Source organism: Bacteroides difficilis, from assembly GCF_048319815.1.
GTDB lineage: Bacteria > Bacteroidota > Bacteroidia > Bacteroidales > Bacteroidaceae > Bacteroides > Bacteroides zhangwenhongii.
The window spans coordinates 2,883,570-2,998,912 of record NZ_CP182814.1 but is presented as its reverse complement, the minus strand read 5'-3'; the positions used below and the strand labels follow the sequence as shown (position 1 = coordinate 2,998,912).

The window sequence follows — 115,343 nt, the reverse complement described above, 5'->3', positions numbered from 1 at the left end:
TCTTTTTCTTCAGAGCTACACCCTGAAGAAAAAGACAATAAAAACATTAGAAAAAAAGATATGTATACAATCTTATAAATCATATAATATAGATGTCGTAAAAATAGACCTAACATTATTACAAAAGCCTGTAAATGAATACAGGTTATTTAACTTTTTCGAAAGTTATATCATCAACATAGAATGATACATTTTCTGTTCCTTTTGGAGCTACTACCTGAAGAGCTGCTTTAACATGATCAATATGAGTACCATTCTTTGAACGGAAAGGACGCGAAGTTACTTTCACCCACTTGCCGGCAGGAACTTTAGCAGTCTGAATCATAGCTGAGAAATATGGAGATTCAAAATCGGCAGACTCTTTTGATTTTGGAGCAAGTTTCTTTCCATCTTTATATTTTGTAGCAGGAAATATCATGCTGAAGTTCTTTATCTTACCAGATTCAACGAAAACCCAGCAACTGACAGTGTATTCACCGTCTTTCAACTCTACCATACCATCAGGATTGAAAGAAGCGCATGCCATTTTCTGTTTTTCAAGGGCAGCCTCTGTCTTGAAATAAAGACTATGCTTTCCATTAGGAGTATGATTCTTTGAATCAGTTATAGAAAACACGTCATTGTTCTGAATCCACCAGTTACATGAACTTTTATTAGACGAATTTGCAGGAATTTTACCAATTTCAAACGCATAATTAGCCTTGTTGAATGTCTGTGCACTAACTGTTGTAAGAGAGGCAATAGCCAAGCCTAGAAATAATACTTTTGTTTTCATGATAATTAAATTTTAGTTTATGAATTATTGTTTTTCTCTTAAATATCGTTCTTTTAGACTTTAAATCAAATGTAGGTTGTCTGATGTCTTTACAAGTTTAGGGATTATATTCTATATATACAAATAATTTTAAAATATAATCACACTTAAGGGTGATATTTAACTATAATAAACACAATGTAAATTCTATGCTTTTTGCGATACTTATTTAGGACTATGGGAAAGAAACTTTCGGATTATATGACATGGGACGGACTTTGGATAAAGAAAAAAATCGCAAGCTTAATATTTTTTCGATATGTAAGCTTGCGATACCCTAAACAAAAAAATTAATTAATAAACTGTATCCAGTGGTTTAATCTGATATGTAAACTCGTAATCTTTATATGTTAGCCTGTATTGAGGCAAACAGGTGCTACCCCAACTATTTTCGCCACCTAATCCTTGCTGGGCGTAATCTATGCATACTTCGATAAAATCGGCAGGTTCTACTTGACCTGAATGCCTTTGATCTTTGAGGTCACCATCGTCAAGAGATTCAATTGTATAGTTCAATGCTACCATAGAGAAAGGTTTTGAAGCCACAAAATTCAAACCTATACCACCTTTATTTGTTTGGTTCCACCATCTGATGTCGGTCTTACAACCATTTTCTTGCGGACGAATGTATGGGTAGAATTGTTCTTGTGTGGTCATTTTATATATACCGACAAACGAATTGTGGTTTCTGTCTATATAGTTTTCTACAGGTCCTCGTCCATAGAAATGGCTATAATACATTTCCTTAGGCATTCTCATACGCATTCCGTAACGGAACATATTTGGAACCTTCTTGCCTTTTTCCGTCAAGAGTTTCTGGGTAACCTGAATATCCCCCTCATTATTGATGACATACGACAGTTTCAATATAGAGAACACTTCCGGCATTTGATATTCAGCATCGACATATACCATTGAATTTTCAACCCGGGAATTTATTCCCTTAAGTTTCATTACAGGATTTTTCCAGACCTTATACTTGAGGTTAAGACGTGCTCCATAGTCATTGTCCGTTCCAGCACGCCAAAAATTCGGAATAAGGCTTGTTCCTTTCTCAAGCATTGAGATTCCGTTTACATCGTAACGACACAAGAAACCATCAACTTTACTGAATTCAATATTAAAGTTTTCACCCTCGACAATTACTCTGTTAACATCCGGTTCCTTTATTCTAGGAGCTAAGATTTCAGGATGTCCACTAGCTTTATTAGCCAACTGTTCAAACACAAATCCAGAAGTATTAACCGGAATCTGACTCTTGGCTATTACATAACCGGCATTAAGTAACTGTTCTGCCTTCTTTAAGGTGTAATATACATTAAGGAAAACCTCATCATCGGCAGTAAATTCTGATGACGAGAAAGGTATCTGATATTCTTTTGCAGATTGTGCCGGTACATCAAGATTTGATATAACGCCTTCTTCAACTACATTACCATTTACAACCAGATTCCATTTCATGTTGTAAGCATCAATATTCCTGAAGAAATATTCGTTGTAGACATTAACCTTGCCATTTTTAATATCAGACTGCGTAGTCCAAATTGGCTGATGGAAATATTTCACTTCATAGCTTTGCGGATTAGGCACTCTATCCGGGCTTACCAGACCATTGGCACAGAAGTTATTATCGGATGCATCATAAGGGTTGAAATCACCACCATAAGCATAATACATATTACCTTTGTCATCATACTGACGTATACCCTGATCCACAAAATCCCATATAAAACCTCCCTGGAATTGCGGATATTTACGAATCATATTCCAATAATGTTCGAAACCTCCCATAGAATTACCCATAGAATGTCCATATTCACACTGAATCAGCGGTTTTTTAGGATTAGCCTTAAGATATTTTTCGCAAGGGCTATATCCGGCATACATTGGGCAGAAAATATCTGTATAGTCAACACTAGGATTCTTCTTGAGGGATTCTTCTAATGTCATGCCTTTATTAAGGTCTCTGATAACCTGAGACATAGCCGGTTCAAACTGACATGCCCTAGAAGGATCTTCATTCTTAATCCAATTATAGCAAGCCTCAAAGTTAGGTCCCATACCTGCTTCATTACCCAAAGACCAGAATATTATGGAAGGATTGTTGAAGTTACGTTGAACATGGCGTTGGTTTCTTTCGAGATGCGCTTTAGCATATTGTTTGTTTTTTGCAAGCGAACGATCTTCGAAGAGCATCATCCCATGTGATTCAATATTAGCTTCTGCACACACATAAATTCCATATTTATCGCACAAATCATACCAATATGTATCATTAGGATAATGGCTCGTACGTACGGCATTTATATTTAATTCTTTCATGAGACGTATGTCCTGAAGCATTCTTTCCTTACTGATTACATATCCATAATCCGGGTCAATATCGTGACGATCGGCACCTTTGAATAATACAGGCTGTCCGTTCACGAGAATTTGTCCTTTTTCGTTATCCAGTTCCACCTTGCGGAAACCAACATTTACGGGAATTACCTCACCATTTGAAATGGCAAGAAGTTTATAAAGGTTAGGAGTCTCTGCAGTCCATTTCAGAGGAGACTTCACATTGAAGCTTACTGTCTGGTGACCACTCCCTGAAACCGTCTTGGTTTCGACAGGCTGTCCGTCCGGAGAGAATAGTTCGAGAGATACAGTCTGACGTCCGTTTAGCTCTAAAGAAACGTCAAGTGTAGCATCAGTATATGTTTTGTCCAAATCTGGCATTATACGGAGATCGTCAATACGTTTATTATTTCTGGCGTAAAGATAACAATCGCGCGACACGCCACTCAGCCTATAGTAATCCTGGTCCTCAAGATAAGTTCCATCGCACCATCTGAATACCTGGAAAGCAATAAGGTTTTCCTTTCCAAATTTCACATAAGGGGTGAGATCAAACTCTGCCTCAAGTTTACTATCTTCACTATATCCTACGAATTTTCCATTTACATAAAGATAGATATTTGATGTCACCGCACCAAAATGTGCTATGACTGTTTTTCCTTTCCAATTGGCAGGAACGACAAAACTTCTTCTATAAGAGCCTACATGATTATTCTCAACAGGAAATTTAGGCGGAGTATGATAATATTTGTTGGTCCATGCCTGGGTTAGGTCGTTTATTTCGCAGTCTTCAATCTGGCTTCTCCATGGATAGCCAAGATTGACATACTGCGGGTCGCCATATCCGTTCATTTCCCAATTTCCGGGCACTGGCATTTTGCCCCATCCGAGGTCGTTGAAATCTGTTTTATAAAAATCAAGAGGGCGCATATCCGAATCTTTTACCCAATTGAATTTCCATATTCCATTCAAAGACATGATATTTTCCGAGAGCCATTTATCACCTTTCATGGCAAGTTCTTCAGACTCATAAGCAAAATAATATGTATGCATCGGCATGCGGTTCACCTGGTTTACTTCAGGGTCTAACCACTCTGTCCTATTCTGCGCCACACCATTTACTGATGCAAGCATCATAGCTAAACATAATGTTTTTATGGTTTTCATAAATCTACAATGTTAAGTTTAAGTTACTTATCAGTTCTTTATTTCTGAATTTCTATCAGTATTGTTTTCTCAGGAGTCAAAGTGAATTGTTGTCCCAGCGACGTTCCGTTTATAAGATTTACGACGTTCTTTATGTTTCCTTTCTTTGACTTCAAAGTCACTGTGGCATCAGTACATCCTAAATTTATAATCGACATGACATATTTGTTATTGCCTGTCGGAACGACTCTCCACATACAACCTTTTGTGTTTATTCCATTTTTCTCTACAATGAACACATCCGGCGTAAGTTTCTTCTGTTCGAGAATTCTAAATGCTTCGTTCGTTATTTTGCCAATGCCATCCATCGGGATTAACTTGCCTTTAGATGCGTTCAAGGAGATATTCCGAGGTTGTCCATATTCATTTTTCTTCAAACTGACAGAATCTATAATAACCGTGCCGCCATTGTCAAGATATTTTTGTATGGAATTAAACTCTGCATCTGTCACAAATTCTGTTTTCGACACTACTATCAATTCCCAAAGATTATTTTTCTGACTGTTGATTATATCTTCCGTAGCAAATCCCAATGGAACACCGTTGAAATACATTTTGCGATAAAGATCGAAAAGGTTTTGCATATGGAACCACTTGTTGATGACAGAAGTTTTAGAATAGAACAGGCGTATAGGCTGTTTAAGGCTTTGCATTGCTGCGATTTCACTACTGAAAGCATTAAGATCCATCATTGTTTTTGCAACTTCGTTTGCCACCCTTGGCTGCTGAACCACACTTGCCGCATATGCATTGTTCATCGCATTGTCAGGCCCTCTATAATTCATCAGATCTTTTCGTATAGCTCCGTCTTTTTCTCTTGCCCAAAACCATGTATAATTAACATTCATACCATGGAGGGTTGCAAGCCAATATGCAGAACGAACAAAGTCAGGTGTCATATAAAGGTTACGATACTGTGACGAGGAAAGGTAATGTGACTCCGAGTTTACATTTGGCTTGTTTGGAGAAACCGACCTGCAAAAATCATAAGTCATAGTCACTTCTTTCCAATCGAAAGAATAAACCCCTTCCCAATATTCTTTTTCCTTTCTGTGGTTCCACTGTTTCTTTACTATTTTAGCGTCATTACCGATTATATCTGAAAGTTTTGTCAGAGCCTCCATGTCAATACCATGATCTATCTTATCGTCCGAGAAAAGATGTGGCATGATTTTTAAATGTGTTTTTGCATCAGAATCGTATTTCTTTATTCCTGAATCAAGGAACTTGAACCATTCTGTCACTCTATCCATATTAAACGACATCCAATCATAGCCGGCCGGTTTTCCCTTAAGATTTACGGCAAACGGAACTTGAAACTCCACCTCATCAAAAGAAGAGAATGATGTATTCCATAATTTATTGAGATGAGCTATATTGCCATGCTTGTTTTTCAACCAAACACGGAACTTTTCCATTGTATATTTCGAGATTACACCAGTAGCCCACGTTTTCTGCATAGAAAACCAATGCGGTTCATTTGACAGTATATACCCCATATCCGTATAGGCCTTGCCTTTCATTAAAGGTATCGTAGATTTAAATGTCGTTTCCCAAAATCTACGTATGTTAGGATTGTCAATATCGTATTTTGTAAAGTATCTTGAGCCTATACCTAAATCAGGGTCAATGTCCAAGGCCCATTTTGGAGCTACTCCATGCCATAAAAGTACATAACCGGAATATTTGGATGGATATTTGGCTATCTTTTCAACACCCATATACGAAAGATCTCCGTTCTCATTTTTTATGGATGGTAACGCCAATGAAACTCTATCGACTTTTCCACAATATTCATTAACCATGAAGTCGGGCTTCGTAAAATAATCATTTATATATACAGGTCGATTGCCACTCACAAATTGGTTTCCTTTTACTTTAATGGATTCCCAATCTATAGAAGGAACCGGACGACGTACATATTTGCCTGATATAACACCTTGTAATTCTTCGATAGCGGTATCAAGCATTTTGTTTACTTCATCTCTTTCGAATTCGGCAAGCTCTGCAGCCATCTTTTCTGCATCTTTTTTATAAGCCGGCCATGCTCTGAACTGATAAACATTAGGCTCAATGTTTTTCTCATCCCAAGCTGCATAGCCAAGAAATGTCTTGGACATCCATACTGCAAGTTCTTCACGCTGTACATCAAGCCCTTTGCTTTTAGCCTCAATTATCAATGAATTTAATTTAGAAATTTTCTTTTCTGCATTTTCTACAGACTCCGATGCCATTATTAACGCAGGAATCAATAAAAAAATAAAGAGAAACTGTTTTTTTTTTTCATGATTAATTAAATATTTAAGTTACTATGTAAGTGTATCCAATATTATGACCTTACCTTATTGCACACTCTCACAAGAATATTCAAATATAGACTACAAACACACAAAAGTTACCTGAAAACTCTCTTTCTACCTCAAAATACTTAATATTAGAATTCTGTAAAAAATAAACTTTCTATAAAGCATGAATGCATTATTAATTCTATCCTGAAATTTTATCCAATTATAATTTTATGACTCAATCAATTTGTATATCGTTTGTCCCTATATTATTTCAATTCACTTTTTACCTAAAGAATATATCATGTGTTGTCTGATGACAATGCAAAAGTATAAATAATTACATTACATACAAAGTATTAATAGATGAAAAATAAATTATTAACATTTATTATTGGAATAGTTAAATAATAAAATAATAACAGAGAATGCTCATCTCCTGACGGGAATTCACATTCTCTGTTATACAGTGATCATTTAAACATTATTTATCTCAAGTATCACTAACCGACCATCTATAAAGATATCATGTCATACTCAAATCTTCTGTTTTTACCGCAACTTACAAATACTTAGAAGCAGAAAACGATTAGAAACTGTTTTTATTTATTATGCCTTAGTTTAAACTTCCAAAAGAATAAATAAAACCGCAAACTTGAATGTTAACATAATTATTTCTTAAGGCAAATATCATAAAAATCAATTAAATTCTTTTACCGGTATAACCAATGGTTTAGACTTTAAACTACCAGACTCATTTGTAGCTGTTATAGTTATGTCAGAAGGAGTCTTGGTGGACTGTATCATCAAAAGACAACGTCCAAATTCCGTTTTTACCATTTTTTTCTTAAATGAATCCATTTTCTCTGTCTTTCCACAGTCTGTTCCAAGGAATCGATAATCACCTGAAATAGTGAACTTTATCTCGTCGTCTACATTCTTGACCTCTCTACCTTTCTTGTCTACAAGCTGAGCCACAACATGGAGCACATCTGTATTATTGGCCGTCATCATCTTTCGGTCTGGAACGAGTTTAATAGAATACGCCTCATCAACGGTTTCAAGAGTTTCTTTTACTTTCTTTCCTTTATAAGTACCTACTGCCGTGAGTTTACCTTTTGAATAATCTGTTGCCCATTTGAAGATTCTGTCTTCCTGATCTTTCAAACTTTGTTTTCCCAATGACTTTCCATTTTGGAAAAGTTCAATTTCATCGCAATTAGAGTAAATCTCCACTATGATTTTCTCGCCTTCGCTGTAATTCCAGTGCGGATTAACATTTTGCCATACTCTTGGAGCCAATTTCCAGTAATCTTTTTTCTTCTCAACAACATTGCCATCTGCATCTTTCTTAAAAATTGAAAGTTTAGCTGTTTGAGTATATATCGCAATAACCGGTTCATCAGTCCAAAACGACTTAAACTGATAATACGATCCACGCGGAAATCCTGCCAAGTCCAAAGGTCCTTCAGGCGTAGCTTTCTGAGGCCATTGCTGTGCACGGCGTTCACCCAAATAATCGACACCTGTCCATAAGAAAACTCCTGCTATATAATCTCTTTCGATACAAGCTTTCCATTCGTACCATCTAGGGACATTCTCGGTACCCATCATAATTTTATTTGGATATTTTTCTCGCAAATAGTCATATTGCGCTGGTTTGTAACTGAAACCTGCAATATCCAATACATCGGTATATCCTGTTTCAAAACTTGAAGTAGGAAGAATAAGATTGGCTATTACATAACGTGTGGTATCCATCTCGCGTGACCATTTGGCTAATTTTGCAGCCGTTTTTCCTATACTGAAAGTCTGACGTGGATAATTACGCCAAAACTCACGTACAACTTCCGGAGAATTTGGTGGTACGGGAGTACGCCATAAAGTCCAGTCCATCTTATCGTTCCTATCCGTATTGCCAAACAATCCTGTTGCAGATCTATTACCTGGATATGTCCATTCAATCTCGTTTCCAATACTCCACTGGAATATGCAAGGATGATTGCGCGAAGAACGCATTACGTTCTTTAAATCAATCTCTGCCCATTGCTGGAAATGTTCAGAATGTCCTCTGGTAATATAATCTACTTCTTTATCGTGCATATTATATCTTTTATCTTTTGGCAAATCCCATTCATCGTAAAACTCATTTTGAACAAGAAAGCCCATTTCGTCGCACAAATCGAGGAATTCATCCGAAGCAGGATTGTGAGCTGTCCTGATAGCATTACAACCTCCAGCTTTAAGTATGGCAAGACGACGTTTCCATACATCTTTCGGAACGGCAGTTCCTACGATACCAGCATCATGATGCAAACATACACCTTTTACTTTCATATTCTTTCCATTAAGGAAAAAACCTTTGTCCTTATCAAAATGTATAGTCCTTACTCCAAATCTGGTCTCGCGATTTCCTATCGTTTCATTGCCACTAACTATATATGTTTTAGCGATATAGAGATATGGAGAATCTATATCCCAAAGTTTGGGATCGAATAGTTCTACGTCCTGATTGAGGGTAACCTTTTCGCCTGAAGCAAGATTAAAAGCTGTGCTCACTGTGGCTACTTTTTTATTATCCGCATCATAAATGTCAGTATATACTCTACCCGATTTAGCTTCAGAATAATCATTTTCCACATCTACACGAATATTAACAGAAGCTGATTCTTTATTAATTACGGGAGTCGTAATGAATGTTCCCCAAACAGGAATATGCAATTTATCCGTAATCAACATTTTCACATTACGGTAAATACCAGAACCGGTATACCATCTGGAATCGGCATATCTACTATGGTCTACCCTTACCGACAATCTGTTAATTCCATTTTCCGGTTCAATAAAATCCGTCAAATCATACCAAATGGGGGCATATCCATAAGGATGGTTTCCCAAACGCATACCGTTTATCCAAAAATCCGCATTGTTATACACGCCATCGAAGATGATATAACATTTCTGGTTTTCACTGATTTCAGTTTTGAAAATCTTAGAATACCATCCTATACCACCGGGAGTAAATGCCGTACATCCTTCGAGATTCTTGTCAAATGGTTTTTCTATTGTCCAGTCATGAGGGAGATCCAACTGCCTCCAACCTTCAGGATTGTATGTAGTCAATGAATAATCATGAGAATCCGACAAAGTAAATAACCAATTATCATTGAAACTCACATATTTTTCTTGGGATGCATATGCTCCCATCCCAAACGAAAACAAAAGGAAAAGGCCTGAAAATAAATGTCTTTTCATGGTAATTATCTTTTTATAATATAATCAAGATTTTGCAAGTGGGGCACTTAATAGTTGATTGACAAGCCAACAAGGTTTCCCATACAGATACTATTTTTACATATTGCAAAAATAGCTTTCCCATCTGTATATTTTGATGAAATGAAACCTTGTCAACTTGTCTTCTTGTCAACTTGCAAAGTATAAGTTAGACTTGCAAAGTTTAAATAATAGAATTTTATTTCAATGGACGCATACACACTTTCTCAATCGTATGTATCATAGGCAGCAATGCATTGGGCTGTACTTTAGACTTATATTTAGCAGGATTATAATTTACCTTATCAGTAGATTTATAAAGATATGGTAAACCGATTGACAAAGCTGGTTCTTTGTATAATTTCATCTGTCTGATAAGTTCTTTTTGCATTCTGTCAGCTATCTCCTTGTATTTAGGATTATTATAGAAATTTTTCATCTCATCCGGGTCGACCTCAAGATCGAACAACCAAGGAGTTTCCCTGCAAGAAAGGACTAATTTATACCGTCCGTCCGTAGCCATCGTCCAATCGTTAAACGGAGAGGCTGTAGTATAAACTATTCTGTCTTGTTTGACATTCTTTTCCTTGTTTGTAAATGCCTGGGCATCATTGATACCCTCTTGCAAACCAGGAATCTGTTTCACTCCCATCAATCCAAGAATGGTTGGAGCAAAATCTACACATGTATATACAGTATTGACAATCTTGCCAGGAATTATCTTTTCAGGATAGCGTATAACAAACGGAATTCTGGCAGACGATTCATAAGGAAGTCCTTTGTTTACTCGGCTATGCTCATAAAGCATATCCCCATGATCGGCAGTAAAAACAACTATAGTATTGTCAGTCAGATTATTTTTATCAAGAAAATCCAAAATACGGCCAACGTTATCGTCTACACATTCCACCATGGCAAAATAGTTTGCCAACGCTTTCTTGTCAAACTTATCCTTGTTTACATTGTATTGTCCACCCCTGGCCCAACGCGGACGTTGGTCAGTATCATTTGTGACCATCGTTTCCGGAGCTTCATAATCAAGATTGATATATTTCTGAAGATATTCCTCGCTCGCTATATCTGGAGAATGAGGATCCGGAATGGATAACATCATATAGAAAGGTTTATTCTTGTCGCGTTCAAGCAATTCAAGACACCTGTCGGTGAGATACTCCGTAACATGGATAAATCCAGGTTTAACCGGGCCCGACCAATACGAACGGATTTTATTGGGTTGTTTTACAATTTCAAAATATTTCCAGTGACCATCATTGAACATATAAGTACGATCCATATATCCGAAGTTGTATCCTGGTTCAAAATATGGACGACCAATATTGGGAACACCGCCCAAATGCCATTTTCCAACGTATGAAGTCTGATAGCCGTCACGTTTCAACATTTCAGCATATGTAATCAAATTTGGATTCATAGGCATATCGTTAATCGGACATCCTGTAGATACAGGATAAAGTCCTGTCTGGAAAGATGCTCTTGAAGGAGTAGAAACAGGAGATGAAGCATAATACCTGGTACAGATGGCTCCTTCTTTTGCCAGCCTGTCTATATTAGGTGTCTGAACAACATTCTTACCCCATGGAGAATCGTTTATATCGCCAACCAATCTCCTGTAACATCCCAATGTATTGATGGTATGTTCATCGGTTTGTATGACAATAAGATTTGGTTTTTCTGATGCATATGCACACGAAACAACCAATGAAAGGAATGGAAATATTTTGTCTTTCATGATACTATTTGTTTACACTATCAACAATATTCTTACAAGCATTGAAATAAATTCCGCAATCTACAGAATAGGCTATATACAACACACCCTGATTACGCCAAAATTTTGCATTCTCAGCCGACTCTACAAATGTACCTACTTTAACCCCCTTGGCAGCAGCTTTCTTTACAGCTTCCTTCATTTTTTCTACTACTATAGGGTTTGTGACATCGCCCGGAACTCCGCAAGACTGGGACAAATCGTAAGGGCCGAGGAATATTACATCAAGGCCTTTCACATCAAGGATTTCATCCAGATTATTGATTCCTTCCAGTCCTTCAATATGTACCAATACCATGGTACGTTCATTAGACAACTTGAAATGTTTACTTTTTTCTACATGAGTATATTCGGCAGCACGTGTATAACGGCACACCCCTCTTGTCCCTTCCGGAAAATATTTAGATGCACTAACTACGGCTTGAGCCGACTCTTTGCTGTTTACTTGTGGAACTTCCACGCCATGCGCTCCCAAATCGAGCGCACGAAGGATATTCTCATCACTTGTATCGGTGGTACGAATTATCGGACTCATTCCATGAAGCTCTGCAGCACGGATAAGATTCTGGGCAGACTCAAAACTGATTGGTCCATGCTCCATATCTATAATACAAAAATCAAAACCTGCCAAAGCCGCCTGTTCAATAAGAGCAGGATCATTCATTTTCAAGAATGGGCCCAATACTGCGTGGCCATCATTCATTTTTTGTTTTATATAATTTACAGTCATAGTGTCTTTATATTAATCTATTCATGAAAAATAATCTAATTTTACAGGTATCCCTTCTTCCTCGATAAAAGCAACAGTCATCCCAGGAACAGGAATAAAAGGACCATAAATAAGTTTAGCATCCTTAAGTTCTTCGTCCATGGACTCTACTTCGTATGCGATATGCGGCATTGTCTGAACAAGTTCGGGAAACGGACACCCCTTTTCAAAACGTAAAAATTCAATCTTATTTGGACTCGCTGCCACATCAGTACAGAAAAGATGAAGCTCATCATTGTGAGTTTCACCATCTACCGGATTTGTTACCGGTATGCCAAAATGGTGTAACTTTCTCATAAATTATAATTAAAGTGCTATTGAAATACGTTTAATGTACAGATAATCTTCAAGTGCAAGATGCGAGCAATCATGTCCCAATCCACTGTCTTTCATACCTCCATGTGGTAAATTTATACCATACTTGACACCATTGACCTGAACTTCACCACATTCTATAAATTTAGAATATTTCTGTACCCTTTCAAGACTGTTTGTAAACACATACGAAGCGAGACCTGCATCTGGAACATTCACCATAGGGTCAAGATCTTCTTCCGTATTGAACTTGATGATGGTAGCAACAGGACCAAACATCTCTTCGTTGAAACAACGCATATCAGGAGTTACATTTTCAAGAATCGTAGGATTCAGATAGCTTGTTCTTTCAGGCATACCTTCCGGTATTCCTCCAAGAGACTTTTTGGCTCCCTTGCTTACAGCATCGTCTATCAATTCCATTATGCGTTCACGAGCCTTAACATTGATGACAGGTCCCATATTTATACCTTTATCTTTACCAAAGCCGACCTTGATAGCTTTAGTTTTTTCCGTGAAACGCGACATAAATTCGTCATAAATAGATGACTGCACAAAAATACGATTAGGCGTAACACAAACCTGGCCACTGTTGTTGAATTTTAGTCCAACCATTGTATTTACTGCTTTATCCATGTCACAATCATCGAAAATCAATGCAGGAGCATTTCCGCCGAGTTCGAGGCCTAATTTTTTGATAGATGTTGCAGACTGCGCTACAAGTTTCTTTCCTGTGGCACTCGAACCAATCATGGTAAGAACTCTTGGGATAAGGCTCTCTGACATAGGAATGCTTGTATCCTTACTTGAACCTGTAAGAACGTTAATGACACCTGCCGGGAAATTTATTTCAGCACAAATCTCCCCAAACAAGTAGGCTGAAACAGGAGAATCAATAGACGGACGGATTATTATGGAACATCCTGCCGCTATTGCCGGTGCCACTTTATATGCCACATTCAAAATCGGGAAGTTCCATGCCAACATGGCACAAACCACACCTCTTGGTTCGTGAACAAGGATATTGGTATGCGACCCCTGCAAATCGGGCAATACCTGCGAACGCATTCTTAACATCTCGTTGGGATAATATTCAAGTGCATCAACTATCATGTCAATATCTTCGTCTGCCGATTCCCATGTCTTTCCCATTTCATACATCACAGCATAATGAAGTTCGTCTTTATGTGCGATAACGGCATTACGCAATTTGGCAATCCACTCGTTTCTTTCGGACAAAGACAATTTTGACCAATATTCAAAACCTTTCTGTGCTTCCTGCAAAGCCAATTCGGTATCTTCCTTTGACGCTACACAAAGTTTTGCAATACATTCGCCTGTTGCAGGGCTAATAATCTCCTTCTGCGTTCCGGCAACGCTCTCACACAAGCGTCCGCCTATATACATTTTTTTTACACCAAAATCCATAATCAATAATTTATACGTTTTCTATAATCATTTTCATATTCGGGAACAACATTAGTCTCCCAGTTTCTTAAATCTTTTTTCATTTTTTCGAAACGTTCGGGATAAACATTCTGCAAATCTGTAGTCTCACTTATATCGTCACGAAGATTATATAACTGATATTTACCTGAATGATATTTTATCAGTTTCCAATCACCGTTGATAATAGCAGCATACTGGTCTGTATTATATGCACGGAAAAAATAAAGATTACGTTCTTTCATCTTTTTTCCTTTCAAAAGAGGCATAATGCTTTCGCCGTCAAGCTCCTTGTTCTTATATTTCTTTCCTGTGGCTATTTCCATGAATGTAGGGAAGAAATCCAAAGCCTGCACTGGGGTTTGGCAAACACTACCTTTTTTAGTAACTCCCGGATAATAAATGGCAAGAGGCACCCTGATTCCTCCTTCTGCCATTGTATCATCTATCAATTTACATCCGCGAAGAGGATAATTCGAATATAGTCCTCCTTGATCAGAGAAATATATAACTATAGTATTATCTTCTATTCCACGGTCCTTAATCGCCTTCCTTATCCTGCCTACAGACTCATCAACTGCCTCAATCTGCGCTGCATAGTTTGCTTGAATGTCTGTCATTCCTTTCGCTTTATATTTATCGAACAGATCTTTTCTTCCGATATTAGGACTGTGAACATTATAATAATGCATTGAAAGCATGAACGGTTGGTCGCGGTCGTAATTTTCTATCATGCTGACAGCCTTATCTGTTAGAAAATCTGTAATATAGTCTCCATTTTTGGCTATTTTTTTCGTTGTGTCAGCACCACGCATACGGAAAAATGGAGCATAATAATTTGAAACATTTCCAAAATCGGACAATCCATAAACTTCGTCATACCCACGCTTGTCAGGCCATACTTCAGGTCCTCCCAAATGCCATTTTCCCACAAACATATTATAATATCCGCATTCTTTCATAAGTTGAGGAAAAATTGTTTCTTCCATAGGAAGCCAGTTACGCGAAGGCATATACTCGTTTAATTCCGGAGAGTTTTCAGGCCAATAAGAATATGGTTCGGTGGTACCTGCCACTTTATTGTCAATATGTCTCACCAATTGGAATCTTACCGGCTGTTTACCAGTCATAAGCGACGCTCTACTTGGACTGGATGCCGGCTGTGTGACATATGCACGTTCGAAATTCATTCCATCAGCAAATAAGCGATCTACATTCGGAGTGTTGTAATGAGGATTACGTAAACCAAGGTCTGCCCATCCCAGGTCATCAACAAACATCATTACAATATTCATTCTTTTACTTTCTGCCGATGATTTTACCGATTTGGATGCAGCCATTACATTATTGGAAACTCCTAAAAAAGCCGCTATCCCTAACGTAGTATTGCTAATTATATTTTTCATATAAATAATCTTTAAAATTACTCATCTTCCCTGCCGATTCCTGTATAATCGCGGAAAAGCTTAATAGCATGATCGTCTTCCGTCTTAACTAAATGCTTGTAAAGACGAACCCGCAAATCCTTAATAACATTTTTCAATTCTGGTTTATTTATAAGATTAACCATTTCATGCGGGTCGTTTTTCAAATCATAAAGCTCATCATCGCCACACGGATTGAAACAGTATTTATATTCCGGGGTACGAATAGCCCTTTCGCCAAACCAATGACCGTTATAATATTCGTAGAAAAAGAAAGATTCATCCGGAACATTCTTCCATGCCTCGTCACCATCGTATACCAAAGGTAACAAAGAACGGCTATCTTGATTCGACTGGCGTGGCTGAAGTCCCATATATTCTACCAACGTTTGATTTATATCAATAAGAGACACTTGGTGTTTTACCACTTCTGGTTTCGCCCCAGGCACCTTCATAAGCAATGGGATTCTCATTAATCCATCATAGGCATACGGACCTTTATCATACAATCCATGTTCGGCCAGCATACTGCCTTGATCGGATGCAAAAACTATCATTGTATTATCCCATAAGCCTTTATCTTTTATGGTCTGGAATAGTTCTCCCAAAGCTTGATCCAACATCGTTACCATTCCCATGGAATAAGCTATGGTCTTTTTCCAATCATTTTCTGTCATATGTCCTAAATCCATCCATGGCCACATTACGGAATACTGATATTCAAGGCCTTTCTTCATATCTTTCCTGTATGAAGGAGGAAGCTGTACATCCCTGTAATCATACATTTTATTCCATGGCGACGGCACCCTGTATGGCGGATGTGGATAATGGAAACTTACAGTAAGAAAGAACGGGCGCTCATCATTTACGGCTTCGTTCAAAAATTTAATACCTAAATCAACTTGTTTCTTAGGTTCACTCTTTTCGTATGTAGTCTTTAATGTGCAGTAATAATCCGGTTTTTCAGGACTATCTGCTTTATCCTTGAAGACCTTTTTGTCATAATACCTTTCTATAGCCTCGAAACTTGGCCGTTTTGGCTTGACCCTTAAACATTCATTTGCACTTCCTACATACTGGTCGACACCACGGACATCAGGAGTAACATAGCCCACATGCCATTTACCGAAATAACCCACATTATAATTCTTATCCTTTGCCCATTCATAGATAGTACTCTGCTCAATGGGCAAAGTCATATCCTTACAATGCCAAAGGTGAAGATTATCATTCAAACCGGTACGATGAGCCAAGCGTCCTGTAAACAAAGCAGCTCTTGAAGGCGACGACAGGCCTGTCACGGTACAAGCATTAGAAAAGTCTGTACCCGAATTACGCAATTCGTCCAGATTGGGAGTTTTAGCCTTGCCACCTGCATAATTTAACATATCAAAACGCATATCATCGGTAAGAATTAAAATTACGTTTTTCTTTTCCGGATGCTTAGGATCTAAAACTTTTTTTTCTGCCGCATATGTTGTTATTGCAGGTATAGACATCAAAGAAATGGCAGAAAGAATATATGAATTTTTCATTTGTATCATCTTGTTAAATATTATTTCCAACCAGGTCAAAAGGATATTCCTTTCGACCTGGACTATATATTACCATTTAGCAGGTATAAATACACTCATTTCATGTTCGCCACGGTTACTCCATGTATAATAAGGAATCAATTTCAATTTGAATGGCTTATATCCAGTTTGCAAAGGAGCATACAACTTGTTTTCATCAAATCTCTTTGTACGTACGTAAGCATCTGTGGTAAGAGTCTTTACTCCGCCAAGAAGGTCTTTTTCATATTTAACGTCAAATTTAGCATCTACAGGCAGAAGAATATCTTCAATCTTGACTTTATTAGGCAAATCTATTCCTTCCACGCAATATGTCAAAGGTCCATAAGAGACAGCAAGCTGATTGCGTACTTCTTCTACTTTTGGATTACCCTCGTTCAATATAGGTTTCATTGGCAATACAAGTTCTACCTTGTCACCAGACTTCCATTTACGATTAACCACAGCAAATACTCCAGTATTGATAGGCATATCTATACCATTTACCTTAAGAGTTGCTCCTATAGCCCATGCCGGAATACGCAATTTCAATGAGAATTCAGCATTCTTGTCACCCTTGTAATTCATTTCTATTTTATCATCCCAAGGATAATTTGTAACTTGTTCAAACCTGACATTTTTGCCATTGATTTTTGTGTCTATTTCGTTACTTCCATAAAGAGTCACAAAAAGAGAATTTTCATCTTTCGCATAAGCATAATCTTTTGTTTCAGCCAAGAAACGCACCAAGCTTGTAGGACAACAAACGCAAGTGCATTCTTCAGTCCATCTCTGATGAAAATCCAACGACAATAGCGGATGCTGCTTACCATACCAACGCAACACGTTCGTATAGAAATAACTCTTTCCGTCAAGCCCCATGGACGACAAGTTGTTATAGAACGCTTTCTCCATAACATCCAAGTACATAGGATTTCCAGTCAACATAAACAAACGCCAACTATAATATGCCCCATAAAAAGTCGCACATGTTTCATTATATGCCGTAGAATTTTGCAACTGATATGGAAAACCAAATGCTTCATGCACACATTCAGTAGCATTTCGCGGAGTTTCCGAACCACCTCTATGCACATTACCCAAGCCTCCCGTAAAAGAAGCCTTTCTATTGTACATATCATTCCAGATTGTTTCAAGGGCAACAAGTAGTTCCTTGTCATTTATTTCAGCTACATAGTCGGCGGCACCTATATACAATACCGGACCTAAAACGGCATGTCCTACAGCACGATGCTCTTTTCTAAGCTTTGTATCGTTCTGGTTTTGTGTTTTACCATTTTTATTTCCTCTACCGGTTATGAATCGGTTTGCACAATCCAAATATCGTTTTTCGCCTGTGCTACGATATAATTCCATAAGTCCCATAATTTGGGTTGGGTTGAAATCAACGTCAGCAAGTTCAGGAGTTATTTTTGCAAAATATTTATCCAGGAAATCACCAACTTTGATAGCTGCATCCAGCAAAGTGCGATCTTTTGTAACACGATAGTGCACACAGGCCAATGTCAGGAAATGACCCATATTATATGTTTCATGAAATCCTGGTCCCTTAAATCTCTGAGTATTCTTAAATGGCTTATTCCATGCACGTTCTGAACCTGTAACACCGAAACCTATCTGAGTATGTGTAGTAAAATATCCATCCTCGGCCACACTACGTGCCAGACGGGAAGCCTTTTCCTGAATAACTTTCAATAGTTCAGGGTCTTTTGTCACTGCATAAACAGCGATTTGCGCTTCAAGCCATTTAAAGTAGTCGCCATCCTGCCAATATGTACCTTTAAATCCTTTAGAGCCATCTGCTCCATCAGCCAAAATCTTGAAGTTATATTCGGAAAATTCCATGAAATATTTGTATTGGGCAGGAATAAGATTCGGCATTACCATATCAAAACGGTCTTTCCAAAAACCTTTTGTCCATTTTACTTCTCCCATATCGGCTCCACGAGCTTTAACATATGCATTCTCTGTTGCTGCCACATATGCATTCTGCTGTGCAGAGACTGTAGAACCCAAAGTATGGGCCAACATTGCTAATAATAATAATCTTTTTTTCATGATAACTATATAAAGGTTAAATTAATCATTCAACTTAAAGTAATTCAATTTATCTTCATCCACTTCTATTCCCAATCCATAGCCTGTCGGCACATCTATATATCCATTCACTGCCACATGAGGTTTAGTAATCAATTCCTCACGGATTCTGTTAGGACTGCGATCAAATTCCAAAAGCGGCTCTTTGTCGAACATACGACCCGGTGCATATTTAAGATTTGACGAAATGTGGAGATTTGCAGCTATAATGATACCTGTACCCCAATTATGTGGTGTCATCTCTACGTGATGCGTATCGGCAATAACAGATATGCGTTTTGCCTCAGTAATACCACCCGTAGTTCCTGTTTCAGGTTGTATATAATCTACACACATATTATCCAACAATGTTTTAAATCCATCAGCCCTGAATTCACATTCACCGGCAGCCAACGGAATAGTAGTTCTTCGGTGTAACTCTTTGAATCCCATATAATCATCAGGAGAGACAGGTTCTTCAAACCACATTATATCATACGGTTCAAGAGCTTTCGACAGGCGAAGCGCTTCACGGAAATTATATGCATGATTGGCATCAATTGCCAGTTTAACATCATCTCCTATTGCCTTTTTAACAGCCAACACATTCTGGATATCTTTTTCTATTCCAAGTCCGACTTTCATTTTGACGGCTGAATAACCTTGCTCTTTGTACATCAAAGCTTCTTCAGCCAATGCTTCACACATTCGGTCTTTCATACTTTCCGTGAAATACAAACCTGTTGCATAAACCTGGACCTTCTCTCTATATCTTCCACCTAACAAAGTAGAAACAGGCTGCTTTAAAATTTTTCCTTTCAAATCCCAAATTGCAACGTCAATAGCACTTATGGCAGAAAGCAAAATTCCTTTCCTTGCATAATCTATAGAACGTCTGAACATATCAGACCAAATTATATCGCTATCCAATGGAGATTTTCCAACCACCAAAGGTTTTAAAAATTCTATTCCACTCTTGATTATATTTGCCGGGCCGTATCCCTCGCCCCATCCTACTAAACCACTTTCGGTTGTAACCTTTACAATACAAATCAAACGTGAAGAATAACTAAACTGCGAGAAATAAAAAGCCTCATCCAATTGGTCGGACAACAAAAAGACTTCTATATCTTTTATTTTCATAACTTTGGAATTTATTAATTTATAAAACTATCTTTAAAAGTCAATATCATACAAGCTGCAATCAATATGACAGAAGCAACTATCATCAATAGAAACGAGTGTTTGGTGTTTTTCCATTCACCTGTCAGATACCCCCATATATTACCAAATATTAATGATAACGACAACATTACCGGCCATGTTATAACATTTCCAAGTTCACCTATAGAAACCGAGACAATTCCACTTAAACCTAAAGGCAAGAACCACAAAAAGCCTGTAATTACAGCCCATACTGAAGCCGTGATACTTCCTTGTTGTTTAAAACTAAAATCACCCCAAGTCTTATTCTTACATAACAGAAAGATGGCATAACCCGCATTCATCAATAATCCTCCAAAAACAACCACAGCCCTTGCCGGTATAGAAGAAGCCGAATACGTAGCACCCAAAGATTTCGCATTGTCAATAATCGGTATCGCAGCTTCGAAACCTACATTAAGAAGAGAAGAAAGAATACCTGACGATACAACAATTACGAGTCCCTTTACCAAAGATGATTTCTGACTGTTATTCACCTTTGAGGAACCTACATTCTGTTCTTTTTCACGAAGAATTCCGGAATATGCCGAAAGAGCCACGCCAACCAACATTATAGCCACTCCTAATATCACATAAATAAACGACGGCTGATGAGTAGCCCCTTCTATGCCAAACAAAGGAATTATGGCTCCAAGACCTCCGGCCAATCCCATTACTACCCCATTGGTTATAGATATTCCAACATAAGAGACACTCATTCCAAATAAAATTCCACCAATACCCCACAAAAAGCCTAAAAGCAGTGATGTCATAATTACTTTCGAATCTGTCATTAATATTGACTCCATGAAGGAATCAAAACCTGCGTATCCCCATACAAAAGGAACGACAAGCATAGCAAACAATGAATAAATCAACCAGAACGACTCCCATGACAATGGAGACTGTTTCTTCATACCTAAGCCAAAAGACCCTTGAGCAAAACCTGCCAACAAGAGCAATACCAAACCTAATTCACTCATAAATATTATATTTTAAAATTAAACATTAATTCTTTATATGTTGTCTGATGTCGTATGCAAATATATTCCTATTTTATTATTTGCGCAAGTTTTCGTAATAAACAATCAAAATATTAACATTTACAACATTTTACAAACAACTTTTAAGTACATGACAAAAATTTGATTATTATTCATCTAAAACCTATAGTGGCGTGGCGACAGCCCTCATCCTTTGGAGAGAACTCACTCCTCACTCGCTCGAATTCCCGCAGGTCTCTGCCACTGACAGAAGGACGCTTCTTGGAAATGACTTCTTCGAGCAGAGCCTGGCTGATAGGCTGGTACTCGTCTGTGCAGCCCTTGATAGTGGCATTGAACATCTTTCTTGCCGCCGACCTCACTATGTAACTGATGTCGCTGCAGTTATAACCTTCGCTCAGCTCTGCCAGTCTGTTGATGTCTATCCCCTCATCCGAGGGAAGTTTGGAGAGTGCCAACGTGAACAGACTCTTGCGGGCTTCCTTGTCGGGCATGTCTATATACACCATCTCGTCGATACGTCCTGTCCGTAGCACAGCCTTGTCGATGCGTTCAGGATGGTTGGTCGCGGCAAGGACATATACACCACGTTCGGAGGCATTGTTGAGCATACAGAGAAACTCGTTGACCTCACTGTCATAGTGTTGGTTTGCCTCGTCACCGGAGCGTTTGGGCACCATGGCATCAAACTCGTCGAAGAACAGCAGTGTGGGTGCTTTCTTCTCCGCATCCTTGAATACTTCGCCTATCTTCTGTTGTGTTCCATGTACCCATGTACAGGCGAGGTCATCAGGCACGATCTTCATGAAGTTGATGCCTATCTCCTCGGCCATCTTCTCGGCAAAGAACGTCTTGCCGCAACCTGCAGGACCATAAAAGAGCATGGAGGGAGGCTTGATGCCATATACCTCGGCACACTTGCGGTTCTTCAGTACGTTGATAAATCCCTCGGTCACAAACTCCTTCAGCTCGTTCATGCCGGCAATGTCTCCAAATCCATGACCATTGGCTTTCTTCTCTGCTACAGGCTTGTGCTCAGCCTCCTTTGCAGGGGCTGTCTGCTGTTCTGTCACCGGCTGTCCTCCGCAGATGCGGCGCAACCAATCTTTCTCGGCTTCTGACGTATGCATCTTTCTATCCTCCACTGTTTTGTTTTACTTCTATGATAAGAGAGTGGCATTTGTAACCATTCTCTATCATCTATCCCTACTTTCTGCTGAAAAAAAATATCCCTTTGGTCTATTGTGCCTGTTTGCCACATTAGCCAAAGGGATATTATCATTGCATTCATGCAATCTTCAATCTTTAGGCTTTGGTGGCTGTAGTTTCCACTGCTCTACCAATCGTTTACAACCGTTTTCAATGTGTTTAGCCACACGATGATATACAGCTGCAGTCTGGTAATGAGGGTCTTCCACATTGCCGTCTTCATCAAATGCCATCTTGTTGAACAGAACGATTTTGTTCCAATAGCTATAGTCCAATACTCGTGTTATGGCATCACGGTGACGCTCGTCAAACACAATGACCGCATCAGCTGCCATCAGTTTCTCACGTGTCATAACCGTGGTCGTACCACTTAAATCATATCCCAATTCCTTCGCCACATCCACCATGGCAGCATCACGAGGATACTCTCCACAGTCCAATGTACCAAGTGAGAATACTTCGATGCCATTCATTCCTGCGTCTGCCAAGAGTTTCTTCGTCACACATTCTGCGAATGGTGACCGACAGGCATTGCCTGTGCATACAAAGCAAATCTTGTAGTTCATGTTCATTCAAAAATACGGTTTACATCAAACAAATGCTTTTTACGTCTCAGAAACTCTGCCTCATAGTCTGCGGGCAACCCTAGCATGGCAAGCTCGTCGGGAGTGATTGCCTTGATAATGCTGTTGAGCCTTGCGGCAATGTCATCACAGCGGAACTCCTTTTTCTCCACATAGCGATGCCCTCTCATCTCCGGCACCTCTTCAAACGGAACGGAAGGGTGCATCACATAGTAAAGCGCAATGGCAATGTCCGTGCGGTGTCTGCCCATAGCACAGGCAATATAGAAGCCACCCTTGTCCATCAACTCGAACAGCAGCGGAAGCGAGCTAATAATCTGATGCACGTCCGTGTTCCTGCTGTCGATGGGCAGACTGTGGTATTCCAGGCCAGCCTCTACCACATTGCGGTCGTAGCGGTCGGTATGGTCAGCCGTGCGGAGGTCAATGATGACCTTTACACCGGCATCACGCACCTTTGCCAACAACCAGTTGCTGCCACGTCCCGACATAGTCCTGCCTCTCACTCCTTTGTCATAGACAGGGGCAAGGTCAACAATGGGGTATCGCATCAATGCCTCATACAGAGCATTGGGCTTGTTGACAACTGAAAGGTTGTTCGCCTCAGATTTGTTCTCATGGACGACCTTGTTTTGGGCATTCTTTCCCACATGCCACCCATCGCACCACGCGCATTTATAGACGGAGAAATGCACACCATGCTTCTCGCTCATTGCCTTGGCAGCCCTCAAAGCAACAGCTTTCGTAGGGTAAGACATCTTTTGCTTGCCGCTTCCTCGTGCCGTATGGCTATATCGGCTGAAAATGCCGAAGGCGTTGTGCGTCACGAAGATGTTTCTCCAAGCACCTTTGCGAGTCAACTGGTCATATATGGCAAAAAATAGATTCTTGATCTTCATCTCATTAATCCTCATAAATAGTAGAAATTCTTGTAATTGAATGTGGTCAAGGGTGAGTGGACATCATCCATTGCCAGCATACGTTTAGGTATCTCGCTCAGGGGGATTCTTTCATCAATCAATGCTCTCAGCCTACGGGCCAACTTCACATTCTCACGATTAAGTTCCTCTTGCGTCGTCTTTACCTGATATAAAAGAGCCTCATTTAACTCTGAAACTATCATCCCCGTAAACAAACCATGCAAGCCTTCTGCACGGGCAAACTGGTCGGCATTGCACCACACAGCCACAATGTTGCCTCCATGCTTGCGCAGATGATAAGCGTGGGAATGGCTCACGATTATCTTGTCGAACTCGTCCTTGCTGTCATCCGCACGAAAGAACAGTCCTTTGTCTGAGCCATGCCCCAGCAACATGATGCGCTCCTGTGTAGAGACATGATGCAACAAACGCCCCATCTCCTTGGTTGTGCGGTAGTCGGCAACGACTTGTGCTTCCAGCCCATCATATAGGGCTGAAAGCATCGCCGTGGTTTTGTCTTTTGGATGTATCACTAACATATGTTCTACTTATTATTTCTCCTATAAAAGGTATTATAGCTTCCAGTGTTTGGATTCCATATATTTCTTACATTTGTCGCAGAATACGTTTGTTTTGCGGAAAGGATTACCACCTTTGGCATCCTGCATCATACATTTTATATCAGGACAATGCCGCAAGCCTTGGGCATGACCTAATTCGTGGAGCATTACGCTAAACAACTGCCCGTTGCCATGAGGACGATAGGACGAGAATACCGCCACACCTGTCCCTATACCGCTGGCAAGTCCCATAATTCCGCTATGGGCACGACCTCTGAAATTATCAAGTCCGATATCCGCCTGCGTAAGTCCAACGACAATAGTTGAATCAGACTTATAATGACATAGCACCTTGTTCAGTACATCAGCCCTATATCGTTTGTGGTCATTCCTTTTAGTGGTAAGGGCAGAGTCGGGCAAGTGAATATTACCGGCCATTCTGCATTTGGGATAATGAACTCTTAAAGAATCCATCATGGCACGCTGTAAATCTACATTGACTGCGCCCAACGTATATACACAAACAACAGGCACAACAGATTTCTGCTCTGTTGTTGATGTAGATACAGGGGTACTCTTCTTGCAGCTTCCCAATATCAGGGATAGCGCACACAGCAATATGATGTCAAATATTCTGTTGTTCATTTTGCGACACATCTATAAATCAGCGGTACAAGAACGTCCTCTATTACCCTGTCATCCATACGGTGCTCGCCACTGAAGTGGATTACTTGATTATAGTATTGCAGGAACAAAGATTCTCCATTCACCTGCTGGTCGTTGTCGGCAAACATCCCCCATACCTGCTTGCGGTCGGCCTCGGTAATCCCTTCAAACTGATGCTCTTCCATCTCCGCATGGTTGTGGATGATTTCTGGGGTAATCTCAAAATGAGTAGTACCATCCTTTCTCGGCTTGAAGTATTCATGTGTGCCAACCGTGAGCATCTTGCTCTTCTTCGACATCTCGAAAGCGGGATTCACACAGATGCGGTTATATCCACGCATCTGCTGTGCATACATGCCTCCCATGCTGGTGCCTACGACGACATCCGGCACTTCGTTCATACACAGCCCTCGCAAGAAGGGCAGAGCCTCGGCAGGGTCAACGGGTATGTCGGGAGCAACGACATCAAAGTCTGACAACAGCTCTCGTAGAGTCTTTACCGTTCCGCTGGCAGCCGACGAGCCGAAACCATGAAGATACATGAGTTTCTTCCTTCGGATAGACTTCTCCTCCAGTTCCTTTGTCTTATCCCGAAGGTCATAGCTGTCGCGCATGTTCATCAAGATGTCGCAGAATTCAGCAGGAGTAAGTATCGTTTTATAGGAACTCGGCTCACCGCTTGTATGAACGAGTTTGATGCCACGAGTCTGCATCAGTGCGGCACGAAACCGTTCACTCTGTTCAAACATCGCCTGATAGGCACGGCGTATGATTCGCTGATACTCTTCGCTTTGGCGGTCTATTGCCTGCCCCTTCCACCACACAATCTGGTCAGTCTGCCACGATGTGACGCTCATTTTCCGAGCATTGCCGCCCTTCATGCTGCATATCTGCCGCTGCTTGTCGAGTTCCTTCCTCTTCAGAGATTGCAAGAAACCCTCCATACTGCTGCACACCATTCCGTCGAGGCGGAAACCGTTGCTGCACAAATTGCTGAGCACATTGGATGGGTACAAACCATTGGAACGTATATCCAGCGTGTTAGTTTCTGGATTGTACATATCCTTCAGTTCGTGTCCATTCCGTGTGGTAGCCATATAATTTTCTTCCATTTTTCAATTCGATTTTTCAGTCACATTACTTCTTGGAGTAGTAAAAGATGCTGTAGTAACCTGTTTTCTATCACAATAGACCGACGTTTTCTATAAGTTAGAAACAGTCGGATGCTTGCGTTCATATCACATGCCTATATCGATTATTGCATCAGCATTTTCTTGCGACTGATCATAGTTATCCAAATCCTCATCGGTCATCAAATCTATTTCGCTTGGGATGTTTCTGACATCAAACCAAGTGATTTGGTTTTGACCGCAGAGGATGTATATTTCTCCGTCATCATATTGCCTTGCGCCATATACTGGTCCTCTAACGACACACTCAGTTACCAACTGGTTGTCTCTGACTGCTGAAATCCGTGCAGAGTCGTCTGCTAATTGCAGCCAATAGTAAGCCGTGTTGTTTATCGTGGCTATACTGTCACCCCATTCAGAAGTATTCTCTTCCTGCTGGTGGCCGCCCCCACAACCTATAAGGGTGATGAAAGCAATGAAAAGCATTATCAGGTTCTTCATCTTGCTTCGGTTTAACTCATTGCTTCAATAGTGTTTCTATGCTCTTTGCCAACTCATTCAACTCCTCATGTTGTGGTGTACTTTGTCTTGCGGTCTTCAGGTCAATATTGTATAATACCGTGCTGTCACGCTTCACGTCATAGGAGTAATGGAGTACATGAAAAGTGTCACCATAGCGCACAACAGAGTCGGTTGCAAACTCCCCGGAACGAAGAGTCACCGAGTCTTCCGATATATACGGTTGGTCTGAGTAATCATAGTATGAGTTAATTCCGTTTCTCGTCATCTTGACGTGAGAAAGAGGAATCTCCGCCTTGAACTTATTGGTAACACGTATTTCCAACCTGTCTCTGTGACCATAAGCATTCCTGTCACAATATTTATCAAGTATTTGACAGATACTGTCCTGTAGATTCGGGTCGCTGATATTTGATGTCATCATTTTGTTTTGATATACATTATACAAAGTATAGCATCCGTTATTTCTTAGTTCATAGATTCCCAATGGGCGATTGCGTGAATTATGAACAATGTTGTCATATATAGGTTCGACAAGTATGCCGTATCTGTCCCGCAAGCCGACCTTGTCCGTATTAGTGTCCTTGATATAGAAAATGCCTCTCAATGGTTCCAACGTATATAACCCTCGGCGACCATATTCTATACAGGCGTATTGATTATAACCAATTGCCAAGGTTGGGAGGAGTATTCCCAAATATACGGTAGCCAATATGCTTATTCCTGCCAATCCTAGCTTACCAAAAGTGCGCCAACATACGTAAGCAACCATTGCTATACTGGCAACGAGCATCCACACGCGCCACATCCCGGCATAGCGTTGGGCATAGAAGAATAGTACCATAGCAGCTACCATCATCCAAAGTTTGCCGACAACAGGATTCTTCTCTGTTGTATCTTTACAGGAAGTCATATATCTGGCAATCAGATATAGACTGAGAGGCGGCAGGACGACACAAGCGAAACGACACATTCTCATGTCCATGGCAAGCCCTGCATATAACGCACAGATGGCAATCAACATCAGTTGGCAATAGGCCTTTGTCCCTTTGTCCTTCCAGAGAATCGCTCCCAAAGCATCCTTCCAAGTCAAGGTAGATGACTTCATTGTTTTCCTGATAAGTCCAACAATATATACAGCTATCGGTCCCAAGAATAGCCATGCCAACAATATGCATTTTATAATGTTATGGGTCAAGTGGTCATTGTTTATACCCATAACGACAAACGGCAAATCAGCGAAATCACCCGTTGTCCTCATAACCGGTCCCTCAACAGACAGCAAGGCAAACAGAGCCGAGAAAACTGTCAATGGAATCCAACTTCGTTTCTCCCCACGATAAAGGGTGAAGGAGAGAATGATTCTCATCACGACTGTGACTACCATAAGAAAATGAGTTGGTAATGACCACCAACTACAGTTTGCCAATGCAACAAACAGCCATAAAGAACAGACGGCCAAATCAAGCCAAAATACTTTTTGCTTCATTATATTCGTATTTACTTTTTGTTTAACCACTCAATCAATTCATTCGCTTTGTCTGACACCATTGCAGGCGATGCCGGCAGCTTATGCTTTCTCTGCACGACCATGCTGACAGCATACTTCGGCTTGTTGGCAGGGAAGCAGCCTACAAACGTGAATGTCTGCTCCGTTCCGTCATCAGCCACATTATATACTCCTCCAAGTTCCAAGTCCTTCGGTGCACGCTTATGTTGTATGCCTTCTTCCTTGAACATTCCGATGGCAATTGCACGGATATTGCCGCGTCTTTCCGCAGAGACGTTCACGGAATCCAAATGGAAGATATTGTTGAACACCGTAGCCAGTTCCAACGCATTGGTGTTCTTTGTCTGGTCAGTAGCGTACTTCCAATAATCCATGCCGTCAGGCAAGGTCATCATGGCGTGATACATTCCAATTCTCGACTTGTTGAGCAGAACCTGTCTGTATGTCAACATTCCGTAACCACCTCTGCGCCAATTATGGTCTCTTATCCGCACGCTGTCGTTCAACACAAAAATACCTTGTCCTGTATCGACGCTGTCCTCCAAAGATGTTTTTGACTGGGCGAGGCAGTCGGCAGCCACGAAAGGCATATATGTTTCCGAACTGCAAAACCTTTTAAGAAGAGGAGCATACACAATGTCACCCTCTACATTCTCCAATGCTCCCCATGTCAAGACATCACCTGTCCTTACGTCAATGACCGACACCTGTCCTTGGATTCCATCAATAGCCGCCATGCATTCACTCAGCACGTCATAACTCCTCGCCGAAATCAATGAGTCTATGGCAGGAAAGTCTTCCACTTTCCCCACGAGTCTTGGATTGTCGGCAAACGCTTCCATTTTCGTGTTGTCATTCATATTGATGCCGATTTTTCCGCATTGCAGCCCTTTCTCATAGTAGAAATAGCAGAAGCACATACCGTCTTCTGGTTGGAAATAGTGGGAATACTCGATGTATTCCATATCCACAGCCGTGACACTGTCGTTCTTCTCACGGTCATAGATACCATACTTCCCATTCATGGAGACGATGACGTAACGTGACTGGATCAAACTGTCCATCCTCGCCTTGTCTTCTTCCGAGTCATAATCCGATTTAAACTCTTCGGCAAGTGCCACGGAATCCACTTCAACGGAATCTACCCAGACCGAATCCGCCCCCTTCTGTGCAAAGACATCAGCTCCAATCACCGAGAGGAGCAATGCCAAAACCATTGTCATTCGTTTACTCTGTCTCATAATCATTATCTTTCTTTAATCTTCAGCTTCTTCACTTTCTTTATCCTCCTTATCGTCACGACCGGATAAGTAGGTGTGCTTCTCTATCACAGCTTCATTGCCAAACATATTCTGTCCGAAGCGGTTGATGTTCACCCTGCCCCCAATTGCTGCCGCACAGTTCATGGCAAAAACATCATTAGGATTTTTCTCAATCCTCTTCAGACAGGTCTGATAGCATTTCTTGCGCATATCGTTATAGATGCTGTTGGGAATGGATGAATCACGGGATATTCCGCCATAGCAATATTGATACAGACATCGCCATATAATCCAAATGTTGTTAAGACAAGGGTTGTATTTGCCGCTGTCCATTAGCTTCTCCGCCACAGCCACAATCCACTCGTCTTCAAGATCTGCTTCCGGACTGTCTGCCCAATTTAGGAACAGGGAGCATTGCTCGTCAAAAGTGGAACAGTCATTCAAGCTAGTCAGCATCATTTCCACTCTTTTGTCTGCCTCAACCTGCTTGTATAGTTCAAGAGTTGGCTTTGTCGCATCAGTCAGTTCCTTGGTCATGGCATTCAAGGAATCGACAAACTTCCCCTCATCAGTGAAATACTGATAGGACTTGGCTTCAATCTTGTTGCCAAAGGCAATCAACAGATCCATGGAATGTTCGTCTTCGCCCCATTCTTCTGGAGAACGCTTCATCATAATGACGATGCTGTCCTTGTAAATCTTGGCAGCCTTACGGAGTTCTTTGTCCCTGATGCAATCTTCGCTAATAGCCTTGATGCCGGCAACAACGTCTTTTTCTTCAGCAAGTTCAAAACCATCACATCCTCTCAGCCACAACTCGTGATTGCTCCACACGTTGAAAGCCAACAGGCAAGAGTTGTAGAACACCTCTGCATTGGAAAGAAACGGTTGTTTGCTTGCGGCATATTCCGGCAATTGCAGGGCGAATGCCGTATCACTCACAATCTCGTATTCGAGAACATTGTCTGCCGCATCCTGTCCATAGAAGGCAGCAAAGAGGTCAAAGTCCGTGCTGTCTTCCTTCGCACTTGCGTATTTGTCATAAATATCGATTATGTCTTTAAGACTGACGGCATCGTCATTCTCAAAGCATCCACGATACTGCGTTCCCATTTCTTTCTTGCAGCCAGTCATTGTCATCAACAATGTCATGGCAATAATACCAAACCATTTCATACTATCTGTCCTATCTTATTCTTTTACCTCAATCAAGACTGCCGTATAGTTGTCATCGCCCTGCTTTTCGCACATGAAATCATAAACATCAAGAATGTCGGCAAGCGGCTTTTCATCCATCATCCTTGCCAACAGAATGTCTGGAGCCATGCTTTTGTACAAGCCATCGGAGCAAAGCAACATTCTGTCGCCTGCCTTCAATTTGAACTGTACTATGTCCGGGACATCTGCCTCATGATGATAGGAGAAAAAGCAACGGTCAATGACCTCCCAGCCATAATCCAAACGCACATGGTCCTTCGTCTGGTAGAGCAGCCCTTCATTAGGACGCTGCAAATAGCATCTGCTGTCACCCACATGGGTAATGGTCACGGTGTCGCCCTCAATGCTTGCCATCACCATCGTCGTTCCCATTTGGCAATGGTTTAACGAGTTGGCTTTCTTGTCAAGTGCCCTCATGGCATGGGCGCAGGCCTTTTCCACCTTTGTCTTACTGTCAGGCTCGTCCGTATGTTTTTTCCAGTAATCCACAATGGCATCTGAAACGGTCTCGCTTGCCACTTCTCCCATGGCGTGACCTCCCATGCCATCGCAGACCACTGCCAACCAACGGTTACCGTCCTCACCATTTACGATACGGAAAGCGTCTTCATTGTTCTGACGCTTTCCCGTTTCACTGATTGTAGCGTAATGTATCTTCATATTATTCAATTATACAAATTGTCGTCATCGCTCATCTCCCATTTCTGTCAACAGCACATCATGACATATATCGCCCTGCCAATAAGCCATTGGATGAAGTTCGCAATTCAGCTTATTGTAGTTACCATGTCTTTCCACCTGATTCAGTATGCGTAGTTTCTCGTCTATCTCCTCTAGGCTTTTAGCGAAAACCAGATTGGTAAAATAACGATTCTCATACATATAGTCCTCGCTGTCAAAGCAAGGATAGAGTTGTGAGTCTTCGCCCACATACACACCATCCTTTGGCATTCGCTTCCTTGCGTGTTCTATCATTTCTTTCACACCATTGAAAGATGCTCCCAAGACCTCAATGGTCTCATTGTTCTTAAACCGCTTCATAATCGTTCGTTTTAATATGATGAATAATTCTTATGACGAGAGGCAGGAACATCAAGCCCCCACCTCTTTATGTCATAGCCTTATAATACCCTTCTATTTATGACAACTCTTTTTGTGTCCACAATGCTTGCAGTATGCTTGTTGCCATACATCTCCATTGGTGATGGGAGAGAATCCCGAACAACTACAACCTACCGTTCCTGTACAATGTTTCCCTCGAAATGTAACATTAGAACGATTGTAAGCGCTGTCGCTTTGAGGGCAGACCCACGTCTGAGACTGTCCATTGGCATAGACAACTGAAATTTTATCTCCTCTCTTCCAATACCATCTCCATGGGGTTGTAGGCCCAAGATAGAAGCCTCCGTTAGGTGTCATTGTCTTAGTTTCAGAGTTATTCCTGTCCGTAGAGGCTGCGACAATCTGTATATTGAATGTTGCACCTGTTTGATTATTCGCAACAAAATAGATATGTCCATCGTTACCTTGCTGGAAGCCCCCAACCATCTGTGCGCTTGCTATTAAGCACATAAACATCATTGATAGCATAATTCCAAAATGTTTCATTTCTATATACGCTTGATTTGTGACGCGCCCAACTTCTAAAATTAGGTGATAATATTTACTCAATACTTGTCAATATGAGAACGCTTGGAATGACCACACTTACATGTCGTAGGGTCGGCACCGCTCTTCGCTCTAAAATACGGGCATTTGTTGGGACCGCAATAATGACAGTGTCCGTCATCATTCCCTGCTACATGCACAGTGACATCCGATGTAACAGGCGCAACTTCAGCATTGGTAGTTTTCGCATTTATGTAAAGTGCATTGGCACCTACTAAAGCGATGAGAGCAAATGCAACTGCAAAAATCTTCTTCATTGTCTTATACCCTAATACGTCATCGGGCGCAACTTCTAAGTTTGTTATTATTGTTCCTTTGTCTGTTTATGAAGGGTAGTTAGGCATAGTAACCCCTTGGAGCATTATTTTATCAGGATTTTCTTGCTTTGACTGCCTATCTTGATAATATACAACCCTCTGGACAGGTTCTCGATGCGGTTGGTCTTTCCAGAATAGACTTTGGTTCCATTGTCTTTGTACACCGTAATGTATGACGCTTCATCCAGCCAAACGGTTCCGTCCTCTATATGAATAACAGGCGATTCGGCTATTGTCTCAGAAAGACCTGTGACATCTTCTATCTTGGCCGTCATGCTGTAATACAATGCCTCCAACTGTCCATTTTTCCATTTCTCCTCATCTTCCACCCATGAAAAGGCTGCTACATAGAAGTCCCCTACAGTTATCGTTCCGTCTTCATTCATTTTCAGTGTCCATGTGTCTGCCCAATCATCCGTTGTCTCATCAAACACATATATTGCATATAACGGACTGTCATTATCGGTATATTTCAGGATATTGTAGTATGATACATCAATCTTTGCAGTACCATCTCCATTGTCATACAACTTGAATCCTCCGTCATTGTATTCCGTAAGGTCATCACCAAACATGGAAGTGATATAATACGATCCATTCTTCTCAGTAATAGTCATTTCGAATCCATCTTTATACTCCCTCGTGGGATTGTTCTCCACATGACTGGATGCGACCCTATAATTCCCTGACCATACTGTTGTTTCTCCTATGACTTCCTCATTCACGGTTATAGCACAGACAGCGGCAAGATTGTTGGAAGTTGTAGCAATGATGTTGGCTGTGCCGGCACTCTTTGCGGTGACAAGACCAGTGTTGTCCACGGTTGCGACGGTTGTATTGTCGCTCATCCATGTCACGGTTTTATCGACAGCATCAGATGGACTTACCGTGGCTGTCAATTGTAATGTTTCTCCTTCGGTGAGTGAAGCCTTGGATGCGCTGAGCGTTATAGATGTCGGCTTTACATTCTCTTTTACCGATATGTTGCACGTTGCTTGTTTCCCGCTTCCGTCTTTTGCCTTACATGTAATAGTGGCAGTGCCAGCAGATTTTGCAGTGACAAGTCCAGTGGATGACACCGTGGCTACAGACGTGTCATCGGATGTCCAACTAACACTTTTGTTGGTCGCCGAACTTGGGCTAACAGCTGCATTAAGTTGTGTGGTTTCTCCAACATACAGAGAAGCAGAAGTCTTATTCAGTGTTATACTTGTAACATATACCGTTGCAGACTCTACGGAAACCTTGCAAGTAGCATATTTCCCACTGCCATCCGCAGCACGGCATGTAATAGTAGCAGTTCCCGCAGACTTTGCCGACACAAGTCCGTTGTTCACCATAGCCACAGATGTATTGTTGCTTGACCAGTTTACATTCTTGTTCGTTGCATTTGTAGGATAGACAGAGGCTGACAGTTGGTAGGTATTTCCTTCTTTCATACTGATGGACGATTGGCTCAGTGTTACACTTGTCACACTGACACTTGTCGATTTTACGGTGATCGTATAGTAAAAGTCCATAGTGCGATAGAAGCCATCAATGAAATAGCTACATTTAAAATATACTTTGCACGAAGATGTTGCCTTGATTCCCTTGACAGTGGCATTATAGCGAGTGGAACTGGTCACGGTGGCATACGAATTGTTCTCGGAATACCACTGATAGGTAACACCCGTTGACTGCATAAGTGTACGTTTGTAAGTGTCAGCCAACGCTATGGTTACGGTACTTCCTTCATAGACTGATGCTTCTCCGGCTTTTGCCGAAGCATTCGCCTTTTGAACTGTTGCAAATGCGAACAGAACCATTAGAATCATGGTCTGCAGATGTGTAGTAAATGTTTTCATTGTTGTTGTATTTGATGGTTTGTTTTATCTGTGGTGTTATTATTTTGCTCTCTTCAGCGCATACTCTGCCTTTCTCATATAGTCCTGAGCACGTTCTCGGGCATTCTTTGCTTTTCGTGCGTAATCTTCTGCCTTGTCCGTGGCATTCTTTGCCCGTTGCTGATATGTCTTCACACTATCGTAGTTCTTCCGCTTCGAGTAGTATTCAGCCTCTCTGAGATAACCTTGTGCTTGTCGGTTATAGTAATCGACTTCTTGCTCATAGCCCAATGCCTGCTTCGTGTAGTATTCCGCCTCACGCTGATATGATTGGGCTTGCTTGATATAGTAGTCATTTTGCGCCATAAGGGGCAGAAAGCCGAGCGTTATGATTATAATTGAGATTAACTTTTTCATGTCCTTTTCAGTTTGTTGAGTAAATAGGTCGAGGCGAAATCCAAGGCATTGATGATATGAGGGACAATCGTATCTGCCGATTCATCTGATGTCGTTTTGTGGTCATAATCCAATGAAACACTGCCACAGTCCAGTTTGACTGCTTTGATAAATTTCACGTTCCTGTTTGTCTCATTGATAGCATCCGACAATAATTCAGTGTTGTACTCGTTTGCCTTTACTAAATGAGGGACACAGAAACGTATCATATCCTCATTTCTCCCAGTCATATAAAAGAAATGCCTGTCGTGGTAGATAAAATGCCAACCCATTGACGGCAACATTTCCACATGCCCACATTTCTTCCTAATTTCATTCACTATTTCTTCTTGTCTCATATTCAATTATATTTGTTATACTCTTTATGGTATATGAGCGTGATTAGTAACCATATCTATCAATAAAAAAAACTGCACCAAATCAAACTTGTTGAATGGTGCAGTTTCTAACTCGTGTGTTGTATGTCTCAATCCAGCATCACAAATGCCGCCCAATAGTATGGGTCGGGATATTTCTCCCGAATGATGGACTTTGCGTTTTCAAATGCCTTACGTTTGTTCCACTTGCATTGTTTGGATGCCAGTTGCTCATAGAATGCAGTCATAAACTCTGTAGCCACCTTGTCGCTGACACTCCATAGAGCCATGACCATAGTGCCAACACCGGCTTTCTTGAAGGCACGCTGCAAGCCGTAAAGACCTTCGGAAGTAGCCTTGCCTTGTCCCGACTGACAAGCTGAGAGCACAACCATCTCCGTGCCACTTAGGTCGAGGCGAGCGATGTTGTTGGCTGTAAGAATACCGCCTAACACTCCATCAGGCAATTCCTTGCCTCTCCATGCCGCATTGCCTCCTGATAGTACAATGCCAGAGAGCATCATGGCATCAGAATAACCTTTCAGATAATCTACATGAGCGGCACGTTCAGGAGTATAATAAAATCCGTGAGTGGCTATCTGCAACAACTGAGGAGCATTTCCGTGCATACTGAGGAACGACTCCTCAGTTCCCTCCATTCCCATTCGGGGTGTTACCTGCCACTTGCTGGCTTTCAGCAGAGACTCAATCTGCATAATCTCCTGCTTGGAGCCAGGAAGTTCACAGAAGACAGAATCCCCACGAACCATGTCGCCACGCATCACCAACAAATCTGTCAAGTCATATTTCTTCGCCTCCTCAATCATTGCTGTCGGTTGAATGTCATATTGCAGTCCACCATATAACACCGCAGAATGCGGTGCAAATGCCAAGACTGGCGACTGTGCCTTTACCAGTTCCCTTGCGGAAGACAACCTTACGAAGTTGTAATGGTTTCCCAATAACGAACCGTCAGCCAGAGGCAATGACTCTAATGACACTTGGAACAGCAGTTGTGATGGAACATAATAAACAGTCGAACCTTCAGCTATGTATGCTCTTAATGGCTCCCATAACAGTTTCAGTACCTCTGGGGCATAGTCCTGATTATAATACATATCAGGTCGGGTGATGCCCAACGAATCAATCTGTCTTTCGGCGAACAGGTATTTCACCAATGGGTATTCATCGCTCTTGTTGATGATATAGGCTGCATATTTGCGCCCCATGGTCTCTGAAACGTAATCAGTAAAGTCCAAAAGGACTTCATTGGGCTTCAGAGCACTCTTAACTGTCGCATAGTCTATATCCATGAAACGTGTGATATTGTCGAAACTGCGGCATCTTTCGGTCAGACGTGCCGCCAATTGATCAGCCCGTTGTGACATACTTAATATGCTATCGGCATAATGTGCTTGTTCCTTCTCCCACTCCTTTATTTGGTTCTTCATCAAGGTAAGCAGCATATAGTCCTTCATATCATCATCAGTACCTTCTTTCTTTACCACGTCAAACAACGAGCGTTCAGACTCCAGCAGAAAAGACTTCGACATGACAAGCGCATCGTAGCAGCTTGCGGTAAACTCATCCTGGTATCTGTTGGCTTCAATGGCGTATGGTGTCATCATCGTAAACAGTGAAGACACTGGCGACCACAAACTCTCACGTTCCTCGACACTCATCATCGGAATACGCTCCTTCATCAACTCTTTCAACCTGAAAGCGGCATCCGTATAGTGTGTGCAACCAGCATCAAGATGTTTGGAGAATCCCTCTGCATTGGCGAGCATCATTAGCGCATTGATATACTCCATGCTCTTTTCGCCATAAAGTTGCTTTGTGTAATCCGCATAGAGTTGATAATGCTTTTCAGACTCATCATACATGTCAAGGCGATGTTCCGTTCCTCCCATGGATGCAAGGAGCATTATCCTATTCTCTTCCGTTTGGGGATATTTCGATGCAAGTATTTCATCTGCTTTCTTATAGTCTGCGAGAGCTGCGGAGTATTCTTTGAAGCCATTATGGCAGCGTGCCCGAACCATATACATTTGACATAGTTCCCTTGGCTCTTTCATCCTGCTTTCACTCTTAAAGAGAGAGTCTATACATGCAAAGCAATTCTCCTTGTCTCCTTTCAGTCTGTAGATGTCTGCCACCAGGCTATACGGAAGATAATACGCATCTTCCTCTGGATTCATCTGCTTCTGGTATTCTTCCAACACTTTGCGACCGTATGCGATGGCATCGTCATATTGCCCCGTGGCAATGTATAGATTTCTCAGCTTGTTATATGCCAGATGTTTACTTGCCGCAGGGTCTTTGTTGTCCCCTTCAGCCAGTTCCTTGCCCTTTATATACCACTTCTCGGCTAAATTATACTGACCTTTGGATTTCGCCTCGTCACCTTTTTGATGGTAGTATGCAAATTTCATTTTCACATCTCCTGCCTTTTCCACTAACGAATCCATGGAAGCCGAAGCGGAGCGTATCAGTTTCATGTCACCAGTGGAATTGCCCAGCGACCACAACTCCCTCAACACATCCATCTGCTTGTTCACCTTGCCATTTTGATGTGCCAAGACAAATGCCTGATAGTAAACTCGCTTTGCTTCGTCAAACTTGCAAAGGTGTGCTTTTACCGATGCTATGCCGGAGAGTACATCTACTTCTTCAGACACCCTACCCAAATCCCTGAATCCATTCAAGGCTTCTTCATACGAAGAAAGCGCCTCGTCATAACTCTGTGTCATCGCATATTGCGCTCCCTCAAAATACCATGATAGAGGAATCTTTGTCTCCGCGTATTCTTTTACCTGACCGTCAGAATAGGGAAGTATTTCTGATATGAGTTCCCTTCCACGCTTATAATCGGCACGTCCTTTTTCATCACGCTGGATAAATTCGCAAGCATACATATAGCCATTCATAGCATAGAGATGGCCGACGTCTTTTCTTTCTGTATCATTCAACTTACCTTGAAGCAAACTCTTTCCTAAAAGATACCCTTCTTTATACCTGCCAAGCAATTCATAACACTGACATGCCATTGTCTGACTACAAACGTACACTTGCCGCTCGCCTTCGTTGCGTTGCTGCTTGGTATTCTCTCCAACAATAAGAAACAACTCAAGTGCTTCTGCCTTCTTGGCGGCTTTGTTCAGTTCAAATGCCTGATACATTTTAGCAGTCACTTCTTCCTCTGACAGGGTCTGGGCTTCTATCTGCATTGTCATGCAGAAAAACATCAATGCGAATACTATGATTCTATTCATCTGGATTTACTTTCTTCTCGATATTATACTTTATGGTATCGTTGTCCGTACTGTCTGCCGGGGCAGGGCTGAACACTTCATCCCCTCCACGCATCTGCTCCATAGGTGCCCCGTTATAGTTAGGAGATGACTCATAATCAAACATTGGCTTGATGGCAAAGAAACCTACAACAAGCACAGCTGCCACACCAGAAATCCACAGCCATATCTTCTTCTTTGACCGCACTGGCTCTGTTGCTGCAACCTCTGGAGCAGGACAATAACATGCTGCTTGTTTAGTACCTGTAGCACGATAAGCAGCAGTTTTTCGTTCTTGTTCATACTGTCGTTGGAACTGTTTTAGTGCCTTTAGTTTCTCCTCACGACTTCGGATGCAGTCTTTCACGTCCTGTGTAAACTCCAGTTGTTCCTTCTTCTCTTTATCTTGTTCTATCTCACGCAAGAACTCCGTCTTTTCGGCATCATCCATGCGGTTAAGCAGGTAGTTGTCTATTCTGTCTTGAAACTTTTCGTCCATATCTGTAATTCTTTATGAGTTCAACTTTCTCTTATAGATTTCCCTCGCCGATTTTCGCAAAGAGTTCATGCACTTGTTCTTCTTCGTCTTTAAGGCATTGTATGACTCTATTGTCGGCATTTCCTTCAGGATAGTCTCCAGTTTCTTCTCCTCGTAATAGAATTTGGTGAGTATCTGACTGCACCTTGGTGACATGTGTGATATGACATCCGCTATAATGTCAAGCATCAAGTTCTCGCCCGAATCATAGAGCATATCTATATAATCGTTGGGGTCGAAGCCTTCAGCCCTTAGCAACCGTCCTAATTCTGTTTCGGGGTCAGCATATACAGGATGCTCGCGTCCGTATTCTAAATACTTGTTTCGGGCTATGCTCATAAAGTAGGTGAGGATGCTGCCGTTCAGGGGCTTGTTGTCTTTTCCCATCACGATTCCATCCTCCACATAAATTTTTCTTCTTTCTATGTTCTCCCAGAACGCAATAAAGGTGTTCTGTAGAATCTCTGCCGCCGCATTATCGTCAGCGAAGAACACACCCCTATAGTTGTCCCAAAAGTAATCGGAGCAGTATGCGTACAGCTCGTACTGAGTGCGCCGACCTTTGTCTGCTATACCCGCTACAAGTCGTGCTTCGTTCTCTTGTATGGGGGCTCTGAATTGTATTGTTTTTGCCATTACTGTATGATGTCTGTTATTCTAAATCTATCGGTCTCGCCAGTCATTACTGGATATTGAGGTCTGCTGCCCGTATTGGAATTGACAAACATTCTTATTCTTCGAAAGAAATCATCGTTGTCATTTCCTGTGCTTTCCTTTACCTTATTATATATTGCATAGGTAAGTTTACCCACAGCCGGACTTTTCATTTCAATGTTCACTTGGTCGCTTTTGCAAGCACTGATGGTAATCCACCTTTCCTTATTCACCTGGGCATTTGGATTTACATCCGTCTTGCCTTTATCAGTAGAAGCTCCCCAGATAAAGGTTTTGATAGCTTCGAATATGTCTTCCACGCCACGCACCACTTCATCCTCATCACCACGTGTTGCATCACCGCTATGACAAGCATCTATCACCACCAGCATCTTGCCCGAATCTCCAATTTTGTCTCTGATGGCATTCAGATAATAGTTCACTTCGTCATCCGTGAGGTGTTTCTCACCTTTGTCTTTCTCGCATGGCTTTCTGTAGGCATCGTATGGAATCCAGCACTCATCCAGTCCGTCCTTCTCGTCATTATGCACATCTTTCATCTGTTGACCATGCCCTGAGAAATGTACATACACCATATCCCCACGCTTTGACTGCGATGCTAAAGACTTGAAGGCACTCACAATAGCTGCCTTCATCGCCTGCTGATTCACGAGTTTCTTGACATTACCCGCCTTGAACTTCGCATTTACCAGCATCTCCTCCACATAGGGCACATCCTTATCACCATTTATCTTTCCCCATGTCTTATCCTCATGTTTGCCAATGCCAATGACAATAGCTCGCCGTGTCTGAGCATGTGATGTGGACGACACAACGAGCAGAAGCAAAATGAACAGTATTCGAATAGCCATTAAGTATTACATTTCTTTATAAACTTGATGTAAAAACTCAAAGAAGTAATCCCTGTTCAGATGGTTTATCTAAAGGAAGACGAAAAAAAAGATTCTTCTCCTTTGAGTTCTAACTTCATTAATGGTTTTTCTGTTACAGGAACCAATTTGCCTGTTTTCTTATTGAGTTTACACAAAGACCATTCCAAATGTTCGGGGCTGAAGTAAATCTCATCATATTGTACATTCGGGAATCTTATTTTACATTCTGGTTTCACCTCAATCAATTTTCCATTTACGTCAAACGTATAAAGGTAATGCATGAAAGATAATTCATAATCATTGTTTGAACAAAGATAATATTTTCGATGATTTCTATCTTCCAATTGATATAGTTTAGTTATTAGTGAACAGTCCTCCCCAATGGCTCTGACTTCATACCCTTTGGTGCGTTTTACAAATAAATATGACCACCAAGGATTGTGATTGTATTCATGGCCAAAATTACGCACACCAACTATATGATCTGGACTTTGCATGTTAACTAAGCAGGTGATGTCTGGACTGTAATAAGCAACTAACATCATAAACCACTCCGCATAAGTAAGATCTACACCTGGCCTATGGTTGTCAATATATGCTGCACCATGTCCTAAGTATGATAAAGATTTATAAACCAAGGTGTCAGGATAGAATTTGCATAACCCTTTTCGGTATTTATCTATTTGTAATATACACCTATCAACTGTTGATTTATCTTCTTCACAAAAGACTATTTTTTCATGCTTTAATTCAATCTCTTCAAAAAAAGAAACAAGATTTTTGACACTATCAAAATTAAAATAGGTCATTCTTGTATGAAGAACTTCACCCGTAATCTCCACATCATCTATGTTCCTATTTGTTAGTGCAGATATTTTATCATCATTTAATTCAGTAGAGATAGAGTCTTGTTCAACCAAAGCATCTCCGCCAGTCTTATTGCTTTTACATGCACAAAGTATAAGAATTATCGCAAACATAATGTTCTTTTTCATGCCGTTTTGTTCTTTTCATTTTTGAAATTGTTGGTGTTATTCTCTAATCCTTAAAACCATTCAAGCGTTTGTATTTGGGATTAGCCATCATACACAATGAATGTCTCAAAATCTCAGATAAATATTCAATAACACAAGTTCCATTCTTCCATACAGAAGTCACCAATCGCCCCAAAGAGGTATATACATTATACCGCAGCAAAAAAATACTACAGTCCAAAATTCTGACATTTCCATTTGTCATAAGTCTCAGTCTCCACTGCGTTCAAAGTTGATTAGGATGTTTTCGCAATATGAACAAACAATTACATCCAGCTTTATAATTCTATATCAGAAAGCGTGGTTCCATTACAGAATCTGTCAAGATCCACATATCCCTTGACACCATGGATTTCGTCTTTCTCTGTGTATTGCCAAATATTGTGTCTTCCAAAGCTGTTAAGAGTCGGTGGATTCTTCCCATATCTAGCAATAAAGAGGAAATATTTATCAAATTCAGGAGACAATTTTTCCTTGTAAAAACCATATTGACTGTACAGTAGAGGATATTTGCCATACTCTGATTTAACAAGTTGCATGAATTCATTCAACTTACGTTGGAGTTCGTCTCTAGAAATAGAGCTATTTCCTGCTTCTTCAACATCAACCATTGGAATCAAATCCTGCGTGTGTTTGTCTATATGCTTCTTAAAATTGCGGAACTGGTCTTTCGCAGGTTTTCTGCCGATGAAATAATGATAGCTACCTATCTTGAGGCCTTCTTTTCTTGCATCATCCACATAATCATGATACTTATTATCTACTTGCCTCGCACCTTCAGTTGCCTTTATATATACAAATTGTATTTTGGGGTCAGAAGCGACTTTTTCCCAATCTATTTTTCCTTGATACTTAGAGACATCTATACCATTATAGTCGTCTGAAAAAATTGTTGTACGTTCTTTCTGTGGATAAGCAATTTTTATATTATTATAAAGATGCCATATAGCACAAAATATGGTGACACACAATGTACATATAGACAATGGTCGAATACGGTGTAGGAATTTTATATATCTCCTTTTAATGCAATAAAATAACCCTTTATTTTCTTTTTTTCTTGACTTTCTCCGATATTTTTTTGCCATATAAATCAAAAAAGAAGCGACCAGAAATATATAATGTTGTCATACTGAGCATTCAACAATCTCCAGAATGACGTAAACACATTGTAATGAGGGAAGAATGCCACAAGTATAATACAGCAGTTAATTAGTCGAGCAACGTATATAAACAGATATGAAAACAACAAAGGGTGATGATTTATATCGGTTTGATATTTACCAGTTTGATGAATAAAGCAATTTACATGAAAAGACAGGCTTACACCTATTATTATATCAAATATCCACATTCCGTGAAAGTTCATTAGACATCGTACAGATAATAACAGGAAAGTGTATATCGGTAAGCAATATGGAGCCAATGCCATTGGTGGAATCATGTTATTTGATTGTCCGCTCGTATATACTACACCAGAACCTTCTTCTGCATGAAAAGAATGCACCTTACGAAGGAATAGCATTGCCACAACAATATGTGTCAGTTCATGCGTGAAAGTCTCAAGCCATAAGGCATTCTTATTTAGAAATCGTCTCATGAAAGAATACCCAACGAATCCTATAGCAACCCATTGGAACAAGGATAGTTGCTGCCATATCTTAACATGCTTAGGAAAGAATAATATCTGTACTAACTTCCATGCATAAGGTATCGTTAAAACAAGAAGTATTATTAGTATTAATATAAGTAAGTGATCTAAAATATTTTTATATTCAGCACAAAATATTAATATTGTATCATGTTATTGCAACATGTAAATCATGAAACATATTAAAGTGCTCGAATTAAGTGAGGCTGATCGCCTCAAATTAGAGAAAGGCTATCATAATGAGCCTACTCATAACTATCGTATCAGATGCAAATCCATATTGTTGAAGTCGTCAGGAAAATCAGCTTCAGAAATAGCTGAAATATTCGATGTGACAATACCAACAGTATACGCATGGATAAAACGTTATAAAGAAAATGGTATCAAAGGCTTGGAAACACGTCCCGGTCAAGGTCGTAAACCAATAATGGATTGTTCTGATGAGGAATTAGTCCGTAAGGCTATAGAGGAAGACCGTCAGAGTGTATCAAAAGCACGTGAAGCCTGGGAAAAAGCTTCCGGCAAAAAAGCCAGCGACATTACCTTCAAACGTTTTTTAGGAGCATTGGTGCAAGATATAAGCGAATAAGGAAACGCCCAAGGGGTACCCCCTCACCGCAACTCTACTCATACAAGAAAGAGAAGTTGCAAGAACTTGAAAGCCTTGATTCCAAAGGTAAAATAGAACTTTATTATGCTGATGAAAGTCATGTATGTACCGATGGTTATGTACCTTACGGATGGCAGTTCAAAGATGAGTATGTCTATATTCCATCCGAGAAAGCCGCAAGACTTAATATCTTTGGTATGATTACCCGAAGAAATCAGTATAAAGGCTTTACGACACAGGAATCCATCAATGCAGACAGGATTGTGGATTACCTTGACAGGTTCTCTTTTAAGGTTGAGAAGAAAACGGTAGTTGTTCTTGACAATGCTTCTGTCCATAGAAATCGGAAGATAAAGGAAATGAGAAAAATATGGGAGGACAGAGGATTATTCCTTTTCTATCTTCCACCATACTCTCCGGAACTTAATCCAGCCGAAACTCTGTGGCGCATATTGAAAGGCAAATGGATAAGACCTGCTGATTACAATACTAAGGACTCGCTCTTCTATTGTACGAACAGAGCTCTCGCATCTGTAGGTACGAACTTATTTGTGAATTATTCATACGTATAAAATTAATTTTGAACAGTTACTTACCTATATGATATTTATAAGATTTCATTTACAAAAACTGTTTGACAATGAGACAAATTATCAGAGAGTAAAAACCTGCGAGAGCATCATCTAACATTACGCCCCAACCGCCTTTCACATTCTGATCAACCCATCGACATCCTAATGGCTTGAAGATGTCAATGATTCTAAAAGCAACAAATCCCAATATCGCCAATAACCATGTGTTTTCTCCACAAGGAGCAACAAGAGCAGGAATCCAGATACCTATAAATTCATCAATAACTACAGTTCTTGGATCTTCCCCCCAATATTTTTCCATAATATTAGAAGTCCAAGCCCCAACAACAGTTACAGCGATTGTTGTTATCAGTGTAACCCAAAATAAAACATCTACAGGTAAAAACTTGTACCCTGCCCACCATAAAGCAAGTGCAACTAATGCTCCTGCTGTTCCTGGGGCAATCGGGACAAAGCCTGCACCAAATCCTGTTGATAATATAACGTGAAACCATGGTGCATCACCTAATGGATGATTAATGTTATTACTCATTTTCTATTCTATAACCATATTGAAAAAAGAGGCAGAGTTTATAGCTCTGCCTCCTTAACCAGATGAACTATTTCTTAAACAATTGCCAGATTTCTCTTATCCAAAGAACAAGAGATGAGAAACCAATGATAATTAGCAGATCTAACCAACCATTAGGATGCTCTGCATTATGCAGCATTGGCTCAACATTGAAGAACTTAAACATCACTTCAGTAATGAGTAACTGACCGAAGACAATTACACATACGATAGTCCAGAAGCCCTTGCTCCAGAACTTTTTGCTGAACAAATTCAAAAGGACGCTTTCACCTGTTTCAAAAGCACGTGCATTAAACAGATAGAAGAAGTGAGTCCATACAAAGATTGAGAATAGCAACGTTTGTTCGTAATGAGAAACTTCGCCATTGCCTGAGAAATGAATATTCAAAAAGTCAGTCATGCTATTGATGTCAGCGTGCTGGAATATAAGCAAGAAGGCAAACAACAATACAAAGAAGAATATGCCAACACTAAGAATCTCGCCAAGCATAGGCTTGTTGATGATAAATGCACCAAGCTTCCACTGCTCCTTAAAATATGCCCAGTTTCCAATTTTATTTACATGTTCACTTCCGCGCTTACGAGGTTTGTCTTTCATTACATCCTTTGAAGGAGGCAATGATGCCAATGCCATCGCACCGAATGTGTCCATAATGAGGTTGATCCAGAGCATCTGAGTTACGGTCAAAGGAGAATCCTTTCCGACCAATGCACCCACAAAAACAATACAGCAAGCTGTTACGTTCACTGTGAGCTGGAAAAGCAAGAAACGCTGGATATTCTTGTATAGAGAACGCCCCCACATTACAGCCTTGCCAATGCTAGAGAATGAGTTATCGATGATTGTAATATCAGATGCTTCTTTTGCAACAGCAGTTCCTGCACCCATCGACAGACCAACATTTGCCTGATGCAGTGCTGGAGCATCATTTGTACCATCACCGGTAACTGCGACTACTTGATTGCGTGCTTGTAGTGCTTCAACAAGACGTTTTTTGTCCATTGGACGTGCACGAGCAATAATCTTCAAATCAAGTACACACTCTTGCAACTTCTCATCAGAAAGTTCTGCAAGTTCTGTACCTGTTATTATGTTACGATCGGTGTCGGCATCGGCCCATAAGCCAATTTCACGACCAATTTGCTTTGCAGTTCCAGGAGTATCACCAGTTACTATCTTGACCATTATACCAGCATTCATACATTCTTTAACTGCATCAGGAACATCTTCTCTGACAGGATCTTCAATAGCAACTACACCTACGAAGTGCTTGTCTATGGCAAAACCAAGTGTACGATAAGCACTATCTTGATATTTCTGAAGTGATTCCTTCAGAGTGACCTCGTCAATATCGGAAGAATCACACATGCCAAAGACTATCTCAGGAGCACCCTTAGTATATGTAACTTCCCTATTAGTTACTGCTGAAAAAACTGTGGTTGACATGTATTTTCTTTCAGTAGAGAATGGAATTTCATTCTTTGTGTTAGATGCTTCTTTAAGACGACGATAATCATATTTGTTGGTATGCAACCACAAGAGTAATGCGCCTTCCGTAGGATTACCAATAGGTCTTGGTTGGCTTTCTGAGAAATCGAGTGATGCAGTAGAGTTTACAGCAATTCCTTCTGCCAATTCTGGAGTTAATTTCCCAAAAGTACACTCCTTAACCTGCATTTTGTTCTGTGTAAGAGTGCCTGTTTTATCAGTGCAGATAACTGTTGTTGCACCCATAGTCTCACAAGCGTGCATTTTACGAACAAGGTTATTAGTCTTGAGCATAGAATACGGAGATCGTCCTGTTGTCCGTCCCACGGTCTGAGGCTCTAGCAATTGCCTATTTTGGTTGAACAGACAACGTCAGAGCCCACGCCGATATGAGTAATCGCTCCATTGCATAAAGTAGGCGACAACTCAGCAAAACGCTCAAGCCAGCTTGGCGGTTCCGCTTTCGGTTTGCGCTACTTTTGGGAGACCTATATAAACAATTTTATTGCACCCGAAAAGGTACAATTCGTGCTTACAAGGTCTCCGCAGGAGTGATATAATCACACCCGGGACATCTACCGTTGCTACGTTCAAGACCAAACATTTCTGTGACTTGCTAGATTACAGACCGTCTCAAACACAGCGTCAAGTAAACGCCTTCATTATGTCTGGACTATCTTTCCCACCCAATGCCCGCTTTGTATTGCTTTGTCATCATGTGACTCCGCCATACTCAGCACGGCGTAGGCTGCCTCGCTAATGCCATGTAAGAACACGTCTAACTGCGACAGATAGAGCGAAAGGCTAATAGTCCAAGTGCAAAGGTACGCATAATTTTTGAATTAGATGATAACAACCGAAAAGAAATTTTTGTACAAATCTTAAAATTAACACGAATTAACTATAAAAATTACCGTATTCCGAATTTTTGTATAAGAAAAGGTGCTTAATAACATCAAATTTGAGCCACTTAATCCGTCAAAAAGCCATATTGTCAAAAAAAACACTTATTATGCCATCATAAAGTATGTGCACATAAATGGCAAAGTATGTGCACATCTAAGCCCAAGTATCTGCACATACAGGCATGTGCCACTCTGATCAATATATAAAGTGAGGACAAAATAAAGAACTATGGAGAGAAGAGCAAATTATACTCTACCAATCGTCTTCTTCGGATAGAAGGTATGGCTTTCCCTTTCCACTTGCAAAACTTCAAATAGAGAGGCAGAATTTGCCTTTCACCTTTCTCCAAACGGATGAGCAAGGTTGACTTTGGATATCTCGTATTGCCCAACAACTTTGCAGGACCTATTTGGTATGAAAGAGCTGCGAGAAGATAGGCATCCTTACCATATCGCGAATATAGACGATAGTGCTGTATAAGGTCACTTCTTAACAGGGAATCCGCCTGTCGGCGAGTCAGTGAATTGCGGAAATGTTCTCCTTGTTGAATCTTGTGACCATATCCGACATGCCCAGGCGTTTTGCTTTGCGTATGCCATCCCTCAAAATATTTTGTCGAGGTGACAAGACGTTCAAAAAGTACCCTATCTGGTTGCTGACTGTGACAGGGTACAGGGCAAGTGGATAATATGCTCAACAGAATTATTGTGATAGGTCGTATCATGCTGTTGTTCTTATGTTCATTCTCTTGGTTTTGTTGAATACTACATTGACTTGAATAATTGTATCTCCTTGATCATGGCTTTCACGTCCTCACCAACCTGAACGAAGTTCTTGTAGAGGATGCGCTCTCGCTCTTCTTTCGACTTGAACTTATAGAACTTAGGGAGAGGGACATACTCCGATTCCTCCTTCTTTATTTCCGTCATATCGAAGTCGGTCTTGCAGTAGAACTTGGATGTCTTGAACTCCTCGCTCTCCTGGATGTTCATGCTTCCGTTCATCCCGGTCTTGGTGACTACGAAGTCACGGGCGGTCTGTCCACATATCCAACCTGTGGGCATATCGGAGATTTTGCTTGCAGGCACCAGGCTGTCCATATTCTCATTGAGGTTGATGGAGGTCTTGTCACGGTCGATGGTCACGCCCTTTTTGAGTTGCACTACTTTACCGAAGATGTCACTCGACAGCCATTCGAGGGTTTCCTTGGCTCTTGCCGAACCGCTCACCACATTGCCCACGGTGGTGATGATTTTCTGCATACCCACCTTGCCATAATCGGCTTCCAACTGCGGAAGTTCCTGAAAGCCAAGTGCCACGCTCACCTTGTTGCTTCGGGCTGTGCCTATCAGTCGGTCTATCTTGTGGAAATACAAGGTCGGCAACTCATCGACGATGATGCTGACAGGAACGTTCTTGCCCTGTCCTGTATTCACCCTCGTTACAAGGCGGTTGAGAATCAAGGCATTCAGTGCACCGATGATGCTCTCCATCTCGGGGTCGTTGGCAATGAGCAGATAACTTGGATTCTTCGGGTCACTGACCTTCAGGTCGAAGTCATCGCCGTCCTTGTGGAATATCCAGTAAGATTCCTTGGTGGCGAGACGGGAGGTATAGACACGTAGCGTGCCAATCATACCTTCCAACTGCTCCATGGCTTTGTTGGCAAAGGCAGTCTGGAACGGGCCAAGCAAGGGGGCTACCTCGTTGTCGGTCTGAAGTACCTCGAAGATGGTCTGATAACTCTCATTGAGGAACGATAGGATATGTGGCATGTCGCTGTACTTGCCCAACCAATAAGCGGGCTGCACCTCCGCGCCCGAATGGTCGAACACCCGTCCTGTGGGTATCAGCCTTTTCGTCTTTGGGTCTTCACGCCGCTCGGCAATCAGCATCTTCCCGTCCTTGTCGTAGGGCTCTTTGCCATAGTTGCAGAAGAAATAGATGCAGGCGGCAAGGAAGTTGACGGCAGAGGTCTGGAAGAACTGGTCGCTGCCACCGCCGCCTTCCTTCTTTCCCTTTTGCAGGGATTCAAGCAGAGTCTCGGCGGTCTCGCTCGCTGCGGCAAGGTTGTTGATGTACTTCAACTGAATAGGGTTCACACGGCGAGAATACTCCACATCCACAAAGTTTATGATGTTGAACTTCATGCCATTGGGCATCTTACTGTCCTTGGCATTCTTGTTCTTCAAGTAATGATAGTAGAGTTTGGTGGCGAGGGTGGGAAACTTATAGTCGTACACCACCATGGCAAAGCCCTTCTCGCTATGCTGCCTGATGAAAGGCTCAATAATCGAAAAAGTCTTACCAGAACCAGGAGTACCCACAACCCATGTGCCTCGGAACGGATTGACGATGTTCACCCATCCCTTGCGGAACTTACCCTTGTAGTAATAGCGCATCGGTATGTTCACGCTGTACTTGTTCTCCTGCAATTCCCTGCATTGCTCGAAGCTCTCGTTCTCGAAGTTGAAGCGGTCTTTCAGCAAGCCCTCCTTCAGGAACTTGGAGATATTGTCGAGGGCAATATGCACCAACACAACACCGACGATGGAAGTGAGCATATAGAGCCAAGTGTTCAAACGGAGAGTATAGAAACGGAGCATTATCGAATGACCGAACAGCCATACGGACAGCACAATCAGCAGTACTCCCGACAGCAGCGGATAAAGCACCTGCCTACGAGCGTCAAACTCCAGATGTTTCTTGTTGCGCGTTCCTACACAGGTGATACATATCAGCAGGAACGTAGCCACCTTGCTATACACGAGGTTGCCGTCATGGTATATCATCCACCGCTTGATGCGCCCGTGGATGTCCGTCACCACGCCGCCCAAGAAGTCCAACTGTTCCGGCTCCAGTGCGTAGGCGAAGAACTCCATCAGGATGGAGACGTAAATCACCGCCCTGAATATCTTGTAAAAACCCTGTAACTCTTTGCTTTCTTCCATTTACTTTACAATGATTTTGGGTGATAATGAGAAAAGGAAGAAGGATGCCACGGTGGACACCCTTCTGTCCTCTTTTGAGTTTTATTCGTAGCCGTTGATGGTCTTCTCAGACTCTACTGTCCACGGAGAGATAGTTGCAGATATGACCTCCAAGGTGTTACGCACAGGCTTCAATGAATAGCTGTAGGAATGACCTGCTTTCCAAGTGTCGTTTGTGAGGAATACAAAGTTCTCCCCATTACTCAGTTGCAATGTCATGTCTGGCATAACCTGTGCAGGAACATAAAGCGTATATTCCATGTGGTCACTTTGTGGGTCGCCGAAATAATAGGTTGTCACCGACTCGTCACTACATTCCACTTTTCCGGTCTTGATGTTGAAAGTGCCGCTGTCAAAATAACCGATGAACGTGAGTAGGCTTCCTGCAAAATCGTTGGTAGTGAAACCGTATTCGGGCGAGGTATAGACCTTGATGATGACACGCACCATCTGATGGGTGAAGTTCAATGTGAGACTCGGATTGGCGTATGATGCCGTTCCACTGGCAAACAGGAAATCATTGACCTTCTGCTCACTCTGTACAGCTGCCTCCGGCACTTGGAACTCTATGAGATCGTTGGTAGGATTTGCCGTATAGGGATAGTAGGCATTGAAGGTGTGGGTGTCTGTGTCCGTGAAAAACACCTTGTTGGCTGACACAAACTGATTGGTGCCGCCGCTTCGGGTGAACTTCATGTTGTTGATCATCCCTGTGGAAGAAATACCAATCATATCATTGAGTTCCCACTGATTGTCAACGGCTCGTGTGGAAACGGTAGGTTGCAGCATCTCCAGATTGGTAAACACCTGAAGCTGCTTGGTTGATGTGCTGTCGGTCACGACCACAGAACCGCCGCCACCAGGCAGGTAAATCTCATTGACGATGTCTTGGTCACAGGACGTGAGGAGCACGGCTCCAAGTCCCAACATTAGAAACAAATTCTTTTTCATGCTTTTTCTTTTTTAATTGTTGTACTTTGATGATGATACGGGTGATTCTCGATGTCTGTATATGGACTAATCCATAATCGTGATGATGGGTCTCGCCTTATGCGGCTGCCACTTGGGAGTCTCCTGTATGGCACCGCTGCCAAGGGAGTAGAGCCATGCCTTGGCGGTCGCCTGTCCTTCTACCTCCGTTGAAGTCCAATACCAACAGTCATCATCCTCATCGGGGATGGGTGTTCCGCCGCATTTCAAGATGTAGGGGTTGATGATGTCCTTGGCATGATAGAGCAGACGCATCTGCGCCACGCTCGGTATATAGGCACTCTGACCGTAACGCCACATGTCGAAGACACGTTCTGCCAAGGGCGACTTCACATCGGCCGTGCCATAGAGGGCAAAGGTGTTGGCATTACCATCGTAGGCGGTGAGGTCACAGGATGTGTCCTGCTCTACACCGATGCTGTCGGCAAAGGCTTCGGGAACGATGTCCCACAGATAGACGGCATATCCGTTACCCTCCATTTCTTCCCTCTGGTTGATGTTGAACACCACGGCAATGGCTTGCTTGCCCGATTGCTCATAGGTTTCGTAGGGCATCACCTTGCCGTCAGTGGTCAAGATATGGGTAACCTTCATGGCAGTATCGGGAAAGTCCTGATGCTCGTCACAGGCAGTCAGCAACACCGTTGCCGCAACTGCAAGTATTGATAATAGCTTCTTCATACGCATAGTCATTTTACAGGAAGTTTCACACCCAGGACAATACCCGTTCTAAACAGGTCTTCGCCCTTAATCATCACGTCGGTCTTCACCTGCCAAAACAGTTTCCAACCATGGCGCAAGGTGTAGTTATGTTCATAGCCGAGGTGGATGCCGCCCAAGAACCTGTCGGTATCGCTACCAGCAGATGCTCCGATGCGCATGTTGCCATGGTGGTTGCGTCCTCTCACCACACAGGGTTTATAGGCAAAGCCGAAACCATAACTGCGGTAGTTGTTCCAGAAGCTCTCAGGACACACATGACCGCACGAGGCGCATTCGTCCCACTTGATGTAGCCATTGGCAAAATACTCCCACGCATTGTGGTACTTCGTCTCATGCTCGTAAGACAGCGTCACGTCCAGTCCTCGCTCATACAGGCAGCCGAACCCCAAGGATATGCGGTCGCTATTCTGCTGCGCTATTGCCGGAGTCATGCTTGCCATAAAATAGATGGCTATCAGCAATAATGTATGCGCAAGCCTATTGGCTTTCCCTTTGGCCGCCGAACGTTGTTTCTTCATTCTACATTCTTCACTCTTCATTTTCATCATTCTTCCTCCAACAGTATATGGTTAAACGAATCGGCTGACAGCACATCCTCATAGTCGATGCTGAGCGAGATGGTACGTCCGCTTATCTGCTTCTCCGACAGTTCTATGGTCAGCACCTTGTCGTTGGGGAAGGTCATCTTCTTCACCACAATCACGTTGCGATAACCGTACTTGAAGGTCCTCGCATCGTCCAACACAAGGGCTGGGGTCAACTCCACTATCTGCGCATTGGTAGCCTTGCTCTGCTTTTTGTCCGACAGTTTGATGCGCATCTCGTCAATGTCGAAGCGGATGTTGGTCTTGTTCTCCACGGAGAAGTCGATGAAGAAATATTCGCCCACGCTGTAGATATTGTTCAGACGCATCACCATGCGGTGCATCTTCGTCGCCACATTGCGATACTTGGCAGCCGATGACCATATCTGACGCGCATACTTGGTCATGTCGGCAGTGGAGAGGCTCACAGCCGGGTTATTGTAGGCATTGCGCTCCGAGCATTCTATCTCCTTGTCGGTTACAGCCTCCTGCATCCTCGTGGTGTAGAGCAGTGCATACTGCGTGCGGTAGCGTTCCGTCACAATGGTCACTATCGCCAGCACCTCGCCGTCGGCATACACGTTGTCCTTGGGCTTCAGGCGGATGATGTTGTTGATGGGTTGGTCGCCCACCACCTTGTCGGTGGATATATCGACAAAGCGGATGGGTTCGGAGGCGGTGATGACGGTGGTCACTTGGTCGTTGACAGTCAGCTGCTCCATCTCCATGTAGGTAGTCTGCGCCTTGGCTGAAAGCACGCTCAGCGACAACAATGCACAGACGTTAATCTTCTGAATGATATTCATAATTGTTGATATTATTGATGTTTATACTTGATGAGCCACCGTTCCCGATGATTTTGTCATCGGGCAGTGTCTATTTCCTCTTCTCTTTCCCATTGACCAGATACACAAACGTCCCATACTTCAGCTTCACCTTGTTCTTCTTGATAGCCTTGCTGATGGCGTTGCTCGTCTTCTGGTAGGCATTGGTCACGGCTTGCATTCCCCATTGCGAGAAACTGTTGTTCGCTCCACTCTGGTCGATGTTCATGTTGCTCTGCATCGCACCGCTCGCCACATCCTTGGTTGTTTCACGGAACTGGCTACCGGGGACATACAAGCCCTCCAGTCCGTCCGTATCATAGAGCGAAAGCGACACCTTTATCAGCTCGTCATCCACCAAGATAGAGTTGATGCTGCCCTTCACTCGCTGAGAACCGAAACCGCTCATGGTGGCATAGAGATACGACCCTTTCTTCACCATGGTCTCACCAATCTCTATGTCGTCCAACAATCTCAGCCGCACTCTCGATCCGTCCGTAGCTTTCACATCCTCGTCAATGATGGCCTTGATGAGCTTCGGCTCATGCTCGTTCTGCGTCAGGGTGTTGAAATAGTCGGAAGTCACCTTCACCTTCTTCACCACCTCCTGTGCCTTATCCTCCTCATCCAACGCCTTGCTGTCCTCGGCAATCTGACCTTTCACCTCAATCGGCTCCTTGGGAGGTTCAGCCTGTGTGGTGTCCTGTACCATGGGGGCAACAGCAGCCTGTCCTCTCAGCCTCGCTTCGGCGAGTGCCTTGTTGAGTGCTTCGAGTGCTTCCGCTTCTCGCGCCTTGGCATCGGCCACTTCGGCTGCATCGTCCTTCTCTTCTGCCTGACGGACGAGTTCCGCAAGGTCTTCTTCTGTGTACTTGGATTCATACGTTTCTTTCTCTTCTTCGTTGTCACGCTCAATGTTATCCACAGCCGAATAGTCGGCTATGCGACCATACGACTTCGCCATGTTCTCATACTTGCCGCCGATGCCGTCGCCCTTCCTGATCTTTGCACTTGGCAGGTTGGGGTTCAGAAACTCGGTGGTCTGCAGGTTCTTGTCCTGCTTCTTCGCCACCTCCGTATCGAACATGTCAAAGACAAAATAGCCTGTGGCAAGCAATGGGATGTACACGATGGCTGGCAGCATGTACTTCGGCTGACGGAAGTTTATCTTATCTGTTATTTTCATCGCTGTCTGATTTTGATTCGTTTGACTTCTTGTGGATTCCATCACCAACTTGATGTTTCACGGGAGGAAGTGTGCAATGGGCGGCATCCATCACCTGCCGTATGCGCCCTTCCTGCCGCTCAATGGCACTTGTCGCCTCCGTTCGATGACCGTAGTACTGCACCATCCTGTAGATATTGATGCCGAAACAGGTGGCAACAAAGCCAAAGACGACGACGAGAAACAGCGTCTTGTGTGCATTGGCGAAGCCTTGCACCTTAGCCGCCGCACGGTCTATCCTCGTAGTCTTGGCAAACTTGCGCCCTGCCGCCACCTCCTTCTCATATCGCTCCTTGTACTTGGGGTCGTTCTTGTCGGGCATCTCTTCGCCCACAAGCATCCGTCTGATTCCTTTCACACTCATACCGCTGCGATATTAGAAGTTTGACTTCGACTTCTGCTCAATGTCCTTGTTGAGCAAGGTTCTCCAGTTCGTGATGAGCAGTCCGTGGGGATTGTTCTCCGTCCTTGGCACACGCTTCACCTGTCCCGCCGTCACCAGTTCACGCATCAGGATGTTGCTCCTTCGCTCAATCCTCTGCCTTCCGTAGTAGGTGAACTCCATCTTCTCCTTGTTGAACTTGATGCTGTCACAATAGATGCTGAACACGGCACTCGTACCCATGATGTTGTTATAAAAGCCCTTCTCCTTCAGCGTATTGTACTGCGCTAAACCAGTTTCATCGACCAGATACATCGCCTTCTCCATCGAATAACGGATATACTTGTCATCGGGAGCAAGCGTGAAGAAGTAATGGTGGAACATCTCGATATGGCTCTTTGCCTCCACATCCAGCGTCTCTTCCATCGTGGTGCGGTTCACCAGTATAGGCACGTTGCCGTCCAGCACATACACCTTCTGCTGTGCATCCGTCACCATGCAGCGTGCCGTCCAGATACTCGACACCGAGATGATGATGCAGCCAATCAGAAAGGCGGTGCAGATAATGCCCACCAGCTTGATTTTGTTTTCTAAGTTCTTGATTACCATAATTTATACTTTTTATTGTTTCAATAGGAGGTGCGGTGTCTCACCGCACACTCACTTGTTATCTCATCACTGTCGCCATGGCTCCCGTAGCCGTCATTTTGGCTTGTTGTGCCACGCCCTCACCGAAGTTTCTCGTTGAGAAGGCAGTGTCGCCCTCTGGTATCATCCATGCCGCAAGGTCGGGCACGAGGTTCAGACATTTCAACGCCACGATGCTCGCCGCCATCAGATAGCCTGCCGAGAAGAACGAGTTTTGCAGATAGGCTGCCATCGTCTGCTCACTGGCTGTTATCACCGTCAGGTTCTCTACCTGTATGCAGAGCACTATGTCAAAGAGCAACAGGACGTAGAAGCCGACGAAGTAGAGCATGGCTCCGTAGAAATGTACTGTCAGATAGCGTATCAGCCATTTCGCCCACGCTCCTTCCCACTTGGGCAGCAATGAAAATGCCCATTGTATCGGACCGAATATTGTGAGCATACCGAGCAATATCTGCTGACAGTATATCGTTGCCCACCAACCGATACGGAACACGATTAGGGCTATCAGCATCACTATCTTGTCGATGCCCACCACAGCCCCTGCCGTCAGTGAGGTGAACCACAGTTTGCTGGCATCCTTCTCCATGTTGGTCACTTCGTCCACGCCCGTCTGCTCCATCGTCGCCTCTATCAGGTTGGGGTCTGACGTGCCCTTATGCGCCACGTCTGCCTGTGCCTGGAGGTCGGTGTACATCGAGTCCCTGACATATACCAACTGCTGTACCTCCTCAAACTTGTCGGAGATTTGCGTCGCCTCTGCCTCATAGAGGTCGTGGGTGTAACTGCCGATGCAGTTCGGGATATAGGATAGGAAGTCTAATACGCACCAGCTACTGCCGCTATTGGTCATGCCTGTGTCAGCAGGTGGGTACCACCAACAGAGGATGATGCTCACCACCAGTGGCTTGAACAGTTTCATCACGTCCAATGGTTCGTTCTTCACCATCATCTTGTAAGCCATACTTGCCGCCACGATGATGGAGAATAGTGCCGCCAATGCCATACACATTTGGAGAATCCACCAGAATGGCCCCTGTGAGCCTGTGAAGGTGGCATCGGTCAGGAACTCGTTGGTCTGGAATATCACATCGTCAATCTCCTCTTCGAGGATGTTGATGCCGAAATCGCTGAGTATGTTGTCTGCCATCAGTGCTGGGTTCTATGGTTGATAATCTCTTTGATAAACTCTACGCCTTCCGGTGTCCACGACAGATAGAAGTGGTAGAAGCAGCGCATCCTGCCTGTGACATAAACCGCAATGCCCTTGTCCTGAAGGTCTTCACGCAGTTTCCACATCCCATATTCCTTGGTGATGATTCCTTCCTCTTTGAGCGTCTTCACAATCTTGCCGTAGTAACTTCCGACATGTTTGTGAAGCTTTGACATTGAAACTACCTGTAAATCAGATGGCATATAATGCTCATCAACGATGGGTGTCCTGCCGATGACGCTGATTCGCTTCGGCATCCTCGACATCTCCAACTGCCACTTGCCGTTTTTTCTCTTGGCGGCATAGAGGCGCAACTGTATTTTTGATATTGATTCCATAGCTACTTCTTTTTGTTTTATGTTCTTTCGATAACAGGAATGACTCCCACGCTCTTCAGTTTCTCATAGAGGAAGCGGCGGCCTTTCTGTGTCCACTTGGTGTTCATGCGCACATCTTCCGAGCCGTCCTTGTGTTTAATGAGGTAGGTCTCGCTGGTCACATAACCGCAGTCCTTGTAGTCGGCATAGAGAATCCACTGCTTGCCGCGCTGGTACTGGATATTCATGTCCTTAAGCCGTCGGTTGAAGCGGATGGACGACTCGCCATAGTCCTGTGCTATCTGTGTGACCAAGACGCTGCTCTTCGTGGCAAGGATGATGTCAAGGTAACTCACCTTGTCCTTCATCTCCGTCACTTCCTGCTGCAGGTCATCCACCTTGGAACCCAACTCAACGATGCGTGTCCTTTGGTGTTCACACTCCTGTTCGGCAAGCAGACGCTTCTGTCGCTCTTCCTTCAGATTGACAGCTAACTGTATCAGGAAGTCTGGCTCTGTCAATGCCTTCTCGATGGTCTGTTGTGTCATGTAGGCACCATGCTTGCGGATAGTGGGGAGCACCTCCGATGTCACCCAATGCTTGAACTCACGTGCCTTGGGCATCTTGGATGACAGTATGAGCGCGTAGAGTCCTGACTCGTTGATAAAGACGGTGTTAGCCTTGTAGTTGGAACCTGATACCTGAATTAGGTATGAGGTTTTGTCCTCTTCATCTACGTGATTCACAATGGCATTGGAGGGATTCTTGTACCCAAGAACTTCAGCAACGTCCTTTCCCATGAAGCCAACTTGACCGTCGGGCATTTCCAGTGTTCGTATCTGTCCAAACTCTGGGTTTTTGAAAATTTGAATGTTGTTATCCATCTCTGTTCTGATTTATCTGTTTACACTTTCTTCACCATCGCCGCCGCTGGAATCATCGCCGTCAGTGCCTGTCGTGCTCCTCACACCCTTCATGTTCTCCTGCCAACGGCTCTTGGCATCGCTGATGATGCTGCCTTTCTGCACCACACGGTCGTTGGTGGCTGCCAAGAGGACGGTGGTCTGTCTTTGGGTGTTGAGCTGAACGATATATTTGAGCAATGTCTCGTTCTGTGCCGTCAGGTCGGCATAAATGCTCAGATACTGTCGTTTCCTCTGCGCATTGGGCATATAGGCATCCTTAGTGGACTTCACCGCACACTGGTACATATTGTACAGTTCCTCCCAACGGCGTTTGTCGTTGATGGTGCCGCCTGTGGGGATGATGTGGTCGATGTTCGCCTTCATCTTGTCCAACTGACCGTTGATTTTGCTGCTCTCGGCAAGCCAGGCAAGGTCTATCTCACGGTCGGCGACGTTCAGGGCTTCCACCTCCGCACGCTTGGTCAGGGCAGAGTCTATCTTTTCCGCATCATCCACTTGGTTGTAGAGGTTGATGCCGGCAAGGGTGCGGAAGCCCAACTTGTTCTTCTCTGCCGCCGTCTTCTTGTAGCTGTTGTGCAACAGCCAATAATAGAACTCAGGGGTGAGAGAACCGCCACCCGTCTCCATCACCGTTATCTGGTTCTGCTTCGATGAGTCGTGGTTGTAGGTTACGCTTTGGGCTGTGGCTGTGATGGTGGCTACAGCCGCCATGATGAGTATCATTGTCTTCTTCATATTCATTCTTCTTTTGTTTGCAATCCGTCAATAGTCAAGTTTTCCTGCCACTTTCCATCGGCTGAAGGCATCTTCGAGTATCTCTTCCTTCGTCCGGGTGCGATACACTTTCTCTTTCCAGTAGCCCATGCGCAGCTGTACATACCGCCATGTCTGGAAGTATGCTTGGTTCAGATGTTTCTCTATCAGGTCCAACGAGTTGTTGATATTGTCCAACACCATCAGCAGGTCAGAGGTGGAACAGGCTGCCGCTCCCGTGGCATACAACACGAGGTCGTTGACACTATGATAGAGCTGACTTCCCTCGTTGTATATGTTGTCGATGGCTTTCTTGTTGATGCTGATGAGCATCGTGTCTGCCAGTTCGATGTGCTTCCGCTTGATGACCTTATCATTAAAGTCCTCCAAGAGGTTCTTGTAGTCACTGATGCGGTCGCTCACCGTCTGATAGGTGCTCTTCACATTCAGCACCGTGCGCAATGACTGGTACATCACATCGATGATGTCAAAGGCACGGGTGTATTTGTCCAAATCCACGTTCAGTTCCTTGTACTTGCCCACCTCCTCGCTACTGTATTCATGCAGCAGTTGGTTGCTGTATTCCAAGGTACTTCGTGCCAACAAGAGGCTTCGCTGCATCTTGTGGTCGTTGATGTATGCTTCTACCGACACCGCATCAAAGCCCCATTGCGCCAAGGCTGTCTTGGGGAAGAGAGTTATCAGTAGGAGAGCTATGATGATGGTATGTCTCATTCTTTGTTCCTCCCTCAATTTTCATTTTCATTCTCGTTCTCGTTTTCGTCACCATCCCCTCTGTTCGGGTCTGCATTCTCTCTCCATCGCTCGTAGCACTCTTCAATGAGTGTCCTTCTGCGACCTTGGTCAGCATCTATCGAGGGAAGAATGTCCTTCAGCACGTCGATAATGCTACGCTTGTAGTGCATCATTTTTTCTAATGATACCAAGTCGGCGTATATATTGGTGATACGGCTATCTACTTCACGGGCTATCTCCAGGCGGTCGCTCGACCAGAGCAGGTGTATCACATCGTCATTGTCAGCAGTCTGTGTCGCCTCGCTCTTGGCATACTCCGTAGTGATGCTGCACGTCGGGAACTCCTGGGCTATCTCTGAGATACGGCTGTTCACCTGCCGCGTCTTTTCCTCATCAGAGGCATTCGGGTCAAGGGTCAGCACATCCACTACCTGTGTGTCGGTGTATTCCGAGGTCAGTTCCCACGAAATTTGCAGTATCGCACGGTGTATCTTGATGCCAAGGAAGTACTTGGGCTTCCTCGCTATGGAGAGTGTTGCCTTGAAGGTGATGATGCCGTTGATGTTAGGCATGGTGGCTGTGCGCACGTAGGTATAGCCGTTCCACGAACCGGCTCCTTGCCACGTGAGGTTGTAGGCTGACTTCACATCCTGCATGATAGCAGGAATGCGGTAGTAGTCATCGGTGGCTGTGGCATTGTCGTTAGCCGCCTCGCTCTTGGCATCCTGTATGTCTGCCAACTGCTGCTGCCATGTCGCCAACTCCCTTTTCAGGTTGTCTATCTTCGTCTTGTTGGCATTGTATTGCTGTCGCAAGGCAGGGGCTTCCTCTACGGAAGCATTGGCTATTTGCGTGAGCAGGTTCTTGTTCTCTGTCTCCAACTGGCTTATCTGCGCCTCCAACAGGGCTATCTTGTTGCTTGCCTCACGTTCCTTCTCGTCCAGTTCCGAGAGGTCAAGATTGTTCTCCGTGACGGTTGTCCTCATGGCGCACTCCTTGCTGTGGGCATTGAGCGAACCGCCGCACTCACGGCACTTGTACCGCGTGCTGCCTTGTCCGAGGGTGACACCGTCCGAACAGGTGACACTGATGGTCACGCTCTCCACGCCCTTCAGCTTGGCGGCATCGGTGGCTTGGTAGTAGCGGCGTGCATCACTGCCGATGTAATAGACATAGCCCTCTTCGTTGTCGTTGTACTCCGAGAGACGTGCCTGCAACTGGCGTTTGAAGGTATTCAAGTCCATACTGTAGGAGTCGAAGACATCCTCATACACCTCTTCTACGTTGTTCCAACTCTTGGAGACGTGTATCTCGTAGGCATAGGCTTTCTTGGTCTGCTTGCCGCCACGGCTGATGATGTACGCGGACATCCAGTAGTTCATCGTATAGGTGAAGCCGTCGTTCTGTGCATTGAGCTGCTGCACACGGCTGCGACTCCATCCGGCATGGTTTTCCGAGTTTGTCAATATCTGCTCTCGCTGCGTGCTGTTAGGGTAGAAGTTGGGGTCGGAAGTATTGATGCGATACCAATGGTCACCGTTCAGAATGCTGTTGTCATCGGTCGGAGGATAGTAGTCACAGAGGCTCACGCTGCCTTGGTCTCGTCGGGCGATGTACCAACGCTGCGTGTAGTAGTTGCCCTGCGTCTCGCTCAGATAGTCTGTCATCCACGAGGTGATGTTGTAGTTGGAGAGGTCAAAGAGGGCTGCCACGTTGTCCTCGCCACCCACCAGACTGAGGAGGGTGCTGCCGATGCCGTTCTCTGCCTGTTCATAGAGGTCATGGTAGTTGTCATAGATGTCCAGTATCTTGCTCACCTTGCCATTGAACAACTCATTGAAGGCACTCTTCTGCAAGAGTGCGTCCGATGCCCCGTTGATGCCTGCCGTAGCCAACGATGCTCCCATGTTGTAAAGGGTTTCGATGTCTGCGGTGAGGTTCTCCACGGTGAAGTTGCCAGGCACACTGGCGATGTCGTCCAACAGCTGCTGCCAATCCACATTGCCTATCTCCGAGAGCTTGAGGATGGCGGCTATCTCCTGGTTGATTTCCAAAAACTGGATGTCGGCAAAGGTCAGGCTGCTGTTGGTCACCACGCTTTCAAACTGCATACACAGCGACTTGGTGTCGGCACATATCTTCATCAGGTAACTGCCCCAATAGAGGGCGGTCTGCGGACTCTTCAGCATCATGCCTGCCACCGTCCAGATCTTGGGCATAATCTTGTTTGCCACCATATTGTGGATGCGGCGGTAATAGTAGTTCTCCGTACTGCTGCTCCAGATGCCGAGGTCGGTGAATGCCTTGCGCTCCAAGAACTTGGCGGCGAAGATACCGGCAGTGGCAACCTCTGCGGCATTGTAGTGCTTCAAGATTTCGCCCGCCTGCTCGTTATAATAGCTCTCAGCCATAGCTCCAGCACCGAATGCGGCAGCCATGGCGGCAACGGTCTGCTTGTCATAGTTCACGCTGTAATACTGCGCATGAACCTTTCCCACGACAAGCGTCAGACACATATATATTATAATAAGGTGTATACGTCTCATTGCTTCACTACTTTACGTTTCTACTACTTTCAGTTTCTACTATTCCACTACTTTACTACTTGTAGTATTTACTATTGGTAGTATTCACTACTGATAGTATCTACTACCCAGCCACCGTTGACTTCGTCTTCGTCCGACGTGACTCGGGATAGCCCAAACGAGTTTGGGACTCTCCTCTCGCTACTCCGTCCGTTCCCGATGATTTTGTCATCGGGCTGTTGTCCCTCAGATTGAGCACCTTTCCCGCCTCATTCACCTTCTGCGCAAATGCCAACGACTTCCCGATGCCACTGGCATCCCAGTCCCAGCAATACCGCTCAATAGCCTCCTGATGGCTGCACTTCAGTTCTCGCTTATACAATTTCAATGCCTCCTTCTCAGCTCGCTCGGTGGTGTAGGTCATATAGCACTCGTGCGGTTCCTCCACACCATAGACTCCGCTCGTCGAGCCACGTCGGATAAACACCTCACGGAAGAAACTGCGTCCTTCCTTGTTCTCTAATCGGTTGACCGTGAAAATCTTCTTGCAATCCACATCGGTCAAGCCCAGTATCGCCTTGATCTCGTCGAAACGCTCACGGAACTTGCTCTGATCGAGCAGCATCACCACGTCGGAATTGTTGATGATGGCTTCCTTCACGATGGGACTGCCGATGATGTCCTGTATCTCCTGTGTCACCACGCCCACGCTCGCCCAGAACTTTCGGGCGGTCTTGTAGAGGTACTTGATGTACTCGGCCATCAACGGCGAGGCGATGGCTTTCCATGCCTCCTCGATGACTAAGCACTTGCGGTTCTTCTTCAGGCGCATCTTCTGCAAGAACACGTCCATGATGATGAGCGTCACGATGGGGAAGAGCTGCTTGTTCTCCTTGATGGCATCCACCTCGAAGACGATGAAGGTCTCGTCGAACAGGGTGCTATCGACGTTCTCGTTGAGAATCTTGTCGTACTTGCCGCCACGGTAGAAGTTCTGGAGCATGTAGGCGAAGTTGTCGCAGTCGATGGTGGTGATGTTGTTCTCGATGCATATCTGGTCGAGACGCTCACAGGCAAACTCATAGAACGAGTCGAAGGACAGCGTCTTCACTGCCAATGCCATGCGCCGCTCCTCCAGTCCGTGGATGAGTTTCTCCACCTTGTCGTGTATCTGAGTCAGCTCCGTGCCGCGCCGCTTCTCCATGGTGGAGAGGTTTTTTCTCAGTGTCTCCTTCTGTGAGGAAGGATAGGGCTGAACGCCGTTGAAGTAGAAGTCGTAATATTCCGTCACCAACTGCTCCACCACACGGAACTCCAGTTCGGGTATCTGCACCTCCGAGCCTTTCCATATCAGCAGAATCAGGTTCTTCAGGAAGTCGATCTTCTCGATGTTCAGCTCCCGCTTGCTGATGTTGAAGGGGTTCATGGTGATGGGCTTGTCCTCCGTATAGGCGATGTACTTGCCGCCCACATACTCGCAGAGTCCCTCATACGAGTTACCCGTATCGACCATGACGATGTCGGTGTTCTGCTCCCACAACTGGCGCACCACGCTGTTCATGTGGAACGATTTGCCGCTGCCCGAAGGACCCAAACAAAAAAAGTTCGAGTTGTCGGTCAGCTTCTCCTTTCCCTCCTTTCCTGTGATGTCGATGGCTACGGGCACGCCCTGGCGGTCGGTATAGTATATCTTCAGCGGGGTGTCCTCATTGTGCACGATGCGCTCCTTGTACATCAGGCAGGTGGCGGCATCGCCGAGGGTGAGGAAACGGTCGTAGTCGGCATTCATGCCATAGCAGTTGCCGGGGAAGGAGTTGACGAACAGCTCCAACTGGTTGTAGGCGCGCTTGCTGATATGGATGCCCATGCGCGAAAAGGAGTTTTCGAGATGGTTGGTGCATTTCTGTATGTCGGTGTCGCCGCTCACTGCCACCACGAGGTTGTAGTGGGTATAGACGAGCTGCTTGCTTTCCCTCGCTATCACCTCCTGCACTCGCTTGATGTCCTCCACAGCCATCAGGTTGCTGGGATTGGGCATGGAGGCATGGCGATTTTTCTTCTTGTCGAGCAAGGCAAGCTCGCGCTTCTGGTTGGGCACGAACACCATCTGGTTGAACACCACGCAGTCGGCACCGGGCACGCTATCGACGATGCTCACGAGGTCAACGGGCATACTGGTGTTGTTCACCTCGATATTGGCGTAGGGACGGATAACCGACGGCAGGTTGGCACAATCCACATCCACAAGGCTATACACCTTGCAGCGGCGGTCGCCCATGCCGATGGTCTCGTCATCGACCTTGAAGTTGGTCATCGACACCACCTTGTCACGGAAGTTCATGGAGAAGAAGCGGTCAACATACTCGCTGGCTTCCGTCTTGCCGAGGAAGCGGGACTTTACACCAGCATCCCTCAGTTGGTCGTGCACCTTGCGTATCTTCACCAAGAAGTCGCGCCATTTTTTGTTGTCGAACGACATCAGGCGGCTCTTCTTGTTCTCCTGTGTGATGGTCAGGTAGCAGACGCTGTCGGTAAATGGTCTGCCGTTGAAATAGCGGAAGTAGCTCTCGCTCAGAAACTCATGATTAGTCGCATTCTCTTCCTTGAACGCCTTCCTCACAAACACGTCCTGCTTGTGCATGGCATAGCCTTCACCCAAGGTCTGGGCAAGGGCGGCGAAGAGGTGGGTGAACTCATAGTAGGCCTCGATATTGGCGGAATATTTCTGTACGGGGTTCTCCATTTTCAGCACGGCGGAGTATTCGCCCGTCTTGGTATAGAGCACACCGATGCCATCTACTTCCTCGATGGAGAAGTAGATGTCCTGGAAGATGCGCTTGCGCTTGCCTCCCGTGCCGAATGCCTTGACACTGATGGCCATGCCCACGCAGATGGCTGAGAATATGAGTATGATGTATAGGGTCATTGTTCTTTTCTTTTTTAATCACAAAAAGGCGGGCGCACCCTCATACGTGATGCCCCCACCTTCATTCACTTACAATCATTGATAGCATTCCACTTGGACATAATGGATTCTCTTTTTTTTGTTTTACACTTTCTTTGAATAGGCATAGATGAATATTCCGTTGTCACTCTTTTTGCTATGCAAGCCTTTGCGCTGCTTCATGACGATGAGAACGCCACCGACAGCCACGGCGAGGACAAGCAGCACGAGTCCTGCCACGAAACCGAAGATGCAGTAGCCGAGGATGAAGCCCGCAACGGCTCCTCCTGCGGTGGCTGCCGCCCAGTAGATGTAGCGTCCCTGCAACCCGAAAAACTCTAATGGACGTTGCAGTCCCTTGAAAATGGGATAGTCAGGAAATCGCTCCTGCTTTGCCTCTGCCATAACTGTCAGTGTTTTAACGTTCTACATACTCACAATCTCACGCTGCGTTTAACCTCCAATGCCGAAGAACAGAGGCAGTGCCTGGGCTGCTGCAATGAGGAAAATACATGCGCCGACGACCATCATGATCTTCTTTTTCACGTCCTGTTCCTCGTTGTGTGGGCTAAGCACCCAGCGCCATACCCACCTTGCGGTGGGCGGTTTCCGAGTACTCGCCCCCAAACCGTACTTACATGTCTCCATGTATACGGCTTTCCATTAGTAATATTACTCTTTACCATAGTTCTGAATCATTGAGTTGCAATCCTCGCAGACAACAAGTGTCTTGCGATGTCTTTTGAGCATCAGTTTCTCCCACTCATTACAGCCTTTCAGCTTGGTGAGATTTCTCACATGGTGCATGACTACTTTTCCTTCCTTGCCACATAGTTCGCATCTGCCATCCTTCAACCTTTCTACAAGGCTTGGATATGGCACATACATGGTCTGTGGCAGTTTGTCATAGTCAACATCGAACTGCGCATTTCTCTTTTTGAAACCTTCATTATAGAAGACTCTGTACTTCTGTTTACCCTTAGCGTCATTGTACGGAATGACAAAATCCTTGTCCTTCTGATACTTTTGGCGAACCTTCCTTGCGGAAGTGTTCAGCTTCCAGCCAAGTGTCTTGAACATACTCATCTTCATGATGAAGGCAAAAGATGCACATTCTTTGGACACGTTTGTAGCAAGTGAATAGTAGTTGTAAAGTCCTCTGATTTCCGCATTGTATTGTGCAAGAATATCCTCGGGCTTCATTGGAGTCATATATCTGCGAGGCTTAGACCACCAAATGTCTTTGCCGTCAATGTTTCTGACCTCCAAAGCGTTGTATTCAGTGAGCTTCTTTTGTATCACAGCCGAGTTAAGGGTTAACACCACTGCGCCGTTGAAGTCTCTTTTGAGTACTCCGTCCTTGTTCCTTTTCACTGCGTCTGACTTTCTGATGAAGATTTCATATCCAAGGAATTTTGCCTTGTCTTGTGCATGTGTTATCAAAGTTTTCTCGTCAGACAATTCAAGTTTGAGTTGTTCTCTCATGAATTGGGTGATGTCCGCTTTGATGGTCTCGCATTCAGACTTGCTTCCGATAACCGATATGAGGAAATCGTCCGCATACCTTACATACTGCAATCTTCTGAAGTCTGCATCCATTGCATCCTTGTGAGGAATGGACAGCATCTGTTTGCTCAGTTGGGCAATTTCATACAGATAGCTTTTCCGCATCTGCTCATCAGACGTTTTCTGCAACTTCTGTTTCAGTCTGTTCTTCTTATTGTTCAAACGCCAGTAGTCGGGATTGATGCTGCGTCTGTCACCTTTGCGGAATTTGGCTGCGTACTCCTTGATGTACTTGTCGAACTTGTCAAGATAGATGTTAGCCAATATAGGGCTTACAATTCCACCTTGCGGAGTTCCTGAATACGTCTTGTTGTACTTCCAATCCTCCACATACCCTGCATTGAGGAATTTACGGATAAGCCTGAGGAAGCGTTCGTCTGATATGCGCTCACGAAGTATGCTTATCAGTACATTGTGGTCGATGTTGTCAAAGAAGCCTTTGATGTCTCCCTCGATAAACCACTTTGCTCCCGCAAAAGACTTCTGTATCATACCCAATGCCGTGTGGCAGCTTCGGTGCGGTCTGAAACCATGTGAAGTGCCTTCAAAATGACCTTCATAAATGGCTTCAAGCAGCAGTCTAACTACCTCCTGCACCAATTTGTCCTCGAATGAGGGAATACCGAGCGGACGTTTCTTGCCGTTCTTCTTCGGTATGTACACTCTGCGTGCAGGGTGGGGTTGGTAACTTTCGTCCTTTAAGGACACAATCAATCTTTCAATCCTTTCAAGACTCATCTCGTCGATGGTCTTGCCGTCAGTGCCGGGTGTCATGTTGCCTTGTTTCGCATAAATGCGTTGGTAGGCAACAGCGAACATCTCTTCACTGAACAGATACCGATACAGCCGTTCGTACTTATAATCCGAACTTTGACTGTGGTCACTTAGAGCTTTCAATACTCTTTCTGATTTTTCCATACGTCTTACACGTTTTCAAAATTTGTATTAAAACATTACTAACTGTTCCCCTTCGCCATGTACAAGGCGTTACCTTGCTCGGACTACTATGGGAACTCCGTTACCATATTGGATATTCAGAGCCAAAACTCATAGCCACTTGCATGGCTTTCCAACTTAGGTAATCTCCGTTTAGCTGCATGATAACTATTAGCACGACAGATTGTCGGATACGACTTCCGCCCTTTTCTCCGCTTATTGCGGTTGCGTTGTGGCAGGTTCTTTGCTATAACACCAATGACGTTGTCTAAGTGCCACAATGCGACGTTTGTAAAAGCCTTCCGTCGCAGCTACATCTTTTGCCGCTGGGCTATCGTTCAATCAGTATGGACTTTATCCTCATATCTGTCTTTCTCCCTCGCAATTCAGTCGCAGTCTGGCTATTGACTGACTTATTGCTTTCCCAAAGTGCTATTTTCACCTTTAGGTTTCCCCTCGGGCTTATTTGGGTGGAAGTAGGTCACTTGAACCCTGACCTAACCTCTTGCAAAAGAGGTATTTATCATGCAACCACTACGGACGCACTCATGGCGATGTAAACTGAGATCGCACCGACTATGGCAACGACACCGGCTATGGCGTAGCAGAGCTTCACCACGATAGGCACATACTTGGCAATTTCCTCCGTCACTGTGGTAAGCGCGGTCGTGCCTGCTGAGTAGTCGCCGGCTGCGTTCTGTGCCATTGCTGCGGTGGTGCCGACAAGCAGCATCAGGGCGAGCGTTTTCATGCGCTGTGAAGAGAAGAGTCCCTTCACCTTCTTGTTAATCCTTTCAAACATTCTTTTTACCTTTTAATTTGTTACACTTTGAGTTATCTTATCTCGTATCACCTGTATCTCAAATCTGATAGCCGAAGAAGGCGGGGAAGACGATGGTCGCTCCTATGAGGAACAGGCAGGCTCCCACCAGCATCATGATGTTCTTCTTCACTCCCTCTTCGCCCGTATTCATCTTTATATATATCTGCAAGGCACTGATAATGACCACGATGCCCGCCACTGCATAGCACATATAGACGATATAGAGCATCATCGTCACGGCATAGTCGTGGGCACTCGCAAGTGCGTCCGCTCCCCAGCTGTAGTCCACGTTGCCACACTTAGCACTGGCCAGAACTGGGGTTAAAGCGGCATATAATGATAGAAATGCACTTCTTGTTTTTGACATCATATCTCATTATTGAGTGATTCCACCTTGACCATTTCACGACCATTGTGACGGAGGCCACGGGCGATGATGGTGTTTATCAATTCTTCCGAAAACATGGGGTCGGAATAGGTGGTATTCACTTCCTCCATCTTCTTCTCGATTGCGCTTTGTATTTTTTCAAGCACATGAGGCTTGCTCTCTTCCGCAGTGGCGGCTGCCTCCTCTGTAGGCTCTGCAAGCTGCTTCTCCTCGTAGGCTGTCTCATACTGGTTATCGCCTACGCTGAAGCCGCCGTCGCTCTCGCTGACCGCTATCGACTCTTCTTCATCGGTCATGTCACTGACATCAAACGACTCGCCCTGTGACTTCTCGTCCTTGGGCTTTCCGTACAGATCCTGCACGATGATGACCGTATAGTAGATGACATAGATTACGGTCACGACAATGGCGAATATTACAAATGACTTCATATTTTCAAGTTTGATTTTACTATGATTTGGCTTATTGCCAGTGCAAAGGAACTACCTTTTCTTCAATCTTAAACCGAAATGCCTTTCCGCAGAGCCAAATCTTAACTCTAATTTTGATTACACTCATAATCATACTCAAAAATCAAACTCGAAAGGCACAAAAAAAGCCCTTCCGATATGGAAGAGCCTGTAAAGAGGGTGGATGAGAAAATGTGGATGGCTATATGGTCAGATGCTTGTCGTGGGAGAAGTCTTGATGCTCGTTGGAGAATACATAGCCCAACTGGTTGGACAGGCATTGGGTGTTGCCTATCCTGGCATTGATGTTGGTGTGCGAGTGTCCGTATATCCAATAGTCAATGCCGCTATCGGTGATATAGTCCTCCAGTTCTACAGTGAAAGCCCCGTTTGCCTTGCTGCCCTGAAACTTGGGGTGGAGCATACGGAACGACGGCACATGATGGGTGACAACAATCTTATGGACTGCTTGCGAATGTGCCACAGCGTCCTTGATGAACGTGAGGCAACGCTTATGCTCGGCATTGAATTGGGCATGGGTCATCAGTTCACCTTTATATAATATACGGCGGAAGTCACTTATCACTTGCTCGGTGAAGTAAGCGTCTTCCAAAGGAATCCTCGACCAAAGGGTGGAGAGGATGATGTCGGTGTCGCCAATCCTCACAACACCATTGTAGTGGCTGAATACATTGGGACGTATCTCCAAGAGATAGCCGTCGGGCAATGTCGCCACATCATAGTATTTGTAGAACTCATGGTTGCCCATGCAGCAATGCACCTCCTTGTAATTCTCCGATGCCCAGTCCCAAAAGGGATGCTTGGAGTAGTTATCATCACCGAGATAGCCGATGTCACCGGCAAGCAGCAGTATGTCGCCCGTCACCTCCAAGGGGTGGGCTTTCAGATACCGCCAGTTGTCGGCAAACTCTAGGTGCAGGTCGGATGCGTATTGTATCTTCATATTGTTCATGCTTCCATAAACAATTCATCCAGTTGGTCCAACAGTCCAGTCACAAATGCCTCGTCTTGACCGAGCGAATTTGACAATGGTTCTGCGAGAATTGACCAGTCGGCTCTGATGGAGGCGACAAACTCCCTTATACATGCCACTATGGAAGCAGGTGCCTCAATGTTGTCCTCGGCCATTATGACCACATTCTTCAGAATGTCAGAACGATGCTTCTTGATGTCCTTGGTGTTCACATGCTTGCCGTCCCTCTTGTCTGCCATGAGATTGAGGTAGGCTCTTGCCTTCAGCGCTATCAAGGCAGCGGAATTGGCATGGCGTATGCCATCAGTCAGTTGGCTGTGTGCGATAGTGAAGTGATAGTAGTCATCGTCCATGATGATGGCACTGAGACTCGACACATCTTCATCGGTCGGGATAGGTTCTATGACAAATCCCTTTGGCTCTCCAAGCACATCGGGGTGGCGTGACAGCAGTTCTATCATCTCGGGATAACCATCTTTGCCATCAAGGAAGCGGTACATTTCATATCTTGGTGGTTCACCAGCCTCCTGTTTCCTCTTTTCAGGTCGATAGCCTGCCTCACGTACAAACTGCCAGAAGCGGTTGGCGAATGCCTCGGTCATGTTCTCTACGATGACTATCATATCGATGTCGTGTGTGGCGCGGGGGCGCACCACGGTATTGGTCATGGTGATGTCACAGGCTGCACCGCCTATCACTACATAGTTGTCTGAGTATTCCGCAAAAGCCTCGCGGAACTTATCTAATCCGTCCATTTCTGTTCACTGATTATTCGTTCTACTTCTTTTTCCACTCTCGGATCATTGTCCTCCCTCAATGAAAGGACAAGGGAAAGGCGGTCAACCCACTGGTTCTTGTCGCCAATCTTGCTGACGACAGGGTATTTCCATACCTCTATGATATAGTTGCCGTCATAGATGTTGGGATTTTCCATGACATCAGCCGACTTGACGGCACGGTACTCCTTACTTGTCATCATCATCATCTGTTCCCTGTCGGGGTTGAGCATGGTGTAATGCGCCAAGGCATTGATGCCACATACGGGATATTCCGCATCCAAGCGTATGTCATCGCAATAGATAAGGTTCTCTACGGGTGACAGCAAGACGTTCTGTGCCTTGTCCCACAGTTCCTTGCCCTTCAGCTCGAAGTGTACCACCTTACTGCGCTGTCCGTTCTGAATCTTTTGACACAGCCCTACGTCTTCAAGGCAGGTGACACCCAACGTGACGCTTTCATAGGAATAGGGAAGCAAGGGCGCAATGTCTCTTGGCGACATTCCTTCGAGACTGCCGACCTGTAGGTGGTAGAGCAGCATGTATTGTGCCACAGGAGTCAGTACCTCAGCTATCTTCCTGTTGCTTGTCTTCTCCAATGCAATGATGCCAGGCAAGTGGGCATACTCCTCGGACATGACAAAGAAGACTCCCTTGTCCGCCAGCCTGTGCCGCTCGTAGGTGGGTCCGGGCGCAAGGATGAATACTGCGGGCAGTCCCAAGGCTTCAGTCAATCGCTTGCCCGTGATGGCGCAAGCCCGTGGAGAGGGATTGACTTCTTTCTTAGGTTTAACGAACAGCAGGGACATGCCTTGGTATGTGCCGTCATAGAAACTGTATGAGAGTTTCTCTCCGACAGTGATACCTTTCAAGCTTTCCTTGGCACGAGGTTCCACCTCAATGCGTCTGCCCAATATCCTTATTTCTTTTTTCAATTCCATTCTGCTACATTTTAATGATACATTAAAACGATGCAAAAATAAGGATAATAATTGAGAATCAGGCATATTTTGGCGAAAAAGTGCAGATTTGATATGTAATTTCAATGCATTTGAGCCGTTTCTGCACCAAATGATAATGTTTTCGTCTTGATAATGTCATTCCGATGCCGTTCGTTTCTTTCTCATTAGATAGCCAATTCTCATCAATCAAACTCAAAGGGCATAAAAAAGCCCTTCCGATAGGGAAGAGCTTATTCTATTGGTTTGGCTGATGCCAATATTCCGATTAACCGATTCTTCTGCTTTCGTCAGAGCGGAACTTGTACATTCCTGTCTCGTATGATATTCTGCCTAACACAATCCACTTGTTCAGGCCTTTCTCATTAGCCCATTGGGTATATTTGCGCTGTATCATCGCAGGATTTAACCTTACCTTCGGGGCATTTTTCCATTCTTCGTTTGGTATGAGGGCATTGGCAGCAAAGGCATTGGCTTCTTTTTCCTCTGCACTCTCGTTGTCATAATCTGGGATGCTGAGTTTACAATCGCTTCGGCGGCCATCGAGATAATGCAGATAGATGTGCCCGACCTCGTGCATCAGTGCGAAAGCGAAATTGTCTATGCGGTCGTATCTCCTTGTCAATATTATATAAGGTATGCCGTCTTCTATGTAAGAATAACCATCCACAGAGGCTTTATCCACCTTTTCTTCGATGCAGAAGGCTATTCCCTCGGCAGCCAATATCTCTTTTACAGTATTCTCCGTGGAGCGATTGTCATGCAAGGCTCTTACCAATGCTGCAACCACCTCATTTCTTCTTTCCTGGTTGAATGGTTGTGAAACCTTTTGTCTCTTGGCTTTTGATTCTGCCAAAAGCTTCCATGTCATCAGCATACGAGGGTCTTGACCTGTCTTTGCCGATTTTCTGAACATGCCGGATGTCTCCAGTTTCAGCTCGGCAGGCTGGGGCAGACAAAGGGTTTCGGAAATATACTGCATCTGTTGAACCGCTGTAGTCAGTTCTTTGCCGATTCGCTTGAACAAGGTTTTGACATCAAAGATTTCATTATAAAGACTGAGGGCGTTTTGCGCTTCAAACTCTTCAACGCCTCTCTGCTCTATCACCTTCATGTCATATTCATATTGGGTCTGCATGTTTACCAACGATACTGCAGAGATGCCGAGAACCTCTTCTATCTTGTCTGCAATGGGCTTTGTTATGGGTCTCTTGCCTTTTATCAGCTCATTCAGATGTGACTTTTGCATACCAATCATGACTGCAAAGTCCTTTTGGGAGATTTCTCTGTCTTCCAATTCATACCTCAGAATGGTACCCGGATGGGTTGCCGTCCAAGGGGTCTTGCTTTCATTTCTTGTTGCCATAGTGGTCATCATTTAATTCTATTAACGTTATTTCCAATCCTGTCTCTGTTTCCCGGAACAGCAGCCGCTCAACTCTATTGTTGAATATCCTGACAGAGCTTAAGGATATATGTCTCAGTTGCTCGTAGTGAAGGAAACTGTAATCCCTCAATTTGGAGACATGCTCCACTGATTTCATCAGGTTGTATATATCAGTCAGCTTCTTCACAAATTTCTTGTCGCGAGCGATTCTTTTATATTTTCCTGCATTCATTCCATATAGTATGAGTTCACGCAGGTCATCGTCTTGTATTTCAACTTTAATCATGCATTCAGCATTTATTTTTGGTGCAAAGATAATAAATAATTCCCATTAAAAGGGAACTTTATCGATATTTCTCTTCAAAATCGCACATATTTGTGATAAATTAACATGAAAAGCGGTTTTAAGAGCTTTTTTGAGTCGGAATCCAAACAATTTATTCATTGACAGGTTATCTTTTCCTCATAAGATAGTCGTTGACATCCTTGTAGTCGGCATACCTGAAGGACTCGTCCGTCACCCTGTACTCGAATACATTGCTGATACTCTCAACCGTCTTGCGTCCTGCCTGGTCGTTGTCGAGGAAGCAATGGATGTGGGTGTAACGGTCAAGGTACTGCAATGCTCGTTTGATGTTGGCGACTGAGTTCAGTATCATATAGTCGCAAGGGCTTTCAACGACAAACCATCTATCTTGCTGTTTGACGAGGGTCATATACGCAAGGAAATCCATGAAGCCCTCAAAAACCAGACAACCGCTTTGCCACTCATTGAATGTATGGGCAAGCAGGGTGATATCCTTATGCCCGATGCAGCCCTTGAAATAGGGATTGCGCACCTCATGTCCTTCGCTTAGGTTGCCAAAGGCAATGCCATAGTAATGCTTCTGCTCAACCTTGTAGTGTATCTCCCTGCAATACATCCTGCCGATGGTGATGTCTATCCGTCGGCTACTGAAATAGGACAGCAGAGAATGGTTGCTCAGAGGAAGCAGCTTCACATCGTTCATTTTGGTTGTCGTGTATTCCTTGGCTGCGATGGCGGTCTCTATCGCCTTATCCACAGTGGTGATATTCTTGGACGCAAGGTAGGCAAGGGCATCGGAAACGGAGTGTTTGTTATACATGCGCTTTACCAACTCCACAAGGTCGCCACCCTCCTTAATGGCGTAGTCGTACCACAGGTTCTCCTTCTTGCTGACCTTGAACGATGCGGTCTTCTCGTCCCTGAAGGGTGACAGATACCAGTAGGCATTGCCCTTCTTCTTTTTCAGCGTTACATTCTCCTTGTCCAAGAAGTCTATAATGCTCAGTTTCTTCGATTGTTCAATATTCATTGCATTTCATTTGTTCGGTTTCACTTTGTCCATGGAACAGTTTACTTTACCCTTTCTCCTATATAGGCACCCCCGTAAACTAAACCATTTGCTAAACTACTTTTCCGCTTCCCAATTCAGCCTCCGATTTCGGTTTACTTTGGCCTTATTTCTTATATATAGGCACGGACGTAAACTAAACTGGTTTCTGAACTGTTTTTATTCCTCTTCATGGAACAGGTCAATCTCCGCAAGAGTATATCCGAAATAGTAGTGATTATCCCGCTTCACTATGAGCTTTTGCTCGTTCATCAGATATTTCAGCATTTTGATGATAACGCTTCTGCCACGCTTGAAGCCGATGTCTGCATAGGCTTGCGTCAATTCCTCCACCATGCGATCGAATCCTTTGATAGGTTTCTCCTTGAATGCAGCCGTCAGTGCCTCGTTATGCTGTTCGGATGTCAAGTCTTGGTAAGTAAACCTTGACGGTTGCTTGTCACCTTCTTCCTTCTCCGGCGTGTGCTCGACAATCTCTGGCAACCCTTCTTCATTGACGGTAAAGGCAAACGGCTTGAATTCCTTCTCACGGATGTGCATAGCCTTCACCTCGCTGATATCGGGATTGGTGGTGCTCTTGGTGATGACAAGCACCGTCTCTGCCTTGTTGTTCATCTCCGTACCGATATGCCCGCGCACGTTATTGTCGCCCTTGTTCTGATGCAATACGCAATGGATGTGCAGGTCATACTTTGATGACCATTCCATCATCTTGTTGATGACCTCGACCGATTCTCCCGCATTGTTGATGTCGAGAAGCAGGTCCCTGATTCCGTCGATGATGACCAGTCCATAGCTTTGGTCTTGGGCAAGCGCATAGTTTATGACCTCTATCCTGACGGAGGGTGTGTACTCCCTCAGACAGATAAAGTCCAGATTCTCGTTGTCGATGCTTGTAGGCAGACCGGCGAGCTTCAGGATGCGCTCCAGCACGTTATGACAATGATAGCGGCTCTGCTCGGTATCTACATACAGTATCTTGCGCTTTCCCTCTGGCAGACTGGCTCGATAGTTAAGAACCTTACCGTTGGAGAGTGATGCAGCCACCAAGGCAGACACGTTGAAGGTCTTTTTCGCCTTTGCCTTACCCGTAGAAGCACTGAAGTTGCCCAATGTGGCTATGCTGGAATTATCAACCCATATAATCTGAGGAGGTGTTTTATAAGTATCTGTTGCCTTTATCAACGATTCGCTCAATATGCGATTGAGACGCTGTACTCCTTCCTCTTTTGAGTTAGGCTGTACATGTTTGTTATTTTCTTCCATTTTCATTCTTTCGGATTATTAATTTCTGTTTTCGTTACCATTCCAATAATCTCTTGTTTGTTTTGGAGCAGCCACTTGTCGATTTCTTCTCTATTAAAATACAGCATTTTTCCCCTTGGCTTATAGTGTGGAACTTCTTTTGCGGCTGTAAGTTTGTATAGCAGGCTTTCAGAAACACCAATATACTTACATGCTTCGTCAAACCCCAAGACGGTTTTGGTCTGCTTGACCATCTTCTCCAATTCCTCGATTCGCTCTATTAGTTTGTCAATAGGTCCCAAAGCCTCCAAACTGTCTTCTATTGCGACAATTCGCTCATAGAGTCTAAAATGTCTTTCATTCATGTGTCACGTACCTTAATTAAATTGTTTACAGACAGTAGCACGGTTATATTAGCCGTCTATTCTTTCTTTGTGTAGATAGTACATATTCCTCTGCTTCTCTTTGAATCTCGTTCTTCGATTTGCCCTTGGTTCCTTGAAGCCATTCATCTATCTCAGATTTGAGGAACATGATGCGTTTGCCTCTCTTGTGAAACGGTATTTCCCGATTGCTTGTCCAGCAATATATGGTATGCTCTACCGGATGTGTTGGGAGATAAGCACATAATTCAGCAACCGTAAACCATGTTTCTTCTTTTTCTGATTGAACAAGTTCATATATACCATCAATCTTGTCTTCTAATGATGACAGCTTTTTCAGTACCCCCGTTATAGCGTTGGGAATATCTTCAAATCTTATACTATTTTCTTCCATGCTAATTATTTTTTATGATTTTTGATGCAAAGTTATGGGGAGACTGTCACTAAATAGAAAAAGTAACGTGATAGTAAGGCAGTATCAACCAAACTATCACGTTTTTACTTGCATTTAGCAGAATTATTGTGATTTATTCCTCTCTTAATATCTGTTCGATGGATTTGCAGATGGCATATTGACTTGCTGTCATGGAAACGTTTCTTCTTATCCTTGAAAGAGAAGAGGAAAGACAACTCGAAGTTATGAATTTCTCTGTTCCGTCCTTTTTGATACTGGTTAAGAAGCGACCTTCTCCCATGACATATTGCCAATTATTGTTTATCAAATGGTATTGAGCCATAGCGTCAAACAGTATGGCTACATTACGTACATTTTTTACACGGATAGATGCGTCCAAGTCGCACTTGAATAGGCGACACAACTCGCTACGCACATCACTGTTGTCGGCAAAATCAAATATGTCGTGACTTTGGACAAGTTCTACCAACAAATCCATCTGTCTGTCTGACAATTGGCATCCAAAAGTGAGGATGGACGATTTCTTTCGGGTAAGGATTGGCAGACCAGTACCCACATGTTGAAGAAACAACTCAATAAGTTCCTGCTTGGAATAATCTTCTTTTTTCTTGATTATTGACACACACTTAGAGTCTCTAAACAAAGTACCAATAATGCCAATTGCCATCTGTCGCGAGTTCTTACAACGTGCACAATCACAGTCAATATATTGGTGACTGCGCTCAAATAGTTCTATGAAGTACTCTGTCTTCATATGATTCTTTTCAGCTTGAAGATACCAACTTCTTGCGATCTCAAACAACTCATACAGTTCTCTGTAGAAGTCTTCTGTACACTCCACATGTTTGTGGACACGCTTGCTCTCTTCAAAAAGAGAGAAGCCAAAAAAGGCTGTCTTTTTTCATTTTTATCTGTTTATTGTTATAAATGTTTGGTTTCCACGAAAGGTTAAAGTGCCAAAACAATAGCATCATTACATAGAATGATGAAAATGAAAGGCACTAAAAACCACCTGTACAATAAAGGACTTATTGATACAAGTGGTCTTCTATACTAAGTGCTTACAAATGATAATCACTATTCATCTATGTCCAACTTAAAAGCTTCTGTAGCTTCATCTTTCTTCTTGTCAATTACTTTTGCGTAGATTTGCGTAGTTTTTACATTGGTATGCCCTAACATTTTGCTTACTGTATATATGTCTGTACCGTTAGCCAATTGTAATGTTGCATAGGTGTGGCGGAAGCAATGAAAGGTGATGTGCTTGGTAATCCCTGATGCTTTTACCCACCGTTCCAAAGGCTTTGATATCCATGAAGGGTCAGGCAGTCCGGCAAACACCAACAGTTCTCCGTCTTTCTTGCGCTCACCGCAAAGCTTGTATGCCTGTGGCGATATAGGCATGTATTCAACGCCCTTAGTCTTCTGCTGAGTGAAATTGAGACGGTACCCACCATTGTATTCTTCCACCTCTGACCATTTAAGCTTTTGAATATCGCTATGTCGCATTCCTGTCAGTGCAGAGAACAAGGCTGCCCGTTTTAGTATATCATCACACGGAGTCTTTGCCAATATATTAAGTTCTTCGAGTGACAGATACTCTCTTCGAGCACTCTGAAACATGATATTCTTAGCCTTGGCAGCAATATCACAATTCAGATAGCCATCCACGAAAGCTTGTTTGAGTGCCGCCTTGAAGATAGAGAAGTACGTCGATGCCGTATTCCTTGAAATAGTTCCTTTCTTAGAACCACCCTGCGGTGCCTTTATCAAGAAGGAACGGAATGCCTCAATATACTTCATGTCAATCTGCGAGAACTGTATGTAGTCACACTTGGCAAACATTGACAACAGTGTGTGCAATCTGCGCCAGTTGACAACTATCGATTCTGACGCAGTTTCCTCTCTTTCTTTGATTAGCTTCTCAATATACTCCAGAACATTGCATTTTGAGCGTTCGCTTTGTTCTGCCATTTCCATTTGCTGCTCAGTAAAGAGAGCCATATTGTCGTATTCTTTTTGACGCAGGACTCGAACGCCATCCGCATAAAGGCAAGTTTCCATATCTTGCTTGGATTTACACTGAATAACGCCATTGTCATCTCGCTTGGGCTTGTACTTTATTCTACCAGCAACGGCTCGCTCACTACGTCTTTTATCCCATATCGGAGTAGTAATAGACCTCCTGAGATATTCACGCACTCGTTTGGGTTTGTCACTTCCCGTCTCATAAACAGGATAAGCTTCAAGATAGATGAACCACTCATCTCTCCACTCACTTTTCTTTAATTTGACGGAGACTTTAGTATAATCTAATCTTTTCATAATGGTTTTATATCTTTATAAAGTTTGTCTATTGATTCCTTGTGAGCATACACATAATTACCGATTTGCCGGGTCGGTATTGAGTATTTTCGTATATGAGCATACACGGTGCTGTCATCCAGATGAAATTTCTTGGAAATCTCACCTATTGTATAGCAATCCTCTGGTTCCATGCGGTACATGGTAACTGGTTTCCTTGGGTTGGTGTCAAGCGGAGATTGCCGAAGTGGGTATAACTTCATCAATTCCGTTTTGCTGACCTTGATTTTGGCTCCTTTACGCTTAATAGATGAGATTCGGTTCAGTTTTATTAGCCGATAAATGGAATCTCGGCTAATACCAAACAAAGCATACGCTTCTGTTATTGTGATATAATCCCTATAATTGGGAATACTCTTGGCTATGCTGTCTAATTCCAACTGACGCTTTTCTTCATCATGCTTGCGTTTCCAAGCTACTTTGGAACATTTTGGCGAGCAATACCAAGACTCCAAAGTCCGTGCGAAGAATTCTTCTCCGCATACAGGACACTTCCGCACTATCTTATACTTTGATCCAGGCATACTAATATCTCTATGTTATTGTTACTAATTATCTTGCGCCCCATAGTTTCGCACATTATCTACTATAGTTTCGAGATACAAATGAGGTACAGATGTTTATAATAATAACGCAAAGATAGCAATATTATTGTGTACGGCCAAAAACAAGAAAAGCGTGTAACTCATTGAGCTACACGCTTTCCTTATGATAATGTATTCTTATTTCTATAGGAGCTTACTTCACTGTTTCTGAATTGGTATCCTTCTCTAAATCACGTTTACGGCTCAAAGCCTCCAGAAAATAATAATCCGCATAATTCAACGGAACATCTATTTCCGCTTCATGCGGAACACTTCCTACGGAATGCATCAAAATAAAATGACCGTTCTCTCCTACTTTTGCCCGATAAGCAGATGTAGTTAACGCGGCAAGTATCTTATCGGCAGTCTTCTTATATTTAGGATTAGGCAGATAAGTGCTTAATTCATAAAGAGCCGAAGCCGTTATGGCGGCCGCCGAAACATCCCGGGGTTCATTAGGAATATTCAATGCATCATAATCCCAAAACGGAATCAAGTCCGACGGCATATTCTTATTAGTAAAAATGAAATCATAAATGTTGGAAGCCTGTTCCCAATATTCCGGTTTTCTCGTATAACGATAACAAACGGTGTATCCATAAATAGCCCATGCCTGTCCACGTGCCCATGCCGATTCATCCGCATAACCTTGTGCGGTCTGTTTGCCACGTACCATACCGGTTTCCGGATCATAATCTACCACATGATAACTACTATAGTCTGCACGAAAGTGATTTTTTAATGTCCGGTCGGCATGGCTGACCGCTATATTATAATAGGTAGAATCACCGGACAAACGTGTAGCCTCAAAAAGCAACTCCAGATTCATCATATTATCTATAATCACCGGACATTTCCATCCCCTTTCCGCTTGCCAGCCTTTGTCCGCATCCCACGACTGGATAACGCCTGCGTTCGGACGAAAACGAGTAGAAAGCGATTGCGCCGACTGCATGATTACGGAACGATAATCCTTATCTGCAAAACGCATTCCGTTAAGGTAGCTGCATCCTGCCATAAATCCTACATCATGGTGCCAGGTAAGATATTGTACAGAGTCTAAGGCCTCAGTATACTTCTCCGCCAGTTTCTCCCATTTATCATCTCCTGTCAATTGATACATATACCACAAACTACCTGGGAAAAATCCACTTGTCCAATCATCATAAGGGACATAAACCACCTCACCATTTTTATCCAATGTTCTCGGATTTAAGATATGGCCGTTCTTTTCTATCTGATCTGTCATTAACGAGTATTGCGATACCGCATTCGTTATGTTATCAGCGACTATATCACCAACAGTCGTGTTCTTCGAAGTGCATCCTGTCATCATCAGGACAATCATTCCCATAAAAGTTAAAAAGGAGCCTTTCATATACGGTTCGTTTTCTATTTATTTTTTAATGATGATGCAAATATAAAGGCGATTGTCCAATAGTTACCGAGCCATACATACAAGATATATACATTGTACGTACAACAACACAAGAAACCGGCAATGTACTTACAGCTCATATATTATGTACTCATACTACAGTTATATTTCAATAGAAAAACGTATATTTGCGTTACGAATTTTAGTATCCTGATATCTATGATAATCAAAAGACACCTCCTTTTTATCTGTTTTCTTATTGTCTGCATCATAAAAGGACAAGCTCAAGATATTACCTTCGGTCATCTGACCACCAATGAAGGACTTTCCAATAATGCGGTCATGACGATGTACCAAGACGAACGGGGATTTATATGGATCGGAACTAGAAATGGAGCCAATCTCTATAACGGAAATGAATTTAAAGTATATAAATTCCGAAAGAACAGTTCCAATAGTTTAATTTACAATAATATCAATCATATTACCGGAAATAAAAAGGGAGAAGTTTACTTCATGACGCCCAAAGGAATATCCGCTCTCAATATCAGAAAAGACACATTTACAACATTAATACAAAAAGAAATACGGGCTATGTTCTATCATGAACAATTATATGCAGCCCACAGTAACAGTATCTATATATACGATGGCAAACAATTCAGCCTTTATTATGAATTGCCTCAGAAAAGCAAAATTACAGCACTGCACGTCAACGACAATCAAATCTTGATCGGCACGGAAAATCAGGGTTTGTTCAGTTTGGACCGCCACCACCAATTATCTCATCCCATTTCCAAGGGGAATATCTCAACCATTTTTCAAGACTCGTCCGGAAAATACTGGATCGGAAGCTGGGAAGAAGGTCTTTTCATGATGAATGGAGAAACAATCAGCAATTTCCGGCACGAAGAGCAAAACCCGTCCAGCATCAGTTCCAATTTTATCCGCTGTTGCAGTGAAGACAAACAGGGTAATTTATGGATAGGAACCTTTAATGGCCTTAACATGTTCCACCCTTCCAGCCAGACATTCACACGTTACCAGAAACGTGAGAACGGCTTGAGCCATTCGTCCGTCTGGAGCATTCTCTGTGACCATCAAGGAAGTATATGGGTAGGGACTTATTTTGGCGGAGTAAATTACTTCAATCCGGAAAGTCAGATCTATCATCAATATCAAGCAGCAAAAACAGAGAGTGAAGGATTGAGCTCTCCTATCGTGGGGCGTATCACGGAAGACAGTCAGCACAACCTATGGATAGGGACCGAAGGCGGAGGATTAAATAAGTACGACCCGAAAAGCAGAAAATTCGAATGGTTCAGACACAGCAAGCTACCCGGCAGTCTCTCACACAACAATGTGAAAGCACTTTATTATGATCCGCTACGTGAAGTTATCTGGATAGGAACTCATCTGGGCGGACTAAATAAGATGGATCTGAAAACAAAGAAATTCACTCAATATTTCCATAATGAAAACGATCCGGAGTCACTTCCTTCCAATATCATCAGAGATATTATTCCCTATAAGGAGCAGTTAATAATCGCCAGCCATGCGGGAGTTTGCATTTTCAATCCGGAAACCGGCAAAGTAAAACGATTATTCCAGACATTACCTTATAAAATAACGTATGCCGCTGGAATATTTATCGACCATCGCGGAACATTATGGATTTGCGGAGGTGGCAATGGTGTATATTCTTATCAATTTGACAACCAGAAGATAACAAACTACAAACATAATCATGCACTGGAACATGGCCTTAGCAGCAATAGTATCAACCGGATTTACGAAGACAGCCAGCACAGACTATGGCTATGCAGCAATGAAAGCGGTATAGACCTTTACCGATATGACACGGACGACTTTATAAACTTTGATAGAGAAAAGAATGAACTGGCAAGCGACTGCGTGAATGATGTATGTGAATTATCACCCGGCAAACTTCTTTTTACTACGGATGTCGGTTTTTCCATCTTAGATTATCAGACACAGAGATTCAAAAATTACGATCATGAAAACGGCGTTCCGCTATCTGCCATCAATGAACGTTCATTATATAAATCACAACAAGGAGAAATCTTTATAGGAGGAATCGACGGCATGATTTCTTTCAAGGAAAAAGATATCAATTATATTCCTAAAGGCTATACCATTGCTCCATTCCGTCTTATTGTCAACGGACAAGATGTAAATGTAGATGATGATAGCGGCATTTTAAAGGAAGACTTGAGTATAACCCGAAAACTTGTACTCAAATCCAGCCAATCCATGTTCAGCATCGAATATGCAATTTCAAATTATATCCCCGCCGCTAAAAATGAGATGGAATATTTTTTGGAAGGTTTTTCTGAGACATGGACTACCACCCGGGGGCAAAATACCATTACTTATACCAATCTGAGTCCCGGGAAGTACACTCTATTGGTACGTATCAAAAACAACCAGTCACAAATACCGGAAAGTCGGCTGGACATTGTAATACTTCCTCCATTCTACCTGACCATTTGGGCATATCTGTTCTATTTTATTATTATTGCCGGTGTACTCTATTACCTGATCCGTACCTACAACAACCGCATCAAGCTACAAGAATCCTTAAAATACGAAAAGAAACGCACCGAGGATATAGAGCGGCTTAATCAGGCAAAGCTACGCTTTTTCACTAATATCTCACATGAATTCCGTACTCCATTGACATTGATTATCGGCCAGATGGAAATGTTACTGCAAGTCCGTTCATTTGCACCGACAGTCTACAATAAAATACTGGGTGCTTATAAAAACAGCCTGCAATTGCGGGAATTAATCACCGAACTTCTTGACTTCCGTAAACAAGAACAAGGGTATATGACAATTAAAGTGAGTGAACACAATATTGTAGATTTCCTTTATGAAAACTACCTCCTTTTTCAAGAATACGCCTTGCAACGCCAGATTTCTTTCAACTTCCGAAAAACAAATGATTCCATCAATGTATGGTATGATGCCAAACAGCTACAAAAGGTTATGAACAATTTGATATCAAACGCATTCAAACACACCAAAGAAGGAGGTGAAATCAGCGTTTCAGTACGTAAAGGTAACCGGGAGGTTATTATCGAAGTAACAGATAACGGTACCGGTATTGCTGCGGAAGATATCAATAAGGTATTCAATCGTTTTTATCAAACCGATCAAATAGAGTCATTATCGTACACAGGCACGGGGATAGGCTTATCCTTGACTAAGGGTATTGTTGAATTACATCATGGTACTATCGACGTATACAGTGAACCGGGAGAAGAAACGACTTTCAGCGTTCATCTCAAAACCGGAAATGAACACTTTACACCTGAACAGTTCAGCAAACGGCAAGAAGAATCGCAACTGGCTTTAGAAAATAATATTCCTCTTCAGGAACTCCAAGAACAGTTGTTGAACGAGCAGGAGGTCATGAGCAACGAAAACATTGAGAAAAGCAAAGAGGCCCGCATACTCATTGTAGAAGACAACGATTCTCTACGGGAAATGCTCGTTAAGATATTCGAGTCGTTTTATGTTGTCAGCACAGCCGCCAACGGACGTGAAGGATGGGAAAAAATACAATCTGAACAGCCCGCTATTGTGTTAAGCGATGTTGTAATGCCGGAAATGTCGGGAACGGAACTTTGTAAACTAATCAAAGAAAACATAGAAACCTGCCATATCCCTGTGGTATTGCTCACCGCACGAACAGCAATAGAACACAACCTAGAGGGTTTACGTCTGGGAGCCGATGACTATATCACCAAGCCGTTTAATATCAATATCCTGCTTTCCCGCTGCAATAATCTGGTAAACAATCGTATCATACTACAAGAGAAATTCAGCAAACAACCACAAGCTACTCCACAGATACTAGCCACTAATGCTATGGATAAAGAATTAGTTGATAGAGCTATGAAAGTAATCGAAAGTCATATTGACAATGTGGAGTTCAACGTGGATATCCTAGCGCGTGAAACCGGTATTGCCCGTACCAAACTATTTACCAAGTTGAAAGCAATTACCGGACAAACACCCTATGAATTTATTCTAACTATCCGCTTAAAACGGGCTGCTATCATGCTCAAAGAAAACCCGGAACTCAATATTTCCGAGATTTCCGACCGGCTAGGGTTCTCCTCTCCCCGACAGTTCAGTAAATGTTTCAAGGAAAAGTATCGTGTTGTGCCACAGACATACAGAAAAGGAGAAAATGCAGATAACGAAGAGGAAGAAGAATAAAGTGTACGCAGAAAGTACTATTCATGTACGTATAATACACCTCATTCCGGTAAAAACAACCGTTATTTGCAGATGAAAAACAGATATGTCACTCACAGAAAAAAGAAAAGCCATGAAAAAAAGTTTTTTATATTTCATCAGTTGTTTCATGTGTACCCTTGTTTCCACTAGTATAGTTTTCGCACAGAAAATAGATAATCTGGTAGAACTCAAGCAACAATCGAAAAACGAATTGTTCCACAAATTGAAGAAGGCTCCTCGCACACCGGCTTTTGAATCCGAAGGATATTGGGTATGGGGAAGCTCCGTCGTAAAAGGCGAGGATGGAAAATATCATATGTTTGTATCCCGCTTTCCAAAATCCCTGCCCTTTCATCCCGGATGGATGGTAGCTTCGGAAATTGTACATGCAATATCTGATACTCCTCAAGGACCATATAGATTCAGTGATGTGGCATTACCGGCACGCGGTGCACAATATTGGGACGGACGTTCTACGCACAACCCACGCATACTGAAATATAAAGGTAAATATTATCTTATCTATATGGGGTCTACCCATCCTTTCGCCGAACCTACATACGCCGAGTTGACTCTAAGTAGCCCTTGGTGCACCGTAGGACGTGCCAATAAACGAATCGGTCTGGCTGTTTCCGACAGTCCATACGGTCCTTGGAAACGTTTTGATGAACCGATACTGAAAACAAAACCCAATACGTTCTATAGTTTTCTGACTTCCAATCCTTCTCCGGTCCTTCAGGAGGACGGTTCGGTAATGATGATTTTCAAAGGACGTGCCTATACTCCCAACGGTAAACACTCCGATATGTCTTTAGGTATTGCATACGCTCCTTCTATCGAAGGACCGTATACCGTACTCAACAATGACCAGCCTATTTTCCAGGTAGACGGTCAAGGGGAAGCGGAAGATCCGTTTTTATGGAAAGACAAAAGAGGTTATCATGCCATATTCAAAGACCATGTGGCAAAATTCACCGGAGAAAGAGGTGGCGGAGTGATGGCTCACTCCAAAGACGGCATTCATTGGACAGTCGATAAGGATCCTAAAGCCTATTCTCTCACCGTAGAATGGGAAGATGGGAAAGTGGAAAAGCAGGGGCAATTGGAACGTCCTTTCCTACTATTCGATGAAAACGGAAAAATGACCCATGCTTTTTTTGCAACGATGGATGGTCCCGGCGGATTCGAGAATGCAAATAAATCATGGAATATGGTGATTCCCATCCAATAAATTTCGCACTTTCCTCTATCACCTATCACCGTAAGTCCCGAAAGTACTTATTCATCGCACTTTCATACACGGTGACAGGTTGTGCGGAACCTATCACCACACCTGTCACCTATCACCTGTCACCTGTCGGTTTCAATTTTGTTTCCCCACACTGAAACTTCAGTTTCAAGTAACAGTGTCTTGTTTTAAAAAAGGTTGACTCCTAAAATCCCAATTATGGAAAAGGATCAAACATTAGGTCTGTCATCTGCCTTGGAGCGGGTGAAAATGCATCATCACATCTATGAGATGTATTATGTCAACAAAAAATCAAAAGCGGAGATTTTTCAGGAAACAGGTCTTTCCCGTTCTTCTTTCTATCGAGTTCTTCGTACCTTTGAGTCCTGTAATCCCCAAATCGCTGAAGAGATGAAGAAACAAGGCAAGGATGTCACTCCGGCAGATTATGACAAGCTCAAGCAGGAAGTGGCATTATTAAAGAAGCAACTGGCAACAGAGAAGCTGCGTGCCGACTTCTATGAAGAGATGGTCAACTTCGGTAAGGAAGTATATGGCATTGACTTAAAAAAAGCTGGCACCAAGTAGTCAGCAGGCTTCACACACGCGATGTCAGGGTTTATCCTGTGACGTCGCTGTGTGGACTGCTTGGTAAGAGCAAACAAGCCTATTACAAACATGTGGACAACCTGATGTCCAGACTGGCCGAAGAGGCTTTCTGCGTGGAGTATATCAGGGAAATCCGCGGTAAAGATCCCGGTATAGGCGGGGGCAAGCTGTGGGAGATGTACAACAAGAAGTTTGGTAAGGATCACGGTGTGGGCTACAACCGTTTCTACGACATCGTCGAGAAGTACAACCTCAAGGTACGCAAGAAGAAGCGCCGCGCCCGCACCACGAACTCCGATCATGCCTATCCTACCTATCCCGACCTGACACGACGGCTCATCCCAGAGTCCTCCAACCGGTTATGGGTAAGCGATATCACCTATATACCATTCTGGACTGTACCGGAAAAGGGTCTATATGATTTCTGCTATCTGTCACTGGTTACAGATTGTTACAGCAAGGAGATTGTCGGTTACAGCGTTGGCGCAACATTGGAAACTCTATACCCGATGGAGGCTCTGGAGATGGCCCTGAGACGTATAAAGGATGTCAAAGTCCTGAAAGACACTCTCATCCATCATTCTGACCGTGGCGTGCAATACGCCAGCTACGAATACACCGGTCGCTTGAAGAGCCTCGGCATCAAGATCAGCATGACTGAAACTGGGGATCCGAAGGACAACGCTGTGGCCGAGAGGGTAAACAACACCATCAAAAACGAACTGCTCAAGGATATGGAATTTTTCAGCATCCACGGGGTGAAAGCTGCCGTCGAAGCCGCCATAGACTTCTACAACAACGAACGGCCTCACATGAGTCTGGACGGAATGACGCCGACAGAGGCGGGCAAGCAGGTTGGAGAAATAAAAAAAAGATGGATCAGTTACCGCGAGAAAGCCATCAAAGAGGTTGCAACTTAGGGAAATATCACTAACTTTGCATTGACCCACAAAGAATGTCCTACACAACCGCAGGGAGAGAGGAATCATACCCTAAGATAATCTCCTCGCTATTGTTTGATATTTTTTAAGTCAACCTTAATAGCAAATAGCGAAAAAAGAGCGTCAACTTGTAATAAAAATAAGTATTAACTGAGTCAACCGACTTTGAAAATAAGCTTTAAAGTGGTCAACTAAAAACATTAAACCACACAGAAACCTTAGTTTCAAGCAACAGAAACCTTAGTTTCAAGTAGCAGAAACTCTAGTTTCATACGTATGAAACTCCAGTTTCCACGCTTGAAACAACCAGTTCTCCTATAGCAACCGACAGTTCTACCGCTCGAAGCAGACACATTGACCGCAATAAAGTAGAAATCTCTTGGTATACAAGATAATAAATATTACCTTTGTTGACCTTTCAAAAGAGAGGCACAAACAATTAATACATTTATCATGAAATTAACTTTGATGCGGGACAACGGCGGAACATCGACCATGCGGACGTTGGATATAAACCTACAGATAGAAGCGATGAAGCATGAAACGAAAGCCCGACCGATAAGCAATCTACGCACGAGCATACGTTACGCATCACCGGACTGTCAATTGGAAGAGAGTAAGAAAATAGCCAAGATTATCCCTGCTGCCGTTTTCCGCAAAACCACCAATGGAGCACAAATGTCCGCATACAACGGACTGGTACAAATAGAAGTAAATCATCTTGCCAACCGGCTGGAAGTAAACCGTATCAAACAGGAAGCGGCAGAACTCTCGCAAACATTCGCTGCCTTTATGGGATCCGGCGGACATTCCGTGAAAATATGGATACAATTCACACGACCGGACAAGACTCTCCCTGCCAGCCGGGAAGAAGCGGAAATGTTTCAGGCACACGCTTACAGAAAAGCCGTCAGCCTGTATCAACCGGTACTCTCCTATCCTATCGAACTTAAAAATCCGACATTGGAACAATACTGTCGGCAAACCTACGATCCGGAACTTTACTACAACCCCGAAGCCACCGTTATCTATATGCGCCAACCTATGGAAATGCCTTCGGAAACGACTTATAAAGAATCGGTACAAGCTGAAACATCACCGTTCAAACGATTAATTCCGGGATATGACAGTTTCGATACTTTATCAGCCCTTTTCGAGGCAGCCTTACAGAAAGCCTATCAATCCTTAAACGAACTGTATCCCAGATTGCATGCCCACTCTGACGAAGATCTCAAGCCTCTGTTAGTCCAAGTGGCGGAAAACTGCTTTCAGGCGGGCATACCCGAAGAAGAGACTGCACGGTGGTGCATTGCCCATTTCTACACCAAGAACAAATCATTCCTGATACGGCAGACTGTGAAGAATGTATATATGGATGCAAAAGGATTCGGGAAGCAAACTCCTTTATCCACAGAACAGGAGTTGGAACTTCGGACGGAAGAGTATATGCAACGACGATATGAGTTCCGCTACAACACCATGACTACCACAACAGAGTATCGCGAACGAAACACATTTTGTTTCTGTTTCCGTCCGATAAACAACCGTATCCGTAACAGTATTGCCATGAACGCACGTCTGGAAGGGCTCAATCTTTGGGATAGAGACGTGGTCCGTTATCTGGATTCCGACCGTGTCCCGATTTTCAACCCGATAGAAGATTTTCTTTTCGGTCTGGATGTCCATTGGGACGGGCGCGACCGAATCCGTGAATTGGCAGTCCGCATTCCTTGCAATAACATACATTGGCCCGATCTATTCTATCGCTGGTTTCTGAATATGGTAGCACATTGGAGACAGACTGATCGTAAATATGCCAACTGCACGGTTCCACTACTTGTCGGACCGCAGGCATACCGGAAATCCACTTTCTGCAAAAGCCTGCTTCCACCCGAGTTACAAGCATATTATACCGATCATATCGATTTCAGCAACAAACGGGATGCAGAACTGGCTCTGAATCGCTTTGCTCTAATCAATATGGACGAATTCGACCAAAACCGGGAAAGTCAACAGGCCTTTCTAAAGCATATCATTCAGAAACCCGTCATCAATGTCCGCCGTCCGCATGGCACAGCCACACAAGAGTTACGCCGTTACGCTTCTTTCATCGGAACAAGCAACCACAAAGATTTGCTGACCGATACTTCCGGCAGCCGTCGATATATCGTGATTTACGTAGAAGGGCCGATAGATTGCTCTCCCATTGATTATGAGCAGTTGTATGCGCAGGCCATGCACGACCTTTACAAAGGTGAACGCTATTGGTTCAACAAAGAAGATGAGGAGGTTATGACCGAAAACAATCAGGAATTTCAAGTAATGCCGATAGCCGAACAATTATTCCATGAGTATTTCCGGGCTGCAAAAGAAGGGGAAGAAGCGTACGAACAACTTCTCGCGATTGAAATAATGGAGCAAATACAACACGACAGTAGAATCCGTATTTCCAATTGCAATATTATACAATTTGGCAGAATATTACAGAAGAATCAAGTACCTTCCATACATACGAAACGTGGAAATGTGTATAAAGTAGTACGTACCAAGCCTAAAAGAGTATAAATATACATATTATAGAGGTGATAGGTGACAGATACGGTGATAGGTGACACACAACCTATCACCGTTCTGAAAGCATGATGAATAAAGGATTTCAGAGCAGTAGTGATAGGTTGAAAGAGAAAAGTTGATTTATTGTATGGGGAGAGACATTTATAATAACAGCTTCGGAGTAGTTCTATCTGATTTTATCAATTATCAGGTGCGTTGTCATTTTCCAATTCTTTCTCAATCTCTTCAATCGTAGGCAGACTGTCCCGGAAGTCTTTAGGCAAGGCTTGTCCTAATTCGTAGTCGGATATACCGATGGGTTTCTGAATGTCACGCAAGGCATATTCCGCCTTGATACGGTCTTTGCTCTTGCAAAGTAGCAGTCCAATGGTACGGTTGTAGCCCTCACGGCAAAGAATATCATCCACGGCAGAACAGTAGAAATTCAGTTTGCCGATATACTCCGGCATGAACTCTGTATCTTTCAGTTCAATCACTAAATAGCGGTGCAAGAAAGCATTGTACATCAATATATCGATATAGTAATCATCGCCCGATACCTCGATGTGATACTGCCGCCCCATAAAGGCAAATCCAGCTCCCATTTCCACAAGGAATTTCTCCACATGCTTCATCAAACCAATTTCCACATCACGCTCATTGTACTGGTCGGTGAAAGTCAGCATATCGAATATGTACGGGTCTTTGAGCATGGATTTTACATCGTTTGCCTCCGGTGCAGGCAGTGTTTCGGTAAAATTATTTGCCAATGCTCCATGCTTGCCGTAATCGTCCAACTTTATGGCTTCTTGCAGATAGCGTGTATTCCAATGCGATGTAATACTTTGTACCATATACCAATACCGTGCGCGAATATCCTTGACCTGCTGTAAGAGTATCAGGTTGTGCATCCAGCCCAAATGCTTGATAGGGAGGGTAAAATTATATTCGCCTAATTGCGCAATCACTGATTGCGTAATTGGTTTATATCAATCTAAGTTGTACCTTATCGCCAAATAAGACGTGTCGCAAATATGTCGCAAATAAGAGATAAAAAAGCCCATAGAAAACACATAGCAACCATGAACCCCATAAACGCAAAAAGGAATATCCCTTATTATTTCCACATTCCGCAGTTCATGTTAATCAACCACAGTTTTAAAATTTGCATTTAACTGCTTGAAATATTCGTCATCTTTCATTTCCCAATTAGTTTGCGAAATGATTTTATTCCCCTTGTCGATAATACAAAAATCTGATGCGCCCATCTTATCGGAATTAATACCCAGCTTTTTTTCAGAAATTTGCATGCAGCTTTTATCGGATTGTAAAAGCTTACCAGCTTTCTTTTCCTGTTTTGATTGATCAGGTACATGGTCGATTTCACCTTGCATGTATCGGCATATTGTGCAATCTCAGAGCTATCCTGGGCACAAATAAAAAACACATCGACATCTTTATTATTTTCATTGAATGGATGATACTACTTTTTCTTCATTATACCAGTCATGCCGGCAATCCATAAAGGCACTAAAATATATCCAAAAACTTTGTGTATGTTCATATATAGAGAAATAAATCCATTTTGTGTATAGGACTTGATGTCTAGACCGGTAAAACCTTCAAAAGGAATAAATGCTATGATACTTTGAACTATGCATTTAAACAATGCCATGATACTAAAATAAGTATAACTTTGACTATAATACACTGCAATTGTACCTAATGTGATGAACATTAGAATAATGTAAAAAATTCGCAAGGGATATAGTCCGTATCCAAAACTTCTCCAAAAGAAATCTAAAGTGCGCCTTATAATACTCCATTGATTTTTCTTAATTAAATAGGTTCCATACATTCCATGGTAATATATCTCATCTGCTATTGTATCATTATTTTTATGTCTATAATATTTTTCTAATTCTACATAAATATCTCTTGTAAAATATTGCAGAGTTTGTCTTTTAACTAATTGCTGCCATCGGGCTGTTTCATTCTCGCAAGCGTCATACCAAACATCAAAGGAAAAATTGTTGAAATTGAAAACATAGGTATCTGAATCTGTTAAGACATCTTTAATAACAAAATTTTTAAATTTTGATGAGTTAATATCTAATATCATGACTTTTATAGGTTTTTCTATTTTGAATGAATTGTCAATAGAAAATTTGAAACCTACTTCCGTACAACAGAAATTCAAATATGGATTTTGTTCAGTAGAAGAAAATGTAATATCTTTCATCTGAAAAGTATTTGATATCTTTCCAAAGGAAAAATCTATATTAGACTTATTTACATCATCTGTACTTTTGAGCATTTTAAAAAGGACATCTTGTAGGAATATATTTCTAGCTTTAATCCCGTTACACATTAACGATCCAGATATAATCGTACAACTTTGAAACCTGTAGTCTCCTAGAAATTCAGTTGAAACCATTGAAAAAAAGGACTGAGAGTCAAAATGGGAATCTACAAAATCCAAATGGTTACATGTAACATAATCAAATAGAATTTCAGGACTTTCAATGTATACGGCATTAATTTGAATCTTCTTTCCGAAATTGGAGTAAGATAGATCCAACTTTTCATTTTTAATATATGTTCCTTTGTATAAGTCGTAACACGCATCGTTTTCTTTTACAATATAAAACAAACCATTATTCCTGATATTTGCATCTTCGTATAGAAACTTTAGAAAAAAATCATTGGTTTCTAATATATTTATATAATCCTGGTTTAAAGCTACACCATAATCCATAGCTAATTCAGCAATACTATGTTTACTATCTATTAGAGTAAGTTTCTCCTTTGAGTTGACAGATTTGTCTAACTTGTAATATGTGAAAGTAAAATATTCCTTGGTTGAAATGTCACCATGGATTTTATTGCATTTAAAGAAACCTCCTTCAACAATAAAGCCTTGAGCAATTACTGCGTTAATGTCCAATTCTCCATCTGTGCTAGCAAATATTGGGTTTTCTATAAAAATAGCAAGACCGACTTTGGTAGAATTTAAATCTAGACTATTATGAAAAATACAATCGATAATATCGAGCTTGTTTGCAATATTTGCATACTTAATGCTTGCTTTTTTTTGAAATTCTGATCTAGAAAAAACAAGGCTTCCTAAACATAGTAGTCCGTCAAACGAGGCTTGACCATGAAAAATACAGTTTGTAAATTCGATATTTTGGTTAGTTTTGGTGCATGTCTGATTATTTTCATCATCTCCAATAATAAAATCACCTTTAAAGGTGCAATCAACAAACTTGATGGTTTCTTCTAATTGTGTATTTGATAGCAATATAGTTTTAGAGAACATACAATTTTTAAACAGTATACTTTTGTACACTTGGATATTTTTTAAATCTAATAAAGAGTTAAAAACTCTGTTTTCAATCATACCCCCATTTTTGAAAAAACAATTGAGTTTGTATAATTGAACTGTGTCTTTTTTCATAACTGTAAGTATTGCTGATGAACCTATTTATTTAAAACTAAATAAATCTCAATAATGTACCTTCAGTAAGGTTCATGAGTTTATAATTTATGTCTAAAGATACAAATATATTATATTGCATAAAAAGTTTATATGATATTATTATCAAAAAATATTTTTTTGCCAATAATTAGATTCTATAATCTGCATCGGAAAACATTAACCAGATTTCCACTTAACTGTTAAATGAATTTTGAATGACTATTTTATTATCAGAGTGAGTTAAATCTTAGCGTCTCTTTGACTTTAAAAATTGAGGGATAGTATAATGTCTGAACTGTAAGCATTTGAAAGTGCAAAAGTAACGTCTCACCATACTATTATTATCAAAAGAAGTTTTCATAAATTTGATATTTAGCTTATTGAGAAAAAGGTATAACGATTCTTAACTTTGAATAATACTAAATTTCAGATAACCTCACCTTCATATCACATGTAGAAGAAATAAAAAATATATTGACCCGATCATTCTGGTTCTATACATCAAAGAGGTTAAAGAGAATGCTCTCAAACTACTATCTCACACAATTTAAACTTAAGCAGTTAAATTGTTCAGACAATTTTTTATCATCTTTCCTCTCCCTAAAACACATTACTACTATCCTCTTAGTTCATCAATTTTCTTTTTAATACTGATTTCATCAGCCCGAAATTGATTCACCTCGATATGGAAAGCATGATATTTTCCTTCTATACCCGCTTGTGAAGTATTCATAAACTGTACATATTTCTCACGTTCTTCATCATAGCAAAACAGTTTAGTACACAACGGAGATTTTCCAATTGCCATGTGAAGCATCTTTTCCGCTTCTTCATCTTTACACAGCAGACGCCCTACAGAGTCTCCATTTTTTTGCCTTTTTCTTCCTCCTTTTCCCTCTTCGCCATGTTTCTTCTTATTAGACAGATAGCTCCGAATGGGCCTTCTGTTATTCCCAAACCAAACATAAATATCCTTTATATCCAGCTTACATACATCCACGTCATGGTCATGCATTATACCTTGACTCTTACAACCGAGGCACGCTCTTTGATCTTTAGGAGTGTAATCTGTTGCATTTAAAAGAAGATATGTATTTGTACTATGCAAATCCACGCGTTTAACCACTTCGCAAAACGAATCGTTTAATATCGGACTGCTTTCCAATACATATTCATCCTCCTCCAATTGTTCAGGAGCATCTCGCCAATCATCCCACTCACTAATGAATACAACAAAAGTCTGAGAGAGGTTCGGATACTCATCCGATACATCTACTTCTTGCAGCAAAGAATCAAAAGCATCCCTGTTCAAGGAGTCATACAGCATTAAACAACATTCATAGTCAAAAAAGTCATGAACTTTACCAATACCCTCAATAATCTTCTCAAACTCATCTTTTCCCTTCTTTTGCTTAAATGTCAGGAAAGCCGATGTACGCATGCTCGTTTCCGATTCAGGCAAGAGCAAAAATAATTCTGAATGTTCTTCCATTTACATGCCCAATAATTTACGTAAATCAATCTGAATCTGATCAAAAAAGCCTCTTGGCGCTTTAGATATTTTTCCCTTTGGAGAAACAGCCAACAATTTTGGAGCCATGCAATTCTCACAGTCGTCATCCTCCTCAAAATAATAAATCTTCAAGTCATCATTATTGATAACCTCCGCCTCTTTGACTCTGACCAGCATACCGTTAATAATATGGTCGCTATGTGTTTCTATCAACAATTGATTACCGGCGGCTCCTACTATTGCCAAAAATTCGGTTAGATCAGATTGAGCTTTTGGATGCAAATGGATTTCGGGATTCTCAATCGCAATAAAGCTGCCGATAGGACTGCCCAAACACACGATAAGAACGGCAGCAATATAGCCTACTCCTGTGCCTACCTGCGAAGGGCGAATCCTGTTACCTATATAATCTTTAAAATATACGTCATACTGTTCGCTTCTGCGTTCTACTTCCATCGTATAGCCTGTTAACTTATATAGCCAATGGTTTACTTGGGTATCCAAAAAATTATCATTAGTTTCTGCCACTAATAATTTATCATCCAATCGATCTTGACGGTGATTAAAGAAATAATCGATGACAAACTCTCCTTGTTTTCCCAATGGAATTTTCGGAGTATTATTCATCAAATAGATATCCTGATTATTTATTCTGGTAGCAGGTAAATGGAAGATAGCTGGAAAAACCTCTTTGTCATCCGCATTGAGAACATTCTCTTCTACGGTAACCATTGTATTCACCCGGCTCTCGTCACTTGGAGTAAAAGTCATACTAAAAGAGTGTGAATCTCCCAAGAGAACTTTAATTACATATTCAGAAGAAACAGTATATATATTACAAGTTTCACTGAATGGACGTATGTCATACTGTGAACTGGAAACAGTAACCTTAGATCCGCTAGTAGACTTATTCTCTAAATTGTCTGCAAACAACTTCAATGCTTGAATTACAGAAGATTTACCGCTAGAATTCTTTCCTGTTATAAGATTCAATTTTCCAAACATCATTTCTGCGGTATGCAAACATTTATAATCAAAAATATCGAGAGCTCTTATCATTTTTTATTTATTTTATTTAATGATTCCACAATCATTCGTTTATCTATAGCGGTTGATTGTATATTTACCCGTTGTAAAATACTGGCAGTAACTTTCTCATCTGTTCCGGGCTTAATGATACAAAGTTGAATGGAAGCACTATTAATCCTGCTTTGAAGATATGGCGGAAGAGCAGTATAATTCATCCCATTATACTTGTTAAGAATTGGAATCTTCTTAAGAGAATATTCATTATCTATAAAAGCAAAAACGGAAGACAAACGGTTAACCCCATCGAAAATCACAAGACGGCCTTGATAGTCCATATTAGTAAAAATGGGAGCCAAGGGGATACTCATCAAGATTGATTCAATCCACCTCGCACGCCGATCTTGTGACCATACCTTACTGGAGGGCTCGTTACCAAAAATCAGTTTCCCTTTATCTTTCCATTCTTTCAATTGATAAAAAGACCATTTTTCGGTTATGATTTTGACATTTTCTGTATATAATTTGATGTCCATATCAATCACTCTTTATTTCCAGTCTATATAATAGCTAAATAATATGCGAATATAAGAAAATTATTTTGCATGTCTGTTACTATGCCTTTCCTTTTAGCATATCTAACCTTTTTGGTAGTAACCTAGTAAAGTTTATCTCTCACCTATTTCTGGACCATATAGCCGTTCAAAAAAAATTCAATCTATTATTTCCCATTGGATTTCAAATATTGCTCATAGTCATACTCATTCAATACACCCGCCGGCTTATCACGGAAAAATGTTTGAAAAATAAGAAACGGCCAAAAGAATGGAATCAACCACATCAACAGATAATTTATAATTAATGGCTCTCTTAGCTGACTTTTTCCGTTTATTGTGATTTGAAATCATAGAGTAGCCACTACAATAACAGTTCGCAAAAGATAAAACAAATACCCAACAACTGCCAATATTATTATTCCCAAGACCAAATATCCTATAACTGCCATAACAAACATGTTTTATTTCTATCCCATTTATTCACAAAGATACCATAAATCATTCAATATCCGAAGATATGAATACATAATTTTAAATTATATACAGCCAAAACATAGATATTAATTATTTTATCAAAAAAATCGGGATTAGGCGCAAAGAAAAGCAAAATTTAGCTTAAAAATAAGCAGGTCAGCATCTTAGTAGCAAAGCGGAAAGAAACAGCCTCCGGCAAAAAAAGCCCCCAAAAGTAGGGTTAAGCCATAGTTCAGGTACTAAGTCATTACCTAACCCATGACACCCTACCATAACGGTAATCAGTTCTGTTTCACTATTTTGCGTAATTCTTCATAACTCGTGGTAACGGGAAAGTAATTACCAAGCCGTAGAAATCAACCCGCAATTGGAAGAAATCAAAGCCCGAATCAACAACCACTATTACCAGATACTCCGGGCGGACGATTTTGTCACTTCCGAGAAAGTGCGCAACGCCTTTTTGGTATCGGCGTGATGGAGAACTGCATCCTGAAAGACTTCCAGACCATGAACAAGGAATTTGGCGACATGGTGGAAAAGAAACTCCGTGCGAAGTCCACCTATAACAAGTACCTGACCGTTTACAAGCACCTCGAATCCTTCGTGTGGGAGAAGAAGAAACGTACCGACAAGGCTTGGCGCAGGGGAATTATCCGCACCGACCCGTTCAGCGAGTACAAGCTCGAAATGGAAGAGACAGACCGGGGCTACCTCACGGAGGAAGAACTGCAAACCGTAGCCAATACCGTGTTTGTGGACAAGCAGACAAACCTCGTCCGTGACATGTTCCTTTTCGGCTGCTTCACCGGGTTGAGTTACATAGATATAAAGACATCAAAGTCTTACGATTATTATCAGTGACATACCATTATCGGTTATCTTCTCATCGAAAGCCCTCTCTTCTGCTGTTGGTCGTAATATTGTATGGGGAGAGACATTTATAATAACAGCTTATTTATTTTGAAATTTCAAGTAATAGGAATATCTTTGTATAAGATACAATAATATCCAATAATAACCTAATACAATATTAAGAAATACTATAATATGCCTTTACTATACAATTTTGATATAGACACCCCAGAAGAGTTGCTAATCATATTAGCACAAAATCTTCAACAGCGCCGACTGGAAAAAGGTCTGTCAAGAGATGCTTTATCTACATTGAGCGGAATCCCCGTACCAACAATCGCAAAGTTCGAACAAAAGCATACTATCTCTTTGGCTTCGTATGTAGCATTGGCAAAAGCGTTGGGATACTCTAAATCAATTAAAAATTTATTAGCAGAGCCACTCTATAATACTATGGAAGAGCTAGATACCATCAACCGAAATAAAAACAGGAAGCGAGGACGTAATGAGATTAATAAATAAGCTAACAGTAACTTATCACAAACAAGTTGTGGGAGAGTTAACTATGACTCCCGATAACCGTCTTTGCGCTTTCCAATACAATAAAGAATGGTTAATTAACGGTTTTTCCATCTCTCCATTGGAGTTACCGCTAAAACCTAACTTGTTTATTGCCCGTCCCGAACCTTTTTGGGGCAACTTTGGTATTTTTGAGGACAGTCTACCCGATGGTTATGGTCGCTACTTACTGAACCGTCTGTTGAAAAAACAAGGAATAGACGATATGAAACTAACTCCTATCCAACGATTGAGCATCGTCGGTTGTTCTGGTATGGGAGCTCTATGTTATATTCCTGAAACTTATATCGGAGAAGAAAAATCACTCCCCGATTTGGACAACCTTCAACAAATAGCCTTGAATGTATTGTCTGAAAAATCAGATAAAGATGAAGATATTCTCTACTTTAATAGCGGTAATTCAGGTGGTTGCCGTCCTAAATGCCTGTTACATGATACCGAAGGTTCATGGTTGGTAAAATTCAGACATACTTACGACCCAAAAGATATGGGAGTTATGGAATACCGATATAATAAAATAGCCCGCCAGTGCGGGATCACTGTTCCCGATTTCAAACTATTGGAAGGCAAATATTTTGCCACAAAACGTTTTGATATCGAAGCTGGCGAACGATTACACATTGCAACGGCCGGAGCACTCCTAAATGAATCGATCCTCCAACCAAGATTAGATTACAAAACACTACTTCATCTTACCGGCTTTCTTACACAAGACCCTCTCCAAGTAGACGAGATGTTCCGTCGTATGGTGTTCAACGTATTCACAGATAACAAAGACGATCATGCCAAAAATTTCAGTTTTGTCTATAAAAACGGTAAATGGTCTTTAGCACCTGCCTATGATCTTACCTTGTGTTCTACCGGATATAATGGTGAACATGCTACATCTGTCAATAATAATGGAAAGCCAACCCTCGATGATATGTTACTGGTCGGAGAAAGCATCCGTATCCCTAAAAGAAAAGGATTGTCTATAATCAGACAAATAGCCGAACATTGTGGTGAGATCTTATCTGAAGATTATAAAAATAATTACTCGGAAATCTTTTATCTACGCCAATAACACATCTTCCCATTTCCCCCCATGCCACTCCACCACAGAAGTAAAGCCAGCTTTCTTCAGAGCGGACAATCCTTCGAAGCGGGCATTATTTATTCTTTCAGGATAGTGCGCATCACTATTTACCTGCACCCGAATACCCAGTTCCTTTAGGAAAGAGAAATAACGTTCATTCGGATAGAACGTACCCAGTTCGTGATAAGACTTGGTATTGATTTCCACAATATAACCGCGTTCGGCAATCGCCGCAAAGTAATTGCGGACCAACGTATCATACCATGCTTCATCAAGCAAACCCGGACGATAGCAGGAAGCGTTATAGTGCATTTTATCGGCATGACCTACGATGTCGAAACCACCCAGCTCCACCATACGGAGCAGATTCTTATAATATAGGCGGACAACGAAATCAAGATCGCCACCAAAATGCGCATCAACCAATTCACGAAAATGATCTGCCGGAGTATCAATATCTACCACCTTTCCTTCCGGAGAGTACAGCATGTGAACGGAACCGATGCGATAGTCAAGAGGCAATTCTTGGAAAGGAGACAACGAAGGATTACTTTCCTCATTCAGATAGTCTATTTCAAGGCCGACAGCCAATTCTATCTCATCAGCATACTTTGCTTTAAGCCGGGAAAATTCGGAAAGATAATCATCCATCTGATCCCACTCCATCGTCCATGCAGTAGAGAATGGAAGCGGAGCATGAGAGGAAATGCCGTATGAAGAAAAACCTTCACTAATGGCAAAACGAATGAAATCTTCCATATTGGCTCGTCCGTCGCAATACAGACAATGGCTATGATAATTAGTCAAGTTTGTCATCTTTTCGGTTTATTCAAGGGTTATTCGAGTTATACCGGTTTATTCATTTTTCTTACTATCGACATTGCTTAGCTTTCTATCTCACTGAGTTCCAGCCAACGCATTGTTTTCTCGTCGATCAGATCATTCACTTCGGGCAAACGTTTCGATTTCTCCGTCAGTTCGTCAACAGAAAGGGTACCACTACAAAGAAGCTCCTCAATCTGCGCCTTTTCGGATTCCAGTTCGGCTATATCTTTCTCTAATTGTTCAAATTCGCGCTTCTCCTTGAAACTCATCTTACGCTTGTCGTTCAGACGGACACGGGCAGTCTTTTCCTCTTGCGGCTTTTCGGCTTCTTTCTCCTTTTGCGCCTTTGCTTCTTTCCAATCACGGTAATCACTATAATTGCCGGGAAAATCGCGAATATCTCCCTGTCCGTTGAAAACCATCAAGTGGTCTACGACCTTATCCATAAAATAACGGTCGTGGGAAACCACAATCACACAACCTTTGAAGTTCTGAAGATAATCTTCGAGCACATTCAGCGTAATAATATCAAGATCGTTGGTCGGTTCATCCAGCACAAGGAAATTAGGATTGCGCATCAGGACAGTGCACAAATACAGGCGGCGGCGTTCGCCTCCACTCAGTTTATAGACATAGCTGTGCTGGGTCTCGGGAGTGAACAGGAAATGTTGCAGAAATTGCGAAGCGGTCAACTTTTTCCCATTTCCCAGCTCTATGACTTCGGCAATATCCTGTATCACGTCAATCACTTTCATTTGCTCGTCAAACTGGAGTCCGTCCTGCGAGTAATAACCGAAACGAACCGTTTCACCAATATCCACCGTACCGCTATCAGGCTGTACCTGTCCCATCAATATTTTGATGAAAGTCGATTTGCCGGTTCCGTTGTTTCCCACAATCCCCATCTTCTCATAACGGGAAAAGATATAGGAGAAATCATCCAGAATCTTTAAATCCCCGAAACTCTTGAACAAATGGTCGGCTTCGAATATCTTACTTCCTATATACGACGCTTTCACTTCCAGCTTTACGTTATCGTTGCGGAGCCGTTGTTTCGCCACTTTCTCCAATTCGTAGAAAGCCTCCTCACGGTAACGGGCTTTGTGTCCGCGCGCTTGCGGCATTCGGCGCATCCAGTCGAGTTCCGTACGGTAAAGGTTGTTGGCTCGTTCTATTTCCACACTTTTAGCGTCCATCCGTTCCTGTCGCTTTTCGAGGTAATAGCTGTAATTTCCTTTATATTGATACACTTGCCGATTATCTATTTCAATAATTTCCGAACAGACACGGTCGAGGAAATAACGGTCGTGAGTCACCATCAGCAGACTGAGATTGGTACGGCGAAGATAATCTTCGAGCCATTCGGTCATATCCAAATCCAAATGGTTGGTAGGCTCGTCAAGAATCAACAGCTCCGGTTCGGTAATCAGTGCATTTGCCAAAGCTACACGCTTCAATTGCCCACCGGAAAGCTGCTTCACCTTTTGGTCAAAGTTACGAATCTTAAGTTGCGAAAGGATTTGCTTCGCTTTCTGCTCATACTCCCACGCTTTCTCATGGTCCATACGAACCAGAAGATCCTCCAGTCCCGGATGTCCTTCCGTTTCCATACAACGCTCGTATTCTTTTATCAGCTCAACGGTACTGTTGCCATGATGGAAACAGGCCTCTAGCACGGTCAATTCTTCGGGATACTGCGGGTCCTGCTCCAGATAATCCACCCGAAGGTCGCGTCTGAAAACAATGCTTCCACTATCATAGCCCTCTTTTCCGGCGATGATATTCAGCAGCGTAGTCTTTCCGCTGCCGTTCTTTGCTATTAATCCGACACGCTGCCCCTCAGCAATGCCAAAAGATATATTTTCAAAAAGGACCAAGTCACCGAAGGACTTGGTCAGGTTATCTATCTGTAAATAAGGTACTGTCACGTAAGTAAGTGATTAGGAGTTAGCGATTAAGGTTAGTCGGCAGTAAGCGCAGACTTATAAGTTTCTATGACGTTGCAAGATTCTCCGACTTTTATTTTGCTCCATGTCAGTTTCATCGGGTCGATAATGCCGTTCTTATATTGAAGAACCGGCGCTTCCCGGTTGCCGTCAATCAATGTCTTCCATTCCATACCGTCCACTTCATTGGCAAGGATCGTGCAGATCGTAATACCGATAGCCAGCCACTCGTCTTTTTTCTTCGGACCGATCTTACCGCTGTCAATTATCTGCTGGAGTTTTTCGAGGTCATCTTCCGTTCCTTGAAAATCTTTCTTCAATTCCTGCTTCACGGTAGATACCGTCCATTCATATCCTTCATTAATCTGATAGATTTCGGAAAGGCGGACGGGGATCAATTCGGCCGGATACTTCTGTCCTTCCTTACGTATCTCCAACGTGGCAATGACTTCTTCGGCTTCTTTCACCGTTCCACCTTTGGGTACGGTAAACGAGCATTCGAAAGCAATATCGTCAATGCCTGTAATCCATACATGGGATGTATAGTAAGTTCCTTCTTCCTGGAACATCTCTTTGCTATACGCACACTCCAACGCCCCGACCTTCACCAACGAAGCCGAATCGTTCTCTTTCAGTTCCTGCCGGATGGCTTCTTTGCCATAACCGGCTTTACCTTTGAATGCGGAAATACGAAAATTACCCGACCACACATCGGGATTATAGAAGAGAAAAGAGCCTTCGCCATCCTCAAACTCATTCCAGTCCGAAGGATAGTTCATCGAAAACCATGCTCCGGGAGAGATAAATTTCTTGCCTTGCATTCTTTTTCTACATTTGATTACTTGGCAAAAATACGAATTATTTTCCTATCGGCTGTATTTTCCTGCGTACTTCTTTGGAGATTTCCAAAAACATATAGTTCAACTTTCCGGAATGAATACCTTCTTCGTTCTCCTTATACTTTTTATTGGCATACTGCTTTGATTTCTCGAAAGTCAGCAATGACATCTCGTTCTGTGATTTGCCTACCATCGTAGAATCCAGCTGTTCATCGGGAAAGAAATCATCCAGATCGACATCACCGATCATCGTTGTTTCCAGGAAGTTCATATCGGTATGCGAATTGTCGGTATAATAGCCTACAAACATATGTCCCGGCGTACGCACCAAGATAGGATCGATATTGATGGCACGAAGCAAGGAGGCAAACAGCACGCTGCCATCCACACAGTTAATCTGCGAAGATTCCAGCGCATCATCGAACGTACGGACACGCTGAGAGAACACGACATTGCTCGAAAGACTGGTATTGGAAACCGAACTGTAACGGAAATTCCGCTTCTGCAATATATTCCAAAGCGCATACACCTGCTTGTCTACAGCTCCTTTAGCCTTGCTTTGATAACCGAGAAAGCGATTCACAATGCGGGTATTCAACGCCTCACGGAGCAACTGATCGATCATCGGATTCTCTTCGTTGACGTAGGCGGCAAAGAAAATGCCGGTATCATGAAACTTGGTACCTTTCGCCACGTAGCCCAACAGACATTCATTGACACTGCGCACGGAAAATGTACGCACCCGCTGTCCCAATTCCTTTCCGTTCATCTCCACTGTCACGGCAACGCTCACGGGTTCCGCCTGAAGGTTGTTCTTCAATGCTTCATAATTCCAGATTATATCCGGATAAATCGTATATTCCGTTCGTGGTTTGTTCAGGATAAACTCTGAGACGGAGCGGGAGAAGAAAGGAGTTTCAGCCACCTCAATCCTTACCCGGCTATATGCCGCCCGCGACTTTACCCGAATGGCAATGCAGGATTTCGGATTTCCCAGACTGGTGGAATCCGACGGGATAATGACTTGCGCATCGGTTGTGGCTACGGAAAGAATAGCCGAAGGAAAGATATTTCCTCCCAAATCATCAACAATCTCAAAACCGAGATTGAATGTGGTATATTTAAAGACGGACACTCCGCCAAGCAGAAGCAGCAACACGATAACCGCACCTATTACTTCGCGTCTATGTCGTTTCAAGTCAACTTTTATCATCGTTTGTAGTATCTATTAATCAAACATCTCTATCTTTTCTCGCTAACAAAGATAATATATTGTTTGTTTCTTGAATAATACAATCTCAGAAGATTTAAATATTTCCATAAAATATATTCAGAAAACATTAACTACTCCATCCCCCATTATACAATGTCCATTTACTAATGGATAACACGTAATAAGGAATAAACAATTATATTATTAAAAAAGAAAAAGTATAGATGATTTTGTATTCTTTATCACAGTCCTATTTTCACAGCGTATAAAAAAAAAGAAAAAAAACATCTTTAATCACATTTTTTTGCATATATTTGCCGCATCTCTCACGCCGACACCTCAATTTGCGAGGTAAAGGGTGGTATGGGGATATATTTATATAGAGAAAGACGTTTACTTAACGTTTTGTCTTGACACTTCAGAATCTCGCAAGTTTTGAAAATCTGTCAAAAGCAAAGCAATAGTAGATGTCTACGGGATATGTTTATACCTCTAAGTGTGCTTTGAAATAAAAGTATACATGGTTTGTTATACATATCGGCGTGGGCTTCTGCGTTGCTCGTTCAGACAGATTGGGCAATGCGAGAGCCTTGAAGTGTGGGACGAGTAACAGGTACAGATTCCCGCGCTTTTCTTTTATATAAACATTAACTTTTCTAATTGATGAACCATCCGGTTCTGGGGAATCTACTGGAAGAATATTTAAAGAAAATGAGACATATTTTTTCTTTGAAATTAGATCTCCTTATCAACTTCTATTTTAAGAAGAGGGAAATATGGATAATCATGTTTCTACTATGTACAAATTTTGGAAATGCACAAAAATGTACTATTCCAAACGCTCAAAAAGAAATATCATTTTTTTTCAATCAACTAGATGTTCAACAACATACAATTGTCGGAATATATCCTGACATACAACGTCATTGCATTTATTATTTACATCATGACGCTTATTATACTACTTGTTATGACAGTTTTTTCAAATATGATCTATTAGAAAGAACCACTATTCCCATTATCATATGCAACAGTGACAAAGGCATAAAATGCACTAATACGGAAAAACCGATTATATTTCGTGGCATCATAGATTCATGTTATGTATCTGGAGATAAAAGCAAAATTCTAATAGCTGGTGATGGTCTTTCAAATACAATAGCAACCGGAACAACCATTTGTTTGAATACAATAAATGGTTCTTTTCTTGATTTAGATATTCCTGCCGCTAACATAGAGTCTATAAATCATGATATTATAAAGATACGCAAAAGTTTCTTTTGTTACAATCCTGATAATAAATATTGTAGTGCAGACGCTGGGTGTGGATATACGGCTTATATCGATTTTCATGGTAACATCCAAAGTGTTGGTAAAGTAGAATGGCAGGGACAAGACGTTCCTCTAAGCACATTCAAACAATTCATAAAAGAAGTAACCGACAAAAACAATAAGATCTACATTTGTAATTCAGCCTCACTCAATTGGAATAAATGGGAAGAATGTGATCTTATATTAATTTGGGTTCCTAACAAATGTTTTATGTTAAAAAGCAGAATTGGAGATCCAAAGCTCGAATTAACTATTAATAAAAAATTATGGAATCAACATATAGAGCAAAATGAATATACATTAAGTTTTTTATGTAAAGGAAAATTTGGAAATGGAATAAATCAAGATTGTATAGTAATATTGCGTAATCATGGTTTCAATTCACAACAGATTGAAATTTATTTAGGAACAGAAGAGTATATACATCCTACAATCTTTAAGATTACTGAATACAAATAATTTTAATATATACTATCATGAAAAATTTATTTTTATTGTGTGTGACTATTTTTCTATTATCAGCATGTAGTCATAAAGAAGAAAAAGTATCTTATTTAGCTTTTAAAAGTGACATTAAAGATCGATGGGGACTAATTGATTTGGAAGGAAAAATTTTATTCGAAAATGAATTTCAAGAAGAACCGACAGCCATAATGAACGGGCGTTTTTTCTTAAAAAACAGTAACGGGCTATATGAATGTTATACAATAGAAGCTAAGCCTCAAAAAATAGGAAAAGAATATGTCGCAATTCAACCTTTTATTGAGGATGTCACTCCTGTTGTTGAGAAAGACCAACCAATTTCATTTATTGACAAAAGCGGAAAGACTGTTTTTACTTTTGACAAGTATGAAAATAAGGCAGTAATGAGTGTTAGCAATTTCATAGAAGGACTAGCTGTTTTCCGAACAGAAGACGATTTGTATGGTTATGTAAACACTAAAGGAGAAGTAGTAATTAAGCCACAATACACTTCAGCAAGTATTTTTCAAGAAAACATCGCTTTAATTACAGACAAAAACGACAAGAAATTAGCTATCAATCGTAAAGGAGAAATTTTATTTGATATACATTTGTCCCAAATCTGTACTATGTCACTTTATCATAATGGCATGCTTTTATTCTGCAACGAAGATGATTTCGATCAAATGGGTTGTTTGAACAATAAAGGTGAAAAAGTAATAAAACCTTCTTCCCGTATTAACAAATTAAGGCTTTTCGAAGGAGAAGCTGCTCCTTTCCAAAAAGATGGATATTGGGGATTCATAGACAAAAAAGGAGAAGTGTTGGTACGCGCAAAATATCAAGACGTTGATTTTTACAACTCAGATTTCGCCTGTGTCAAGGATAAGGAGAAATGGGGGATCATTGATTACAACGGTGAAATACTTTGTAATTTTGAATACGATAAAATTTACCCCTTTTATAACAGAGAATACGCATACGCAAGAAGTCACGATTACTATGTATTAATAGATAAAACAGGAAAAGAGATTAGCAAGAAAGAATATGCACAAATCAAAACAGACTATTTCACATCTGAATATCCAGAGAGAATGATAGAATCAGATTATTTGGATTATGAAGCTGCATTACGTAAGGAGTTAAATATCGCTTTAACAGGAATTGATGGAGTTTCTTTTAAAGACAGCCCAGAAAAGATATTCAAAGATAAGAATCAATATTCATCAAAAGAAGATTATAAAGGGAGTTATCATATTAGTTACGACAAAGACACAAAATATTTTTATCATGAAATATCTTGTTACTTTCCAGAAATGGTTGTAACCCCTATTAAAGAAAGAGTCAATTATGGTTGGGGGTTTTATGATGAAGAAATAAAAGGATACAATTTTAATAACAAGCAAAGTATGTATTTCATCGAAATAAATACAAGAGGAAAAAATAAAGCTTCGGAAAAGTATGTGAATATTATCAATGCCATAGAAAATATTTTTGTTGGTTTGGGATTCGAAACAGAAAAAAGGAGAGAAGGTTCTCCTGTTCTACTAAAATTAGATAACGCAGCACGAGCTGTAATATATAAAGATAATAATAACATCAAAATAGAGTACACATGCCCTACTATGTCGCTTAAAGATGAATTTTGGGAAGAAATAAAGAACCAAAATTATGAAACAAAATATAATCTTAGCGCAGAAGAACGTGCTCGCAATACTGCCGACTCTATTAGAATAGCCGATTCTATCGCTGCCGTAGAAGCTGCAGCAAAATACTCTTATTAGAAAAAGATATCATCATACTTCATTCAAAAACAAACGATGTCTAAAATAAGTCAGCTAATATAATTAATTAGCCATCAAATTATCCCCCATATAAAACAAACCGGATTCTCATGCTCCGGTTTGTTTTATAATTAATCGTAACAAGATTGTAATATCTGTTTCATCTGACCGTAACAAAGTATCCTCATCTTTGCATCAAATAAAATAAAAACGTAACTTTGTCATATTAATACATATAGCTTATGAATGAAACCCGTATTCTAGTTGTCGACGATGAAGAAGACCTCTGCGAGATTCTGAAATTCAATCTTGAAAATGAAGGTTACGAGGTGGATACCGCAAACTCCGCCGAAGAGGCTTTGAAGATGGATATTTGTAGTTATCAGCTAATTCTTCTCGATGTGATGATGGGGGAAATCTCCGGATTCAAAATGGCGAACATACTGAAAAAGGACAAGAAAACGGCAAAAGTGCCTATCATCTTTATCACAGCCAAAGATACCGAGAACGACACCGTGACCGGCTTCAATCTAGGCGCGGATGATTATATCTCGAAGCCATTTTCGCTGCGGGAGGTCATTGCCCGTGTAAAAGCTGTATTGAGACGCACGGCTGCAGCGGAAACAGAAAGAGTTCCCGAACGGCTTACTTACCAGACGCTCGTCATTGATATCACGAAAAAGAAGGTAAGTATCGACGAAGAAGAAGTGCCGTTGACTAAAAAAGAATTTGAAATATTGCTTCTGTTGGTACAGAATAAAGGACGGGTATTTTCACGTGAAGATATTCTAGCACGTATATGGAGCGATGAGGTATATGTACTCGACCGTACTATTGACGTAAATATCACCCGTCTGCGCAAGAAGATAGGAATATACGGCAAGTGCATCGTCACTCGTCTCGGATATGGATACTGTTTTGAAGCGTAATAACTACTCCCCTATGAATCTGCCTGTAACTCAAAAACATTTCCTCTCTTTCAGCCGAAAGCTTTTTCTCTCGGTCATTTCACTGTTTCTGGTATTTGCCGTTTGCTTTATCGCGTATCAGTATCAACGCGAGCGGGAATATAAGGTGGAATTGCTGAACACAAAATTACAGGATTACAACAGCCGGCTCTATGAACAGTTGAGCAGGCAATCGCCGGACAGTTCAATTATTACCAGTTATATCAACAACCATATTCTGGAAGATTTACGTGTAACTCTTATTGATATAGACGGAAATGTGCTTTACGACAGTTATTCGAACCACAACGGGCAGATGGAAAACCATTTAGACCGTCCGGAAGTACAAAAGGCGCTGAAACAGGGAAATGGATATGACGTACGGCGTACTTCCGAGACGACCGGTGTCCCCTATTTTTATTCGGCTACACGTTACAAAGACTATATTGTCCGCTCGGCTCTACCTTATAATGTCAGCCTCATCAACAATCTGAAAGCCGACCCGCATTATTTATGGTTTACGGTCATTGTGACTCTGTTGCTGATGATTATTTTCTATAAGTTCACGAATAAATTGGGAACTTCCATCAACCAGCTTCGCGAGTTCGCCATGCGTGCCGACCGGAACGAGCCTATCGAAATGGCTATGCAATCAGCTTTCCCGCATAACGAGCTGGGGGAAATATCGCAACATATCATACAAATATACAAGCGGCTGCACGAGACCAAAGAGGCACTTTACATCGAACGTGAGAAATTGATCACCCACCTCCAGATTTCGCATGAAGGACTGGGAGTATTTACGAAAGACAAAAAGGAAATTCTGGTCAACAACCTCTTTACCCAATACAGTAATCTGATTTCAGACTCCAATCTGGAAACTACGGAAGAAGTCTTTGCTATCAGCGAACTGAAAGAGATCATCCACTTCATCAACAAAAACCAAAGACAGCGTTCGGGAGGAAAAGACGAAAAGAGAATGTCTATCACAATCAATAAAAACGGACGAACCTTTATCGTGGAATGTATCATCTTTCAAGATGCCAGCTTTGAGATTTCGATCAATGATGTCACTCAGGAAGAAGAACAGATAAACTTGAAACGGCAATTGACACAGAACATTGCCCACGAATTGAAAACTCCTGTCAGCAGTATTCAAGGGTATCTGGAGACGATTGTCAGCAACGAAAATATCCCGCGTGAGAAAATTAATGTTTTTCTGGAACGCTGCTATGCCCAAAGTAACCGACTGAGCCGGTTGCTACGGGATATATCCGTACTAACCCGCATGGACGAAGCTGCCAACATGATTGATATGGAACGGGTGGACATCAGCTTATTGGTGGGCAATATTATCAATGAGGTTGCGCTGGAACTGGACGAGAAGCATATCACGGTTGTCAATTCCTTAAAGAAAAGCATACAAATCAAAGGAAATTATTCGCTGATTTATTCCATATTCCGCAATCTGATGGATAATGCCATTGCATACGCCGGAGCAAATATCCAAATCAATATAAACTGTTTCCGCGAAGATGAAGGTTTCTACTATTTCAGCTTTGCCGATACCGGTGTGGGTGTGTCACCCGAACATCTGAACCGACTCTTTGAACGCTTCTATCGGGTAGACAAAGGACGGTCACGGAAATTAGGCGGGACAGGATTGGGATTGGCCATTGTAAAGAATGCGGTTATCATTCACGGGGGAAGTATCTCTGCGAAAAATAATCAGGGAGGCGGACTGGAATTTGTATTTACATTGGCGAAAGAGAGATAAACCACTTAAAAAGCCATTACTGCACAAGCTGTTGAAGAATATCTGTTATTACATCCATAACTCCTTGCAAAAAACAAATAAACTACCTATCTTTGTCGCGCATTGGTTCGCATACCTCACACGAGGAAAGCGATTAAAAGGGAATCAGGTGTAAATCCTGAACAGTCCCGCTGCTGTAAGTTCTATATTATGTTGCAAGCAACCTACTTTTAGCCACTGGAAGAAGAATTTCCGGGAAGGCGCTCGCAACAGGAACAAGTCAGAAGACCTGCCATGCAACCAATTTCACTGCTTTCGAGGAAAAAGCGTTGAATCTAATGAACCGGACAATTCCGTCTATCATTTCATTCATCATTCTGATTCAGAGAAAGTATGTTGTAATAAACTCTGCCAAAAGTTTATTTATGCGTGTCCGGTCGAAGGGATTTCGCCCGGACACTTTTAAACCTAAAAAGAGGAAATGGAAAAGAGGACTTTAGCAATCTTTGCAGTAAGCTGCAAACTGTTTTTATCGACTTCACTTTTTGCACAACAGCAAAGGGTGGATACTGCACGTACCTATTTCATCCCCGAAATAACCGTTTCCGATATTTATCAGACCCGTGAGGTTCGCTCTACCGCCCCATTACAGATATTTTCTAAAGACGCTTTAAAGAATCTGAATGCCCTGCAGGTTTCCGATGCCGTGAAACATTTTGCAGGAGTAACTGTGAAAGATTACGGGGGGATCGGCGGACTGAAAACGATATCCATACGAAGTTTGGGTGCGCAACATACTGCTGTAGGTTACGACGGAATCACACTGACTGACTGTCAAACGGGACAAATCGACCTTGGACGTTTCTCTCTCGATAATGTCGACCAACTGTCGTTGAGTAACGGTCAAAGCGACAACATTTTCCAGCCTGCCCGTTTCTTTGCTTCAGCAGGGATACTGAATATACAAACACTCACTCCCCGATTTGAGGACGGAAAGCACACGAATATAAGTGCGTCTTTCAAGACCGGTTCATGGGGATTGGTCAATCCCAGTCTGTTATTGGAACAACGGATCAGTCGGAAATGGACTGTATCTGCCAACGGCGAATGGATGTCATCGGACGGGCATTATCCATATACCTTATATTACGGAAATGAAGAAGGGGATCTGAGTTCACGGGAAAAGCGAAAGAACACGGATGTACAGACATTTCGTGCAGAAGCCGGGCTTTACGGAAACTTCTCCGACAAAGAACAATGGAGGCTAAAAGCCTATTATTTCCAATCTTCCCGCGGATTACCCAACGCCACAACTTTCTATTATACTCATTCTTCACAACGTCTTTGGGACAAGAATACATTTATTCAAAGTCAATATAAGAAAGAATTTAACCGGCAATGGGTGTTCCAGACTTCTGCCAAGTGGAATTGGAGCTATCAACGTTATTTAGATCCCGATTACAAAGGTTCTACCGGAGAAATAGAGAACAGTTATTACCAGCAGGAGTATTACCTTTCGGGGGCCGTGCTTTACAGGTTATTGAATAATTTGTCTTTTTCGCTTTCTTCTGACGGAAGTATCAACACGATGAATGCCAATCTGAATGACTTTGCCCATCCTACGCGCTATTCGTGGCTGACAGCTTTTGCGGGAAAATATGTAAACAATTGGCTTACTCTCTCTGCATCCGCTTTGGCAACCGTCATCTACGAGCAGGCCGATAAAGGGGGAAGTGCAGGTAATCACCGTAAACTTTCTCCGTATGTCAGCGCTTCGTTCAAGCCTTTCGACAAGGAAGAATTCCGTATCAGAATTTTCTACAAAGATATCTTTCGCCTGCCAAGCTTCAACGATTTATACTACGGTGAAACTGGAAACAACAAGTTGAAACCGGAGAATGCACGGCAGTATAATATCGGTCTGACATACAGTAAGGATGTATGCCCGTTCCTGCCTTATCTCTCGGCAACTGTTGATGCGTATTACAACAAGATAACGGATAAAATCATTGCCTATCCTACCAAGAACCTTGCTGTCTGGAGTATGAGAAATCTCGGCAGTGTAGAAATCAAAGGCATTGATGTCACAGGCAACGTGTCCCTCCAGCCTTGTGAAAAGCTCCGTATCAATCTTTCGGGGAATTATACATACCAACGGGCTTTGGACGTAACCAACTCTGACCCTGCTTCCGAAGAAGGGAGAACTTACAAACATCAGATAGCTTATACCCCCCGTGTTTCCGGTTCGGGACAGGTAGGTATCGAGACGTCTTGGGTTAATTTATCTTACTCATTCCTGTTCTCAGGAAAACGATATACACAAGGAGAAAATATCACAGAGAATAGAATGGAGAGTTATAGTGACCATAGTATCTCTGTGGGGAAGGAGTTAACTATACGGAAGATTAATACTTCTATTCATATAGAAGTATTAAATATAGCCAATAACAATTATGAGATTATCAAGAACTTTCCAATGCCTGGACGTTCTGTTAGAGCAACGTTCAGTATCAAATATTAACTATGAAACAAATAACCATAAATAGAAAATATATATTGCAGACATGGTTATGGATGCTCTTACTGTTATTCATTGCCTGTGATGATATGGAGGACAAGCCATCTATCCCCAACATTGATGGCAGTAATATCTCCGAAACCGGAACTGCAGAGCTATATATATTAAGCGAAGGATTGTTTAACTTGAATAACAGTTCTTTGGCTCGTTATTCGTTCAAAAAAGGAAAGCTTACTAAAAATTACTTCAAGGACCTAAACAAACGAGGGTTGGGTGATACAGCCAATGATATGGCATTATATGGTGGCAAATTATACATTGTAGTCAATGTATCCAGCACCATTGAAGTAATAGACTTCCAAACAGGAGTTTCTATCAAACAAATCCCTATGCTGGCAGAAAACGGCAGTTCACGACAGCCACGCCATATCACGTTTCATAAAGACAAGGCATACGTATGTTCATACGATGGTACCGTTGCACGGATCGACACTACTTCCTTAGAAATAGATGCCTTGACAAAAGCCGGAAGAAACCCGGAAAATATCTGTATACAAAATAACAAACTATATGTATCCAATTCCGGTGGTTTGGATTATTCTGCAGGCTTAGGGGTAGACAATACAGTTTCCGTGATCGACATCACTTCCTTTACAGAAATAAAGAAAATAACAGTCGGTCCCAATCCCGGATGTATTGTACCAGGACCAGACGAAACAGTTTATGTAGCTACTCATGGAAATAACATAGCAGATGGTGACTTCCACTTTGTAAAGATAGACTGCAG

At 42.5% G+C, this 115,343-nt stretch carries 95 protein-coding genes, 4 pseudogenes and 1 riboswitch (2 of these 100 cut by a window edge); of the genes and pseudogenes, 16 read left to right on the top strand and 83 right to left on the bottom strand.

The window, feature by feature from the left end:
* From ACNOGP_RS11260 to ACNOGP_RS11085, 36 genes are all read right to left on the bottom strand, one after another.
* Window positions 1-47: the start of a family 16 glycosylhydrolase gene (locus ACNOGP_RS11260; RefSeq protein WP_157452184.1), read on the bottom strand. It extends 994 nt beyond the left edge of the window; the window shows 47 of its 1,041 coding nt (coding positions 1-47); it begins with the start codon at window positions 45-47; its stop codon lies off the left edge, out of view.
* 98 nt (window positions 48-145) lie between these two features.
* Entirely contained in the window at window positions 146-775 is a 630-nt protein-coding gene (locus ACNOGP_RS11255) for a hypothetical protein (protein ID WP_004320147.1), read from the bottom strand.
* Between the two features lie 333 nt (window positions 776-1,108).
* Window positions 1,109-4,321 carry a glycoside hydrolase family 2 TIM barrel-domain containing protein gene (locus ACNOGP_RS11250; RefSeq protein WP_060451229.1) on the bottom strand — a complete coding sequence of 1,071 codons (3,213 nt, stop codon included), beginning with the start codon at window positions 4,319-4,321 and terminating at the stop codon, window positions 1,109-1,111.
* Between the two features lie 38 nt (window positions 4,322-4,359).
* Window positions 4,360-6,594 carry a beta-galactosidase gene (locus ACNOGP_RS11245; protein ID WP_004320150.1) on the bottom strand — a complete coding sequence of 745 codons (2,235 nt, stop codon included), beginning with the start codon at window positions 6,592-6,594 and terminating at the stop codon, window positions 4,360-4,362.
* 750 nt (window positions 6,595-7,344) lie between these two features.
* On the bottom strand, window positions 7,345-9,900 hold the full coding sequence (locus tag ACNOGP_RS11240; RefSeq protein WP_004320152.1) for a glycoside hydrolase family 2 TIM barrel-domain containing protein: 2,556 nt from the start codon (window positions 9,898-9,900) through the stop codon (window positions 7,345-7,347).
* Between the two features lie 217 nt (window positions 9,901-10,117).
* The gene (locus tag ACNOGP_RS11235; RefSeq protein ID WP_004320154.1) at window positions 10,118-11,668 is read right to left on the bottom strand and encodes a sulfatase-like hydrolase/transferase; all 1,551 of its coding nucleotides are present in this window, start codon (window positions 11,666-11,668) and stop codon (window positions 10,118-10,120) included.
* A gap of 4 nt (window positions 11,669-11,672) precedes the next feature.
* Entirely contained in the window at window positions 11,673-12,410 is a 738-nt protein-coding gene (locus ACNOGP_RS11230; protein WP_220702020.1) for an HpcH/HpaI aldolase family protein, read from the bottom strand.
* 48 nt (window positions 12,411-12,458) lie between these two features.
* Window positions 12,459-12,773 (bottom strand): hypothetical protein, encoded by a 315-nt coding sequence (locus tag ACNOGP_RS11225; protein WP_004320157.1) that lies wholly within the window; start codon window positions 12,771-12,773, stop codon window positions 12,459-12,461.
* A 9-nt stretch (window positions 12,774-12,782) separates the two neighbouring features.
* Window positions 12,783-14,219 carry an aldehyde dehydrogenase family protein gene (locus tag ACNOGP_RS11220; RefSeq protein ID WP_004320159.1) on the bottom strand — a complete coding sequence of 479 codons (1,437 nt, stop codon included), beginning with the start codon at window positions 14,217-14,219 and terminating at the stop codon, window positions 12,783-12,785.
* Window positions 14,220-14,221: 2 nt separating this feature from the next.
* The gene (locus tag ACNOGP_RS11215; RefSeq protein ID WP_004320160.1) at window positions 14,222-15,643 is read right to left on the bottom strand and encodes a sulfatase; all 1,422 of its coding nucleotides are present in this window, start codon (window positions 15,641-15,643) and stop codon (window positions 14,222-14,224) included.
* Window positions 15,644-15,660: 17 nt separating this feature from the next.
* Window positions 15,661-17,196: a sulfatase-like hydrolase/transferase gene (locus ACNOGP_RS11210; protein WP_044918276.1), complete on the bottom strand. Its 1,536-nt coding sequence runs from the start codon at window positions 17,194-17,196 to the stop codon at window positions 15,661-15,663.
* Window positions 17,197-17,265: 69 nt separating this feature from the next.
* Window positions 17,266-19,293, bottom strand: a complete 2,028-nt coding sequence (locus ACNOGP_RS11205) for a glycoside hydrolase family 127 protein (protein ID WP_044917879.1) — start codon at window positions 19,291-19,293, stop codon at window positions 17,266-17,268.
* Window positions 19,294-19,314: 21 nt separating this feature from the next.
* Complete coding sequence (locus ACNOGP_RS11200; protein ID WP_060451231.1) at window positions 19,315-20,454, bottom strand: mandelate racemase/muconate lactonizing enzyme family protein; 1,140 nt, start codon at window positions 20,452-20,454, stop codon at window positions 19,315-19,317.
* A 14-nt stretch (window positions 20,455-20,468) separates the two neighbouring features.
* Window positions 20,469-21,497: an L-rhamnose/proton symporter RhaT gene (locus ACNOGP_RS11195; protein ID WP_004320169.1), complete on the bottom strand. Its 1,029-nt coding sequence runs from the start codon at window positions 21,495-21,497 to the stop codon at window positions 20,469-20,471.
* Window positions 21,498-21,670: 173 nt separating this feature from the next.
* Entirely contained in the window at window positions 21,671-22,402 is a 732-nt protein-coding gene (locus ACNOGP_RS11190; protein WP_128859674.1) for an ATP-binding protein, read from the bottom strand.
* A gap of 414 nt (window positions 22,403-22,816) precedes the next feature.
* Entirely contained in the window at window positions 22,817-23,293 is a 477-nt protein-coding gene (locus ACNOGP_RS11185; protein ID WP_085936339.1) for a hypothetical protein, read from the bottom strand.
* A 2-nt stretch (window positions 23,294-23,295) separates the two neighbouring features.
* On the bottom strand, window positions 23,296-24,210 hold the full coding sequence (locus ACNOGP_RS11180) for a hypothetical protein (protein ID WP_004320179.1): 915 nt from the start codon (window positions 24,208-24,210) through the stop codon (window positions 23,296-23,298).
* Window positions 24,211-24,221: 11 nt separating this feature from the next.
* The gene (locus tag ACNOGP_RS11175) at window positions 24,222-24,734 is read right to left on the bottom strand and encodes a hypothetical protein (protein WP_165861554.1); all 513 of its coding nucleotides are present in this window, start codon (window positions 24,732-24,734) and stop codon (window positions 24,222-24,224) included.
* A 69-nt stretch (window positions 24,735-24,803) separates the two neighbouring features.
* Complete coding sequence (locus tag ACNOGP_RS11170; RefSeq protein ID WP_165601823.1) at window positions 24,804-25,436, bottom strand: matrixin family metalloprotease; 633 nt, start codon at window positions 25,434-25,436, stop codon at window positions 24,804-24,806.
* A complete protein-coding gene (locus ACNOGP_RS11165; protein ID WP_004320185.1) occupies window positions 25,433-26,569 on the bottom strand; it encodes a YqiA/YcfP family alpha/beta fold hydrolase in 1,137 nt (378 codons plus the stop codon). The genes ACNOGP_RS11170 and ACNOGP_RS11165 overlap by 4 nt, the downstream gene beginning before the upstream one ends.
* Window positions 26,570-26,695: 126 nt before the next feature.
* A complete protein-coding gene (locus ACNOGP_RS11160; protein WP_004320187.1) occupies window positions 26,696-27,088 on the bottom strand; it encodes a hypothetical protein in 393 nt (130 codons plus the stop codon).
* A gap of 16 nt (window positions 27,089-27,104) precedes the next feature.
* Window positions 27,105-28,595, bottom strand: coding sequence for a hypothetical protein (locus ACNOGP_RS11155; protein ID WP_004320190.1), 1,491 nt, complete (start codon window positions 28,593-28,595; stop codon window positions 27,105-27,107).
* An 11-nt stretch (window positions 28,596-28,606) separates the two neighbouring features.
* Window positions 28,607-29,857 (bottom strand): hypothetical protein, encoded by a 1,251-nt coding sequence (locus tag ACNOGP_RS11150; RefSeq protein ID WP_131797389.1) that lies wholly within the window; start codon window positions 29,855-29,857, stop codon window positions 28,607-28,609.
* Window positions 29,858-29,872: 15 nt separating this feature from the next.
* Window positions 29,873-31,054 (bottom strand): hypothetical protein, encoded by a 1,182-nt coding sequence (locus ACNOGP_RS11145; RefSeq protein ID WP_004320194.1) that lies wholly within the window; start codon window positions 31,052-31,054, stop codon window positions 29,873-29,875.
* A gap of 15 nt (window positions 31,055-31,069) precedes the next feature.
* Window positions 31,070-31,756, bottom strand: a complete 687-nt coding sequence (locus ACNOGP_RS11140) for a PP2C family protein-serine/threonine phosphatase (protein ID WP_004320197.1) — start codon at window positions 31,754-31,756, stop codon at window positions 31,070-31,072.
* 24 nt (window positions 31,757-31,780) lie between these two features.
* Window positions 31,781-32,137 carry a hypothetical protein gene (locus tag ACNOGP_RS11135; protein WP_004320199.1) on the bottom strand — a complete coding sequence of 119 codons (357 nt, stop codon included), beginning with the start codon at window positions 32,135-32,137 and terminating at the stop codon, window positions 31,781-31,783.
* Between the two features lie 93 nt (window positions 32,138-32,230).
* On the bottom strand, window positions 32,231-32,704 hold the full coding sequence (locus tag ACNOGP_RS11130; protein WP_198287822.1) for a hypothetical protein: 474 nt from the start codon (window positions 32,702-32,704) through the stop codon (window positions 32,231-32,233).
* A 421-nt stretch (window positions 32,705-33,125) separates the two neighbouring features.
* Window positions 33,126-34,928 carry an Ig-like domain-containing protein gene (locus ACNOGP_RS11125; protein ID WP_004320206.1) on the bottom strand — a complete coding sequence of 601 codons (1,803 nt, stop codon included), beginning with the start codon at window positions 34,926-34,928 and terminating at the stop codon, window positions 33,126-33,128.
* Window positions 34,929-34,967: 39 nt separating this feature from the next.
* On the bottom strand, window positions 34,968-35,324 hold the full coding sequence (locus tag ACNOGP_RS11120) for a hypothetical protein (RefSeq protein WP_004320208.1): 357 nt from the start codon (window positions 35,322-35,324) through the stop codon (window positions 34,968-34,970).
* Window positions 35,321-35,701, bottom strand: a complete 381-nt coding sequence (locus tag ACNOGP_RS11115; RefSeq protein ID WP_004320211.1) for a hypothetical protein — start codon at window positions 35,699-35,701, stop codon at window positions 35,321-35,323. The genes ACNOGP_RS11120 and ACNOGP_RS11115 overlap by 4 nt, the downstream gene beginning before the upstream one ends.
* 128 nt (window positions 35,702-35,829) lie before the next feature.
* Window positions 35,830-38,994, bottom strand: a complete 3,165-nt coding sequence (locus tag ACNOGP_RS11110) for a CHAT domain-containing protein (protein ID WP_004320213.1) — start codon at window positions 38,992-38,994, stop codon at window positions 35,830-35,832.
* Window positions 38,987-39,511, bottom strand: coding sequence for a hypothetical protein (locus ACNOGP_RS11105; RefSeq protein ID WP_004320215.1), 525 nt, complete (start codon window positions 39,509-39,511; stop codon window positions 38,987-38,989). The genes ACNOGP_RS11110 and ACNOGP_RS11105 overlap by 8 nt, the downstream gene beginning before the upstream one ends.
* A gap of 12 nt (window positions 39,512-39,523) precedes the next feature.
* A complete protein-coding gene (locus ACNOGP_RS11100) occupies window positions 39,524-40,186 on the bottom strand; it encodes an RNA polymerase sigma factor (RefSeq protein ID WP_004320217.1) in 663 nt (220 codons plus the stop codon).
* Window positions 40,186-41,076: a caspase family protein gene (locus tag ACNOGP_RS11095; protein ID WP_060451235.1), complete on the bottom strand. Its 891-nt coding sequence runs from the start codon at window positions 41,074-41,076 to the stop codon at window positions 40,186-40,188. The genes ACNOGP_RS11100 and ACNOGP_RS11095 overlap by 1 nt, the downstream gene beginning before the upstream one ends.
* 65 nt (window positions 41,077-41,141) lie before the next feature.
* Window positions 41,142-42,092: a hypothetical protein gene (locus ACNOGP_RS11090; RefSeq protein WP_044917893.1), complete on the bottom strand. Its 951-nt coding sequence runs from the start codon at window positions 42,090-42,092 to the stop codon at window positions 41,142-41,144.
* A 317-nt stretch (window positions 42,093-42,409) separates the two neighbouring features.
* Window positions 42,410-43,219 (bottom strand): glycoside hydrolase family 25 protein, encoded by an 810-nt coding sequence (locus ACNOGP_RS11085; protein ID WP_004320223.1) that lies wholly within the window; start codon window positions 43,217-43,219, stop codon window positions 42,410-42,412.
* 750 nt (window positions 43,220-43,969) lie between these two features.
* Between ACNOGP_RS11085 and ACNOGP_RS11080 the strand changes: the two genes are divergently transcribed.
* Window positions 43,970-44,371, top strand: coding sequence for a helix-turn-helix domain-containing protein (locus ACNOGP_RS11080; RefSeq protein WP_240049925.1), 402 nt, complete (start codon window positions 43,970-43,972; stop codon window positions 44,369-44,371).
* Window positions 44,287-44,964, top strand: a complete 678-nt coding sequence (locus ACNOGP_RS11075; RefSeq protein WP_121765380.1) for an IS630 family transposase — start codon at window positions 44,287-44,289, stop codon at window positions 44,962-44,964. Before ACNOGP_RS11080 ends, ACNOGP_RS11075 begins: the two co-directional genes overlap by 85 nt.
* A gap of 49 nt (window positions 44,965-45,013) precedes the next feature.
* On the opposite strand, the gene ACNOGP_RS11070 is transcribed toward ACNOGP_RS11075, so the two are convergent.
* The 37 genes and pseudogenes from ACNOGP_RS11070 to ACNOGP_RS10890 all read right to left on the bottom strand — a co-directional run bounded on the left by ACNOGP_RS11070 (window position 45,014) and on the right by ACNOGP_RS10890 (window position 81,744).
* On the bottom strand, window positions 45,014-45,517 hold the full coding sequence (locus ACNOGP_RS11070; RefSeq protein ID WP_004320232.1) for a phosphatidylglycerophosphatase A: 504 nt from the start codon (window positions 45,515-45,517) through the stop codon (window positions 45,014-45,016).
* A 67-nt stretch (window positions 45,518-45,584) separates the two neighbouring features.
* Complete coding sequence (locus ACNOGP_RS11065; protein ID WP_049942665.1) at window positions 45,585-47,291, bottom strand: cation-translocating P-type ATPase; 1,707 nt, start codon at window positions 47,289-47,291, stop codon at window positions 45,585-45,587.
* An 886-nt stretch (window positions 47,292-48,177) separates the two neighbouring features.
* Window positions 48,178-48,675 carry a glycoside hydrolase family protein gene (locus tag ACNOGP_RS11060; protein WP_004320236.1) on the bottom strand — a complete coding sequence of 166 codons (498 nt, stop codon included), beginning with the start codon at window positions 48,673-48,675 and terminating at the stop codon, window positions 48,178-48,180.
* A 40-nt stretch (window positions 48,676-48,715) separates the two neighbouring features.
* A complete protein-coding gene (locus tag ACNOGP_RS11055) occupies window positions 48,716-50,902 on the bottom strand; it encodes a type IV secretory system conjugative DNA transfer family protein (RefSeq protein ID WP_121765381.1) in 2,187 nt (728 codons plus the stop codon).
* A gap of 81 nt (window positions 50,903-50,983) precedes the next feature.
* Window positions 50,984-51,892, bottom strand: coding sequence for a fimbrillin family protein (locus ACNOGP_RS11050; RefSeq protein ID WP_004320238.1), 909 nt, complete (start codon window positions 51,890-51,892; stop codon window positions 50,984-50,986).
* Between the two features lie 66 nt (window positions 51,893-51,958).
* Entirely contained in the window at window positions 51,959-52,612 is a 654-nt protein-coding gene (locus ACNOGP_RS11045) for a hypothetical protein (protein WP_004320239.1), read from the bottom strand.
* A gap of 8 nt (window positions 52,613-52,620) precedes the next feature.
* Complete coding sequence (locus ACNOGP_RS11040; protein ID WP_128859686.1) at window positions 52,621-53,094, bottom strand: hypothetical protein; 474 nt, start codon at window positions 53,092-53,094, stop codon at window positions 52,621-52,623.
* Between the two features lie 104 nt (window positions 53,095-53,198).
* On the bottom strand, window positions 53,199-54,044 hold the full coding sequence (gene traN, locus ACNOGP_RS11035; protein ID WP_004320241.1) for a conjugative transposon protein TraN: 846 nt from the start codon (window positions 54,042-54,044) through the stop codon (window positions 53,199-53,201).
* A 70-nt stretch (window positions 54,045-54,114) separates the two neighbouring features.
* Window positions 54,115-55,248, bottom strand: coding sequence for a conjugative transposon protein TraM (traM, locus tag ACNOGP_RS11030; RefSeq protein ID WP_004320242.1), 1,134 nt, complete (start codon window positions 55,246-55,248; stop codon window positions 54,115-54,117).
* Window positions 55,232-55,651: a hypothetical protein gene (locus ACNOGP_RS11025; protein ID WP_004320243.1), complete on the bottom strand. Its 420-nt coding sequence runs from the start codon at window positions 55,649-55,651 to the stop codon at window positions 55,232-55,234. The genes traM and ACNOGP_RS11025 overlap by 17 nt, the downstream gene beginning before the upstream one ends.
* A 12-nt stretch (window positions 55,652-55,663) precedes the next feature.
* Window positions 55,664-56,278 (bottom strand): conjugative transposon protein TraK, encoded by a 615-nt coding sequence (gene traK / locus ACNOGP_RS11020; RefSeq protein WP_004320244.1) that lies wholly within the window; start codon window positions 56,276-56,278, stop codon window positions 55,664-55,666.
* 58 nt (window positions 56,279-56,336) lie between these two features.
* Window positions 56,337-57,467 carry a hypothetical protein gene (locus ACNOGP_RS11015; protein ID WP_004320245.1) on the bottom strand — a complete coding sequence of 377 codons (1,131 nt, stop codon included), beginning with the start codon at window positions 57,465-57,467 and terminating at the stop codon, window positions 56,337-56,339.
* The gene (locus tag ACNOGP_RS11010; protein ID WP_004320246.1) at window positions 57,467-57,868 is read right to left on the bottom strand and encodes a hypothetical protein; all 402 of its coding nucleotides are present in this window, start codon (window positions 57,866-57,868) and stop codon (window positions 57,467-57,469) included. Before ACNOGP_RS11010 ends, ACNOGP_RS11015 begins: the two co-directional genes overlap by 1 nt.
* A gap of 17 nt (window positions 57,869-57,885) precedes the next feature.
* Window positions 57,886-58,731, bottom strand: coding sequence for a phage antirepressor (locus ACNOGP_RS11005; protein ID WP_004320247.1), 846 nt, complete (start codon window positions 58,729-58,731; stop codon window positions 57,886-57,888).
* 12 nt (window positions 58,732-58,743) lie between these two features.
* Entirely contained in the window at window positions 58,744-59,508 is a 765-nt protein-coding gene (locus ACNOGP_RS11000; protein ID WP_004320248.1) for a DUF5045 domain-containing protein, read from the bottom strand.
* Window positions 59,509-59,535: 27 nt separating this feature from the next.
* Window positions 59,536-60,261, bottom strand: coding sequence for a hypothetical protein (locus ACNOGP_RS10995; protein ID WP_004320249.1), 726 nt, complete (start codon window positions 60,259-60,261; stop codon window positions 59,536-59,538).
* A gap of 14 nt (window positions 60,262-60,275) precedes the next feature.
* Window positions 60,276-62,828, bottom strand: a complete 2,553-nt coding sequence (locus ACNOGP_RS10990; protein WP_176702580.1) for a hypothetical protein — start codon at window positions 62,826-62,828, stop codon at window positions 60,276-60,278.
* A 103-nt stretch (window positions 62,829-62,931) separates the two neighbouring features.
* Entirely contained in the window at window positions 62,932-65,733 is a 2,802-nt protein-coding gene (locus tag ACNOGP_RS10985; protein WP_004320251.1) for a TraG family conjugative transposon ATPase, read from the bottom strand.
* Window positions 65,734-65,856: 123 nt separating this feature from the next.
* A complete protein-coding gene (locus ACNOGP_RS10980; RefSeq protein WP_004320254.1) occupies window positions 65,857-66,156 on the bottom strand; it encodes a DUF4133 domain-containing protein in 300 nt (99 codons plus the stop codon).
* Window positions 66,157-66,204: 48 nt separating this feature from the next.
* A complete protein-coding gene (locus ACNOGP_RS10975) occupies window positions 66,205-66,399 on the bottom strand; it encodes a DUF4134 family protein (RefSeq protein WP_121765382.1) in 195 nt (64 codons plus the stop codon).
* A 24-nt stretch (window positions 66,400-66,423) separates the two neighbouring features.
* The gene (ltrA, locus tag ACNOGP_RS10970; RefSeq protein WP_060451334.1) at window positions 66,424-68,235 is read right to left on the bottom strand and encodes a group II intron reverse transcriptase/maturase; all 1,812 of its coding nucleotides are present in this window, start codon (window positions 68,233-68,235) and stop codon (window positions 66,424-66,426) included.
* Between the two features lie 562 nt (window positions 68,236-68,797).
* Window positions 68,798-69,055, bottom strand: a pseudogene (locus ACNOGP_RS10965) (DUF4134 family protein); the annotation flags it as partial.
* A gap of 58 nt (window positions 69,056-69,113) precedes the next feature.
* On the bottom strand, window positions 69,114-69,446 hold the full coding sequence (locus tag ACNOGP_RS10960; RefSeq protein WP_004320258.1) for a DUF4134 domain-containing protein: 333 nt from the start codon (window positions 69,444-69,446) through the stop codon (window positions 69,114-69,116).
* Window positions 69,443-69,895 carry a hypothetical protein gene (locus ACNOGP_RS10955; RefSeq protein WP_004320261.1) on the bottom strand — a complete coding sequence of 151 codons (453 nt, stop codon included), beginning with the start codon at window positions 69,893-69,895 and terminating at the stop codon, window positions 69,443-69,445. The genes ACNOGP_RS10960 and ACNOGP_RS10955 overlap by 4 nt, the downstream gene beginning before the upstream one ends.
* Before the next feature lie 220 nt (window positions 69,896-70,115).
* The gene (locus tag ACNOGP_RS10950) at window positions 70,116-70,877 is read right to left on the bottom strand and encodes a metallophosphoesterase (protein WP_044917907.1); all 762 of its coding nucleotides are present in this window, start codon (window positions 70,875-70,877) and stop codon (window positions 70,116-70,118) included.
* 5 nt (window positions 70,878-70,882) lie between these two features.
* Complete coding sequence (locus ACNOGP_RS10945) at window positions 70,883-71,662, bottom strand: hypothetical protein (RefSeq protein ID WP_004320265.1); 780 nt, start codon at window positions 71,660-71,662, stop codon at window positions 70,883-70,885.
* Window positions 71,650-72,624: a hypothetical protein gene (locus ACNOGP_RS10940; protein WP_004320267.1), complete on the bottom strand. Its 975-nt coding sequence runs from the start codon at window positions 72,622-72,624 to the stop codon at window positions 71,650-71,652. The genes ACNOGP_RS10945 and ACNOGP_RS10940 overlap by 13 nt, the downstream gene beginning before the upstream one ends.
* Before the next feature lie 286 nt (window positions 72,625-72,910).
* On the bottom strand, window positions 72,911-74,008 hold the full coding sequence (locus tag ACNOGP_RS10935; protein ID WP_004320269.1) for an ImmA/IrrE family metallo-endopeptidase: 1,098 nt from the start codon (window positions 74,006-74,008) through the stop codon (window positions 72,911-72,913).
* Window positions 73,992-74,315, bottom strand: coding sequence for a hypothetical protein (locus ACNOGP_RS10930; protein WP_004320271.1), 324 nt, complete (start codon window positions 74,313-74,315; stop codon window positions 73,992-73,994). Before ACNOGP_RS10930 ends, ACNOGP_RS10935 begins: the two co-directional genes overlap by 17 nt.
* A 166-nt stretch (window positions 74,316-74,481) precedes the next feature.
* The gene (locus ACNOGP_RS10925) at window positions 74,482-75,366 is read right to left on the bottom strand and encodes a toprim domain-containing protein (protein ID WP_004320273.1); all 885 of its coding nucleotides are present in this window, start codon (window positions 75,364-75,366) and stop codon (window positions 74,482-74,484) included.
* Window positions 75,367-75,564: 198 nt separating this feature from the next.
* Window positions 75,565-76,671, bottom strand: a complete 1,107-nt coding sequence (locus tag ACNOGP_RS10920; protein ID WP_165601824.1) for an AAA family ATPase — start codon at window positions 76,669-76,671, stop codon at window positions 75,565-75,567.
* 2 nt (window positions 76,672-76,673) lie between these two features.
* A complete protein-coding gene (locus ACNOGP_RS10915) occupies window positions 76,674-77,015 on the bottom strand; it encodes a helix-turn-helix transcriptional regulator (RefSeq protein ID WP_004320277.1) in 342 nt (113 codons plus the stop codon).
* Between the two features lie 43 nt (window positions 77,016-77,058).
* Window positions 77,059-77,427 carry a helix-turn-helix domain-containing protein gene (locus ACNOGP_RS10910; protein WP_004320284.1) on the bottom strand — a complete coding sequence of 123 codons (369 nt, stop codon included), beginning with the start codon at window positions 77,425-77,427 and terminating at the stop codon, window positions 77,059-77,061.
* A 133-nt stretch (window positions 77,428-77,560) separates the two neighbouring features.
* The gene (locus ACNOGP_RS10905) at window positions 77,561-78,115 is read right to left on the bottom strand and encodes a hypothetical protein (RefSeq protein ID WP_229101816.1); all 555 of its coding nucleotides are present in this window, start codon (window positions 78,113-78,115) and stop codon (window positions 77,561-77,563) included.
* A 410-nt stretch (window positions 78,116-78,525) separates the two neighbouring features.
* Window positions 78,526-79,773: a site-specific integrase gene (locus ACNOGP_RS10900; protein WP_004320288.1), complete on the bottom strand. Its 1,248-nt coding sequence runs from the start codon at window positions 79,771-79,773 to the stop codon at window positions 78,526-78,528.
* The gene (locus ACNOGP_RS10895) at window positions 79,770-80,336 is read right to left on the bottom strand and encodes a helix-turn-helix domain-containing protein (RefSeq protein WP_004320290.1); all 567 of its coding nucleotides are present in this window, start codon (window positions 80,334-80,336) and stop codon (window positions 79,770-79,772) included. Before ACNOGP_RS10895 ends, ACNOGP_RS10900 begins: the two co-directional genes overlap by 4 nt.
* 214 nt (window positions 80,337-80,550) lie before the next feature.
* Window positions 80,551-81,744 (bottom strand): glycoside hydrolase family 88 protein, encoded by a 1,194-nt coding sequence (locus tag ACNOGP_RS10890; RefSeq protein ID WP_418214758.1) that lies wholly within the window; start codon window positions 81,742-81,744, stop codon window positions 80,551-80,553.
* Between the two features lie 252 nt (window positions 81,745-81,996).
* Between ACNOGP_RS10890 and ACNOGP_RS10885 the strand changes: the two genes are divergently transcribed.
* The 5 genes and pseudogenes from ACNOGP_RS10885 (at window position 81,997) to ACNOGP_RS10865 (ending at window position 91,389) form a co-directional block, all read left to right on the top strand.
* Window positions 81,997-86,025: a two-component regulator propeller domain-containing protein gene (locus tag ACNOGP_RS10885; protein ID WP_418214757.1), complete on the top strand. Its 4,029-nt coding sequence runs from the start codon at window positions 81,997-81,999 to the stop codon at window positions 86,023-86,025.
* A 148-nt stretch (window positions 86,026-86,173) separates the two neighbouring features.
* On the top strand, window positions 86,174-87,277 hold the full coding sequence (locus ACNOGP_RS10880; protein WP_272720490.1) for a glycoside hydrolase family protein: 1,104 nt from the start codon (window positions 86,174-86,176) through the stop codon (window positions 87,275-87,277).
* Between the two features lie 216 nt (window positions 87,278-87,493).
* On the top strand, window positions 87,494-87,862 hold the full coding sequence (locus ACNOGP_RS10875) for a hypothetical protein (protein WP_418212875.1): 369 nt from the start codon (window positions 87,494-87,496) through the stop codon (window positions 87,860-87,862).
* Window positions 87,863-87,894: 32 nt separating this feature from the next.
* Window positions 87,895-88,803, top strand: a pseudogene (locus ACNOGP_RS10870) (IS3 family transposase); the annotation flags it as partial.
* Window positions 88,804-89,277: 474 nt separating this feature from the next.
* The gene (locus tag ACNOGP_RS10865) at window positions 89,278-91,389 is read left to right on the top strand and encodes a BT4734/BF3469 family protein (RefSeq protein WP_418212874.1); all 2,112 of its coding nucleotides are present in this window, start codon (window positions 89,278-89,280) and stop codon (window positions 91,387-91,389) included.
* A 188-nt stretch (window positions 91,390-91,577) separates the two neighbouring features.
* On the opposite strand, the pseudogene ACNOGP_RS10860 reads toward ACNOGP_RS10865, so the two are convergent.
* The 6 genes and pseudogenes from ACNOGP_RS10860 to ACNOGP_RS10835 form a co-directional block, all read right to left on the bottom strand.
* A pseudogene (locus ACNOGP_RS10860) lies at window positions 91,578-92,360 on the bottom strand (PDDEXK nuclease domain-containing protein); the annotation flags it as partial.
* A gap of 159 nt (window positions 92,361-92,519) precedes the next feature.
* Window positions 92,520-92,771, bottom strand: coding sequence for a hypothetical protein (locus tag ACNOGP_RS10855; RefSeq protein ID WP_418212873.1), 252 nt, complete (start codon window positions 92,769-92,771; stop codon window positions 92,520-92,522).
* Between the two features lie 89 nt (window positions 92,772-92,860).
* Entirely contained in the window at window positions 92,861-94,837 is a 1,977-nt protein-coding gene (locus ACNOGP_RS10850) for a hypothetical protein (RefSeq protein ID WP_418212872.1), read from the bottom strand.
* A 637-nt stretch (window positions 94,838-95,474) separates the two neighbouring features.
* On the bottom strand, window positions 95,475-96,350 hold the full coding sequence (locus tag ACNOGP_RS10845; protein ID WP_418212871.1) for a hypothetical protein: 876 nt from the start codon (window positions 96,348-96,350) through the stop codon (window positions 95,475-95,477).
* Window positions 96,351-97,430: an AAA family ATPase gene (locus ACNOGP_RS10840; protein ID WP_418212870.1), complete on the bottom strand. Its 1,080-nt coding sequence runs from the start codon at window positions 97,428-97,430 to the stop codon at window positions 96,351-96,353.
* Complete coding sequence (locus ACNOGP_RS10835; RefSeq protein WP_418212869.1) at window positions 97,427-97,933, bottom strand: hypothetical protein; 507 nt, start codon at window positions 97,931-97,933, stop codon at window positions 97,427-97,429. Before ACNOGP_RS10835 ends, ACNOGP_RS10840 begins: the two co-directional genes overlap by 4 nt.
* 838 nt (window positions 97,934-98,771) lie before the next feature.
* Here ACNOGP_RS10835 and ACNOGP_RS10830 point away from each other — a divergent pair.
* From ACNOGP_RS10830 to ACNOGP_RS10820, 3 genes and pseudogenes are all read left to right on the top strand, one after another.
* Window positions 98,772-99,262 (top strand): annotated as a pseudogene (locus tag ACNOGP_RS10830) (site-specific integrase); the annotation flags it as partial.
* 213 nt (window positions 99,263-99,475) lie between these two features.
* Complete coding sequence (locus ACNOGP_RS10825; RefSeq protein ID WP_270541931.1) at window positions 99,476-99,802, top strand: helix-turn-helix domain-containing protein; 327 nt, start codon at window positions 99,476-99,478, stop codon at window positions 99,800-99,802.
* Window positions 99,786-100,922, top strand: a complete 1,137-nt coding sequence (locus ACNOGP_RS10820; protein WP_418212868.1) for a type II toxin-antitoxin system HipA family toxin — start codon at window positions 99,786-99,788, stop codon at window positions 100,920-100,922. The genes ACNOGP_RS10825 and ACNOGP_RS10820 overlap by 17 nt, the downstream gene beginning before the upstream one ends.
* Here the strand turns inward: ACNOGP_RS10820 and ACNOGP_RS10815 are convergent.
* From ACNOGP_RS10815 to ACNOGP_RS10800, 4 genes are all read right to left on the bottom strand, one after another.
* Window positions 100,911-101,750, bottom strand: coding sequence for a histidinol-phosphatase (locus ACNOGP_RS10815; RefSeq protein WP_418212867.1), 840 nt, complete (start codon window positions 101,748-101,750; stop codon window positions 100,911-100,913). The two genes, ACNOGP_RS10820 and ACNOGP_RS10815, sit on opposite strands and share 12 nt — an antisense overlap.
* Before the next feature lie 68 nt (window positions 101,751-101,818).
* Entirely contained in the window at window positions 101,819-103,687 is a 1,869-nt protein-coding gene (locus tag ACNOGP_RS10810; protein WP_287668910.1) for an ABC-F family ATP-binding cassette domain-containing protein, read from the bottom strand.
* A gap of 32 nt (window positions 103,688-103,719) precedes the next feature.
* Complete coding sequence (locus tag ACNOGP_RS10805; protein ID WP_418212866.1) at window positions 103,720-104,526, bottom strand: DUF3805 domain-containing protein; 807 nt, start codon at window positions 104,524-104,526, stop codon at window positions 103,720-103,722.
* A 37-nt stretch (window positions 104,527-104,563) separates the two neighbouring features.
* The gene (locus ACNOGP_RS10800; RefSeq protein ID WP_418212865.1) at window positions 104,564-105,757 is read right to left on the bottom strand and encodes a hypothetical protein; all 1,194 of its coding nucleotides are present in this window, start codon (window positions 105,755-105,757) and stop codon (window positions 104,564-104,566) included.
* 786 nt (window positions 105,758-106,543) lie between these two features.
* On the opposite strand from ACNOGP_RS10800, the gene ACNOGP_RS10795 reads away from it, so the two are divergent.
* From ACNOGP_RS10795 to ACNOGP_RS10770, 6 genes are all read left to right on the top strand, one after another.
* Window positions 106,544-107,548: a hypothetical protein gene (locus ACNOGP_RS10795; protein ID WP_418212864.1), complete on the top strand. Its 1,005-nt coding sequence runs from the start codon at window positions 106,544-106,546 to the stop codon at window positions 107,546-107,548.
* A 17-nt stretch (window positions 107,549-107,565) separates the two neighbouring features.
* Window positions 107,566-109,335, top strand: coding sequence for a WG repeat-containing protein (locus ACNOGP_RS10790; RefSeq protein WP_418212863.1), 1,770 nt, complete (start codon window positions 107,566-107,568; stop codon window positions 109,333-109,335).
* Between the two features lie 242 nt (window positions 109,336-109,577).
* The gene (locus tag ACNOGP_RS10785) at window positions 109,578-110,264 is read left to right on the top strand and encodes a response regulator transcription factor (protein WP_349070158.1); all 687 of its coding nucleotides are present in this window, start codon (window positions 109,578-109,580) and stop codon (window positions 110,262-110,264) included.
* Between the two features lie 13 nt (window positions 110,265-110,277).
* Complete coding sequence (locus tag ACNOGP_RS10780) at window positions 110,278-112,059, top strand: ATP-binding protein (protein ID WP_418212862.1); 1,782 nt, start codon at window positions 110,278-110,280, stop codon at window positions 112,057-112,059.
* Window positions 112,060-112,145: 86 nt separating this feature from the next.
* A riboswitch (cobalamin riboswitch) is annotated at window positions 112,146-112,350 on the top strand.
* A 169-nt stretch (window positions 112,351-112,519) separates the two neighbouring features.
* A complete protein-coding gene (locus ACNOGP_RS10775) occupies window positions 112,520-114,559 on the top strand; it encodes a TonB-dependent receptor plug domain-containing protein (protein ID WP_418212861.1) in 2,040 nt (679 codons plus the stop codon).
* A 2-nt stretch (window positions 114,560-114,561) separates the two neighbouring features.
* Window positions 114,562-115,343, top strand: the 5' end (the start) of a protein-coding gene (locus ACNOGP_RS10770) for a YncE family protein (RefSeq protein ID WP_418212860.1). It continues 1,237 nt past the right edge of the window; 782 of the gene's 2,019 nt are visible here — the first part of the coding sequence; its start codon is at window positions 114,562-114,564; its stop codon lies off the right edge, out of view.

Excerpts from the sequence above, each read along its gene's own strand:
- ACNOGP_RS11255 (WP_004320147.1), bottom strand. The coding sequence starts at position 775 with ATGAAAACAAAAGTATTATTTCTAGGCTTGGCTATTGCCTCTCTTACA.
- ACNOGP_RS11250 (WP_060451229.1), bottom strand. The coding sequence starts at position 4,321 with ATGAAAACCATAAAAACATTATGTTTAGCTATGATGCTTGCATCAGTA.
- ACNOGP_RS11245 (WP_004320150.1), bottom strand. The coding sequence starts at position 6,594 with ATGGCATCGGAGTCTGTAGAAAATGCAGAAAAGAAAATTTCTAAATTA.
- ACNOGP_RS11240 (WP_004320152.1), bottom strand. The coding sequence starts at position 9,900 with ATGAAAAGACATTTATTTTCAGGCCTTTTCCTTTTGTTTTCGTTTGGG.
- ACNOGP_RS11235 (WP_004320154.1), bottom strand. The coding sequence starts at position 11,668 with ATGAAAGACAAAATATTTCCATTCCTTTCATTGGTTGTTTCGTGTGCA.
- ACNOGP_RS11230 (WP_220702020.1), bottom strand. The coding sequence starts at position 12,410 with ATGAATGATGGCCACGCAGTATTGGGCCCATTCTTGAAAATGAATGAT.
- ACNOGP_RS11225 (WP_004320157.1), bottom strand. The coding sequence starts at position 12,773 with ATGAGAAAGTTACACCATTTTGGCATACCGGTAACAAATCCGGTAGAT.
- ACNOGP_RS11220 (WP_004320159.1), bottom strand. The coding sequence starts at position 14,219 with ATGGATTTTGGTGTAAAAAAAATGTATATAGGCGGACGCTTGTGTGAG.
- ACNOGP_RS11215 (WP_004320160.1), bottom strand. The coding sequence starts at position 15,643 with ATGAAAAATATAATTAGCAATACTACGTTAGGGATAGCGGCTTTTTTA.
- ACNOGP_RS11210 (WP_044918276.1), bottom strand. The coding sequence starts at position 17,196 with ATGAAAAATTCATATATTCTTTCTGCCATTTCTTTGATGTCTATACCT.
- ACNOGP_RS11205 (WP_044917879.1), bottom strand. The coding sequence starts at position 19,293 with ATGAAAAAAAGATTATTATTATTAGCAATGTTGGCCCATACTTTGGGT.
- ACNOGP_RS11200 (WP_060451231.1), bottom strand. The coding sequence starts at position 20,454 with ATGAAAATAAAAGATATAGAAGTCTTTTTGTTGTCCGACCAATTGGAT.
- ACNOGP_RS11195 (WP_004320169.1), bottom strand. The coding sequence starts at position 21,497 with ATGAGTGAATTAGGTTTGGTATTGCTCTTGTTGGCAGGTTTTGCTCAA.
- ACNOGP_RS11190 (WP_128859674.1), bottom strand. The coding sequence starts at position 22,402 with ATGCTCTTTTATGGTCCTGCAGGTTGCGGCAAGACGTTCTTTGCCGAG.
- ACNOGP_RS11185 (WP_085936339.1), bottom strand. The coding sequence starts at position 23,293 with ATGAACTACAAGATTTGCTTTGTATGCACAGGCAATGCCTGTCGGTCA.
- ACNOGP_RS11180 (WP_004320179.1), bottom strand. The coding sequence starts at position 24,210 with ATGAAGATCAAGAATCTATTTTTTGCCATATATGACCAGTTGACTCGC.
- ACNOGP_RS11175 (WP_165861554.1), bottom strand. The coding sequence starts at position 24,734 with ATGCTTTCAGCCCTATATGATGGGCTGGAAGCACAAGTCGTTGCCGAC.
- ACNOGP_RS11170 (WP_165601823.1), bottom strand. The coding sequence starts at position 25,436 with ATGAACAACAGAATATTTGACATCATATTGCTGTGTGCGCTATCCCTG.
- ACNOGP_RS11165 (WP_004320185.1), bottom strand. The coding sequence starts at position 26,569 with ATGGAAGAAAATTATATGGCTACCACACGGAATGGACACGAACTGAAG.
- ACNOGP_RS11160 (WP_004320187.1), bottom strand. The coding sequence starts at position 27,088 with ATGAAGAACCTGATAATGCTTTTCATTGCTTTCATCACCCTTATAGGT.
- ACNOGP_RS11155 (WP_004320190.1), bottom strand. The coding sequence starts at position 28,595 with ATGAAGCAAAAAGTATTTTGGCTTGATTTGGCCGTCTGTTCTTTATGG.
- ACNOGP_RS11150 (WP_131797389.1), bottom strand. The coding sequence starts at position 29,857 with ATGAGACAGAGTAAACGAATGACAATGGTTTTGGCATTGCTCCTCTCG.
- ACNOGP_RS11145 (WP_004320194.1), bottom strand. The coding sequence starts at position 31,054 with ATGAAATGGTTTGGTATTATTGCCATGACATTGTTGATGACAATGACT.
- ACNOGP_RS11140 (WP_004320197.1), bottom strand. The coding sequence starts at position 31,756 with ATGAAGATACATTACGCTACAATCAGTGAAACGGGAAAGCGTCAGAAC.
- ACNOGP_RS11135 (WP_004320199.1), bottom strand. The coding sequence starts at position 32,137 with ATGAAGCGGTTTAAGAACAATGAGACCATTGAGGTCTTGGGAGCATCT.
- ACNOGP_RS11130 (WP_198287822.1), bottom strand. The coding sequence starts at position 32,704 with ATGAAACATTTTGGAATTATGCTATCAATGATGTTTATGTGCTTAATA.
- ACNOGP_RS11125 (WP_004320206.1), bottom strand. The coding sequence starts at position 34,928 with ATGAAAACATTTACTACACATCTGCAGACCATGATTCTAATGGTTCTG.
- ACNOGP_RS11120 (WP_004320208.1), bottom strand. The coding sequence starts at position 35,324 with ATGAAAAAGTTAATCTCAATTATAATCATAACGCTCGGCTTTCTGCCC.
- ACNOGP_RS11115 (WP_004320211.1), bottom strand. The coding sequence starts at position 35,701 with ATGAGACAAGAAGAAATAGTGAATGAAATTAGGAAGAAATGTGGGCAT.
- ACNOGP_RS11110 (WP_004320213.1), bottom strand. The coding sequence starts at position 38,994 with ATGAATAGAATCATAGTATTCGCATTGATGTTTTTCTGCATGACAATG.
- ACNOGP_RS11105 (WP_004320215.1), bottom strand. The coding sequence starts at position 39,511 with ATGGACGAAAAGTTTCAAGACAGAATAGACAACTACCTGCTTAACCGC.
- ACNOGP_RS11100 (WP_004320217.1), bottom strand. The coding sequence starts at position 40,186 with ATGGCAAAAACAATACAATTCAGAGCCCCCATACAAGAGAACGAAGCA.
- ACNOGP_RS11095 (WP_060451235.1), bottom strand. The coding sequence starts at position 41,076 with ATGGCTATTCGAATACTGTTCATTTTGCTTCTGCTCGTTGTGTCGTCC.
- ACNOGP_RS11090 (WP_044917893.1), bottom strand. The coding sequence starts at position 42,092 with ATGAAAAAGAACATTATGTTTGCGATAATTCTTATACTTTGTGCATGT.
- ACNOGP_RS11085 (WP_004320223.1), bottom strand. The coding sequence starts at position 43,219 with ATGGCAAAAAAATATCGGAGAAAGTCAAGAAAAAAAGAAAATAAAGGG.
- ACNOGP_RS11070 (WP_004320232.1), bottom strand. The coding sequence starts at position 45,517 with ATGAGTAATAACATTAATCATCCATTAGGTGATGCACCATGGTTTCAC.
- ACNOGP_RS11065 (WP_049942665.1), bottom strand. The coding sequence starts at position 47,291 with ATGGGTGCAACAACAGTTATCTGCACTGATAAAACAGGCACTCTTACA.
- ACNOGP_RS11060 (WP_004320236.1), bottom strand. The coding sequence starts at position 48,675 with ATGATACGACCTATCACAATAATTCTGTTGAGCATATTATCCACTTGC.
- ACNOGP_RS11055 (WP_121765381.1), bottom strand. The coding sequence starts at position 50,902 with ATGGAAGAAAGCAAAGAGTTACAGGGTTTTTACAAGATATTCAGGGCG.
- ACNOGP_RS11050 (WP_004320238.1), bottom strand. The coding sequence starts at position 51,892 with ATGAAAAAGAATTTGTTTCTAATGTTGGGACTTGGAGCCGTGCTCCTC.
- ACNOGP_RS11045 (WP_004320239.1), bottom strand. The coding sequence starts at position 52,612 with ATGAAGAAGCTATTATCAATACTTGCAGTTGCGGCAACGGTGTTGCTG.
- ACNOGP_RS11040 (WP_128859686.1), bottom strand. The coding sequence starts at position 53,094 with ATGGCAAGCATGACTCCGGCAATAGCGCAGCAGAATAGCGACCGCATA.
- traN (WP_004320241.1), bottom strand. The coding sequence starts at position 54,044 with ATGAATATCATTCAGAAGATTAACGTCTGTGCATTGTTGTCGCTGAGC.
- traM (WP_004320242.1), bottom strand. The coding sequence starts at position 55,248 with ATGAAAATAACAGATAAGATAAACTTCCGTCAGCCGAAGTACATGCTG.
- ACNOGP_RS11025 (WP_004320243.1), bottom strand. The coding sequence starts at position 55,651 with ATGAGTGTGAAAGGAATCAGACGGATGCTTGTGGGCGAAGAGATGCCC.
- traK (WP_004320244.1), bottom strand. The coding sequence starts at position 56,278 with ATGGTAATCAAGAACTTAGAAAACAAAATCAAGCTGGTGGGCATTATC.
- ACNOGP_RS11015 (WP_004320245.1), bottom strand. The coding sequence starts at position 57,467 with ATGGCAGACAACATACTCAGCGATTTCGGCATCAACATCCTCGAAGAG.
- ACNOGP_RS11010 (WP_004320246.1), bottom strand. The coding sequence starts at position 57,868 with ATGGAATCAATATCAAAAATACAGTTGCGCCTCTATGCCGCCAAGAGA.
- ACNOGP_RS11005 (WP_004320247.1), bottom strand. The coding sequence starts at position 58,731 with ATGGATAACAACATTCAAATTTTCAAAAACCCAGAGTTTGGACAGATA.
- ACNOGP_RS11000 (WP_004320248.1), bottom strand. The coding sequence starts at position 59,508 with ATGAAGAAGACAATGATACTCATCATGGCGGCTGTAGCCACCATCACA.
- ACNOGP_RS10995 (WP_004320249.1), bottom strand. The coding sequence starts at position 60,261 with ATGAGACATACCATCATCATAGCTCTCCTACTGATAACTCTCTTCCCC.
- ACNOGP_RS10990 (WP_176702580.1), bottom strand. The coding sequence starts at position 62,828 with ATGAGACGTATACACCTTATTATAATATATATGTGTCTGACGCTTGTC.
- ACNOGP_RS10985 (WP_004320251.1), bottom strand. The coding sequence starts at position 65,733 with ATGACCCTATACATCATACTCATATTCTCAGCCATCTGCGTGGGCATG.
- ACNOGP_RS10980 (WP_004320254.1), bottom strand. The coding sequence starts at position 66,156 with ATGGCAGAGGCAAAGCAGGAGCGATTTCCTGACTATCCCATTTTCAAG.
- ACNOGP_RS10975 (WP_121765382.1), bottom strand. The coding sequence starts at position 66,399 with ATGGAGACATGTAAGTACGGTTTGGGGGCGAGTACTCGGAAACCGCCC.
- ltrA (WP_060451334.1), bottom strand. The coding sequence starts at position 68,235 with ATGGAAAAATCAGAAAGAGTATTGAAAGCTCTAAGTGACCACAGTCAA.
- ACNOGP_RS10960 (WP_004320258.1), bottom strand. The coding sequence starts at position 69,446 with ATGATGTCAAAAACAAGAAGTGCATTTCTATCATTATATGCCGCTTTA.
- ACNOGP_RS10955 (WP_004320261.1), bottom strand. The coding sequence starts at position 69,895 with ATGAAGTCATTTGTAATATTCGCCATTGTCGTGACCGTAATCTATGTC.
- ACNOGP_RS10950 (WP_044917907.1), bottom strand. The coding sequence starts at position 70,877 with ATGAAGATACAATACGCATCCGACCTGCACCTAGAGTTTGCCGACAAC.
- ACNOGP_RS10945 (WP_004320265.1), bottom strand. The coding sequence starts at position 71,662 with ATGGACGGATTAGATAAGTTCCGCGAGGCTTTTGCGGAATACTCAGAC.
- ACNOGP_RS10940 (WP_004320267.1), bottom strand. The coding sequence starts at position 72,624 with ATGGAATTGAAAAAAGAAATAAGGATATTGGGCAGACGCATTGAGGTG.
- ACNOGP_RS10935 (WP_004320269.1), bottom strand. The coding sequence starts at position 74,008 with ATGGCAACAAGAAATGAAAGCAAGACCCCTTGGACGGCAACCCATCCG.
- ACNOGP_RS10930 (WP_004320271.1), bottom strand. The coding sequence starts at position 74,315 with ATGATTAAAGTTGAAATACAAGACGATGACCTGCGTGAACTCATACTA.
- ACNOGP_RS10925 (WP_004320273.1), bottom strand. The coding sequence starts at position 75,366 with ATGAATATTGAACAATCGAAGAAACTGAGCATTATAGACTTCTTGGAC.
- ACNOGP_RS10920 (WP_165601824.1), bottom strand. The coding sequence starts at position 76,671 with ATGGAAGAAAATAACAAACATGTACAGCCTAACTCAAAAGAGGAAGGA.
- ACNOGP_RS10915 (WP_004320277.1), bottom strand. The coding sequence starts at position 77,015 with ATGAATGAAAGACATTTTAGACTCTATGAGCGAATTGTCGCAATAGAA.
- ACNOGP_RS10910 (WP_004320284.1), bottom strand. The coding sequence starts at position 77,427 with ATGGAAGAAAATAGTATAAGATTTGAAGATATTCCCAACGCTATAACG.
- ACNOGP_RS10905 (WP_229101816.1), bottom strand. The coding sequence starts at position 78,115 with ATGGCAATTGGCATTATTGGTACTTTGTTTAGAGACTCTAAGTGTGTG.
- ACNOGP_RS10900 (WP_004320288.1), bottom strand. The coding sequence starts at position 79,773 with ATGAAAAGATTAGATTATACTAAAGTCTCCGTCAAATTAAAGAAAAGT.
- ACNOGP_RS10895 (WP_004320290.1), bottom strand. The coding sequence starts at position 80,336 with ATGCCTGGATCAAAGTATAAGATAGTGCGGAAGTGTCCTGTATGCGGA.
- ACNOGP_RS10890 (WP_418214758.1), bottom strand. The coding sequence starts at position 81,744 with ATGATTGTCCTGATGATGACAGGATGCACTTCGAAGAACACGACTGTT.
- ACNOGP_RS10880 (WP_272720490.1), top strand. The coding sequence starts at position 86,174 with ATGTGTACCCTTGTTTCCACTAGTATAGTTTTCGCACAGAAAATAGAT.
- ACNOGP_RS10875 (WP_418212875.1), top strand. The coding sequence starts at position 87,494 with ATGGAAAAGGATCAAACATTAGGTCTGTCATCTGCCTTGGAGCGGGTG.
- ACNOGP_RS10865 (WP_418212874.1), top strand. The coding sequence starts at position 89,278 with ATGAAATTAACTTTGATGCGGGACAACGGCGGAACATCGACCATGCGG.
- ACNOGP_RS10855 (WP_418212873.1), bottom strand. The coding sequence starts at position 92,771 with ATGCAAGGTGAAATCGACCATGTACCTGATCAATCAAAACAGGAAAAG.
- ACNOGP_RS10850 (WP_418212872.1), bottom strand. The coding sequence starts at position 94,837 with ATGAAAAAAGACACAGTTCAATTATACAAACTCAATTGTTTTTTCAAA.
- ACNOGP_RS10845 (WP_418212871.1), bottom strand. The coding sequence starts at position 96,350 with ATGGAAGAACATTCAGAATTATTTTTGCTCTTGCCTGAATCGGAAACG.
- ACNOGP_RS10840 (WP_418212870.1), bottom strand. The coding sequence starts at position 97,430 with ATGATAAGAGCTCTCGATATTTTTGATTATAAATGTTTGCATACCGCA.
- ACNOGP_RS10835 (WP_418212869.1), bottom strand. The coding sequence starts at position 97,933 with ATGGACATCAAATTATATACAGAAAATGTCAAAATCATAACCGAAAAA.
- ACNOGP_RS10825 (WP_270541931.1), top strand. The coding sequence starts at position 99,476 with ATGCCTTTACTATACAATTTTGATATAGACACCCCAGAAGAGTTGCTA.
- ACNOGP_RS10820 (WP_418212868.1), top strand. The coding sequence starts at position 99,786 with ATGAGATTAATAAATAAGCTAACAGTAACTTATCACAAACAAGTTGTG.
- ACNOGP_RS10815 (WP_418212867.1), bottom strand. The coding sequence starts at position 101,750 with ATGACAAACTTGACTAATTATCATAGCCATTGTCTGTATTGCGACGGA.
- ACNOGP_RS10805 (WP_418212866.1), bottom strand. The coding sequence starts at position 104,526 with ATGCAAGGCAAGAAATTTATCTCTCCCGGAGCATGGTTTTCGATGAAC.
- ACNOGP_RS10800 (WP_418212865.1), bottom strand. The coding sequence starts at position 105,757 with ATGATAAAAGTTGACTTGAAACGACATAGACGCGAAGTAATAGGTGCG.
- ACNOGP_RS10795 (WP_418212864.1), top strand. The coding sequence starts at position 106,544 with ATGTTTCTACTATGTACAAATTTTGGAAATGCACAAAAATGTACTATT.
- ACNOGP_RS10790 (WP_418212863.1), top strand. The coding sequence starts at position 107,566 with ATGAAAAATTTATTTTTATTGTGTGTGACTATTTTTCTATTATCAGCA.
- ACNOGP_RS10785 (WP_349070158.1), top strand. The coding sequence starts at position 109,578 with ATGAATGAAACCCGTATTCTAGTTGTCGACGATGAAGAAGACCTCTGC.
- ACNOGP_RS10780 (WP_418212862.1), top strand. The coding sequence starts at position 110,278 with ATGAATCTGCCTGTAACTCAAAAACATTTCCTCTCTTTCAGCCGAAAG.
- ACNOGP_RS10775 (WP_418212861.1), top strand. The coding sequence starts at position 112,520 with ATGGAAAAGAGGACTTTAGCAATCTTTGCAGTAAGCTGCAAACTGTTT.